We start from the raw sequence: 115,343 nt of genomic DNA on the forward strand, positions 1-115,343 counted from the left end.
CCCCATTTATGGTCGGCTACCTGATCTCCCTTGAAGGGTGCAATCTCGCCGTTGCCGCAGCGGGTCGCGCGCGGATCTGCGGCTCGTCCGTCGACACCACCGCAGGTGTGTCGTGACCGGCCCGCTGCGCGAGGAACTGGCCGACTACCTCGCGCTGCGCCGCGCGCTGGGCTACCTGCTCGACCGCCCGGAGAAGCTGCCGGGCCAGTTCCTCGACTACCTCGAACAGGCCGGCGAGGCGAGGATCACCGTCACGGTGGCGCTGGACTGGGCGCGGCTGCCCACAGGCGGCGTCTCGAACTGGTGGGCCTACCGGCTCTCGGCGGTTCGCGGGTTCGCCACCTATCTGCACGGCCTCGACCCTGCGCATGAGCGCCGATCACGCCATCGGTCGGTCCAGTCCAGGAGAGGTTGCGGGTCCGCACCGGGAGCGGAAGCCCTTGGCTGTCGCGGCGTAAGCCGAGCCATTCCTCACCTACGACAGGCTCAGTACCAGCAGTGATGTTGGTCCTAGGAGCATCGGCACCAAGCCGCGCTCGTTACCAATACCGATACCGCCTTGTCGCCATCCAACCCACGGAGCTCTCTGGTGGTCAACTCCCGCCGCTCGGCAATGACCTGGAAGATCGCGCGAGTTGCCCCTGGCACGCGGATCGCACTAGCAGCATTCGCATCGGCGCTCGTCGGCTGTTCAGCTACCTCGATCACACCCGCACCGGCACCCACACCGGTGACGTCCTCGTCGGCGCTCGCGGCCAAGCACTCCCACCTCTCGGGCCCGATAATGACGGAGAACGGTTCAACCTGGACGGTAAAGACGGCCACCGATCACACCTACACCGTCATCATCACCGACACGACCGCGTTCGGTGACACGAAGAATCCAGCCACCAAAGGGCAGTTCAGGGTCGGCGACATAGCCCACGTCACCGGTACCATGTCAGGCTCCACTATCACCGCAAGCCGGATATCCAACGTTGGCAATCCCCTCGGATGACCATCGAACGAGCCAGCCAGGGGAACACCCCCCCCGTCGCGCACCCAGATCCCCAGGGGCCGATCGGGTGTCCGGCATCGCGTTGGCTGCGTCGGGTCCAGGGACTGCGGCGGTTATCCGACCGATATAACGCCACCCCAACTCGGCCGCGTCATCGAGGACCGAGAGGGACTGCGTCCAGGTCGCCGACATCGGCTCGGGCCCAGCCGAACGTCGCCGGGCTTCGCCAGAGCGGCCATGCCGCCGTCGCGATGCTCGCTCCTGCATGATGTCCACGCAGGGGTCTGACATGTCACTGGCGGTTTCAACTGGACCGTAGGGTGGCCATATTCGCCTTACCAGCCGCCGTTGGCCAGGTCGCGACCTGAGTCTCGCTCGAACCGGTGGTGCCTGAGGCCCTGTCAGCGGTTCCTCGCAACACGTAGTGCAGTCTGTCCTTGATCCACGAGGACCTCTCGAGAATTCCCTGTCGGACCCGCCAGCACGTCATGGCCGGGACCGGCCCGCAAAGGCGGTGCTCTACCACAAGGGCCAGCGAGGGCAAAAACACCCACCCGGGGGGCCGAGAGATGCCCCAGGCATACTCGCGGTCGCCAAGAGCGGACACGGATGTCAGGGGTGCGACCGGGTGGACACAACGATGCGCGGCCGCACCGGCCCGAAGGCCCATCGAGTTGCTCTCGCGTGTGCGCTGGTGGCGGTAGCGAGCTGTTCAGCCTGCTCGAACTCCTCCTCACCGGTCGAAAATGCCGCACCATCCGCTAGCGCCGTGGCCTCATCCGCGGATGGGACCGCGCCCCCTGACACCATGCCATCGGATGGGGCGGGAACGCTTCCGAAAACCCCGCCAACCGGTTCTCCCCCAAGCAGTGCTCACGGTGCGCAACAGCACCACGGTGTTGCGCGCAACCACAAGGTCACTGGCCAGATCACCGCGCAGCAGGGCGACACCTGGACGTTACGTCTGACGACGGGGACGGTCGGCACCGTTGTGCTGACTGCGCAGACCACGTTCGGCTCCCGAACACATCCCGCGACTCGGGACCAGTTCCACATCGGCTCGCAGGTCAATGTCCATGGCGCGATCTCCGGGACGACAATCACCGCCACCCGAGTCACCGCCCACACGGACACCGCGGCCGGCTGATTCCCAGCCAGATAGGACGCGCTCGACCAGTCCAAGCACCCATTGGACGCGGAACGGGCCGTCCGCGGCTCCCGAACACGGCTCACCGTTGTGGGCGGGGTCCGCTTACCAGTTCCGTCGCGGCCGCCGCTAGCGGTGACTTCGGGCTCGGTGGCACGGCCGCCGGTCGGCGGGCCGCGTCGGAGATCCGCAGCAACAGAGCCACGAGAATGTAGTTGGCCAGCAGTGAGGACCCTCCGTAGGACAGGAAGGGAGTTGTCAGACCAGTCAGCGGAATGAGATTGGTGACCCCTCCCACGACCAGGAAGACCTGCAGTGCAATCGTGGTCGACAAACCGGTCGCCAGTAGGGTGCCGAACGAATCACGGCAGGTGAGAGCGGCCTTGAAACCCCGGATGACCAACAGCAGATACAGGATCAGCACGGCGGCCAGGCCGAACAGACCGAGCTCTTCACCGAAGGAGGAGGAGATGAAATCGGCGTTGGCCAACGGCACCAGGTCCGGTCGACCCGCGCCCAGCCCGGTGCCACCCATGCCACCGGTGCCCAGTCCGAACAAGGCTTGGGAAACCTGATACCCCGCGCCGACGAAATCGGCGGCGGGGTCAAGCCAGACCTGCACGCGGCGGTGTGGGTGATGCTCAATTGGGGGGCGAGCATCACGGCCCGGTCGACCTCGGCGGCCACGATGTGGCCCAGGTCGATGGGTGCTCGCTGTTGTCAGGGCGCCAGGTCAGTCGAAACAGCACGGTCGGTGATCATGACATGGCGGGGGCGCGGCTAAGCGCCAGGTCACCCTGCTGACGGCGGATTTTGGCGCGGTACAAGGGCAACGCCGTAGCCGCCGGCCTGGAAGACGTGCTGGCCGCGTTTCGCCCGGATCTGGTGGTGCTGGATGTGATGATGCCCGGCCGTGCTGCTGAGCGAAGCCCGCCGCGCCGGCCGCCTGCTCGACATCGCCCGCATCGAAGCCGGTGCCGCCGCCTACCCGAACACCCTCTCCGTCCAAGGTGCGCAGGCCGCGATGAAGTGCCTGTATCTTGTGACCCGCAGCCTGGATCCAACCGGGGCAGGCCGCACCCGATGGACGATGCGTTGGAAGCCTGTGATCAACGCCTTCGCCATCACATTCGGTGACCGCTGGCCAGCCGCCGAAACCTACTGATCAACAACGCCGGAAACACCGATCATGGGATAGACCCGCTTCCACACCCCCGGCCGACCCGGGGTGCCGTTAAGGAACAGAAAGCGCATGAGCGGGTTATGGTGCTGTTTCGCTGACGGTGGTACTGAGCGTGCGCGGACTAGCGAGTGCAGCCAGGTGGGGCGCCAGTGTGCGGGTAGAGCCGGCTGCCGCGCCGGGGAGGCCGACCGCCGAGTGCATTGGGCGGTAGCGCCGCAGCGCCAACCGCCGGGCGAATGGGTGGTTAGTCGGAGTCGGTGGCGCGGCGGCGTTCGAGGAAGACGGTGTCGCGCCACACGCCGTGATGGCTGGCCCCGCGGAATAGTCGGCGGGGGCCGGGGGCCGATCGGCGCGTTAAGGCTCACCTCATCGAGCGCGTTGATCTGTTGACCCGGGGCAGCGGAATCGGCCCTGGGCGGTCTTCTGAGTGCTGGGGTGTTTGCGCGACGCGGCGGCGGAGTCGCGGTGCCGGCGCATTGCTTAGGTCGGGACCCCCTGTCGGCCCGAATCCATGGGCCAGATCGCCTGTCGTGGCGCGAGGGATGAGGGTCCGCTGTCCGCGGGAGTCGTGGGTTGGTGCAGGCGGTAGAGGTGGGCGTATGCGGGGTTGGTGGCTAAGAGTTGGGTGTGGGTGCCGGTTCCAGTGATGCGGCCGTGCTCTAGGAACACGATGTGGTCGGCGTCGGTCACGGTGAGCAGGTTGTGCGAGATGATGATCGTGGTCCGGCCGTGCATGAGTCGGCGCAGTGGCGCCAGGACACGTTGGCTGGATTCGGCGTCGAGGCCGGTGGTGGGTTCGTCGAGCAACAGGATCGGCGCGTCGCGGATCATCGCGCGGGCGATGGCCAGGCGTTGGCGTTGTCCTCCCGATAGCATCCGCCCGCGTTGACCGACCCGGGTGTCATAACCCTGTGGTAGCGCGAGGATGAACTCGTGGGCGTCAGCGGCGGTGGCCGCGGCAATGATGTCGGCTTTGGTGGCGTGGGGTTTGCCCCAGCCGATGTTGTCCCCAATGGTGGCGTCGAAGACCAGCGTCTCCTGTAGCACGGTGCCGACGTTGCGGTAGAGATCGCTGAGGGCGAGCTGTCGTAGATCAATACCGTCGATGCTGATGGCACCGAGGGTGGGGTCGTAGAAACGCAGCAACAGCTTCGCCAGAGTGGACTTCCCGGCGCCGCTGGCACCGACCACGGCGATCTTTTCACCCACCGCGACGTCGAGGTCGATCCCGCCCAGCGCGGGGTGTTCGGTGCCCGGGTAGGTGAAGCTGACCCCCCGCAAGCGCACCGCGCCGTGGGCGCGGCGCAGCGGTGTGGGGTGGGCAGGTTCGGTGACCAGGGGTGTTTCGTCGAGTAGCTCGATGACCCGCTCGGTGCTTGCGCTGGCGGCGAACAGGGAGTTGCTGAGCCGCCCGACGCCTTGAACAGGTCCGTAGAGCTGGGTCAGGTAGGCCACGAAGACCAGTACACCGCCGATCGTGATGCGGTTGTTCGCCAGCTCCCATACCGCCAGGCCGAGGACCAGCATGACGCCGATGACCTCGAGGAGGTCACTCAAGGGGCCGAACAGGGCCTGCAGCCGGGTGGCGAGCATCTGGGCGGTGAAGCTGCCCAGGTTCTCCTCGTGAAATCGGGTGCTCTCGGCGTCGGTGCGGTCGTAGGCGCGGACCAACGCGGCGTTACTGAAACTCTCCTCGGCCACGGTGGTGATGGCGCCGGCTCGGCGGCGTTTCTCCCGGGAAGCCTCCTTGATCCGCGTTGAGAAGAACCGAGCGGCCCATAGGAAACTCGGCGCGGCGATCAACGAGGCCCCGGCCAGGCGCCAGTCCAGGTAGAACAGCGCGCCGGTGAAAAAGACGAGCTGACACAGGTAGGTCAGGGCTTGGGCAAGGCCGGACAGAACCAGTTCCTCAATGGCACCGATGTCCCCGGTCAACCGGGACAGAATGTCACCGAGCGGCCGCTGTTCGAAGAACCCGGGCGAGAGCTGGTGCAGGTGGGCGAACAGGCGAGTCCGAAGGTTCAGCACGAACCGCTCGCCGACCCAGGTCGACAGGTACTGATCGGTGAACGACACCACGCCTTGGACCACCGCGAGTGCAACGTATGCCCCGGCAAGCACCGGGAACAGGTGGAAGTCGTGCGGAACCACGACATTGTCGATCACGACCTTGAACAGCCAGATCGCGACCGTGCTCAACACCGGGGACACCGCGACCAGCCCCAGACTGATCCACAACCGAGCGCGGAACGGGGCGGTGTCCGGCCAGAACCGGACGAAGCTCGCTCGCACTCCCACTCGGGGTGTCGTGGTGAGCAAGCCGCCCGACGCTGTACCCAGCGCAGCCGCCCACGCCGACCCGCGAGGCGGCCGCGGCTGTTCGGTGAACTTCGTCATCTTCGCGGCCCCCCGGTGGTGGCCCCACCCCCACGGGCAGGACCACCACCACAGCGTCTATCTATCGGTGGTGGTGCCGGCGACGGTCCTCGTCCTCACGCCGGCGGCGGTCGTCGTCCTCACGCCGGCGACGGTCGTCGTCGTCACCGCGGCGGCGCCAGTCATCGTCCCGGACCCAACCCCATCTGCTGCTTCCCATTCTTTCCTCCGTCTTTGTGCGTCTCTGTGAAGGACGCCATGCGGCGCTCCCACGAGGGGTATAGCGAGCCACTCCTCGCATCGGTTACGGCAAATCCCGCTGGACCACTCAAATAGACCAACATAAGTTCGATCACCGAAGCAAGCATTGATCTAGAATGTGAATTTGCTATGATAATCCTGAGTAAACTGAGGTATCTCAGCAATCTAGTCCGAAATCCTCAAATGTGAGCCAAATCATTTTCTCATAATGTGAAAAAGATTTGAATGAAACGCGGCACCGAGCTGTACCGACCGGCAGGCGAGTGGGACGGGTCCGCGATGTTCGAGGGCGTGAGGATGGCGCGCTGGCCACGGAGGCGGTCTGACTGCATTGGGCCACGCTGCCGCGGCTGATGGCCAGGATGACCAGCGCCATGCGGTCCAGTTCGTGGCGCACTGTGCGCCGGGTGTCGCGAAGCCCCATACGGGCCGTGGATACGCCCTCACTGGCCGCTGACCATGTACTCCGAGGTCAGCGGCCCTCTTCTGCGCTACGCGTACCTACCAGCGCGGAACTCCAACAAGAAAGTACCCGCCGAGGTCAACCCGCCACCGGGTCTGCCGGTCATGGCTGGCCCGATCGACGTCCACGGCAAGTGCAACATGGCCAACGACGCTGGATAACTCTGCCGACCCCGATTACAAGGGGGGTTATCGGTACGGCCCGGATGGTCACCACGAGCACGGCGAATCCCGCGCCGAGGGCGATCAGGATTGGCTGTGTCCACGCCCGGTTGCGTTCTCGCAGGGCTTTGAACGCGGGTTCGGCGGCGGAGAGATCAATAGCAGCCCTCGGTGGTTCTGGGGCTGATGCCCCACACGGTGGACATCCACGTGGAGCACATCCTGGCCAAGCTCGACGCAACGACCCACACCGTCGCCGCGGTCCGGGCCCAGAGCAGCCCCCATATCTGCCGTCGGGCTCACCGCCCTTCGGCCTTGTCGGGGACAGTGATGCCAACATCCGAGCGGTCATCCCAGCTGACGATTTGTCATGCGGCACGGTAATAGGGCAAACAAGGCCTCTACGACCGATCCTTTGGGCCGCATCGGCGATACGGTCGCTTCCATATGGAGAGCTATTTCAGCGTGCAAGCTAATCGCTAGGAACTAACGTTCGACCAGATCGAGGGTCGCCCGGATAGGTGAACGTGCATCGCACGGTAGCCCGCGCACCCGTCACGGCGGGCGAGCTGACCAGGGCGGACCCGTTTCGCCGCACGCTATGGGTCATTTCTCTCGCGCGCTCACATGTCGGTCACATGTAGGGACTCCTACCGTGGGAATAGGTTCGCGGTGGCGCTGTGCACGTTGCCGTGGTTGGGGTTCGCGCCGGACAAGGTGGCTCCGGCGCACCGACGTCCTGAGCGCCCCATCGTCATGCGGCGCGGGCCGCGGTCAGGATCCGGTGGCGTCGTCACCGCACCGGCGCAGGCTAGGTAGGCCGCCAGGCTAAACGGCGTTGCGGCGCAGGATGCGCCGGACCACGCGAGCCGGCCCGCTGAGCGTGCTGCTGGCGACCGCGGATGTCACTGCGGTGATGGTGTAGTCCAGGGCGGCCCGCAGGCACAGGCTCACCCCGGTGACGGCGCCGAAAGTTTCCAACCGGCACAGCTGGGTGGCGGACGGTCTCGCCGGCTGTAAGGGTTCAGCCGGCGAGACCTTGGCCGGGCGTGGCTGGTACGGCGGTGCTCGGTGCGGTCGTGGGTGGCGGGATCTGTGCCTGGGTGAACGCGGTGGAGACCGCGCCGAACATGGCGCGGCGTACCGCGACTTGCTGCCCGGGTTTGGTGGTGACGGTTAGCCGCAGGGTCACCGCCTCCGCGGTCACTGACTGCACGCCGAGCACGCTCACCTCGCCGAGCACGTTCGCGGCCAACGGAGCCTCGGTGACTGCCTCCCGGGCCGCGGCCTCGGCGATCGCGGTCGCGTGGGGAATGTTCGTGCCGTGGCCGACGGGTACGTCGATCAGGGCGATGGAGAAGTGCTGGCTGTGGTTACCGACCCGGGAGATTTCGCCGTTGCGGACGTACCAGAGGGTCCCCTCGGCATCGCGGATGGTGGTGACCCGCAGGCCGATGCTCTCCACCGTTCCGCTGGCGGGTCCGAGGTCGACGGTGTCCCCGACGCCGTATTGGTCCTCGAGCATCATGAAGATCCCGGACAGGAAGTCCTTGACCAAGTTCTGGGCCCCGAAGCCCACCGCGAGGCCGATCACCCCGGCCGAGGCGAGGATCGGGGCGAGGTTCACGCCGAACTCGCCGAGGATCAGCACGAAGGCGATCCCGTAGATCACCAGTGAGACGATCGAACGCAGCAGCGAGCCGATGGTGGCCGCGCGTTGACGTCGGCGCTCGCTCAGCACGGCTGCCATCTGCAGCCGCTGTGCGCCTCGGTCCCGCAGCGGACGCAGCAACGCCGGCAGGTGGCCCTCGCCGGCGCCGCGGGCGAGTCGGCGGACGCCCCGATGCAGCAGGCTCCGCACGAGCACCGCGAGCGCGACGATGAGCACCGTCTTGATCGCGCCATCGATGACGACGCTCGAGGCGCGGGCCAGCCAGTCAGTACCGGTGACCTGGTACACGACCTCGCACCAGGGTCCGTCGGTGGCCGAGCAGGGTGTTTCGGCGGGGGGCAGGGGCAGCGGTGTGGGGATCGGGAGTCCGGATCGAAAGGACATTCCGGGCGTGTCCCTCCGTGGACGTCGGGGGTCGGCTGGGCGGGGGCGTGGGGAGCTCCGGCACCGGGTTGCCGTCGGCTTGTGCCCGAGGCGTCACGCCGCTGCATCGGCCGGCAGGTCGTTGGTGTGCGGTTGGCAGGCTAGCCGCTGGGTCGGGGTCGGTCACCCCAAGGGGTGATGGAAGGTGTCCTCACCAGTGGGTTTGCATGCCCGGAGACAGTCCGGCGTCGAGGATGACGTACTGGCTGAACGAATCCGTTAGTCGGTCTTCGGCGTAGCGCGAGCGGGTGAGGCCGCCCGCGATTGTCCGCTGGGCCACCGGCTCGGTCATCATCCGACGCGCGCCCGCCTCTAACTGAGGCCATGCCGGTCCGACGAGTGAGAGCGCAAAGGGCTCGTCCAGGACCGGGGGTCGTGCATGCAGTGGTTTGGTACACGGGACCGAAACGATCACCGCCCGGAGCGTTGCCGCAGGTCCTCGGTTCCGCAGCCGGGATGCGGCCTGGACACTTCTCTGTGCGAGACGAGGTATCTGCGTCGTCCACCTTCAGCTACGGGCTCCCGTGTTCGTTCTGGTGACAGTGCCTGCCGAGGCGCCCTATACCCTGACCTGCCTGTCCTGGAAGCGCAGCATCAGGGCAAGGTTGCGTGCGTCTGCGCCTTCAACCCGCTGCGCAGGCAGTTGGCCGAACCGGCTGGCCGGTCGCGGAAAACGCCAGGCTGCCGTTGCCCAGATCGGTGATGGTGAAATCGAACGGGCTGCCCAGCCCCTGTTGTTCAGCACCGGGTACTTGTTCGAGGTGGTGCCGCTCTGGCTTCTGCTTGACGACACGGCACCCTGGAGGTCGTCGACGGCGGCTACCGGCTGTCCGGCCGGTGGTCCTTCGGCAGCGACATCACCCACGCCGACGAATTTAAGGCCGTAGGGGGCGGCTGAGCAGTCGCCGTCCCTCGTCCTTGAAGCTCCTGGCGAGGTAGTACCGGTGCAGGTGGGTGACGTCGAGACCGTTAGGTGCGATGACCAGTTCGAGCTGTCGACAGCCCCGCTCCCGGGCCCATCGGGCGCTGTCGTCGATGAGGAGTTCCGCGAGACCGTGCCGGCGCGCCCTGGGTACTACGTGAAGGTCTTCGAGCTCGGCGATCTGACCGTTTTCGAGTCCGAAGCTGGTCGTTGTCACGGCAAAGCCCACGAGCTCGGTGGCGTCGTCGACGACCGTGACATGTGCCTCGGGCGAGCCGACCAGCGCTTGCAGGTTCGCAGCGGGTGCGTCGGACTCGACGGCGAAGTTGTCCTCGTCGTAGAGGGCCAGAGCAAGCCCACCTAACGCCGTGAGGTCGTCCGCGCGGGCCCCTCGACAGTCCACGAGTGCTTCCTTCTCCGGTCAGACCTCGTCTCAGAACGGGATGAGCGGCACCACGACGGTCCGCAGGAGGATCACCGCCACGAACACCGCTGTGAACGCCAAGTCGATACTGACCGAACCCAACCGCACGGGCCTCAGCACCCGACGGACCGGCCCAATCACCGGCTCGGTGAGCCCGTGAGTGATCCGCTGTGCCTGGTAGAGGCCACTACGGGCGCCGACCGGGGACAGCACGCCGACCCAATCGACGATAGCGCGGCCAACGAGGACGAGTTCGAACAGGACAAGGACGAACCCGAGCAAGCCGGCGACCATCGCACGCTCCCTTCCGTTCCTCCCCCAGTGTCCGCGCCGAAGGTGAGAGGGGGCTATGAATCCCCAGCGCTCGAGGCGAACGTGGACTGCCCCGCGTGAGTCCTAACGAAGCTGCCAGCAGGGGTGTCCGGTAGAGGATGGTGCACCCGGGCGTGCGGCCTGCACGCCGGTCCCCGCGCGCGCCGCGCTGGCGGGGAGGGGGCCGCGACTCACCTTCTAGGGGTTGCTGCGACGAGAAGCGTCGCCTTCTCGTGGCCGGGCCGGCCCGGCCACCGAGCGCGTTCTCATTCACCGTCCTCCTCTTTGACGTGTTCGGAGCTGGCGCGCTGAGCAGCTCGCCCACCCAGCGGTAGAACCCGTATGTCGCGCTCGTGACTCTGGTATGCCGCGACCGTCGACCTCACCAATGTCCCGACATCCTCACCCGCGGCGCCCGTCCCCGACAGCGGCCCAGGGCTATCGGCGTAGTCGTCGGAGGAGTCCGATTGCGCGGGCGGGGTCGAGGTTGGGCAGGTAGGCGCGGGTGATCGCGGTAGCGATCGCCGGCAGGGCCGCGGTGTCGGGGTAGGCCATGTAGAGAGGTCGGTACTCGGGCTGAAACTTGGTTTTGAACGCGAGCAGCGAGCGGAACCCGTAGACGGGTTCGAGGGCGCGTCCGGATAGGTCAAGCAGGTGTTGGAGGGCGTCGGGTTGCTGGCCGCGATCGAGGCGGGCTAAGGGCAATACCGTTCAGTTACGGTTTTGGATGAGGTAGTTCGGTGAGTGCTGGGGGCCGGGCCAGGCACCGTGGTGGGCACGTTTGACGTGCCACTTGGGCATCTTTCGCTTGATGACCCTGGGTGCCGCCCGCAGTCGGCGGGCGGGGTTGAGCCGCCGAGCGAGTCGGCGCAGCGCGGTGCCCCAGACGTGGTTGGTGGCCTGGACGTTGTCAGGGGGGAAAGCGCCCGCGAGGGGCGACAGACTGGCGGGCGATGCGCAGGGCTGCGACGAAGCTGACCCGGTCGGGGTCGCGCCCGCTGTGCTTCGCGGTGTCGGTCATCAGGGTGCGGATCGCGTAGTGGCAGCACAGGTGCCCCCAGATCTCCTGCTGCACCAGGTCGGGTGACTTTGAGCGCAGCACGGTGCGGGGTCCGCGTTGGTGGGTCTTGAGCTCGTCGAGGATGAGTTCGATCTCCCATCGCTGGTTGTAGGCGGCGGCGAGGTCAACGGCGGAGACCTCGCCGGGGTCCAGCAGCGTGGTGAACAGTCGATAGCTGGTGTCGTTGCCTCGGCCGTCGTCGACCGTGTAGTCCACCGCCCGAACCAGCATCGGCTCGCTCTCACGGTCCGTACTCTTGCGCAGCATCGCCAGCCAGGAGCCGTCGTCGAGGTCACGCACGTGCTTGGCCTTGGGTCCGAAGGCATCGGTTCGGATCCGCCAGAGCAGGTCCGCGCCGGTCCCAGAGGCCTGGCGCCACAAGCCGTAGGAGAAGAAGCCACGATCGGCGAGCAGCAGCATCCCGGGCTCCAGCCGAGGCAGCAGCCGCTCGGTCAGGGTGGCCTCGGACTCGGAGTAGACGCCGATCTCGGCGGCGAACACCGCATGCGTGCCGCACTCGGCCAACGCCACGATCCTGGCCTGCGGAAACGCTGCCTGCTCGCCCTTGCTCACCCCGGGCCGGCCGAAAAACTTCGCGTTCTCGACGGTGTCCGCTACGTCCAGGCAGGTTCCGTCGATGGCGACCATCCGACGCCCAGCCAGCCATGACCCGGCCATCATCGGGGTCGCGAGAGGCTCGGCGACCCGAGCAAACAACGCCGCCATCGGCTCCGGACCGAGGCGCTGCCGGGCCTGAAAGATCGCCGACTTCGACGGCGGGTTGTAGCTGGCCTCCCATCCCGACGCCCACGCCAGCCCATCGGTCAGCTGACTGAGCACGTCCTCATACGAGCCCTCGGAGTACAGCGCCATCCCAATCGCGAAGTACGCCATCACTCGCGCCGGCAACGTGCGATTGCGCTGCTCGGTGCGGCCAGCCTCGGCGATTACCTCATCGACCAACTCCGGTGGAAACACCCGGGTCAGCACCCCCACCGAGACCAAATCCGACAAGCGACGATCCGAGACGGGCTTCTTCCACCCAGCACGAGGCACATCAGCAAACTACACCGATGTAAGCCTAACTGAACGGTATTGGGGCTAAGGGCGCCCCGGACAGGCTGAGCAGCTGCGCGCCTTCCTCTTGGAACCGGACGGCGGCGGAGGCGATGAGGAACTCCATGACGCCTCGGAATCCGCTTGCGCGTCGGCGCATGAAGTCGAGTGTCCAGCCGGTGATCTTGCCGTCGGTGTAGATCGGTAGCCAGCTGGTGATGCCGTGGACCGTGCGATCGGTGTCGATAGCGATCAGGCAGCGCACCTGCTCGTCGGCGAGTTCTTCGAGGCCACCGAGGGTGAAGCCCATCTCGGGGAGGCCTTTGTCGGCGACCCATTCCTCGGAGATGCTCCGGATCTGGTCGCTGATGGCCAGGGGCGCGTGGCGGTAAGCGATCCATTCGGCGGTGATGCGCGCTTTGGAGGCATTATTGAGCGCGGTGCGCACGTCCTGCCACTTCTTTCCGGTAAACGCCAGGCCGTCGAGCGGAACGACGGTCTCCTCGGCGACCTGCACGGTGTGCCAGCCCAGCGATTCGGTGTGTGCTCGGGTTGTCTCGCCCACGCTGTACAGGCATGGAGTCCAGGCCTGTTCGCCGCAGAACCGGGCGAAACTCTCCACCGCGCCGGCCCGGGCGTCGACGTCGCCGAACGGCTCACCTGTGGTCAGGGCGATGCGTCCGATGACGCGGTAGGCGATCCCCGCGCGAGCCGAACTGTGGGCGTGGGCGTTATGTGTGCCGGTGCTGTCTGTGGTGGCGTCGTGGAACCAGTAGTTGTTGCCGGCCCAGGTGCTGAGCCAGGACAGCGTCGATCCGCCGGGCCCGGTCAGCAGCTCGCGCGCGAGCGCGGCGTCGCCAGTGGCGACCTGAGTACGGCGCAGGACCCACAGCGACGCGCCGATCGCGACGGCCCAGAACAGCACACCGGTCCACTCGTAGAGCGCGGTGGCCATCGGGGTGACCGGCAGAAAGGTGATCTCCAGCTCGCCGAGGTACCCCGGCGGCAGGAACCGGGTTGGGAGATCAGCGAGCAGGGCGGGCCAGGTCGGCGCCGGGCTGAACTCGGTACGTCCGAGGTGGGCGCCGACCAGGAAGACGGTGGACGTCGTGGTGAAGGTGGCGGCGAGGATGGCCGCCCACCGGCGGTAGGCGCCTCGCGGTGCTTCGATGCGGTAGTGGGATCGGGTAAGCAGCAGCAACACCACGACAGCCAGCGGTTGCCCGACGCTGGCCACCACCGCCGCGTGGAACTGTGCGTCGCTGGCGCCCCCGAACGCGACAAGTCGCTCAGCCGGACTTGTCGCGGTGAGGACGGCCAAGACTCCACCCGCCAGCGCAAAGAGGGCGTTCATCGCAAGCGCTGCCCACCACGCGATCCTGCGGCCTCGGCGCAGCCCATCGGCGAGCACAAGCAGCAGCAACGCCGGCAGGATCGACATGATCGCCGGGCCGATACCGCTGAGGCGAAGCCGGAATCGCAGGCTCAGGCAGTCATCCACGCTTGCCGGGTCGGCACAGGTTGCTTGGACCGCGGCGAGCTCTGGTGGTGGCGCCAGCACCAGGAAACGCAGCACTGACAGCGGCCCGATGGCCGTTCCGGACACCGCCGCGAGCAGGGGTCCCACCGCCGAGGCGGCCAGCACTAGCGCGACCAGCGTGCGCGTCTCCGCGGCGGACACGGCCAGAGCCGGACGCCGGACGCGGCGTCCGAGCGCCACGGGCCCGATCACGAGCCCAGCCAGGCCGCCGGCGAGGCGGAGCACATCCTGCAACGACCCCGAGTACAGCGCCAGCATGACTAACCCGACGAGCAGCATGACGCGCAACCGTCGCCGCCAGAGCGCGCCGAGGCGGGTGCTGGCCGCCAACGCCACGCCCACGACCGCGGTGGACGGTCCGACCGCGATCTCGGAACCCAGCCGCTGCGACCATACCTCGCCGGCTCGCGCTCCCAACGCCACCAACGCGATTCCCACGCTGGACCCCAGCATCTGAGTCGCTAGGAGCAAGATCGCGGTGCGGGCCGAGCCGATACGGTTTTCGAACGGCGCCACCAGCACCAGAAGCAACGCCGATGTCATGAGGTAGCTGACGGTCCCGCCGCACCACAGCCCGCTGGACAACACGCTCCACCACCGGCCGGCCGCCAGTCCTGGGAGGCTGATCCCGATCGTCTCGCGCAGCGCCGGTGCTGGGCCCGTGAGCAGGCTGTCGGTGCCCGCGCCCACCAGCGCCACAGCGACAGTCACACCGATGGTGACCGGGGCGCGACGCAACAACCGCGCCCCCTGGCGCAGCGGTGCGGCGGCGCCAGCCCGGGTGAGCGGTTGCGGGGCGGCCGTCATGGGGCGGTCAGGTGTAGCCGAGCGGCCAGCCATGGCAGTGAGGTCTCCAGTCCGGGGGCCCAGACGCGCCAGTTATGTGCGCCCGCTAGTTCGTGGTACTCGATCCGCATGCCGGCGTACCGCGCGGCCCGGTCGACCAGCTGAGCTTGCGGCCGGTACATAGCGTCATCACGACCGACGACGATCGTACCGGCAGTACTCGCGTAACGGCGCCTGGCCAAGACATCCAAGGGATTGACCGCCGCGAACGCGGCGCCGTCACCGCCGAACGTGGCCGCGTGTAAGTGGCCATCTCCTCCTGGCATGACCCTCACCTCAACGGTGCTCACTGTCCCCGCGGAACGTGTGTACGCGATGAGAGGGGGCGCCTGGCCAGTCCGGGACAGACAGGCGAGTCGATGGTGCCCCCGCTCAGTTCCCGATGCCGGAGAGGCGGCGAATGTGCACGACTAGGACGTCGACCTGTCCTAATCCACGTCCGGCAAACCCGGATCGCAGCCCGGGACCCAGAGTAGCCGCCTAACAGGCCGCCCGAGCCGGTCATGATCAAAAGTCACCGGAGCTCACCGAGCGAACTGACTCCGTACCGCGATATTCGCGACTGGTGTGTGAGACGGATTCGAAGCCGGGTCCTGCCATCGCATCACAGGCTGCCGAGCAAGTTGCCGCTGCCGCTGCGGTTGTTGTTGTATCCGTTATCGCTGTTATCAGTGCCGTTGCCGCTGCTATCAGTACTGCTGTCACTGCTGTCACTGCTGCTGTCACTGCTGTCACTGTTGCTGTCACTGCTGTCACTGTTGCTGTCAGTGCTGTTGTCAGTGCTGTTGTCCAAGCTCGGATGGGCACTGTGGCGACTAGCATGGCGGTTGATGTGGCTACCAGTATCGGCGTAGGCAATGCCCGCAGCACCAAGCGTCGCTATAGCGGCGGCCACGCTAGCGATGATGATTTTCTTCAACATGTAAGGTTTCCCGTCGGTTGGCGCACACGCCGCGAGCCCGCAGCGACCCGCGCATATGAACAACCAACGAGTTGGGCATCCTCTGGATACGACTTCTCAGAGAACTAAACTATTTTTGTCCGCCCGACCCAGCGGGAGAATCCGTGCGAGTTACGCAAGCGTGAGTCGACCGTCCATGCCCAACGTGGTGCAATACGTGATCAAGTCAGCGAGGCCAACAGTGTGCGCTAGATTAAGTGACTGATAACGCACGGCAATCGAGTTGCTGTCGCCGCTACCGTAACGGCCCACCGCGCCACGAAATAACCACTCACAACCAGTCCACTCTAAGCTTGCAAAGAAACCCTTGACTCGGAGTCAGGCGGCCTTCTTGCTCGCTGGGTGGCGGGTTCGGGGGCCGGCGGCGGCACCCTTGGGCGCCCGGCCCGCGCTAGCACCGCGGTCGCCCCTCCCACAGTAACCCGGGCACATCCCGCCCCGGAACCCTGAGCGGTGTCTCTGTGACCGGCACTGGGCACCGCTACGCGGCAGGCAGCAGCCCGTCGCCCCGCACAAGCGGGGCCAGCCCCACCGCCAGTTCCAGCTTCATCAGCACCCCACGGCGTCCGTTTCGGTCAGTGGGTGGCGGGTGGGGCGTTGGTGGCGGTCCGGAATTGTTTGATGGCTTTGTCCAGATCGGCTAGGGCATTGCCTTGTCCGGTGAAATCGCCTGACTGCTGGGCCGCGCGCAGCCGGTCCAGGGCGGCGTTGATATCCGATATGGCGCCGTGGAGCGGTCCGGGCGTTGATGTTGCGCCGGCTGGGGGTGCGGGGCTACCAGCGGTCGGAGTCGGGCTCAGCTGAGTCGCTGCGCCGGGACCGAAGACCTGGTTCAGCGCGACGTCCAGCCGCGCGTCGTAGCCAATTTTACCGCCGAAGCTGACCAACACCCTGGCCAATTGCGGGAACGACGACTCCTGGTTGGCCCGCTCGATATAGATCGGTTCCACGTAGAGCAGGCCGCCGGCCACCGGTAGGGTCAGCAGGTTGCCATAATCAATCGTTGTTTGATTTTGTTTGAGCAGGTTGAGCTGTTGGCTCACCTGAGGTAGCGACACGAACTGGTTCTGCGCCTGTTGCGGTCCGGGCGTCTGGGTGTCCGTGGGTAACTGCAGTACCGTGATGTGGCCGTAGCTGCCGGGATCCGAGCTGGCTGAGACGTAGGCGGCGAGGAACGGTCGCTGCAAACTGACCAGTGGGCTGGTCAGCTGGAAACTCGCACCCTGCTGCCCGGGCAGTCCGGCCAGCACATAATAGGGCGGCTGGAGAGTTGGGTTCGGCCCGCTTGCGGCCGCCGTCGGGTCGGACGGAACATTCCAGAAGGAAACGGTGGAGAAGAACTCGGCCGGGTTGTTCACGTGATACCGGGCGAGCAGCTCGCGCTGAACCTCGAACTGGTCCTGCGGGTAGCGGAAGTGCGCCCGCAGGTCGGGGCTGATGTCGCTGGTCGGTCTGATCGTGCCGGGGAAGGCCTTCGTCCAGGTCTTGAGCACCGGGTCTTTGTCGTCGAAGGCGTAGAGGTTCACGGTGCCGTCGTAGGCGTCCACGGTCGCCTTGACTGAGTTGCGCAGGTAGCTGACGCTCTTGTTCGGCAGGCGTGGCACGCCCGGCAGTGTGTCGGCGGTGGCGTCACCCAGGGCGATGTGCTCAGCGTAGGGATAGTTCTCCAGTGTGGTGTAGCCGTCGACGATCCACTGGATCCGGCCGCCCACCACCGCGGGGTAGGGGTCGCGGTCCAGGGTCAGCCAGGGCACCACCTGTGCGACCCGGTCCCTGGGGTTCCGCACGAACAGGATCTTCGAGTTGGCGTTGATCGAGCCGTTGAACAGGATGTTCTGTTCGCCGTAGGACATAGCGAACACCAGGCGGTTGAACAGGTTGCCCAGCGGCACCCCGCCCTTGCCGTCGTAGGTGATCTGGTCGGTGTCGCTGTCGTACTCGCGGGGTGGGACGCCCGGTGCGGCGCCGACGATGGAGTAGTCGGTGATCAGGCGCCCGTAGTAGATACGGGGCTGGCTGACCGGGATGTCGCCCTTGGTGGTCGTGTCGCTGACGGTGAAGTTCGGGTAACCCCCCTGGCCGGCGGCGGCGTCGAGTGCGGAGTTGACCTGGTTGGCCGGTGCGGCGACGAACCCGTTGCCGTGGGTGTAGACCATGTGCTGGTTGATCCAGTTGGTCTGGTTGCCGGTCAGGGCGCTCGTGTCTAGCTCACGTGCCGCGACGACATAGTCACGGACCTGGCCGTTCACTTTGTAGCGGTCGATGTTCAGTTGCTGGGGGAAGCCGTAGAAGTTCTTGCGCTGTTCGAGCTGGGTGAAGGTCTTGGCCAGCTTGCTGGGGTCGAGCAGTCGCAGGTTGGAGATCGTCGCGGTGTCGGCGCCCACCTGCGCGGGAGTCGCATCCGTCCGGCCCGAGTAAGCGATGTACTTGACCTTGTCCGGGGTGAGCCCGTAGGCGGCCTGGGTCGCCTCGATGTTGCGCTGGATCGGTATCGCCTCGCGCACGTTCGCGTTCGGCTTGACCACGAACTGTTGCAGGACGGCCGGCCAGGCGGCGCCGATCAGCACGCTGGACAGCACCAGCAGCGCGATCGCGATCGACGGCAGCTGCAGGTTGTGCCGGAACACCGCGGCGAAGAACGCCGCCGCGCAGATCAGCGAGATGAACAACAGGATGATCTTGGCGGGGATCACCGCGTTCAAGTCGGTGTAGCTCGCGCCGCTGAACACCCCACCGTTGTCACTGGAGGAGGACAACAGCGTGGAGTACCGGTCCAACCAGTAGGCCACCGCCTTGAGCAGCACGAAGACCCCGGCCAACACCGCCAGCTGGGCCCGCGCGGCGACCGAGACCTGACCGGCCCGCCCGGCCAGGCGCACCCCGCCGAAGATGTAGTGCGTGATCAGCGACGCCACGAAGCACAACGCCACCGCGACGAACATCAGGTCCAGCACCCAGCGGTAGAACGGCAGCTGGAAGGCGTAGAACCCGACATCCATCCCGAACACCGGGTCGACCGTGCCGAACGGTGTCGAGTGCAGGAACATCTGCGCGGTCTGCCAGTCGCCCTGCGCGGCCAACCCCGCGATCACCCCGATCACCAACGGCACCCCGATGGCGAACACCCGCAACCGCTGGATGATCACCGTCCGGTACCGGGCAACCGGGTCCTCCGGGCCGCTCACCGGCACGAACACCGGCCGGGACCGGAAAGCCACCGCCAGCGTCGCCGCGAGCAGCACCGCGAACACCACCGCCACCAGCACGAACTGCACGATCCGGGTCAACACGATCGTGCTGAACACCTGCCGGTAGCCGACCTCGCCGAACCACAACCAGTTGACGTAGTAGTCCAGCAACCGGGAGCCGGCCAGTAAGGCGACCAGCGCGACACCGCCGACGACAAGCAGGATCCGGGTCCGCCGGGACAGCGCGGGAGCCCCAGTGGGGGGCGTCATCGCCACGAGACACACTCCGAAATCGTCGCCCAACCTAGCCAGTGTGTCTGACTACCCACCGGGCGGCTATCCCACTACCCCGATAGACAGGGAAGCCCACTCAGACTTTAGCCTGGATCCGCAGACGAGCTGCGTCGGAGAGCAGCGTGTGAATGACGAAAGTGCCTCCTGAGCTGGGATAATGGGTGTTCCTAGGCACCGAAGATCCGAACTCGAGAGAGGCACTTTCAGTGCGAGTCTCCCATAGGTTCACCGCCATGTCCGCGCGCTTCGACGAGGACAATTTGGTGTCCTATGCGGGGCTGGTGCCGCTGCTGGGGCTGGCCGAGCAGACCCGGCTGCCGGAGATCATCGCCGAGAAGGTGTCGATCAAGACACCGCGGATCAAGTCCGGGTCGGCGAACCCGGCACCCAAGCTGCTCACAGTGATCGCGGGGATGTGCGTCGGCGCGGACAGCATCGATGACCTGAACGTGCTGCGCGCTGGCGGAATACCGATCGTGGTCGACCACGTCTACGCACCCTCGACACTGGGCACCCTGCTACGCGAGTTCAGCTTCGGACATGCCCGCCAACTGGAGTCGGTGCAGCGCGAGCACCTGATCGGCTTGGCCGCACGCACCGAGCTACTGGCCGGCATCGACCAGCAGGCGTTCATCGACATCGACTCGCTCCTACGACCGGTCTATGGCCACGCCAAACAAGGCGCCTCCTACGGCCACACCAAGGTCTCCGGGAAGCAGGTACTGCGCAAAGGGCTGTCGCCGCTGGCCACCACGATCAGCACTCCCACCAGCGCACCGGTGATCGCCGGGATGCGGCTACGGGCAGGCAAGACCGGCTCGGGCAAGGGCGCCGGGCGGATGATCGCTCAGGCCATCGCCACCACCCGCGCCATGAGCGCGGACGCCAACATCCTCGTGCGCGGCGACTCCGCGTTCGGCAACCGCGCCGTGGTACGCGCCTGCCGACGCGGCAAAGCCCAGTTCTCCCTCGTGATGACCAAGAACGCGGCCATCAGCCGAGCTATCGACTCCATCGCCGAAGACCAGTGGACTCCGGTGCGCTACCCAGGCGCCGTCCAAGACCCCGACACCGGCGCCTGGATCTCCGACGCCGAAGTCGCCGAAGTGCCCTACACCGCGTTCGCCTCCACCAAGGATCGGATCACCGCCCGACTGGTCGTGCGCCGAGTCAAAGACGCCCGCTGCCCCGACGCCTTGTTCCCGGTCTGGCGCTACCACCCCTTCTTCACCAACACAGACCTGCCCACCGTCGAGGCCGACATCGTCCACCGCCGCCACGCGATCATCGAAACCGTGTTCGCAGACCTGATCGACGGACCTCTGGCCCACATGCCCTCCGGGCGGTTCGGCGCGAACTCCGCCTGGGTGCTCTGCGCCGCGATCGCGCACAACCTGCTGCACGCCGCCGGCACCCTGGCCGGCGAACGCCACGCCGTCGCCCGCGGCGCCACCCTGCGACGACAGATCATCACCGTCCCAGCCCGACTGGCCCGACCCGCTCGCACACCAATCCTGCACCTACCCAGCCGATGGCCCTGGGCCCCAGCATGGCTGCGGCTCTGGCAGGCCACCACCAACCACAGCCCACCAACACCGGCCTGACCACACCACCCCGACAACCGACCCACCAGTGGAAAAGCTGGGCAGACCACCGAATCACCCACGCCCCACAGCAGAACCTAGATCAACAAACCGGACTTCCGGCGACCAAGATCACCTAGGCAGGTCGCTCCCCGGATTCAGGTTTAGGCCTCGGCCGGGCACTGCCGTGGTTGCTGTCGCCGTGTCGTTTCACGGAGGTGCGCTCTATACGTGGTGGAGCCCTGTAGTGCAGCGACGGGTTCCCTCGCTCAACTGTTCGGCCGTGGAGGTGGTGGTGTGGTGGGGACGCTGGCCCACCACCCACGGGTTCTACTTCTTCTGCAGCACGTAGCGGTTGTTGACCTTCGTGCAGGTGAAGCCGTACTGCTTGTAGGAACTGGCCTGCGCCTGCTGGCACTCCTGCCCTGGCTGAAGACACTTGGCCTGGCCATTGATCGTCGCCGCCGTGTACCCGGCGGCACAGTTCTTCGCGGAGGCGGAGGCACTCGAGGAGGACTTCGAGGAGTTGTTAGGGGAGCTAGCCGACTTCGAACCGCACCCGGCCAGCGAGAACACCAGTACAACGGCCACCGACACCAACGTCAATACATTCTTCATGAAAACCACCTTTTACCACCACCCGTGGTGCAACCAATCCGACACGCCGCATCACGACAAATTGCCAGAGAGATCGTTTCGGGTTAGTACGGATTTCTTTGACATCCCACTTACCTGAACGCTTCTGTGATTTACCTACCCGCCTCACGAGTGGTGACTCGCTTGCGTGGACTCGCGGCCGCGCGGTGACATCCTTCGGTTGCTTCGTTCCCATGTTCGGCGTGTCTACCGGCACCGGAGGATGGGCGCGGAGATCGGAACAGGCGGTGGTCATCTGGTGCTCCGAGCCAGACCCGCCATTTCGAACGGGATGTCCGTGTGCTCAGGGGCGGCCCCTCGGCCCTGCGTTCCGCAGCTGAATGCCTGATCTGGACACACGTGGCAGCATCGTCGCAGGTCACCGTGTTGGAGTAGGACTGAAACGGCGGTGAGTGACGCCGCTGGTCGTCGGTGGGCTGCCGCGGGTACGGCAGCTGTACGGCCGCGGCGGGGTCACCCGCAACTACCTCAATCGCAGCTGCAGCGCCCGAGTCTCCAGCGCCGCGCATGAAACCACGGATGCTGATGCTGCAGGTTGACCAGGTCGTCTCGGGGCTGGGCATGAAGTTGCCCTCGCCGCCGTCCGGGAACCGGATGATCAGACCGTGGACGCTCATTCCGTTCATGGCCTCGCGTAGCTGGCTACGGTCACAGCGGTCGAGATGCCCGGTCCAGGTTGGGCAACCCTCAGGGTCGGTCCTTGATCGCAGGTTCACCGTCACGTCGATCTCGCCCCGCCGGGAAACGATCGTGGCTGGCCCGTTGTAGCCGGCCATGTCCACCTCTTCCTGGTCCCGCTTCTGAATGGTTTCCATTGTCCCTGCGGAATGTGTGTAGGCGATGAGAGGCGGTCCGCATCCGGTTACGCGAGCAGTTCCCTGCTGTGGAGCCGCTTGACAGCGTCATCGGACGAGGCGCCGACAATGCCGTTCATACCGCTGAGCGGCCGCGGCGACCATTTGTGACGGATGTCGTAAACCGTACGGTGGGGGCATATGCCAACCCCCCACGTGGCGCCCCCGAACACTGGTGGGCGGGGCGGGTGCGTCGCCGCCACACCTGCTCCGGCACGCCGGCCAGCACGTAACCCGGCTCGGTAGCGAGCTTCATCACTGCCTCGATCAGGTCCATGTCGTTCGTGGTCTGTCCGGTAGCGGCGACCACTCCGCCGGCGCCACAGCGACAGTCACACCGATGGTGACCGGGGCGCGACGCAACAACCGCGCCCCCTGGCGCAGCGGCGCCAGCCCGGGTCAGTGGTCGCGGGGCGGCCGTCATGGGGCGGTCAGGTGTAGCCGAGCGGCCAGCCATGGCAGTGAGGTCTCCAGTCCGGGGGCCCAGACGCGCCAGTTATGTGCGCCCGCTAGTTCGTGGTACTCGATCCGCATGCCGGCGTACCGCGCGGCCCGGTCGACCAGCTGAGCTTGCGGCCGGTACATAGCGTCATCACGGCCGACGACGATCGTACCGGCAGTACTCGGGTAACGGCGCCTGGCCAAGACATCCAAGGGATTGACCGCCGCGAACGCGGCGCCGTCACCGCCGAACGTGGCCGCGATCGTGCGGGCTCGGTCGCCGAACGTGGGTTCAGCTTGTCCGGAGATGTCGAGAAACGTCGGGTAGACCGTCGGTGTGTTCACGGCCAGTTGCAGTGCGCAGGTCCCGCCACCGGAGAATCCCGCGACGGCCCAACCGCTCGGCTCGGAATCGATTTGCAGATTGGCCCGGATCCAGGCCGGGACATCGACGCTCAGGTAGGTCTGGACGTTGCCCAGGCGGGAGTCCATACACAGCGGGTTAGCCAGCGTCCCACCGAGCATGTCCGGCATGATCACCACCGGGGCCAGGCCTGAGTGGGCGGCGGTGAAGCGGTCCATCATCACTGCTAGGCGCCCACCATCGAGCCAGTCCCGGGCCGACCCCGGCTGACCACCAAGCAGTACCAATACCGGTAGCCGCGCCCGAGGAATGCTCAGATAGGCCGGAGGCAGGTACACCCAGCCGGTCCGCGGGTGAAAGCCCGACACCGGCGCCGGGATCCTCACCTCGGAGACCGCACCTGATCGCGGCATTCCCGGCGGTGGCCGCCATATCAGCGACAGCGGCCGCTGGGGTGGCCGGGAGATCAATGTCGGCTGCCGTGGCGAGACCTGGGCAAAGTCGATCTGATCTGTCTGCCGCAGGCCCAACGCGGACCGCAACGTCGGGAACTCACCGAAATAACCATTGACCTGATTCCCCGCCGCCACGATCACGCACGCGGCGGCGAGACAAACCAGCGCACGACGCCGCCACGTCGCCCACCAGCTCTGAGCCGCGCCCAGCCCCACCGCGGCCAACGCGCACCCGAGCGAACCCCACACCGCAGCCGGCAGCCGGTCGGGGAACGGCCGTACAATGCTGACCGCGAGCGCGGCGATACCCACACCGGCCGTGGCACCGAGGACCACCAGCGGCACCGAGCGTGACCACCACGGCCGATCCCAGCGGCCCACCAGAAGCATCAGCAGCGCGGCGCCGCCCAGCGCGGTCACGAACATCGGAATTGCGCCAGTCAGCAACGGCCAATCCAACACAACAATCACAGTTCTCGGGTCAGACCCCCTTTGTGTGTCCTCGGGTGTGCTCAGAGTTCGTGGCGATTAGCAACAGCGGACCGTAGCCGAGGTCGCGTGCGATCACGGTAAGACCGACCGGGCCGCGGTCGTAGCGAAATCCAGCCCGGCCGCGTCCACCACACCCCACCCTCGACGGACAAGGATGTAGGCAGCCTTTGCGGAGGAGTTCGATGAGGTTCCCCTCGCCGATCTGGGCCTGGTAGAGGTCGAGGTTCATCCGCAGGTTCGGGCTGTCCACCGCGCGCACAGGGCGAGTGTGGCGGCGGCCCGGGCGAACGGGGTGCCGGGGTGGTCGACCGCGAGGTTGAGGTTCTCCAGGGGGTGGACACCCGTCCGGTTTGTTCGCCGAGGTGGGCGATACGGCGCAGCGTGTCGGCCGCGGTCAGCCACATATTGGATTGGGCTGACCGTGCAATGTTCGTTGCGTCGATTCGGTTGCTGCCGCGGCGGTGCGCGGTCACCGGCTGTTCACCGCGGGCACGGTCTAGGTCGTGACACCGATCCCGCCACCGTTTCAAGGCCAGACGGTGCGTTTCCAGGCCGGGTCCTCCCAACAGGCCGACAATCCCGGCGGAGCCCAGGACGGCGGCCGGGTCCTCTATCGCCTCGCGCACGTTCGCGTTCGGCCGGACCACGAACTGCTCCAGGACGGCCGGCCAGGCGGCCCCGATCAGCACGCTGGACAGCACCAGCAGCGCGATCGCGATCGACGGCAGCTGCAGGTTGTGCCGGAACACCGCGGCGAAGAACGCCGCCGCGCAGATCAGCGAGATGAACAACAGGATGATCTTGGCGGGGATCACCGCGTTCAAGTCGGTGTAGCTCGCGCCGCTGAACACCCCACCGTTGTCACTGGAGGAGGACAACAGCGTGGAGTACCGGTCCAACCAGTAGGCCACCGCCTTGAGCAGCACGAAGACCCCGGCCAACACCGCCAGCTGGGCCCGCGCGGCGACCGAGACCTGACCGGCCCGCCCGGCCAGGCGCACCCCGCCGAAGATGTAGTGCGTGATCAGCGACGCCACGAAGCACAACGCCACCGCGACGAACATCAGGTCCAGCACCCAGCGGTAGAACGGCAGCTGGAAGGCGTAGAACCCGACATCCATCCCGAACACCGGGTCGGCGGTGCCGAACGGTGTCGAGTGCAGGAACATCTGCGCGGTCTGCCAGTCGCCCTGCGCGGCCAACCCCGCGATCACCCCGATCACAAGCGGTTCTCGGTCGTGTAGCGAACAGCTGACCCGCTTCGTGATCCGCCGATCGACCCCGTTCTGCAGTGGAAACTCAGTCCGACCGACCTGGCCTCGCTCGACAAGTGGGACGAGTACACCGAGGCCAAGGAGGCGACGCTGTTCTACACAGACACCGCCGACGCCCTCTGGACCTTGATCAAGAGCAATGACAAGAAGCGCGCCCGGGTCGAGGCCATGCGCTACGTGCTGAGCCTCTTCGACTATCCGGGCAAGGACCCGGAGATCGTCGGGACGCCCGATCCGAAGATCGTGGGCTCGCGCCCTGTCGATCTTCGAACACGACGAGCCCGAGCGTTTCCCACCGCTGAACTACCTGAGTCCGACGAGGTGAGCAGTGCGGTGGGAACGCCCACCACGTCGTGACCTTTGCTGACGGCCGCAGCTACGTCAGTCTCACTCCAAGTCTCATTCGCGTGTGATCAGGTCGGTTCAGCTGGCTCGGCAAGAGCGCTTTTACCAGGCAGAACGAACCGGAGAACGCGCTCGAATAGGCGGTCGCTCATTGTCATGGGCGAGCCTGGATCTTCTCGCGTCGCCAGGCTCATGGTCGGGGGCGGCCGCGGCGAATGGGTGCTGGGTCAGTCAGGTCATCGGGCCTGGTGCGCTCCTCGATCCTCTGCAGCATCTGCTCGATCTGCTCGATTCGGTTGAGCAGCGTCGATATGTCTCGCGCCTCGACCGAGGCAGGGCCCATGGTTGAAGCGGGCCTGCTTGCCGGGCCTTGGCCGGTCGAAGCGTGTCGCTGCCCGGGCGCCGAGTGATAGCCCGGCGCGAGCCGCCGGGATGGCAGGAGGGGTTGGAAGGGTGCCGGCGGGCGCGGGGGCGCGGTGAGACGGCCGGCGGCGATTGTCTGACCTGGCCGGGAACACCCGGGCTGAGGGTAGCCGGGCGCCGATGAGCGCTGCGGCGCCCATGTCTGTGTTGTGACCGGCCGGTTGTTGGCCCGAGACGCCGGCGGTGGTGCGAGCCCGGGCGTGTTCGCCACAAGAGCGCTGGATCTAGTCGGGACTCTGGCGCCGAGCCTGGTGGCGACAGCCCGCCGGGTGCGCCCGGCCGCGAAGCTCACAAGCCACTCCAGCGGGCCCTGCCCGACGGTAAGTCGCAGCAATGTTCCGAGCGCGAGGACGCCGGCCACCATCTCGAAGTACAGGAGTCCGAGGTTGTCCGTCTGCACCCCGGTGGCGAGCACGAGCAGATGTGCGCAGTAGAAGGTGAGTGTCAGGCTGCCGGCCGCCGCCAGGGGTCGCAGGATCCGGATGGCGAACCGGAGTCGGGACACCAGCAGCGCGAGTCCGAGTACCGCGACCGCTGAGCCGAGTGAGTGCAACAGGTCCAGTGTGGCGTGTGAGTGTGGCGAGCGGAGCGCCAGCCACCACCAGTTCGGCGCGTCCGTCGGAATGGGCTCCCACATGATCACGTTGAGCGCCTTGGTCGGGTCAGTCTCGGTACCGGCCGCGCCCTGCAGCGCCGCGACGCCACCGAAGCGGAACAGCAGTACCGACGAGGTGAACCAGGTGGTGACCGCAAGCGCCAGCCCGCCGCCGAACAACCAGCGAGCGACCCGGATCGAGGACAGGTCGAGCCGCCCGATTGCCAACCCGACCAGCAGGTAGGCCAGGTAGGCGATGACCGGATAGGGACCACTGATGAGCAACTCGACGAGCAGCCCGGCCGGGTCGTGGATCAGTGTGCTGAAGGTCGGGTTAGTGGTTGCCCGAAAGTAGGGCAGTCCCGCATCGAAGATCCAGACCAGTGCAACCGGTGACACCACGAGTACCGCGGCGGCGAGGGTGGCCAGAATCCTGCGGCGTAGCCCCAGCAACGGCAGCGCGAGCAGGAACAAGACCGCGTAGTAGGGCAAGATCACTTCAGCTCGTTCGGTGTAGCCGAGCGCGAGCCCGATCACCCCGATCAGCAGCGCGCGGACCGCGATGCCGGCGGAGGCGGCCAGGCGTGCCTGGCCTCGCACCGGAGTGCGCCCGCCGCTGAGGAGCGACAAGCTCAAGCCGGCGAGTAACGCGAACGTGGCGGCCGAGCGACCGCCGGCGATAACGGTAGCCAGCGTCGGTGACCCGTCGTCGCCGAAGGTGGGAAAGACGTGCACGGCCATCATGCCCAGCAGCGCCAGCCCCCGTGCCATGTCCACGCCGAGGACCCGGGCGGAGCGTTTGCCGTCCCGGTCCTCGGTCCCATGCTCAGCCTCTGCTCCGCCGGTCCAGTCACCTGGCTGGGGGGCGGGGGTCTGGTTGGCTGGGTTTCCACCCCACCACTCGTGCGCGTCGACCTCCTCCCCCTTCATCAGGAACGAGTCGGCGCCTAGCACGGACCCGTCGCCCATGGTGACGCCGTAGTGCACGAAGGCGTGCACGCCAAGGGTGGTGCCGGCGCCGATGGCGGTGTGGTCGGACTTGAAGGTGCCGTCCTCCAACGAGTGGCACTGGATCACCGAGCCACTGTTCAGGATCGCGTCGTCACCGATACTGACCAGGGTCTTCTCCGGGATGGCGCATCCGTCGTCGAAGACCCGCCGTCCGATTCGCACGCCGGCCAGCCGCCAGATCAACGGGTTGAACGGGGTGCCCGGGAAGCGTGGTGTGACGACCAGCTTCCAGTGGCGCTCGTGGCGCCAGAAGTACGGGTCGTAGATCGAGCAGAACCGGGGGCGCAAGCGCCCGAACCCGAGTACCGCGCGTTCGACCAACACCGTGATGGTGATGTTGCACAGAAGGGCGAGGACCAGTGCCGCCATGATGGCCAGCTCGCTGAACCGCGTGTAGAGCGCGAAGGCAACCGCACCGATCACGGTGGCGCAGACCAGCTGGAAACCCTGCACCGCGAGGTAGATCCCGGCGGTCACCGTGTTGTGTCGGTTCTTCCCCGACAGCCGGCGGCGCAGCTCACCCGGCTCCTTGAGGTAGTCGAACTCGCTGTCCCGCTCGACCGAGCGGGGGATCTCGAACGGCGGCGAACCGAGCAGGCCAACATTCTCCCGGACCGGACCGTCAATCGGGACGAGCACCTTCGTAGCCAGCAAGCAGTTGTTCCCCGCCCGGGCATCAGCTGGGTAGGCGATGTGGTTGCCGAAATAGTTGTGCTCCCCGACGGTCACTTGCCGTACCCGAAACGATGAACCGGAGAAGTCCGTGTTCATGATCGACAAAACGTCGGAGACCATCGTCCCCGTACCGATCTTGGTGAGGAACGGAGAGTCGTGCCGAAGCTCGGTGCCGAAGTTGGACCCGCTCTGCACTACCTGGCCCAGGTCATAACCGAGGGCCCGGACGAAATGCACCACCGCGGAGCTGTCTCCGAACAGGTACATGTAGAACCGCGAGTTGCTCATGCCGCTGATCAGCTGCTGAACGAGGTAGTGGAATCCGTACAGCGGGTACACCTTGTCCGGGGTGATGAACCGATTCAACAGCCGTGGCACCGTCATGATGACGAGCAGCCCGCTGATGGTCGCGCCGACGAACAGCACGACCGCAATCAGCACGACCACCAGGTAGAATTGGGGGTTGCGCAGCGTGCCGTCGTCGGGCGCCATCAGGGTAGCGAGCGCTGGAACCTTAGACAGCGCGACGATTCCCGCGGCCAACCCGGCCGGCCCGACGAGCAGGACTGACGCCAACTGCCCAATGCTGTAGACGATCTTGCGGGCGGACCCGCACTCCATCGGTGGGCAGGTGCGGTAGTTGCTCTGGGCGGGTTCGGCGGGGCAGCCGTGCCAGGTCTCGCCGGCCGGTACGGACTGCCCGGTCTGCAGCGAGGACGAGTGGCCGAGCTCGGCGCCGTCGCCCATCGAGGTACCGATGTCCAGCACCGTCTTCTCGCCGACGTGGACGTAGCGGCCGAGGGTGATGGGGCCGATCTGGATCGTGCCTTCGATCGCCCGGTAGCCGCTGAAGATGGCGTCCCTGCGGATCACCGTGCCGTCGCCGATGGTGATCAGGTCGGTGGCTACCGGCACGCTGCGGGAGTGGATGGTGACGCCCTTGCCGATCTTCGCGCCTAGCGCCCGCAGGTAGAACACGAACAACGGCGAACCCGCGAACAGAGCCATCGGACTGGTCTGGATCAGCACCTTGACCAGCCAGAACCGCAGGTAATCCGCGCTCCACAGCCGGATCTCCTGAGGCCTCCACTCCTTGATCAGCAACCATTTCGCCAGGATCGGCAGCGTGGTCAGGCCGACGAACGTGGCAGCCGCGAACACGAGCGCCCGCTCGAAGACGTGCACAAATCCCACGCCGTCGGAGATCCAGTCGTAGCCGATGCTCAGGATCAGAGCGCTGAGGTAGCTCGCGGCGAGGAAGAACAGCAGCTGCACGGCGCCGCAGAACGCGTAGCCCGCGCTGCTGCCCCGCACGATCGGTTTGGCCACCACCTCGACAGGGACCTTGGCGGCAGGAGTCGCGTCGCCGAGCGCGGCCGCGAGCTGGCGGATGGTGGGATTGAGGTAGATGTCCTTCATGGACAGCTGGGGCAGCGAACCGTTCTTCCGGATCCGGGTCGAGAACTGGGCCATCAGCAGGGAGTTCGCGCTCAGATCGTCGAAGAAGTGGCTGTCCACCGACACGTCGGCGAGACCGAGCGTGGCAGCCATCGCCTCGGCCAGTACCCGCTGGGTGTTCGTCGCCGCGGCGACGTGCTCGCCCTGCGGTGCGCGGGTGGTCCGCTGCCCCGGCGGTGGCAGGTTTTTGCGGTCGGCCTTGTCCTGCGGGGTCATCGGGATGGCGTCGAGGTGCTCGAGGTAGGCCGGCACCATGTAGGCGGGCAGCCGCTCGCGGAGCTGGGCGTAGATCATTTCCTGGTCGACCGACTCGGTGTCGGTGCGCAGGCTGTAGTAGCCGACGAGCTCTTTGGTCTCGGGGTCGGGGCTGAACGTGTCGACCACGGCGGCGGCGATGCCCGGGATCTGCAGGAGCACGGACTCGATCTCGGTGAGTTCGATGCGGTAGCCGCGGATTTTGACCTGTAGGTCGATGCGGCCCTGGTATTCGATTTCGCCGTCGGTGTTGACGCGGCCGAGGTCGCCGGTGCGGTAGATGCGTCCGGAGGGGTTGGCGGGGATGCCGAGGAAGTCGTCGATGAAGGCTTTGTCGGTGAGGTCGTCGCGGTTGAGGTAGCCGCAGGCCAGTCCGATGCCGGCGATGCCGATTTCGCCGGTTTCGCCGTGGGGGAGGGCTTTGTGGGGGTTTTCGGCGTCGAGGATGACGGTGGAGTAGGTGGGTAGGGGGACGCCGATGGTGACGGGTTTGTCGGGGTGGACCTCGGTCCAGGTGGCGGTGACGGTGGCTTCGGTGGGGCCGTAGACGTTGAGGAAGCGGCGGCCGGGTTTGTGCCAGCGGGCGATGAGGTCTTGGGGGCAGGCTTCGCCGGAGACGAGTAGGAACCGCAGGTTGGGTAGGTCGTCCTCGACGGTGGCGAGCAGGGTGGGGACGCAGCACATGGCGGTGACGCCGCGGCTGGTGAGGAAGTCGTGCAGGTCTTGGCCCAGGAGGCTGCCGCCGGGTGGTTTGGGTACGAGGGTGGCGCCGGAGATCCAGGGGACCCAGATTTCTTCGAAGGAGAAGTCGAAGGCGATGGTGAGGCCTTGGTAGACGCGGTCGCGGGAGCGGATGCCGTAGACCTCGGCGGCGACGCGGACGAAGTTGCAGATGCTGGGGTGGTCGATGGCGACGCCTTTGGGGCGTCCGGTCGAGCCGGAGGTGTAGATGATGTAGGCGAGTTGGTCGACGTGGAAGCCGCGTTCGGCGTCGATGAGTCGGCGGGAGTCCATGTCGGCGATCAGTGGCATGGCGTTGTCGATGAAGATTGTTTCGGCGCCGTTGGCGGTGATGTCGTCGAAGCCGTCGACGCGTGCGGGGACGTGTGACATGGACAGCAGGATCCGGACCTGGGCGTCTTCGGCGATGTAGGCCATGCGGTCGGAGGGGAACCCGACGTCCAGGGGCACGTAGGCGGCGCTGATCTTCAGTACGGCGAGCATGGCGAGGTAGGAGTAGGCGGGGCGGTCGAACAGCAGGGCGATCCGGTCGCCGGGTTTCGCGCCGCGCATGCGCAGGTAGCGGGCGAGTTGGTTGGCGCGGGAGTCGAGTTCGTCGTAGGTCATGGCCAGTTCGTCGGAGTCGACCGCGAGGTGCCCGGCCCGGCCGTACTGGCGGATCCAGTCGCAACGCTCCTCGAAAACATGGTCGAGCCGCTCGCCCTTACGGGTCCGCCAACCCTGCGCCTCACCCTCAGCAACCAACACAAACTGGCTCAATGACGGGCTCACCGCGGTCGTGGACATGGCCGCTCCTTCAACGGTGCACTCGCCGCGTGTCCGGCTAGCGCACTACGAGACACTCCTCTCCCGAACACGCTCCGGACGATGGTGCGCACCCCCGCCGAGACCACGGCGGCCCCCGAACCCAGGTAGGGATTACCCCCGAATTGGGGTGGAGTCCCTATCCGCGTAGTCCTGCGCGGCCGCACCAGTGACACGGCCCGGCTCAGTCATCCTCGGTTCCGCGCAGCATTGATGTCCGCTTGTCGAGACCAGATTCATCGTTTGCCGGCTCGGCCAGCCGTGGGACGGATACCAGGTGCCCGCCAGTTTGGGCAGCGGTCAACGCCTTGCGGCGAGCGCCGAGACGTCGTCGGCGCCGCGGGCGGCCGCGAGCTCCACCTCGGCGAGTCGGGCCTCGTAGTGCCCGAGCGGCGGGCCTCAGCCGAGGATCGGCGCGCGGTCATCTGCATCGCTTCGGTGCTCCGGGTCCATGTCGGGTGCCGTGGGTGGCAGTCGGAGGTTTCGCGGCGCCCAGACGTTTCCGATGGCCCGGGGCGGTGTCGCTGAAGGGTTGCAGCTTCGCGGGCACTGAGCCCATCAATAAGCACCTCGACGGCCGGAATGTCACAAGACGCGCGCACTTCTCCTTCAGCCCAGGTTCATGATCTAGCTGTGGCTTGGATCGGGCGCCGATGCAAGGAGCGCCACGCTGGTCGGTTGATGGTTCGGTCACGTCTGGTAGTCGACGTGCCGTGTGCACGCATCCACATGCAGAGCCCGGTCCTCATTGATCATGGCGTCGACCAGGTCACGGCGACTGGCGCTGAAGTCTCGACAGGCGCCGGTCAGTTGTCACCTATGCCCTTGAGAATGGTGTCGACGGCGATGTCGGCGGCGCGGGCGGGGTCGTGGTCGGAGAACTGCCGCGCGAGTAGGCCGACGATCTGCTTGAGTAGGGCCTCGGCCATCCCGCCGGGCAGGTCGGAGCGGATGAGTCCCTGGTCCATGGCCCGCTGTAGGAACGCGGCGATCCGTTTCCGGTGGTCGAGCATTCGGGCGTAGGACGCCGCGTCGTCGCGGCACATCTGGTCCTGGTCGATCGGGTAGCGGCAAACGACCGTGATGATGCCTTCTATGAACCGGTGCAGAGCCACCGCGACGGGTGCGCTGTCTAGTCGGGCGTCGCTGAGTACCGCGTCGATCGCGTCGAGTTTGGTGTGGATCACGGCGTCGAGCAGTGCTTCTCGACCGGTGAAGCGGCGGTGGACGACTCGCCGGCTGATTCCCGCTTCAGCGGCGATGGTCGCGATGCTCGTGCTGGGGTCTTGGGCGAGGAGCCGGGCGCCGGTCTGCAGGATGGTGTCCACGTTCCGCGCCGCATCGGCTCGCATGACACGGAGGCTACTCTATGTGGCACTTCTGGCGGCTTTGGTCACACCGTGTGGCTGCATGCTTCATTTAATGACTACTGCAGTGATGGGGTGGTACCTGACGGCCTCCGTCTTCGCGGCCGGCGAGAGACCGCCAGCGGGCGCGGGGTCGGCTTAGGCGGCGATCAGTTGGAGCCGGTCCCCCTGGACGTTGTGGCCTACTCCGCTGAGCAGGGCGTTGACGGCGAAGTCGGCGGCGTGGGCGGGGTCGTGGTCGCGGAACTTGCTCGCGAGAACGCCAACGATCTGCTTGAGCAGGTGCTCGGCCATCCCTTCGGGCAGATCAGTCCGGATGAGTCCCTCATCCACGGCCCGCTGTAGGAACGCGGCAATTCGTTCGTGCTGGCCGCGTCTGCGGGCGCAGGACTCGGCGTCGGAATGCGCCTGGTCTAGGTCGATCGGGTAGCGTCGGGCCACCGCGATGATGCCCTCCACGAACCGGTGCAGGGCCACACCGACCGGTGCGCTATCCAGTCGGGCGTCGTCGAGCACCGCGTCGACCGCGTCGAGTTTGGTGTGCAACACCGCGTCGCACAGTGCTTCCCGACTCGCAAAGCGGCGGTAGACGGTGCGCCGGTCGACCCCGGCCGCGGCGGCGATCGTGGCGATGCTCGTGCCCGGGTCCGCGGCGAGCAGCCGGGCCCCGGTCCGCAGCACCGCGTCCACGTTCCGCTCAGCATCCGCTCTCATAGGGTTCAGGGTACGCCTTGTGGCAGTTATAAGCACTTGAGTCACAGCTCTCACCCTTTTGAGCACATAATCACCACATCTTTGAGGTGATTAGAGATCGAACTGTCGCTGTCGAGTACGGCCGGCTCCGCCGTCCTGGAGTCGCTGGACCCGGCCGCTAGCTACCAATATTCCGCTGTGGTGGTTTTGGCGTCTTAAGTCACACATAAGTCTCTCCTGTGAGTCTAAGAGCTACATTCGCGTGATGGTTACAGGTCGAGACGACACGGTGCCGAGGCGACCGGCTTCGGCCGCTGTGGGCGCCCGGGTGGCCCGGGTCGCGACCAACATCAATGAACTACTGGCCTCGCTGACGGTGCCCGCCGCGGCCGAGCACGCCGCGTAAGGCAAGCAGGAGGGCAAGATGGACACCGACTCATCCGGCGGGACCGCCGTCGCCGCCGCGCCGACCGCCGACGGTCGCGCACCGGGAAACATCGGCACGCTGCGCCAGTTGTGGCGGTTCCGCGACTACGGGCGCGCCGAGTTGCGGTCGCTGCTGCTCGGCGTGCTGATGCGCGCGGGTGAGCTGATCGCCGACCTGGCCGCCCCGTGGCCACTGGCCCTGGTGATCGACAACCTGCTCAAGGGTCAGTCATCGAAGAACGACCCGCTTGACTACGTGGCCCACTGGTTTGGTGGGTCCGCGGTGGCCAAACTCGCGGTCGCCGCGGTCGCCGTCCTGCTGATCACCATCGCCTCGGGGCTGTTTGACTACCTCGGCGACAAGTTCATGAACGGCGCGGGGCAACGGATGACCTCACACATCCGCTCCGACGCGTTCGCCTACCTGGAACGCCTCCCCCAGGACTATCACGACCATCAGGCCATCGGTGAGCTGACCAGCCGGGTCGTCACCGACACCGAACGCATCAACTACAGCCTGGTCGACCTGTTCTCCACGCTGGTACCTGGCGTACTCTCCCTTCTCGGTACCGCCGCGGTGCTGATCTCGGTCGACTGGCGGCTCGGGCTGATCACCCTCTGTGCCGCCCCGCTGGTGTTCCTCACCGCCGTCCGCTACGCACGGCTGACCCGGCGCAACTCCCGGCGGCTGCGTGGCGCGGTCGGCTCGCTCACCGGTTTCGTCACCGAATCGCTGCAAGGCATCCGCACCATCCACGCGTTCGGCAGCCAGGAACTTCAAGACCGCCGCTTCCGCAGGACCAACAACAAGGTGCTCGGCATCGGGCTGCGCGGGGTAGAGCTCAGTGCCCGGTTCACCCCGGCACTGGAGTCGGTCAGCGCGCTCGGCACCGCCACGCTGCTGTTCGTCGGCGGCTACGGCGTACTCCATACCTGGTGGTCCGTCGGGCTGCTGGTCGTGGTCACCAACTACCTGCAAAACATGCTCAAGCCGATGAAGACGCTCGCCAAACTGCTCCCCAGCTTCACCCAGGGCGCCGCTTCGGCCGAACGGATCGCCGCCATCCTGGACCAGCCCAGCGAGCACCTCGGCTCACTCGAGGGCCTGCCCGCTCGGGTCAGCGGCAAGATCGAGCTGCGTGGCGTCGGCCTGGACTACGGCCGAGGCCCCGTGCTCAACGGGCTCGACCTGACCATCCACGCCGGGGAACGCATCGCGCTGCTCGGCGACAACGGCGCCGGCAAATCCACCACCCTCGCGCTGATCGGCGGGATCTATCAGCCCACCGAGGGCCAGGTACTGCTCGACGATCTGTCCGTGCCCCACGTACCGGAACACTGGCTGCACCAGCAGGTGGCGATGGTCCTGCAAGACACATTCCTGTTCTCCGGCACGCTGGCCGACAACCTGCGTTACGGCCGCCCCGAGGCCACCGACGAAGAGGTGGCGCGGGTTGCCGACGCGGCCTTGGTCAGCGAGTTCGCCGACCGACTACCCGACGGACTCAACACCGAACTATCCGCCGGCGGCACCGGCCTATCCGGCGGACAACGCCAACGAGTCGGCATCGCCCGGGCACTACTGGTCGACTCACCCGTGGTGCTGCTCGACGAACCCACCGCCGGACTCGACGTACACGCAGAGGAACTAGTCGTGCAAGCACTGACCCGCCTCGTCGAGGGCCGCACCGTGATCATGACCACCCACCAACCGGCACTGACCCAGCTGGCCACCCGCACCGTCTACCTCCGCCGCGGCGGCATCCTCGACAACCCACCCGCACCCACCCCGAACCACACCGACGCACTCCTGACCGCGGGAGCTCCGCGATGACAACCAGCACCGATCTGACCCGCCAGCAGAACGCGGCCGAGAACGACCAGATCATCGCGATCACCCGGCGCGCCGAGAACCCACGCCGCTCAGGCCACCCGCACACCGTCACTCGACCCGAGGTGGGCAACCCCAGCGGCCTGAGGGACACCGAGAGTTCGGCGCGGGCGGGAGACGTCCTGCTGGCCGCGTTGCGCTCGCAGGTCGCCCAGTTGCGGGCACAGGACCCGCACGTGCGCGAAGAGATCCCGGGAGCGGTGACCCTGATGCGGGTAGCGACCAGACGGCTGCGGTCCACGCTGAGCGGTTTCTCTTGGTTCCTCGAACCCGAACACACCCGGACAGTGGCCGAAGAGCTCAAGTGGCTCGGCGCGCAGCTGGCCGAGGAGCACGACATCGAGGTGATGATCGAGCGGCTCACCCACGTACTCCGCGCGCTGCCCGAGCCGCTAATCATGGGCCCCCTTGCGGCCGATCTCGAGCGCGCCCTGGGCGCACTGATCGAACAGGGCGAGCAAACCATCACAGTCGCCCTGAACAGTCAGCGTTACCTGGCCCTACAGACCATGCTCGACCAGCTACTGAACCGACCACCGCTGACGCAGCAGGCCGGCGAACTTGCACTCACCGACCTGCCCAGAAGCGTCGCCAAGGCCTTCCGCAAGCTGAACCGCTTGCTCAACGCCGCCGATGCCCTGCCCCCCGGACCAGACCGCGACACCGCGCTGCACGAGGCACGCAAGGCGACCAAGCGCGTGCGCTACATGACCGAGATCGTCACCCCACTGGTCGGCGAGCCAGCCCAGCACTTCCACCGGCAAACCGAGAAACTCCAAGAACTGCTCGGAGACTACCAAGACGCCGTGATGGCCCGCCCGCTCCTGCAACAGCTGGCCGAGGCGGCACACGCAGACGGGCACAACGCCTTCACCTACGGCGTGCTCTACGCCCTCGAGCACGCCCGAATGGAACAAGTCCTCAACGAGCTACCCCACCGACTCGAACACCTACGCCACGAGCAGACCCTGTCCTGGCTACCCCAAGACCTGATCAGCCAACCAGCACACAGCGTCCAACCCAACTGGGCCCCGGCACCGCGGCCACAGGAAACCACGCTCGCCGGGTGAGCCTCTGAATGGCATGGGAGTTCGTGTCCAAACCAGGGCCGCTTGCATGATGGGTCCACCCTGCGGACGTGAACAGCCGTCGGGCCCGTGAGTCAATGACGGCGTCCTCTCGATCAGGTCATTCCCCGTGGATTGGCCCCGCTGCGAGGGCATCCTCGACGGTGTCGAATAGCCGTAGGGACTGCTGGATTTGGGCATCCTCTATTGCGCGTCGTACCTGCGCGTGGCTGTCACCGATGACAATTGCCACGGGCCAGGGACGGTCGGCCAGCCGTGCGGCCACGTCGGCGAGCACGTCCAATCCGGCGGGGCCCAGAAACGTTACCTCGCGCATGTCAATCACGAGGCGGGACTGTTCCAAGATCGGTGTTTCCGGCCTGACACGCCGGGCCGTGGTCCGGCGGGATGGGCACTGTGAGTGATGACATCTGACGTTGTGAGCACAGAGAAGAAGATCAAGGGGTCGGACCGGGGGCTGTCGCCGGAGCAGGCCGCCGCAGCGGCGATGGTGGCCGAGGCTCGGCAGCGTGGGCTGGAGCTCACTGGTCCAAACGGGCTGTTGAAGCTGTTCACCAAGAACGTTCTGGAAACGGCGCTTAATGAGGAGATGACCGAGCATCTCGGGCACGAGAGGCATCGTGCCGATGCTGGTCGTGAGTCGACGAATGTGCGCAACGGCACCCGATCGAAGACGGTCATTTCTGACGCTGTCGGTGAGGTGCGGATTGAGGTTCCTCGCGATCGGGAAAGCGCGTTCGAGCCGCAGATTGTGAAGAAGCGTCAACGGCGACTCACCGATGTGGACGAGATCGTGTTGTCGCTCTATGCGAAAGGGTTGACGACCGGGGAGATCTCGGCGCACTTCTCCGAAATCTATGGCGCGTCGGTTTCGAAAGAGACGATCTCACGGATCACCGACAAGGTCGTGGCCGAGATGCAGGAGTGGGCCAGTCGGCCGTTGGACGCGGTGTACGTAGCAATCTTCGTTGATGCCATCGTGGTCAAGGTACGGGTTCTGGCGCACGTTGCGTGATCGGCCGTGTACTCGGCGTGTGTCGTAGGAATTTGTGGATCGGTGTCGCGAAAGATCACGGCAATGTGATCTTGAGGTGTTGCTGCCGCATCTGGAGTCGGTGGTCATCGAGGCCGTGACCGCCGGCGGCGCCGGGATAATTTTGGACGTTCGTGTCCGCGCGGCCGGGGCGGAGTGCTCGCGGTGCGGGCATGGTTCGGCCCGCGTGCACAGCCGCTATCAGCGGCGATTGGATGATGTTCCGATAGCGGATCGGGCGGTGGTGCTGCGGGTGCGGGTCCGCAGGTTCTTCTGCGACAACCCGAGGTGCGCGGCGCGCACCTTCGTTGAGCAGCCCGCGGCGTTGACCGGTCCGCGGTTGCGGCACACGTCGTTGCTGCGCTCGGCGCTGACCGCCATCGCGGTCGCGCTCGCCGGACGAGCGGGAACTCGACTGGCCGCGCGGCTGGGAATGCCGACCAGCCGCGACACCTTGCTGCGGCTGTTGCGCGGCCTGCCGGACCCACACGTCGGAAAGTTACCGGTGCTCGGCGTTGATGACTTCGCTCTACGCCGCGGCCATGTCTACGGCACCGTCGTGATCGACATGATTGGCGGCCGCCCGGTCGACCTGTTGCCCGACCGCGAGACCGCGACCCTCGAGGCCTGGCTACTCGATCATCCCGGGGTGGAGGTGATCTGCCGTGACCGCGCAGGCGCCTATGCCGAAGCAGCCCGACTGGGCGCGCCAGACGCCGTGCAGGTCGCCGATCGGTGGCACCTATGGCGCAACCTGGGCCACGCCGTGGAGAAAACGGTCAACGCGCACCGCGCCCACCTCACCCCTGTCACCTGCGCGGGCATATCTTCGGCGACAGCCGCCGGACCAGGGGCGGCGCCACCGCTGATCCGGTCTGTTCCGGAGAAGAAGATCGTCACCCGGATGCGGGAACAGCGCTCGGCGGTGCACGAACTCTGGGAGCAGGGCCTGTCGAAAGTGGCGATCGGTCGCCAGCTGGGCCTACACCCGGCCACAGTCCGCAAGCTCATCCAAGCGCGCTCGGTCGAGGACCTCACCGCCAAGACCGAGCAACGCGCGCACCTCGTCGATGAGCACATCGAGTATCTGCACCAGAGGTGGAACGAGGGTCAACGCAACGCCACCGGCCTGTTCCGGGAGATCAAGAAACTCGGCTATCCGGGCGGGGAATTGGCCGTCCAGCGCTACCTACGCCAATTCCGCGACGGTCGAGGACACGCCGCGCTACCCGGCCCGAAACCCCCAACCGTCCGCGAGGTCACGAGCTGGATCATGACCCACCCAGACCGGCTCCGCCCCGAGCACGCTCAGCATCTGAGCCAGATCCGGGAGACAGACACCGAGCTCGACCGGCTCACCACTCACGTCCGAGGATTCGCCACCATGATGACCGAGCTGCGCGGCGAAGACCTCGGACAATGGATCGTCGCCGTCGAGCAGGACACCCTGACACCGATGGCGTCCTTCGCCCGCAACCTGCGCCGCGACGAGGCCGCCGTCCACGCCGGGTTGACCCTGCAGCACAGCTCCGGCCGGGTCGAAGGCACCGTCAATAAGATCAAAATGCTGAAGCGACAGATGTTCGCCCGGGTTCCGCAGTTGAGAGGCACATGGGCGGGTCGGATTCGGGGTTTGACCTGGGGGAACGCCCGTGAGGGCGCGGAGGGGGCGTGTGCCTACGCCGTTCGCCAGGCTCGGGTGGGTGTTTTGCCTGGTCAGGCCGGGTCTAGCGCGGTCACGGTGGTCGGGGCGGATACCTGACAATCGCGCAGAATGGCCGCCTGGGCGGTGGTGAGCGGTGTGGTGTGCACGGCGGTGCCGGCGCTGCCGGTCAGCGTCACGGCGTGGACCCGGCTGAGTTCGGTGTTGATGCGCCGCCAGGTCATGCCGGCGCGACGTTCGGCGAGGCGCACGAGCAGTAGCGCCAACCAGCACAGCAGGACGTGGGCACGGATGCGGTGTTCGAGCCGGTGGAAGACCGGCCGCAGTAGCAGGCTGGACTTGAGGTCGCGGAATCCGCGCTCGGCTTCCAGGAGGTTCTTGTAGCCCAGGGCGGTGTCCTCGGCGCTGAGGTGTGGGTCGGAGGTGGCGATGAGGTACTTGCCGTCCAGCCGTTCCTCCTGCTTGATCTTCGCGCGGTTGAGTGACAACCTGCCGGTCGGTGACTGGTGCAGCCAGCGGCCCAGGGTCGGGTGATCGCGCAGTGCGCATTCGGCCTTGGTGTGCGCGGCTTCAGCCTTCTGTCGGGTTGTCGCGTTCGTCTTCTTGCGGTCGCGTTCGCGTGCCTGCTTGATCCGCTCGAGCTCGGCTTCCAGTCGGGTGAGCGCGTCTTCGCGTTGGGTGCGGTCGCGCTCGGCCTGTTCGGGGTTGTGACAGATGACGAACCGCACGTCGGTGTCAGCTCCGAGGCGGACTTCCTTGATTCGCAGGTTCTCTTTGACCTGCTGGTAGCGGCCCTGACGGGCGAGTACTTGCTCGACCAGCGGATTCCCGTCGCGCATGCGCATCCCGGCGATGAAGTGCCCGCCGGCGCGGCGCAGATAGGCCAGGTTGTCCGCGCTGGAGAATCCGCGGTCGACGACGGTGATGACGCGTCCGAGGCGCCAGCCGCGCATGTCGTCCTTCACTCCGGGCAGGATTGCCTGATCGGACGTGTTGCCGGGCCAGCACCACACGCGCACCGGGATGCCCTCCTTGGTGACGGCCAGCCCGATGACGATCTGCGGGAGGTCGTCACGGTGGTCCTTGGAGTGGCCGTAACGGCGGAACGCCTCGTCGCCGCTGTCCTCGGTGTCGCGCTCGAAATAGGTGGACGTGGTGTCGAAGAACAGCAGGTCGACCTCGAGGTTGAGCAGGTTGGCCACGGCGAAGAACACCGCTTCCTGTACCTCGGCCTGGGCGTCGGCCTCCACCAGCAGGTCCATGGCGCGGTAGGCCTGGTCCTCGTCCATCGACTCGAGTCCGTCGATCGCCACGTCGTGGCTGGCCCACTCGCCCGCGGAGAGCTTCGACATCGGGTCGATGGCCCGGTTGGCGACCAGCGCGAACAGCACCCGCTCCACGTCGGTGGCGAACCGGCGCGGCCCGAGTACCTTGCGCAGCGCGGTGTCGATCTCCAGCGCCCGCCACAGCCCGTCGAGCAGGTGCACCGCCCCTACCGGGCGTGAGCCGGTCACGGACAGCCCGTCCCCGACCAGCTGCGTGGCATCCGCCACCGCCCCATCAGCGGTGCCCAGGTAGCGGTTGATCGAGGTGACCAGCCGCGCCAGCCCGTCGCGGTCGAGCTGGTCCTCCCGGCCCAGGTTCAACAGCACCTGCGCCTGCGTGACCCCGTCCACCCGACGGTTGTGCGCCAGCTGCACGTATCGCACGACCGTGCCGTCCCGGTTCTTCCGCTGCGTCGCCCGCAGATACATGCCCACCAGCCGACCAGGAACAGCCAGCGTGATCAAGCCCGACACCACAAGTCGTGTGCCCACGCTTTTCGGAGATTCCGAGGACGCCGCAGACCCACTACCAGCACAAACACGAATCAGAAGGAGCCTATGTGCCCATCAACCGCGGAACTCGGGGTTCGGCCGCGCCAACTTTGACCTCCTGCGCACGCGAGTCCTCCACGCCTGCTGATACAGACCAGCACAAATCACGCAACGTGCGCCAGAACCAAGGTGCGGGACGGGCAGGTCGCTAACCGGCCCATGTACGCCGCTATCGGCGTCACCGTGGACGGCCGCAAGGACGTGCTCGGGTTGTGGGCCGGCACCGGCGGCGAGGGGGCGAAGTTCTGGATGAGCGTGCTGGTCGATCTGAAGAACCGGGGTGTGCGTGACGTGTTCTTCGTGGTCTGCGACGGGCTGAAGGGCCTGCCCGAGGTGGTCGAGAACGTATGGCCACTGACCATCGTACAGACGTGCATTATCCATCTCATTCGGAATACGTTCCGGTTGACCTCACGCAAAGACGCCGACGCGATCAAGCGTGACATCAAACCAATTTACACGGCGCCCAATCCCGATGCCGCGCTCGTCGCGTTGGACGAGCTCGAGGAGAAATGGGGGAAGAAATACGGTGCGATGATCCGACTGTGGCGCGGCGCGTGGAACGAATTCGTGCCGTTCCTGGACTACGACATGGAGATCAGGAAAGTGCTCTGTTCGACCAACGCGATCGAATCACTGAACGCACGATACCGCCGGGCCGTGCGAGCACGCGGACACTTTCCCAGCGAACAGGCCGCGCTCAAATGCCTGTACCTTGTGACCCGCAGCCTGGACCCCACCGGCACAGGCCGCGCACGATGGACGATGCGCTGGCAACCCGTGATCAACGCCTTCGCCATCACCTTCAGTGACCGCTGGCCGGCCGCTGAAACCTACTAACCAAACCGCCGGAAACACCGATCATGGGATAGACCCCACGAGGCTGGCGTTGGGACCTTGCAGAAGTTTGAGTCTGGACGCATCGATTCCGTTAATGACGCCAGAAACTGATGCGATGAAGGAGCGGGGCCTCCGCTCCTCGTGGGTTTCCCCCATGCTTGGGGGTTGCTCATGACTCACAACAAGGGAGGCCCCTGTGAGCGGATCGTACGCGGGTCGGCAGTTCGTGGGTATTGATCTGCATCGTCGGCGGACGGTGTTGGTGCGGATGGGTGCTGACGGGCAGCGGCTGGGTTCCATGGACCGGTTTCCGAGTACTCCGGAGGCGTTGCGGGCGGCGATGACGGCGGCTGGGCCTGAGCCGAGGGTGGTGTTGGAGGCCACTTATGGCTGGTACTGGGCGGTTGAGACGCTGCAAGAGTTGGGTGCGGAGGTCCATTTGGCGCACCCGTTGGGGATCAAGGGATTCTCTTATCGGCGGGTGAAGAACGATGAGCGTGACGCGGCGGATCTGGCTGACCTGTTGCGGATGGGTCGGCTCCCGGAGGCGCATATCGCGCCGGCGCCGACTCGGGCGTTGCGCGAGTTGGTGCGCTACCGCGCGAAATTGTCACGGTGGCGGGCGAGCGCGAAGTCCTCGGTGCACGCGGTGTTAGCCAAGCGTGGTGTTGCGGTGGGCATGTCGGATCTGTTCTGTGTCGAGGGCACCGCATTGTTAGATCAATTGTCGTTGGAGCCGGCGTATGCGGCACGGGTGTCCTCGCTGCGTGATCTGATCGCCATGTTGGGTACGGAGATCACCGGGTTCGATTTCGTGATCGCCCAGGTCCTGGCCGGGCATCCGGGTTACCGGGCGATCCAGCGGATTAGTGGGATCGGCCCGGTGTTCGCCTCGATCTTTGTCGCCGAGATCGGTGACCCGGCCCGGTTCGCCACGGCGGACAAGCTGACCAGTGGGGCGGGGTTGACTCCGCGTCACCGTGAGTCCGACGCCACCGTGCACCGTGGTCGGATCACCAAGATGGAATGTGGCGGCCGCCGCCGGCGGCCTGTTCGTCCAACGGTGAGCCGGTTGGGGAGGTTGTCATGTCGGTGGTGGGCGGGATCGACATTCATCGATCGCAGTTGACGTTCGACTATGTAGATCTCGATTCGGGGGAGGTGCTCCGGGGCAAGATCGCGCCGGGAGACCGGGAAACCTTGAGGCGATGGTTAGGCCGGTTCAGCGGCCGTGCCGGCGTGGCGTTCGCTCTGGAAGGTTGCACGGGCTGGCGCTACGTCGTCGAGGAACTTCAGCGGGCCGGCATCGAGGCCCATATGGCGGAGCCGGCCGAGACCGCGGCGCGTCGGGGCCCGAAACGGCGCGCCAAGACCGACCGTACCGACGCCCAGCTGCTGCGGGACCTGCTGTTGGAAGGCCGGATTCCGGAGTCGTGGATCCCACCGGAGCCGGTGCTGGAGGCTCGCGCACTGGTCCGCCTCTATAAGGACCTGCTCGATGAGCGCACCGGCTGGTTGCAGCGGGTACAAGCCGGTCTCTATCACATGGGCGTCGTAGACCTCGACGTCAAAGCGATGTCGGCGGCCGGACGGGAACGCATCGCCGCGGCGCACTTATCCCCGGCGACCCGCATCGCAATCGACACCGGTATGCGACAGGTCGATCGGCTCTCCGAGGAGTTGGGCAACGCGCGTGAACAGATCCACTGGATCGCCCGGCGGCAGCCCGCGTGCAAGGCGTTGCAGGCCGCACACTACGGCGTTGGGCCGCTGACCTCGGTGGCGATCTGGGCTGAGATGGGAGACACTCGCCGGTTCCGCAGCTCCGATGACGCTGTGCGCCACGCCGGGCTGGATGTCACTGTCTACTCTTCCGCCGGCCGTCGCACCGCTGGGCATCTGGCCCGACAAGGCCCGGTTCTGCTGCGCTGGGCACTGTATGAGTCCGCCGTGTACGCCGGACGCCCCAGCTCGCCCGATCATGCCTACTTCCAGCAGGTCAAGGCCCGCCTGGATGGCCAGTTGGCGCTGTTGTCGGTCGCCCGCAAGCTCGCCCGCCGCTGCCACCACACCCTGCGCAACCTGGGCGACCAGGTTCTCGCACCCGCCGCCTGATCCGCCCAACACCCCGGGCAAGTCGCCGCGCCCGACCAACCGATGAACCCGCGGTCAGCTCCCAGCAACCCTGTAGCTGCCGGTTCCTCACCGGACAGCCGACCAAGAGTGAGCGGCCGCAACCCGAGTTGAGTCACCCCAATCGCCATCTTGTCGCCGACCCCAAGTGGTCGAGGACCTAGATAAGCAGGGGCGCCCGACACACACCGGGGTAGACGAGCCAGGCCCGACTCGAGGGAGCCGACGATGCCTACCAGCTGAAGCAACAACCCACGAAGATCTTCTTCGCCGGCGGCCAGGGTGCGCCGCTCGGTCTCGCTGTCAAGGCCCTGCGGCCGCTGCGCGGTCGGGCGCTGCCCGAGCCTGGACAGCCGCCACCGAGCTAAACGCGCGCCCCACGGCCATCGAAGAAGATCCAAAAACAAGTGAGTCAACGAGGGGTCGCGCGGCCTTGACACCACGGTGGCCACAGATAAACAGGGCAACACGCTCGTGCGGTGCGCCGCGGTCGAAGCAGTGCAACGCAGCTCCGAGCCGCTGATTACCGCCCACCGCGCCCGGATCGCGGACCGCCGAGGCCGACCCGGCCGCCGCAGCGGGCGCAACCTCGCGAAGGTCGCCGCTGCTCGGGTGTTGCTCAAGCTGGTCTACTACGGGCTGCGCGATGGGCATGTCCGTGCCCTGGAGCGACCCAGTCCCATCGCGGCATGAGGCGATCGACAAGCTCCGGGCGCGTGGCCGCTGGTCTGACTGACCCCCGCGAGGCGTGGTCGATAAACTGATTGGCCCCGTCCGGTCCTCCCGTATCGCTTCATGCCCACGGGCGAAGGAATGTCTGCAGCCGGGACCACCCGGCTCTGCCACACACCCACCGATGAAGCGTCCCACAACCACATAACCCGATCATCGGATTCTCTCTCGCCGTGATGATCGCGCCGTTCTCGTCGGTGTCAAGGCCACGCCCTCCGGGTGGCCTATGGCCAGCCTTGACACCGACCGCGATCAACGCCGACCAAAACACGAGAAAGAACCCGAAAAACAACGGTTGACCGACCCCCACTCCTTCAGGAATGTCAGCACAGTGCATCCGCTCGCGCGGCGCGAGTCAAGATCCGGGATCAGGCATCGCACCAGTGCCCGATCTCGATCGGTTTTCATGCCGCCATCGTCGCGCACCTCCGCTGAGAGCGTTGCCTGCGCCAGCGGCGGTGCAACCACCTGTGCCCTACAGCGGGGGGAGATCCCTGCCAGCGCCAGGGCCCCCCGCCAGCGTCAGGCTTGGGGGTCGCACGGCATTCTGAACGGTATGGGTGGGTCGCACCGAGCTCGGGTTGGCTGGCCGTGTCGGATGATCGTGGCGAGCATCTGGGCGTGCGCGGTGTTCGGCACGGCGTTGGTGTGGCAGCTTTACCGCCGCGGCGCGCTGGCCGGTGCGCCACCGCGCCGCGGCGGTTGGCTCTACCCAGACACCGGCCCCACGTGGCTGCACCTGCTGGTCAACCACGTGACGGTGAGCTGGACCTCCCGGGCCGCCGACACGATCGCCCCGCTCGCGCTGCTGGCCCTGGCCGGGTGGCTGTCAATGCGGTGGCGACGTCCGACGCCGTTGATCTGCGTCGCGGTGGCGCTGGCCACGGTGGCCGCGGTGGTGTTCGCCGGGAAAGGCTTCCTCGGGCGGCTTCTGGGCGACCAGGCCCTGGTCTGGGACCCGATGACGGTGTCCGGGCCCGCGACCGCGGCGGCGGTCGTCGTCGGGCTGGCGGCATGGCTAACCCGCCACGACCTTGGGTACCCGACGCGGCGGGCGCTGTGGTGCCTTGCCGCCGCGGTGACCGCCGTCATCGGGGTCTCGCAGCTCTACCTAGGGCACCGGATCGCTGCGGTCGCGCTGAGCCTAGCGGCCGGTGTGGCGATTCTCGCGCTCACGCTCGGCGCGTTCGGCCGGGTCTGCGTCCCGAACGAGATCGCGATGATCGCGTCCAGGGATTTGGTGGTGAGTCGGGTGGGTCGGGGTCGTCGGCCGTAGCGGTCGATGCCACGCCAGGCGGGTCCGGTGTGGAAGACGTGGGCGGCCAGGCGGTTGCGCCAGCGCACCCACGCCGCTACCGCGTCGAGGGGGTCCTCCGGTGGGGTGATGGCGACTGTGCGGCCGGTGCCGGTCTGGTCGGTCTTGGAGCGGCGTAGGTGCACTAGGAGGCCGTCGTCGGTGGTGACGATGTCGCGTACGTCGAGGCGGTGCAGTTCGTCGGTGCGCAGCGCACCAGTCCACCCGATGACCAGCAGGGCGGCGTCGCGGGCGTCGGCCAGGTGCTCGTCTGGGTCCAGGTCCTGCAGGTTCGTGGCCATGTCGGCCGGGCGTAGCGCGCTGCGCCGCGGGGCCGGTGCCAGGGTGGGGTGGCGTCGGATGCCGGCCAGCGCCCGGCGGACCGCGTCGTGCTGGCCCGGATTGGCCATCTCCCCCACCGCGCTGGCCACGCTCGGCATGGCCGCGGTCGGGATGTCCGGGGCGGGGATCGCCGCCGCCTGGTGGGCTACCAAGATCGCGGCCAGATAACCGGCGATGCTCGAGGGCCGCAGACCGGGACGGATCAGTACGTGGCCGGCCACGATGTCCGCGGCGACATCGATGGGGGTGGCCGGGCGCCAGTGCGGAGCCAGGTCGGTGAGGAACCGGGCGACGGTGGCCGCGGAGTCTGACAGGACCGTGCCGGGCGGCGGCCCGAGCGCCGGTAGGCCCGCGACCCGCAGTGTTGTCCGTGCAGGATACCAACTTCGGAGAAGTTGGAAGAGTTCTCTGACCAGCTGGAACAGTCACTGCCGCCGGATACCGTTCCGTTTCCCTCCGCAGCCCGAGGCTAGGCCGAGGGCGCCGTCATCGTCAGGGATCGTGGAATGCACGGTCACTCGTGACGCTGGGCGCGGCCCTTGTGTCACAACACTCTCCGCAACCCCCGACGGGCCATGCTCCGTCGCCCCGCTGGTCTATCCACGACCTGAGCGCTCACCAACGAAACGTCTGCCCTGTGATCCCGCGCCCGGCCCAGTTCGCCGAACCGGAGTCTTGGTGAACATCCCTACGTGAGGAGCGTGTCGCATGCAGTGGTCGGCTCGCGTCGTGAACGGCTGCACCGTTCTGACGGTTTCTGGCTCGATCCACGGCGTTGATGCGGCCAGACTCCGCAACCACAAAACCAAACCTAAAGCCGACTCCAGCAACCGGCGCCCCGGCGAAACCGGGGAGTCCAGCGGTCTGCTTGGCCAAGGCGTGCCGGGCCGTCGCGACCTGGGAGGTCGTGTGGAACAACCCCAGGCTGCACACTCCCGACCGCCAGAAGGCCTGGTCGCCTGCGATGAGTACACACAGCCGCTCGCGGATGACCTCGCTGGTCCAGGCGGACGGCGCGTAGGTAGGCCATCGGTGTGGTGTCCTGGTGGCGAAGGATCGTGCTCAGCGGGCGGTAGAGCGGTGTCGCATCCATTGTCTGGCCTTGTCGAGAACCACGCGGCCGGCGGATCCGGAGCCGAGGATGTCGTAGGCCCGGCGCAGCACCGGCGAGGAGATCAACTCGACCGCTTGGGGGTAGTGGTGCAGCCGCCCACCGAAGCCGAGCTTGAACCGTGCGGCCCCGTCGAGGCGCGGGCAGCTGAAGCCGTCCCGCGCCACGACTGCGGCCGTCGAGGCGGATAGCCCGCCGAGGTCGAACTCGGCAAAGCCGTGGGCCTTGGCCCACTTCATGGCTTCCCAGTCGAGTGCGGAGGTGACGCTGAGCCGCACCGCCGGGCTGGAGCGGTCCATGCCGGTGAGCCGGCAGCGCAGCACGGCGTCGCAGGTGGTGAACAGCTCCGCGGCGACCGGCTCGCCGTCGACCTCGCCGACGAAGATGTCGACGTGACCGGCGTCGGTGAACTGGTGGTACAGCGTGCGCACGTAGTCAGGGGACAGCTCGGAGAAGCCCTGGTGCTGTGCCGTGCGCCGCAGCAGGTCGGCGAGGATCTCCAGGTCCGCGACCCCGCCGCGGCGCACCGCCACCCCTGAGCTGGCCCATTTGCCTGTCCAGCGCCGGATCCGTTTGCTCAGCCCGGCGCGGAGCTGCTCCTCGGTGGCGGACAGGTCGATCCCCACCGTCGCCGGCGGCGCCACCCCCGCCATGGAGGCGCGGAACCCTCTGGCCAGCAGCGCGGCGCTGATGTCGTCGCCCTCGACCGGCTGGACAAACAGGGCACTCAGCCGGGTGCGGGCCAGTTCGTCCAGTGCGTCGGCCAGCGCGGCGACCACCGCCGCCCGGGGCGCTCCGCCGGCGACGATGGGCCCGTAGGAGACGTACCCGATCCGCCCGAGCAGCGGTACCCGCCGGACAAGCACTTGCGCGCCGCCGACCAACACATCCTCCTGCCGGGCGAACACGTACAGCGGCTCGTACCCGAAACCGACTCCGACGGCTGCTCACACACCGCCGCCACGCGCCCACCCTCGCGCGGGCGCGCGTCGGCCACCACCGCGGGGGCATCGGCAAGCTCCCCCGGTGAACTCTGTTCCATCGTGCCGTCCCCCATGTCACCGGTAGTAGCCGCCAACCCACAATCGAGCGAGATCCTGCCACAGGGCAAGGCGGTCGACGGATGACGCATCAACTGTCGATTCCTTTGGACGCGACAACCACAAAGGCGCGCGGGCGAGACGTAAATCAATAGTCAGTGTGATGCCAGTCACTAATGGGCGGTGTCATCCCGTGCGCCCCAGCGCAGCGCACGCCGCTTCTCCGGAGCCACGGGATGGGAGAGCGAGGAACTGTCAAACTTCGGCTTCTCACGGCACAGGGGTCAGCTGATGGCTTGGATGGCGGTCAGTAGCTTCTGCTGGAATGCGACCGGCAGCGGCGCGTAGCCGGCCGCGGGCAGCTGGGCCTGTGCGCCGGTCGCCGCGGTGGTTAGGAAGGCCTTGACCGCCTGGGCCACCGCCGGATCGTAACCCTTCGAGCAGACCAGCTCATAAGTCGCCAGGACCAGCGGGTAGGCGCCCGCGGCGTTGCCGCCGTAGACCGACTTGAGGTCCAGCCGCAGGTCGTAGCCCTGACCGGTGACCTTGGCACCGGCGATGGCCTTGCCGACCGAGTCGTCGGTCAGCGCGACCGGGCCGGAGCCGGAGTCCAGCTGGGCCATTGCCAGCTTGTTGTCCTGGGCGTAGGACAGCTCGATGTAGCCGATCGTGCCGGGCGCGCTGGAGATCGCCTGTGCTACCCCGGCGGAGCCCTGCGAGCCGGTGCCGACGCCGCCGTTGAAGGTCTTGCCGGCCTTCTGCGTCCAGGCGCCCTTGCCGGCCGCGGCCAGGTACTTCTGGAAGTTGTCCGTGGTACCCGACTGATCCGACCGGAAGATCACGTTAATCGGCTGTGCCGGCAGTCGCTTGCCACTGTTCAGCGCGGCGATGGCTGGGTCGTTCCAGGTCTGGACGGTGCCGTTGAAGATCTTCGCGGTGGTCTCCCCGTTGAGCACCAGGTTGGTCACGCCGGGCAGGTTGTAACCGAGCGCCACTGGGCCGAACACCATCGGCAGGTGCCACGCCGGGTTGCCCTTGCAGCGCGCCTGGGCGGCGGCGACCTCGCCGTTGGCGGCATTCAGCGCGGAGTCCGAGCCGCCGAAGTCGACCAGCCCGGCGTTGAACTGCTTCACACCGGCGCCGGAGCCGGTCGGATTGTAGGCGACGTTGGAGCCGGGGCACTTCGCCTGGTAGGCCTGCACGAACACATCGACCGCGTTCTTCTGCGCGCTGGAGCCCTCAGCGGACAGACTCTGCTTGCCACCGCAAGAGCCCGCCAGACCGTCGGAACCCAACGCGCCGCTCCCCCCCGAGGGAGTCGAGTTACTGCCGCATGCCGCCAGCGCCAACGCTCCGGCGGCGACCATGGCGAGCACAGCACCGTGCTGCTTGAGCTTCACTGATGTTCCTCCGAGGTTTCGGTCCGAAGACGCGTCAGTTACGCGGCTCGGGGTGGCCGCTCGCCGGGCACGTTAGGGACACGTAGTGGACGAGAACCGCCCAAAAGATGAACGGAGGACAAAGAGGTCACCTTTGGTGACCCAAGACACGCCTGCCCGCCGCCCAACTCTCGACGCACGACTACCCGCGAATGGGCCCAGTGCTTTTCCTGTGGCCCGCGTGGTCGACCTCGGGGAATCCGGCACCCACGCTATCGTGTCCGCGGCTATCGGGACCTGGAGCACCGGCGAGCGACGCCTGTCTCACAAGCTCCTGGGCGACTTCGAGTCGGACATGCTGATACTTGCCGAACGTGGCTTCTACAGCTACGAGCTGTGGAAGGATGCGCTGGAGACAGGCGCGGCGCTAGTGTTCGGACGCGTCCGGCTCCGGCGAGCGGACGTGCAGGAAGTGCTTGGCGTCGTCGCCGTGCTGCCCGAGTAGCTGGACGGCGTGCGCGACCGAGTCGGCGCGCACGTAGCTGAACGGGGCCGGGATCATGCAGTCACCCCGTCGGCGGCGGCGGCCAGCACGGCCCGCACGACGTTGTGGTAGCCGGTGCACCGGCAGAAGTTGCCCTCCAGCCCCTGGCGTACCTCCTGCTCAGTCGGCTTCGGGTTGTCGTGCAGCAGGCTGACTGCCGCCATCACCATGCCCGGCGTGCAGAACCCGCACTGCAGCCCGTGCTCCTGGCGGAACGCGGCCTGGACCGGGTGCAGCGTGCCGTCGGCGGCGGCCAGGCCCTCGACGGTGGAAACCTCCCGGCCGTCGGTTTGGACGGCGAGTACCGTGCAGGACTTCACCGACTCGCCGTCCAACAGCACGGTGCACGCACCGCAGGATGTGGTGTCGCAGCCGACGTTGGGGGCGGTCACCCCGCACACGTCGCGCAGGTAGTGGACCATCAGCAGCCGGTCCTCGATCTCGTCGCGGCGCGCCTCGCCGTTGACGGTGGTGTTGACCTGCATCAGGACGCCGCCTCTGTGGTCTGTCGGGCCTCCGTGGCCTGGTTGATCGCCTTCCACACCCGCTGCGGGGTGGTGGGCATGTCGATGTGCCGGACGCCGAGATGCGCGACCGCGTCGATCACGGCGTTGTGGATGGCCGGGGTGGCGCCGATGGTGCCGGCCTCGCCGATCCCCTTGGCACCCATCGAGTTGTAGGAGGTGGGTGTGGCCATCTCGACGAGCTCGAAGCTCGGCACCTCGGTGGCCGACAGGAACGGGTAGTTGGCGAGCGTTGAGGTTTCGGGGTTGCCGTCGACGTCGTAGCGAACCTCCTCCATCAGCGCCTGTGCTGCACCCTGCGCGTAGCCGCCGTGGCGTTGGCCCTCGCACAACAGCGGGTTGAGCACCGTGCCGGCGTCGTCGACCGCGATCAGCCGCAGCCGGGCCTTGCCGGTGCGGACGTCGACCTCAACGACCGCCACGTGGGCGCCGAAGGGGAACGTCGGGCCGGGCGCGGTAAAGACGCTGCGTACCTGCAACGGCTCCTTCGCCGCGAGCTCGGCGAACGTGACTGCCGTGGCCGGTGAGCCCGCGACCTGCAGCGCGGCGCGGGTGGTATCGACGACGATGTCGTCCGGGTTGGCCTCCAGCAGCTCGGCAACCCGCTGTCGCGCGATCTCGACGAGCTCGATGGTGGCCTGGCGGACCGCCGCGCCGCCCTGCTGCAGGCTGCGTGAGCCGAAGGTACCCGTGCCGTCCGGGACGAGGTCGGTGTCGCCGTGCACGACGGCGATCTTGTCGATCGGGATCCCCGTCTCCTCACTGGCGAGCATCGCCCACGCCGTGGCGTGGCCCTGGCCATGCGGGGACGTTCCGGTCAGCACCGTTGCGGACCCGTCCGCATGAACCTGGATGTCAGCGACCTCGCTCGGTGCGCCCTCCAGCGGGGCGCCAGTAATTTCGACATAGACACACAGGCCAATGCCTAGCTGCATGACATCGCCGCGCTCGCGGCGACGCGCCTGGTCGGCACGCAGGTCGTCGTAGCCCGCCGCCCACAGGACGCGATCCAAGGCTCCGGGGTAGTCGCCGGTGTCGTAGACCGCGCCGGTCGGCGTCGAGTGCGGCTCGGTGAATGCCGGCAGGAGGTTGCGCCGGCGGACCTCGGCCGGGTCCATGCCGATCTCCGCGGCGAACAGGTCCAACCCGCGCTCGATGGCGTGGGTCGCCTCCGGTCGCCCCGCGCCCCGGTACGCCCCAGTCGGAGTGGTGTTGGTGACCACGCTGCGGGCCCGCGTCTCGATCGCCGGGAAGTCGTAGACGGCGGGCGCCATCAGGGTGGTCAGCGCCGGCAGGAACGCGCCGAACCGCGGGTAAGCGCCGCTGTCCTGCAGCACGTCAAGCCGGTAGGCCAGCACCTTCCCGTCCCGGTTGCCCCCGACGGTGACCGTGTTGAGCTGGGCCCGGCCCTGGCACATTCCGACCATGTTCTCCGAACGGGACTCCGCCCAGCGCACCGGACGCCCGACGTGCCGCGCGGCCGCGGCCACCACCACGTGCTCCGGGTCGGCCCCGACCTTCGCCCCGAAACCGCCGCCCACGTCGGGGGTGATCACTCGCACCTGCTCCATCGGCAGGCCCAGCCACATCGCCACCGCACCCCTCGCCAACTGCGCGGCCTGGGTGGACAACCACATCGTGAGCCGGCCACCGTCATCGGGCACCACCGCCGCCGCGCGGCTTTCCATCGACGCGACGGCGACACGCTGGTTGTGCACCTCCTGGGTGACGACGACCTCGCAGCCGGCGAACAGGTCCTCGGCGAAGTCGGCGGGCCCGAAGGTGCAGACAGTGTTGGTGCCCGACTCCGGGAACAGCAGCACGTCATCGCGCGCCGCGTCACGCATGTCCACGACCGCCGGCAGCGGCTCGTACTCCACGTCCACCAGACCCGCGGCGTCCTCACCCTGATAGGCCTGCTCGGTGAGGACGGCGGCGACACACTCGCCGACATAGCGGACGACGTCGGACGCGAGCGGGGGCAGGGCCATAGCCTGGTTGAAGTCGGGCATCATCGGCGGGGCCGACGCCAGCCCGAGATCCGCGCCCGTGAGCACAGCGACAACCCCGGGTGCGGCGGCCGCCGCCGCGGTGTCGACGCCCAGGATCCGGGCGTGCGCCATGGGGGAGCGCACGAAGGTCAAATGAAAGGCATCGGCGAGGCGGGGATCACGCAGATCCTCGGTGTAGACGCCGCCGACATTCAGCGCCGCGTTCCGGTAGCCGACCCCACGCCGACGCCCGGTGAAAGGATCAGCTGAAGGCTCAAGCCGGCTGACCTGGAACTCATTGCCGGCCTACGCCTCGACGCCACGCCCGTCACCGGCTCGAGGCACACCACTCCCCTAGTACCCACTGGGCGCGAGCGCCGTCTGAGTGGAGGATCCGATCCGCTAACGGTGACGGAACGCGTCGCTTACCGCACGCACCCTCTCGCTGGGCCCATCGCCCACGCTCAAGGAGCCTCTGGTCTCACAAGATCACCGGACGCCACGATTCAGTGGACAGGGAAACCCAAGCAGACCCGGAAGTTGTGGGGGTCGACGGTGCCGCAGCTACGCGGTGCGCCGTCGCAGCGGCCGCTGCGGGTCCTGGGATGCCCCCATCGTTATCGGGACGGCAGCTATGCGTGTGATAACGATGTCCCCGGACTTGCCGGACCGGGCGTACGGTTGTGTCCTACGTCACCCGCTCCGGACCCCGGCGTGTAGCGCCAGCTCGCTTCTTGGTGCGGCGTTTGAGAGACCACCGTGGAGGCACCGGTGGATAACTGATGACCATGGTCACCGACATGTACGGCTGGCAGCGAGGTAGCGACCCAGGCCACGCCACCGACCGCCACCGACATCCTCACCAGGACCCCACACCCCTTAGAAGACCCCATACCCCCTTAGAACAAGGAGAGTTCCGCTATGGCCCTATCTCTATCTACCGCGCTCGTCGCGGCCGGAATCGGCGCGTTCGGCGTGCTCGGCGCCGGCACCGCGGCTGCCGCCACCCCGATCGCTCCCGCCGCGGCGCCGGTCGTGGCCCCGGTCTCTTTGGCTACCTTCACCACCGACGGTCGGGACTTCCGGTTCTGCGACGACTGGAACCAGCGCTGGGACGACCGGTGCTTCCGCCACGACGACGGCGACCATCACGGCGACAACCGCGACCACCACGATGGCCACGATGGCCGCGATGGCCGCGATGGCCGCAACTAGCTGCCAGGCACACGAAGAAGGCCCTCGGGCACCGTAAGCGCAGCCCTTGGCGAAGGGTGTCTCAAACGGTGGTCGAGGGCCGATTCACCCTTCCTCGAGCGGGGGCAGATGGGTCTCGGCTCGAGGTTCCGACGTACCGTCCTCGCCTCCCCGACCCACGACGCCCTCAACCTCCTCGCCAGCTAGGGTGCCACGCCCGACCGGCCGGAGGTCGCCCAGACGAATCCCCGAACCGGACCGCACCGAGGTAGCACGAGGCGGCCGGACCGACGGTCGTAGGGCGCCCGTTCGTCAGCGTCGGATCCGGGTGTCATTCCGCCCGGGGTCATGCCCCGGCTCGGTCCGAACTTCGAGCGCGGAGCCTTAGCCACCAATTGCAGCCAGAAGCCGAAACGTCGGTCGGGTCTTGATCGACTCGACCGACGTTTTCGCAGCTCAATGGCGGTTGCGGTGGGATTTGAACCCACGAGGGCTTGCGCCCTACACGCTTTCGAGGCGTGATCTTGTGCGTCGGATAAAGGACCTCTGTCCAGTAGGTGGAACGGGAACGTTAGGTGTCCGTCGGCCCTCGCCGCTGGTACGTCAGAACGTGATGACGTACCAGGCCCGTGAGCGGGGCGCTGCCTTACCGGTGTGATCATTCGTCCTGGATTGGTCCGGCGGCGACGGCGTGCTCCACAGTGTCGAATAGTCGCAGAGCCTGGAGGTGGGCGTCCTCGATCACGCGTAGCACCTGCTGGTGGCGGTCCCCGATGACAATTGCTAAGGGCCAAGGCTGGTCGGCGAACCGCGACGCCACATCGGCGAGTACGTCCAGTCCGACGGGGTCCAGGAACGTTACCTCGCGCAGATCCAGCACGAGGCCCGTGGCCGGGCGCAGCAGGAGTTGGAGTCTGGCCGCATCAACGCCGTGGATCGAGCCAGAAACCGTCAGAACGGTGCAGCCGTTCACGACACGAGCCGACCAATGCATGCGACACGCTCCTCACGTTGGATGTCCACCAACACTTCGGTTCGGCGAACCGGGCCCGGCCGCGGGATCAAACGGCAAACGTGCTGTTGGTGAGCGCTCAGGTCGTGGAGGGACTAGCGGGGCGACGGACCACGACCCGTCGGGCGTTGCGAGCAGTGTTGTGACACAAGGGCCGCGCCCAGCGTCACGAGTGACCGTGCATTCCACGGTCCCCGACGATGACGGCGCCATCGGCCTAACCTCGGACCGAGGTGGAATCGAGTCGTCAGCTAGTACTGCAACGGCAGTTAGGTGAGTAAGTATCCGCGTCGTCGATAGTGGCTGAGGCGGGCTTGGTGTTGGCGTTTTCTGCGCCAGTAGGACCAGGACCAGACGTGCTCGATGCTGTGGGTGTGTCGCAGGGCGAGGTGGACAAGCAGTCGCCGGATCTCCGGTAGCGTGAGACTGATCATGTGCTGGTTGTCGGTACTGGTTCCCCCTTTGTGAGCTGCGCTTTTGTTCCGGCGAGCCAGGCCAGGGCGAGCATCGACAAGGTGATGTGGGCATGCCAAGCCCGCCAGCTGCGCACCTGGTAATGATCAAGCCCGGCCTCGTTCTTGGCCTGCTGGAAGCACTCCTCGATCCGCCAGCGCGAACCGGCGATCCAGGCCAGATCGACCAAGGTGGATCGGCGAGGCCCGAAACAGACGTAGTAGGCGATCTCACCGGGCGCCTGGCCAGGCTCAGTGATCTTGCGTCGAGCCAGCAGCCAGTGCCCGCGCCCGGGCACCCAGCTGATGCGGATCGAGACACGTGCCCAGTCGTAGTCGCGGGGCCCGTGCGCGCCGGCGCCGACCGACAGCCGCCGCCACGCCCGAGCCGGGAGCTCGCGGATCAGTTCCTCGGCGCGGCGCTGCCCAGCGTCGCGGGTGATCAGTGTGTCGTTGCATTTGGTGGCCAGCACGTAGGGCGCATCATGCTGTTCCAGCCACACCCGCAGATACTTGACCTGGCCATACGCCTCATCAGCGGTGACCCAGCCGAACGGCACTCCGGCCGCGAACGCGCGCTGCAGCATCGCCATTGCCTGGCGCGGTTTGGTCGCGAACTCGACGTCGTCGGGTATCCCCGCCGCGCGACACCGCTCCCGATCAGCCGTCCACACCTCGGGCACATAGAGCTCACGGTCGATCAACGCGTGCCCGCGCGGGGTGGCGTAGGCCAAGAACGTGCCGATCTGGCAGTTCTCCACCCGGCCCGCGGTGCCCGAGTACTGCCGCTGCACCCCGGCCGAGCGGACACCTTTCTTGAGGAAACCGGTGTCATCGAGGATCAACACCGCGTCCGAATCACCGAGCTGTTCCACGACATAGTCGCGGACGTCATCGCGGACTCCGTCGATATCCCAATCGGCCCACCGCAGCAGCCGCTGCATCCCGTCCGGAGAGCCCTCACCAGCACGTTCAGCCAGGGTCCAGCCATTCTTGCGCTCCAACCCGGCGACCAAGCCAGCCACATACTCCCGCATACGAGCCCGCGGCTCAGCCCGCGCGAACCGGCCAGCTACCCGAGAATGCAGCCGGTCCAACTCCACCACCGCAACATCAACCACCACACCAGCAATGATCTACCACCAGTCAAGCAACTGCCGTTGCAGTACTAGGCCATCGACTGATCGCGGTCGCCCCCGCCGTCGAGGAGTAGGTGGGGATTTGGTGGAATGACCAACCTCCTGCGGCTGGGTCCAGGGTCCAAACCAGGTCGTAGCAGTCCTCGGGCCAGGATGTCGGTGGTGTGGGAGCCACGGCCGCTAAAGCGGTTGCGATAACGGACAGTTCGCCGTGTCGCCAGCAGATCAGGGTCGGTTCGCTACGGCTGACCAACTCCCGGGCCAGCGCCGTTTCGTCGCCTTGCCGAATTGGGTGTTGACCGGCACTCCGAGGTGGGCGGCCAGCGGAGTGACGGTCTGTAGCGTCCGCGAGCCTTCCCCGGCTGTGTCGCTAGCCGCGTAAATCGCGGTCGGCCGAGCCAGACCAGGACAGGATGCCCCGGTCGCGCGCGCGAACAGCTCGAACAACGCGCCAGCGCGAATCCAGCCACGCACGGTCAGCGAGTCAATGGTCACCGGCATCCCGATGGAGATCGTTCATAGACCCACCTCAGTCCGGAGCGAGACGAGCCCCAGCTGTACCAGGACATCGACGCTGTGGGCCCTGGTGCGGCCGGCGATCTCTGTGCCCGTCGTCTGGGCATCGGCGGGCGGGCCGGCGGTAGGGTTCCGGCAAGGAACACCTGGTCGGCCCATTGAGAATGTCCGAACCGGTGCGGAAAAGTGGTCGGGCTACGCGATGTGGTGTCACCACACCGGCCCAGGCACCAGAATCCTCAAGGACTGACATGCTCATCATGGTCTTACTCGCTCTCGGGTTCGCGCTCATCTTCAGCAACTGACTTAACCTCCAACGATCCGGGACCACCCCCGGCTAGCCCGCTCGAAGCGACGGCAGACCGCGACGTGCGGGAACCGTCCAGGCCAGAGAAGGCCAGGGCAGCCTCCACTCCCTAGACGCGCCCACTCTGGAGCGTTTCAGTGGTGGCATGACCGCAGAGGATGGAGCCGAGCCGTCCCCCGACCAGATCCAGGCTGCGGCGGAGAATCAGCCGACGCACTCCGGCGAACCACACGCCGGCGGTGGGTTGGGACGATTGAACTGGCTGCGCGCCGGTGTGCTCGGAGCCAACGACGGGATCGTGTCCGTCGCCGGCATCGTGGTCGGGGTGGCCGGGGCCACCGCCGCCCGCGGGCCAATCTTCACCGCGGGGCTGGCCGGGCTGGTGGCCGGGGCCGTGTCGATGTCGTTGGGCGAGTACGTGTCGGTGAGCAGCCAACGCGACAGCGAGACCGCCGAGCTTGCGCAAGAGAAACAGGAGCTCGCCGAAATGCCCACAGCGGAGCTAGCCGAGCTGACCGCCCTCTACGAGGCCAAAGGCCTATCGGCAGCTACCGCGCGCACCGTCGCGGCCGAACTCACCGCCCACGATGCGCTCGCCGCGCATCTGGACGCCGAATTGCATCTAGACCCCGCCGACCTGGCCAATCCCGTCCAAGCAGCGGCCGCGTCCGCACTGTCGTTCACCATCGGCGCGCTGCTACCGCTGCTGGCGATCCTGCTTCCCCCGCCGGGCTGGCGGGTACCGATCACCTTCGTGGCGGTCCTGATCGCACTCGGAATCGCCGGGGCCCTCAGCGCCCGCATCGGGGGCAGCAACGTACACCGCGCCGTGGCCCGCGTCGTCATCGGCGGAGCCATCGGACTCGCCTTCACCTACGGCATCGGTCACCTCTTCGGCACCGCGATCGGGTAACCGCACCGCGGATTCGATGGAGGTCGTCCGCGCACACCTGGAGCGCATCGCGGCGGTCGGTGACCGGGTCCACGCGATCGTGACCCTGTTTGGCCGACCAAGCGCTCGCCGCTCCAGCGGTGGTGAGTCTCCGGCGACCGCCAGCGGCATTTCACCGATCGGCCTCGGCAGCGATACGATCTTCGTGCGCGGCCGGCCCCACGACACCGTGATCGTCGCGCTGAAGGCGACCCGCGGACCCTCGACCATTGGACGCTCGAAGCGATGGCCAGACGTTCATAACCTGCTCCTCCTGCTTATTGATCGAACAGGCGGCACCAGTGACCTCGCCAGCACGACTATGCCTCTCCTCGAGGACAGTCCGCCGTCACAATGAGTGCCCGCGCTAGCGTGGGCGCGGTGAAACGGCTAGGACACCCCAGCAAGCTCTCGGTACTGCGTGACCGCCGATGGGTCGCCACCGCCATGGTCCTGGGAGTCCTGCTCTGCGGCGGACTGTGGACCACCCTGGCCCACTCCGGCGGCGGCGCCTCAGAATCCCAGACCGCCGCACCCGCGACGCCCGCGAGCCCACCACCGCTTCCGCCGCCTGGGATCGCTCTGTCCGGCTGGAAGCTGAGCCTGCCCGAGGCAAACGACAAAGGTGATGCCGCCTCGATCGAACCGGCGGCCTTCAAAGAGCCGTGGATGACCGCCCTCCCCGACGGTGGGTTGATGTTCTGGGCACCCACCTCCGGGGCGACCACCAAGAACTCCACCCACCCGCGCACCGAGCTGCAGAGCCTCCACTACTTCAGCGCCGGCACCGGGGTCCACACCCTGGCCGCCTCGCTGACTCTGCTGCAGCTACCCCAAGACGGCGGGGGCATCATCCTGGGCCAGATCCACGGGGCCGGCCCGATCAGTTCCGTCCCGTACGTGATGCTGCGCGTGCAGGACAACAAGCTGCGGGTCGTGGTCAAGCAGGTCGGCAAAGGCAAAAAGCTGATCAACTACCCGCTGCTGGACAACGTCGGGCTCAATAACCAACTCGATTACACCATCACCGACCTGGGCAACGGCAGCATGACCTTCTCCGCCACCTACAACGGCCAAACCCGCCAGAGCACCGCACCCGTCCCCACCAAGTTCCTAGGCAAGACGGTCCGCTTCCAGGCTGGCGACTACCAGCAAGCCAACAGCTCTAGCGGACCCCAGGACGGCGGCCGGGTCGTCTTCCACCGCCTCGCCCAACAATCCACCAACCCCTGACGTCAACCCATGACAGACGCACACCAGTAACCCGGGCCCGGCCGTTGATGTGTCCGCTGCCTTGCAGCCACCGTGAGGACCTGCCATGCCCACCAACGGCCAGCTCTTGATGACCATCGACGTGCAGCAGCTTTTGATGACCATCGACGTGCGGCTGTTGATGACCATCAACGGCCTGACCCGATCCACGCCGTGGCTACAACCAGTGATGTCGAGCTACGCAACAGTGTCCGGCATCGTGGTCTTCGCCGAGCTGATGTTCGCCGGCTGGTGGATCGGTCGAAAAAAACGGACCCGCGGGCCATCGCTGCCGCATTCTGGGCGCCGATCGGCATGCTCCTAGCACTCGCGATCAACCAGCCCATCACCACCATGATCTCCGAACGACGCCCGTACATGGTCTTTCCCGAGCTGCTGGTCCTGGCCCAACACAGCCTCGCCTTCGGCTTCCCCAGCCACCACGCCGTGTTCGCCGGCGCGACCACCGCCACACTGTTCCTGGTCAACCGAGCCAACTCGGCTGCTGGGCCGCCCTGGTCATGGCATTCGCCCGCATCTACATCGCCGCCGCCTACCCCTCCGACGTCCTCGCCGGACTACTCCTCGGCGCCGCAGTCGGCTTGATCAGCTTCCTACTCATTCGCCGCCCCTTCCCGCGCCTGCTCGGCGCGGCCGACCCAACGATCTTCCGCCCACTCATCACTGCCACACCACGAACCTGGCGAGCAGAACCGATCACGGAAGCCTTCTGACAGGCAATGGCGCGCACCGGAGTGTCTCAACTGCGGCTGAAACGGTGGGACACCTGCCAGGAGAACGGACGTTTCGAGTCGCCGCCGCCCATCCACTGTCGCCATGCAGCGGCCGGCGGCGTAGGCGATCGCCCAGGAACGGTCACGGAGCCGTTTCTCTTCGAGCCTCCTGAGGAAGCACTGTGACTCAAACCGCCTGAAGTGCAGCAGGAGTAGCTTTCCGGCTATGCGCGTGGATGCGGCCCGGAATGTTGACGCAATACTCCGAACGGGTGCCCGGCTCCTCGCCGAGGACCCCAGCACGAGCATCACCGCGATCGCGGCTGAGGCCGGAGTCAGCCGGCGCCTGGTCCACCGACGCTTCGCAACTCGAGAGGCACTACACGACGCCGTGGTCCACACCAAACTCGATGCGATCGACGCAGTACTCGCCGATGCCCGATTGGACAGCGCACCGGTTGCGGTAGCTCTGCACCGCTTCGTGGAAGGAATCATTTCGGTGGTCCGTCGCTACCCGATCGACCCGGAGCAGATGCGCGACGACGCCGAGTCCTATGCCCGAATACTCGAGCAGCATGGACGGATTGCCGATTTCTTGCGGCGGGCCATGAACGAGGGACTCATCCGGACTGGCCTGCCCGACGGGATGGTCCAGGCCCAGCTACGCCAGATCATCGCCCTGCTCGCGCACCAGTTTCCCGACCACGATCCCGGGAAAGCCGCGGACATCGCCGTCGACACCTTGCTCAGCGGAATGGGCCGGAGCTGACCGGCGGCCCAGGGCGGAAGCGACCAGCGTTCGAACATGGGGCGCTGAATGTGGGCGGTCACGAGAGCACGTCTCGGATTTCTCACAGTAATGAAGAACGCATGAGTGTTCTTTCTAAGATGACGACATGCCGGACACGGCATCTTGGCCTGGTCGTCGCCACAAGAGCACCGGTTTCCCCCGAAGTGCCAGGAAGACCCTAGTAAAATCGACGATGGGATCGCCACGGTTACCACGGTGCGGGAGGGATACCAAAGGGTGCGACCCTCCCGCCGCGCGGGGATCAGATTTCGCTACCTTCTTGATCGTCCGGTCCGTACGGGTCTGGGCATCCAGAGGCACCGGATGGCCTTCACAACTGTTCATCCGGCGCGCCGAGAACGCCTCCGGACACGGCATCGGTCTGGCCCTGGCGCGCAGCGTGGCCGAAGCCGAGGGCGGCCGGCTGCGACTCAGCCAACCGATGCCACCGACCTTCACCCTATTAATCCCTACCGCCGCGACCGACCACCCGGAGCCGGACTCGGCGAACGACCAGTCAGAGCCCAACGCCGTAACGTCTTGAATCAACATCACGATCTTGGTCACCAACAGTCGGACCTTGCCACGAATTGCTGTGGTTTACGGACTCCTGACGGACTGGCTGACGATCATCGGCGGCGCAGCCTACGCTGCTAGCTTCCAGACCCAGACAAGATCACGAGTTGCGAGCCGCAGCAGGAGGGTTGATCTCATTGGAAGCGGAGTGCTTCGACGGGTTGGAGTCGTGCTGCTCGTAGTGCCGGGTAGCCGCCTGCGACGAGGCCGATGACGATGCTGACGACGAAGGCGATTGCGACCGCTGTGGGGTTGACGTCGGGGGTGCCATATTTGGGGGCGATGCGCGGCACGAGTTGCGCGGCGGCGAGGGTACAGCCGACGCCGCAGCCGACGCCGGCGAGTCCGCCGAGCCCGGCGAGCACGATGGCTTCGGTCAGGAACTGTTTCATGATCGCGGCCGATCGGGCGCCGATAGCTTTGCGGATGCCGATTTCGCGGGTTCGCTCGGTGACCGATACGAGCATTATGTTGGCGACCCCGAGTCCGCCAACGACTAGCGAGATCGCGGCGATCGCCACAATGAATATGCTGATGAAGCCCAGGGTGTCATTCATTTTGTCGAGTCGGTCTTGCATGTTCTTGACTCGATAGTCGCGTTTGGAGGGATCCTTGATTAGATGGCTTACGTCGAGAGCGGGGACTATCTCGTTCATTGCGGGCATCACTCGAGCAGGGCTGGCGGCTTTGACGATGATTTGGAAGAGTTTGTTACCGCCGCCGAGAAAGGAGCGGGCCGCTTTGAGCGGCACCACCGCTGTATCTTGATTCTGCCCGGAGGAGACGAGGACGCCGGTCACGGCAAAGTTCTCCCGGCCCACGCGGACCTGCGCTCCGATAGGCGAGCGCCCGGTCGCGCCGAAAAGCGCGGCGGCGACGTCGGGGCCAAGAACGACCACCCGCTGGTCGCTCTGTTGATCGCTGAACATCTCGCCGGCGGCCAACTGCTGGTCGGTGATGGTGAGATAGTCGCTGGCTGATCCGGTGACCGCCACTTGATACTTGCTTTGCCCGTACGTTGCCATCGCCGGGCCGGTGACCACCGGGGTGACGCTAGCGAGGTCCCGCGCTCGGGACAGGTCTCGCAGCGCCTTCACGTCGAGATCGGTGAGGTCGTGAGTCTGACCGCCGAGCACGCTTCCGTCGATTCTTTCCACGGTGATCTGGCTGGCCATGGGCGCATAGGCGGCCGCATAGCCGGCCTTGAGGCCATCGCCCAAACCAACGAGAACGATCACCGCGGTGACGCCGATGATGATGCCAAGCGTCGTGAGAACGGAACGTAGTTTGTGCGCGCGCAACGATCGCGCGGCGACAACGCAGGTTTCAGTGATATTCATCAGGTGACCAGGTCGCCGGTCTCGATCGTCAATATGACGTTCTTAAGTGCCCGATAGGGCAGTGTGATCCATCGGTAGAGGCTGGTGGCGTGCTCCACTTCGATCATCCGCTCCTCGCATTCAGTGCTGTCGCCGATGCGAGGCGGTGACGGCTCTCGAATCGACCCGAGAGCACTGCGCGAAACCGCCCAGCCGCAGGCCGGTCAAGGTAGCCACCGCCGGGGTGGGCGAGCAAGGGGCGAAGGCTAGTTCTCAGTTGATCTGAGGTTCAACACGGCCGGGGTCACCTCCGGCACTGGTCTGGAACTGCAACGCGGACGAGCCGGCCTGTAAGCCGGACTCAGATCGGTCCCGACTAGGATCGTTGAATCGCCCGGGGTGTCCGGAGACTCGTTGTTCTGAGTCATCCGGCCTCGGCGAGGTCGGAGTTGTGAAGACGGTAGTAGGCCTGTTCGAGTTCAACGGGCGGAAGGTCTCCGTTGGCTTCGAGCAGGCGGTCGTTGTTGAACCAGTGCACGTAGTGCAGGTTGCGGCTTCGACCTCGTCGACAGTGCGCCAGGGCCCCGCAAGGCTTGATCAGCTCGGTCTTGAACAGCCCGATCACGCTCTCGGCCAGTGCATTGGCGTTGGCACCGCCCACTGACCCCACCGAAGCATCAATACCGGCCTCGGCCAGGCGCTCGGTGAACGCGATCGCGGCGTACTGAGCTGCCGGCGTCGTTGTGATGGATCAGTCCGGCCAGATCAGCGGCGCCGCCACGGAGTCGGGTCCAGACGGCCTGTTCCAGCGCGTCGAGCATCAGCACGGTGTTCGTCGAAGTGGCCGTGCGCCAGCCAAGGATCCGGCGAGCGTAGGCGTCAATGACGAACGCGACGTAGGCCATCCCGGCCCAGGTCGGGACATAGGAGAAGTCCGCCGCCCATAGCCGGTGGGGTGCTCGTGGCGTGAACACCCGATTGACCAGGTCCGGCGGTCGAGTCGCAGCCGGATTCGGTGTCGTGGTGCGGACCCGCCGTCCCCGCCGCACACCTTGTAATCCCAGCTCACGCGTCAGACGTTCAACGGTGCAGCGGGCCACCGGGGTGCCCTCCCGGTTGAGCGCGAGCCATACTTTCCGACCACGACCTCGAGCACGGCTACTGCACCTACACGTTCTTCGAGCAGTGTCCGCACCGGATGGCTTGCGCTCGTTGCGTCTTCGTACACCCCTAAGGCGGCCAGCAAAGGCTAGCTACTCGAGGCCAAGGACAATCTTCAGCGCATACTGGCCACGATCCCTCTCAGCGATGAGGAGCGGGCAGCCGTCGAGGAGGACAGACGCCCTCGACCAGCTTCTGGAGCGGCTGATCGACATTCCCATACCCGCCGGGCCACTCCACGCGAGCTCGGCGTCCCGGCGACCGCGACCCTGCTGCCGATCACCTCGGCCAACCAGGGCAAACAGAGCTGATCTTGACAAATCAGATTCCACGTAATGATCTTGCTGCCGGTGCCTTCGACTCGGCCGTTGGATGGTGATGCTCGCACGATCCGACACCGGGCGCCCACAACGCCTGCCAGGAACGGCAATCGGAGACTCACGTTCTGGCAATCCCGAACGTCTGGCGAACGAAACTGGGTGCTGCTGCCTTCGGCCGCCGGCGCCGGGTTCGCCAGGATCACTTCGTTAAGGCCGCGGGTTTGTTCGGGGAGTCCCACCGGCCACCTCGGCCAGCCGCCGGCGGTTGTTGCGTACGTAGCTGCGTAGCTGGTCGAATGCATGGTACATAAGCACTCCGGAGTGTTGGGCGAGCACTCCTTGGCTTGCTCGATGATGACCCGGCTGCTCAGCGCGGCCTTCAACTGCGCGTTGAGGACCTCGCTACGGCGGATCGTGTCATTGGCACTTGGACTCAGCCTCACACCCGGATCACCGTTGTGAGCGGGGTCGGCTCACCAGTTCGGTCGAGGCCGCCGCTAGCGGTGTCCTCGGGCCGGGTGGCACGGGCACAGGTCGGCGGGCCGCGTCAGACACCCTGAGCAAAAGTGCGACGAGAATGTAGTTGGCCAGCAGTGAGGATCCTCCATACGACAGGAAGGGAGTTGTCAGACCAGTCAGTGGAATGAGATTGGTGACGCCTCCCACGACCAGGAAGACCTGCAGTGCAATCGTGAACGACAGGCCCGTCGCCAGTAAGGTGCCAAAAGAATCACGGCAGGTGAGAGCAGCCTTGAATCCCCGGATTACCAAGAGTAGATAGAGGATCAGCACAGCGGCCAGGCCGAACAGACCGAGTTCTTCGCCGATGGAGGAGGAGATGAAATCGGCATTGGCCAACGGGACGAGATCCGGGCGACCCGCGCCCAGCCCGGTCCCACCCATGCCACCGGTGCCCAGTCCGAACAAGGCTTGGGAAACCTGATACCCGCCGCCGACGAAATCGGTGGCCGGGTCGAGCCAGACCTGCACGCGGACCCGCACATGAGCGAACAAGTGGTAGGCGACTACCGAGCCGACGGCGAAGAACACCAGCCCGATCAGGACCCACGACACCCGCGAGGTCGCCACATACACCATCGCGAGAATCACACCGAAGATCAGCAGCGAAGCACCCAGCTCACGCTCGAGGGTGAGCACCCCAACCGAGATGCCCCACGCCACCAACAGCGGAGCAAGATCCCGCACCCGAGGCAGATCCATGCCCAGAAACCGGCGCCCCGCCGAACGGAACAACTCACGCTTCGCGACCAGGAACGCCCCTACAAACACGATGATAAGGATCTTGGCGAACTCGCCCGGTTGCAGGGAGAACGGTCCCAACCGCAACCACAGCTTCGCGCCGTTGACCTGGGAAATACTGGCAGGCAGGAGGCCCGGAAGCATCAACAGGCCAAGACCCGCGAACCCTAGGATGTAGGCGTAGCGGGCCAGCACGCGGTGATCACGGATCCGTATCAACGCCGCCGCCAGCAACACCACAGCCAGCCCGGTCCACGCTAGCTGCCGGGTCGCATTCGCCGAGGGCGCCGAACTGCCCAACTCAGCAGCATGCAACGCCCCAGCCAGATCCAACCTGTGGATCATGACTAGGCCCAGTCCATTGAGCAACGCCACCGAAGGCAAGATCAACGGATCGGCATACGCGGCGGTACGGCGCACGACCAGATGAGCCACCACGAACAACCCCAAATAACCCACCCCCAGGTACACCAACGGCGCCGAGAGCCGCTGATTCTGCTGCGCCTCCACCAACACCAGCGCGATTGTTACCAGCACCGCGGCGAACACCAACAGCATCAACTCCACCCCGCGAACCCAAGACAGACCCGCGGATCCCGACCCCTGCGAGGACTCCGACACCACCCCGCGACACTAGAACCCGCCCGGGCATGTACGCGAACGATCGGGCCCGTGCATGAGTGGGAAGCTCAGCTGTTCATACCGAGTTCCCGCCCCGGTTCTCCCCTCCGCGTGGACGTCGCCGGTGATTTGGGTGTTCGCTCGATCAGCACCTTGAATGGCCTCAGCCTCGAGAGGGCAACGATGATCTGCTGGCTCTGGTTTTCCAGCTGCTGGTAGCTCTGACCGACCGCGCGGACGTCGACCACGTTGCAGGTTTCCTCGAGGTACGCGTGTGCGCGGTGCGCGCGTCGGCGACGATTGTGGCATCGCCGCGACGACCCTCCGGTGCCCCCACCGTGGAATTTGTTCTCTACGAGTTGTCGCCCTTCGTAGCCGATCGCGCCCGTGAATACTACTAAGGGAGCTGATCCAGAACTTGCTGTCACCGAGGAAACGACTTCGAAGACGCATTACTAAAAGATCAACAACTGATGCCGCGTGAGATACTGAACCGGCGGCTGCGCGACGGCGAGCTCGGTCGTGGAGGGTGGTAAAGATTCCAAAACGGTCCGGCCACCAACGCCGGTGTGGACCGCGTGCGGCGGCTAGGCTGCGATGCTATGCCCCGCGCGATACCGCAGAGTCGGTTGGTGCGGAAGTTGCTGGGTTTGTGTGTGCTGGCCGGGATCTTGTTGGCTGGGATGGTGTTTCCGGTCGCCGTCGGCGCTGGTGTGGCGTCGGACCAGGCCGCTGATGCGGTCGCCAGCGACTCAAGTGTGCTGACCTATGATCAACTTCCTTCGGCCAGCGTGGTGACCGACTCGGCGGGGCTTCCCATTGCCTACCTCTATGAGCAGAACCGCACGGTGGTGCCCGCGTCGCGGATCTCGTCGGCGATGAGGGCCGCGATTGTGGCCATCGAGGACCGGCGGTTCTATGAGCACCACGGGGTGGACTGGGTCGGCACGATGCGTGCGCTCGTCGCCAACTCCGCGTCGGGACAAGTCGTGCAGGGCGCCTCAACACTGACCCAGCAGTACGTCAAGGATTACCAGCTCTTCGTCGCGGCGAAAACCGAGACCGACCGTCTCAAAGCCACTCAACAGACGGTAGCGCGCAAGTTACGAGACATCCGCACAGCCCTTCAGCTGGAAAAGGAGATGACCAAGGAGCAGATCCTGGCCGGATATCTGAACATCGTCTTCCTGGGCAACAATTCCTACGGCGTCGCCGCCGCCGCGCGCACCTACTTCAACACCACCGCCGACAAGCTGACCGTGCCGCAGGCCGCGCTGCTGGCCGGCATGGTGAACTCCACCTCCGCTTACGACCCCGCCGCCCACCCGCAAGCAGCCACCGGCCGACGCAACCTAGTCATCAAGACCATGCAGACCCAGGGAATGATCACACCGGTCCAGGCGGCCAAGGCGATCGCCAGTCCACTCGGCGTGGTGAACCCGCTCAACCCGCTCCCCAACGGCTGCATCAGCGCCGGCGACAACGGCTACTTCTGTAAGTACCTCGTTGAATACCTGACCGAGTCCGGGCTTTCCACCGAACAGCTCGACCGGGGCGGCTACACCATCCGCACCACCCTGGACCCCAACGCCATGACCCAGGTGAAGGCCGCAGTAGATGCGGAGGTCCCACCACGGCAGCCGCATGTGGCCGACGCGATGGCGATCGTCTCCCCCGGTCAGGACAAACACAGAGTTCTGGCCATGGCTGCCAACCGCACGTTCGGGCTCAAAGCCGACCAAGAAGAGACCAGCTACGGGCTGCCTTACCAGCCAGTCAACCTAGGCGCGGGATCCATCTACAAGATCTTCACCACCGCCGTCGCGCTGGAGAAAGGCCTAGGAATCAACTACGTGATGGACGTGCCGGCTAGCGGCTATGCCTCGCCGATATACCGCGATGGCGCAGGTCACTCGATCCCGGTGCACAACGACGGGCACTACCCGGCCGAACTAACCCTGCAGGATGCCCTGGCCCAATCCCCGAACACCGCCTTCGTGAAGCTGGAGGAGTTTACCGGGGTGGCCCCCGTGGTCGACATGGCGGTACGAATGGGACTGCGATCGCTAGCCACCACCCCCTTTATCAGCCCAGTCACCGGCAAACGCACACATCATTCCATCGCCGAGGTCACCAAGGCCCAACAGCTGGCCTCGTTCACCCTCGGCGACACTCCAACCAGCGTCCTGGAACTGGCCAACGTCGGCGCCACCCTGGACAGCTCCGGCACCTGGTGCCCGCCCAGCCCGATCGAGGAGGTCACCGACTCCTCCGGAAAGCCAGTGCCGCTCACCGAGCTGCCGTGCGAGCACGCACTCGATCCTGGGCTGGCCAACACGCTGCTCACCGGCCTGAGCCGCGACGTCATCGACGGCACCGCGGCAGTATCAGCCAAAGCACTGGGCTGGAGCCGTCCAATCGCCTCCAAGACCGGCACCACCGAGGAATATGAATCGGCCGGGTTCTTCGGGGTTGTGCCCCAAGCCGCCGGCGCGGTTATCGTCTTCGACGACTCACGCTCGCCCGAGCAGTTGTGCGACCCGGGCGGGAACACACCCCCGGTGGCCTGCTCCAGCGGCAACATCTACGGGGGCAAGGCCCCGGCCCGAACGTTCCTGCGCGCGATGAACGGCTATCTGGCCGGACAACCAGTGCTGCCGCTGCCATCCACCGACCCGCGCTACGTCCAGGGCGGCCAGCCATCGCAGGTACCCGAGGTGATCGGCAGGTCCGCTGCCGATGCCGAGGCAACGCTGCGCAAAGCGGGCTGCCAACCCAGCACGCAATATGTGGCTAACCGGGCACCGAAAGGAACGGTCGTCGGCCAGTCACCGCATGGCGTCGGCATGCCCGGCCAAACAGTCACGCTTCAGATCAGCACCGGCCAGGTGCCCCCACCGCCACCACCACCTGGGAGCTAGGACAGCCCAACACTCACTCAGGACCTCGGCTAGAACGCCGACACCGTCTAGCCTCGCAAGGCGTCAGCGCCCGGCACCCAACCGTTGTTGCAGGGCGTAGAAGGCGGTGTAGTTGGTGACCACGTCGACGTCGCCGGCCGGCAGACGGTCCGGGGCGGCGAGCGGGTCGGTTTCGGTGTGGTGATCGACTTCGGCGGAGCTGAGTCGGATTCCGACGCCGACGGCGCGCTCGCCGCTGGCCGCGATCGGGCGCCGGCCCAGGGCGGGGAAGTCGACGTCCCAGAGCCAGGAGGTGTCGCGCCCGTCGGGTGCCGGTGGTAGACACCCAAGACGGCCAAGGTCATCATGCAAGGGATCCCGGTCGCCGCGCGCTGGTGGTCGGTCTGTGAAATAACACCGTGTTTGTAGGATGCTGGTGATGATGTCGCTGCCGATGAAAGCTGGCGGGGCCGCGACGATGACGCATGACTACAAGCGCAACGGGACAATCGGCCTGTTCGCGGCGATGAACATCGCCACCGGTGAAGTCCTGACCGACTTCCACAAGGGCCACGCTGGCGTTGATGTCCCGCGGTTCTTCAAGCAGATCGACACCGCCGTCCCACGCGGTCTCGATGTCCACGTCGTCTTGGACAACCTGTCCGCTCATTCCACGCCCGAGATCATGAAATGGCTAGCTCACAAAGACCGGCGCCGCTGGCACTTGCACTTCACCCCGACGTCCAGTTCCTGGCTGAACCTGATCGAGCGCTGGTTCACCGAACTCACCGACCGGCGACTACGTCGCGGCGTGTTCACCAGCGTCGCCGACCTCACCAACGCCATCACCACCAGGGCCGAACACTGGAACGACGACCCGAAACCCTTCATCTGGAAAGCCACCGCCCAAGACATCATCACCAAAGTCCAGCGCGGCCGCACTGCCCTGCACCAGATCAAATTCCAGACGGACCACTAGATCATCCCAGTGTTCGAGACTGTAGAGACGGATCCCGCTAATAGTGATCGTTCAGCGCCAAGGCGGGCGCACCTGCCCAGAGCACCTATGTCGGCCGGGCACGAAGCAGGCCGATTATGCGGGCGCGACTAGCCGGACCGACTCGAGTCCCTAGGTGGTATCGGCCTGAGCCGAGCGATCATCTGAGCGCGTGCCCATGCTAGATCGGTACGGGTCCACGGGGTGGGCACCAACGCGGCCGGCAGCGGGATCGCCAGACTGATGGTCCGTTCGCCTATCCCGGGTCTGATCACCCGAACTACCACCCGGTGGGCATGTACGCGCTCGACCTTCGCCCACAGCACACCCGTCCGGAACGTGTCGCCGACCCACGGGTATTGCCGCGTGTCGCGGGCGAGGCCTTCCGATTGCACCATCACCACACCTCCGGTTGTACCCGGCCTCAGCTTCCCGCGACTGGTCGTTCCAAGTCGAGCCTTCTCAGCCCTTCGGCGCTCCGAACCGATCCGAAGCAAGGTACGACCTCGTCGGCATCGACCGATCTCCGAGGCATCCTGGCCGGAGCCCATCCGCGTGGACAGAGTCTGCTTGGAGTTGACCCGCTTTGACGGACACGGTGGTTGTGTCGGTCAGGCCGCGTGGGTGGCGGCGGTGTTTTCGTAGGCGGCCGGGCTGAGGTAGCCCAGGGCGGAGTGCCTGGTCTGATGTTGTACCACCCTTCAATGAAGTCGAAGATCGCGGCGCGCGCGGCGGCGTGTGTGGGCCAGGATCGATGTTCGAGTAGCTCGCCCTTGATGGTGGCGAAGAACGACTCGGCCAGGGCGTTGTCCCAGCATTGCCCGGTGCGCCCGACCGAGAGCCGCACGCCCAACTCGGTCGCGGTGCCGGCGAGCTGGGCCGAGGTGTACTGACAGCCGCGATCTGGACCGTTCCCGATCTTGTAGACAGCCGGTCGTAGACTGCCGCTGATCGCAGCGGAGGTACTCGCGTGGCGACACGCCGACACTTCACCCAGGAGTACAAGGACCAGGCCGTTAGCCTCGTGCTCAATTCCGGCCGCACTATCGCTGAGGTAGCGAAAAGTATCGGCGTCCACGAGATGACGTTGGGTAAATGGGTGAAGTCAGCAAGAGAGTCCGGTCGCACTCCTGACAAGGACTTGTCCGAGTCTGAACGTGCCGAACTGATACGGCTACGTAAAGAGATCGCCATTGTGAAGATGGAGCGGGACTTCGCAAAAAAAGTTGCCACCTGGTTCGCGAAGGAACAGCCGTGAAATACGCGGCGATCGCGGACTGGGCAACCGATGAGCAGTTTTCGGTTACGTTCATGTGCGACCAGCTCGGAGTGATCCGGCAGGGCTACTACCGATGGCTGACCTCAGGGCCGTGCCAGCGCGAACGCACCGACGCCGAGCTCACCGAGACCATCCGCGAGATCCACCAAGACCTGCACGGCCACCCCGGGGTGCGCCGGGTCTGGGCTGAGCTGGTCGTGCGCGGCGTGCGGACCGCTCCCAAGCGGGTCTGGCGCCTGATGCGTGCCGCCGGCCTGCAAGGACGCCACCCCCGAGCCTGGAAGAAGACCACCGTCGCAGGTCTACGCCCTATCGACGCCCCAGACCTGATCGGCCAGGACTTCACTGCCGACGCACCCGACACCCGCTGGTGTGGCGACATTACCTACGTCCAGACAGTCGACGGCTGGGTCTACACCGCGACTGTGATCGACCTGCACTCCCGCAAAGTGGTGGGCTACGCCGTCGCCGATCACCTGCGCACCAGCCTCATCGTCGAGGCCCTCGCCGCGGCACTGGTCACCCGTAAACCCCTGGCCGGGGTCATATTCCACAGCGACCGAGGCTGTCAATATACGTCCCGAGAATTCGCTAACTTCTGCACCGAGAACGGCGTACAGCGCTCAATGGGTCGGCGCGCTACTTGTTTCGACAACGCGGTCGCCGAATCATTCTTCGCAACCTACAAGAAAGAACTCATCCACACCCGGCCATGGAGCGGTGCGACCGAAGTACAACAACAGACATTCCTCTGGATCGAAAGCTACTACAACCGCCGCAGGCGACACTCCACACTCGCCTACTTGACACCCATCGAATACGAGCTAGGGTTCAGAAAACTTACCGAACTGGCAGCCTAAACCAGTGTCAATGAAATCGGGAACAGTCCAATCAGAGTGGAAGATCACCCCGGCAGCGGGGCGGCGGGCGGTGACCGCGTTGCGCAAGGCCTGCTCGACCAGGTCGGTGCGCAGGTGATCAGCGGTGGCCCAGCCGATGACGCGGCGTGAGGCGATGTCGATGACGGTGGCCAGATACAGCCACCCTTGCCAGGTGCGGATGTAGACACCCCACGCGGGTCAGGTGTCAAGCGGCGGTGTGTCCGGGCTCAGGGGTTGCTTGAGGCCAGGCAGTGGTCTCGTCGTAGACGATGTCGTGGTGGAGGCAGTGCCAGAGTTTGGCAAGGAGCTTGTTGGCGAGGTTTCGGAGTGCGGCGTTGTGGGTGTCGCCGGCGGCTCGGCGCCGGTCGTAGTGGGCTCGGGCGCCGGGTGACTTCGTCAGCGCGGCGAAGGCCCACCAGTGGCAGGCATCGCCAAGGCGGCGGTTGCAGATGCGGCGAGAACTCACCACTCGACTGCGCCCGGACGCTCGAGTGATCGGGGCGGTTCCGGCGAAGCTGCGCAGCCCTCGGGCATCGGCGAAGCGGTGCGGGTCATCGCCGAGTTCGCCCAGCACACGTGCACCCAGGACAGGGCCGAGGCCGGGCAGGCTAGTGATGATCGTGGCTTGGGTGTGCTGGTCGAACACCGCGGCGAGCTCGGCCTCGAGGGCATCGATGGCTGCGCTCATCGCACTGATGATCTCAATCAAACCCGTGGCGGCGACACCGAGAGCATGTTCGACCAGGCTGGGTTGGCGCAGCGCAGGTGCCCGCAGGGCGGTACTGATCCGTTCGGCGAGACCCTCGTCGTTGCGTCGGCCGGCCTGCTTGAGCAGGGTGACCACGCGCCGGGGGGTGATCCGCTGCGCCGCGTGTGGAGTGGGCGCCGCACGAAGGACAACCGCGGCGGCGCGGTGGGTGAGATTCGGGAACGCCACCAGTGCTTGGGGATAGTAGTTGTGCAGCAGCGACCGCAGCCGACTCATGGTCTGTTGTCGGGCCCAGATCGCCTCCTGGTGCTGGCGGGCGGCGACCTTGACCGTGCGCGCGAGGTCAGAGTCGGCGGGTAGCTGGCGGTGGACATGCCGGTCGGTGCGCAGGATGTTCGCCAGAATGGCGGCGTCGCCGGGATCAGACTTTCCGCCGGCCTGGCCGTACCGCTCTCGGTAGCGCGCCACCGCCCGCGGATTGATGGCAAACACCACGAATCCGACCGCGCGCAGCGCCGCAACCAGCAGCCCCTTATCACTCTCAATCGCCACTTCGATCGAGGTGGGCTCATCCTCGGCGTGCGCGGCCAGCAGCTCCATGAGCTGGCCGAATCCGGAGATGTCATCGCTGATGCGCGCACGGGCCACCACCGTCGCATCGTGGTCCACAATCGCGACGTCATGATGGCGCTCGGACCAATCAATCCCGCACGTCCTGGGCAAATCGGTTCTCCTCGAAGATCGACGGTTCAGATCAAGCCGAGGACCCGCGCGGCACCCTCATGGAAGCGCTCGGGGCGCGACACCTCACTAGCCGACTGCAGATCCAGCAACTGGCGGAGGTCACCGTCTACATAAAGATCTGACACGACCGGTGATGTCTCAGTGATCACTCCGCCAGCGGCTCGACCAGCACCCTGGCCGAACTGTCGCGCTGGTCGATGACGACCCGCCGACCTACCCATGAGGTGATGTCGCCGCACCAGCGCTGATCGAGGCCGAAGGCGTTGGGGGTGAAGTCCCGCTCGATCAGGTCCGGGCGCGTCGGTGCGGCCGGGTCAGCGATGGTGGTCTTGCGCCACCGGCGCGGGGTGCGCCCGCGCAGTCCGGCCGCGCGCATCAGCCGGGCGATCCGCTTACGGCCGTGCCGGTGGCCCTGTCCGGCGAGCTCGGCGTGTGCGCGCGGCGCCCCGTAGGAGCCATCGGAGTCAGCGTGGATCTCGGTGATCCACACAGTCAGTTCGGCATCCTCGCGTTGACGCGCGGTCCCTCCAGCGGCGAGCGCGGCGGCGTGGGCGTAGTAGGCGGACCTGGAGACCTTCAGCAGCCCACACGCGCGGGCAACGTTCCCGCCACCAGCCCCGTCGGTAGCGCTGCGCTGCTTCTCCGCCTCGATGAACGGGTAGACGTTCACCGGGTCTCCTTGATGCTCCTATGTCAAGCGCCTCGTCGTTCAGGCGGCCAGCGCGGTCACTATCGAGGCTGGGGCGGCGGCGAGCTGGTCGGTCCGCAGGGCGCTGAAGACGGTGTCGGAGAGCCGTCGCCGCAGCAGGCGCAGCGCCGCGGTCTTGTCCTTGCCGCGGGCGTGTTGTTTGGCGAGGTAGGCCGCGCCGGCGCCGATGCCACGGGCTTGGGTGATGGCGATCATGTGCAGGGCGCAGTTCATGGTCCGGTTGCCGCCGCGGTTGAGCCGGACCTTGCCCGCGCTGGCGCCGGACCAGACAGGCACGGGCGCGGTGCCGGTGAAGCGGGCGAACGCGTCCTTGTCGCGGAAGCGGTGCACCCCGGCGGTCTCTCCGATCATCACCGCCGCGGACAACACACCGCATCCTGGGATCGACAGCAAGCTGGGAGCGATCCGACGCACGAGGTCGCGTAGTTCGACCTCGAGGGCGTTGATCTGCCGGTTGAGCTCGTCGCAGCGGGCCAGCAGGTTGCGGGTCAGGCGAGCGACCACCCCGTCGACGCGGTCCAGCTCTACGCGCAGCCGCGCGACGACGCAATGACGACGCAACCCACGTGACGGAATCAGCAGATCGGGGTCGAGTTCATGCAGGTACCAGCGGATCTGTGAGGCGATCCGGGTGCGCTGCACGACCAGGTCGTGACGATGGTCGGACAGCAGCTTCACTTCCCGAGCGGGGCCGTCGAGTTCCGCGACCGGAAGATCCGGGTGCCGCAGGGCGGCCAGGGCGACCGCTTCAGCATCGATCGGATCGGACTTGCCCGGCTCCCTCGCCGCGCGGCGAGCCCCAGCCATCAGCTTGGTCGGAACACGAATCACTCGACACCCCGCGACCAGTAGATCGGCCTCCAAACGACGGGTGAGATGGCGGCAGTCCTCCAGCGCGAAGCTGACCTCGTCGAACTGGACCGACCAGCGGACCAGCTCCAAATGGCCATCGCTGTTGGTGCGGACGGTCTTCACCCCCAGGCGCCGACCCACGGCATCGACCGCGACGACGGTGTGGGTGCGCTTATGGGAATCGGTGCCGATCATGACCATGCGGGGGAACTCCTCACGCCGAACCGGAAGCAAGCAATCCCAGAACCGCGCGGAGCGGGCACGCCTCAATTCGGCTCAGTAGCAGGCTCCTATGAAGCCACGCTCCACGCGTCCTGGGCGCCCGGCGGAGCCGCACATCGAGGACAAGCCATCGCCATCGAACCGCGAGGCAGCGAAGAAACGAGCGAACCCCACCGGACGACCAAGATCATGACATTGACGCGAAGAAAGCCGTCGCCCGCTTGAGGATCTCCACGTCCTCACGCAGCCGGCGGTTGTCCCGGCGCAGAGCCGCGAGTTCCTCGCGTTCGCTGCTGGTCAAACCCCCGTCAACGCGGCTGCCCTCGTCGCGTTCGGCCTGCTTGACCCACTCCCGCACCGCGGTCTCGGTCAGGTCGAAGTCCTTCGCTACCTGGCCGACCGTGCGGTCCCCGGCGCGGCACCGCTCGACGATGTCGGACTTGAACTCCGGCGTGAACGAACGACGCGGCCGCGGCTTCTTCCTCGCCATGGTCTCCATGATGGGCATCCTCTCCAGGCCGAAGCCACAGATCGTGGATGTCCGTCACGGCGGGTCAACCCCAGCTCGACTCGCACAGCCAGTCGCCGTCGCTGGATTTGTAGGTGCCTAGGTCGCCGGCTACGGCGGAGTGTCGCACGGCCGCGGCCGCGTCCCAGGCGGCTCGGCCAGTACTGTCAGCGGCATCAGCAGCGCCACAAGGGCAGCAGCCAAGCTGACAAGAAGGACGGGCCGGCCCAGCCTACCGCCTCGCCAACTCAGCAGATCTTTTCACCATCATCGCGCCTGCTCACAGCCCTGACCCTGAATTTGTATCCCTCACGGCTTCTCAACCCACGGCTGACGCCCTCGTCTCGTTTCCCGACACACAAACGTCGCCGAAATGGCCATGCCTAGCTGCACCGATTCGCTAACCCCACGCGCCGATGCACCGAGCCGTGCGGTCAATTGCGCTCTATGCATGTCGCGGCCCACCCCACGAACCTGACCTTCTCGCTAAGGTGCGTGCGTGAGCACCCCGTCTGATTCCGGCAACTCCGCGGCCGCGACGGAGGCCGATCCGCGTGTGCGGCACCACCGGTCGTCGAACCGCCCGCTCGAATTCTGGGCGGCAGCGCTCCTGCTGACTTGTGCAGTGGTGCCAGTGGCGATCGTCGGTGTGGCACTGGCATTGCAGCCTGGCCTCGGCCCGGACCTGTGGCAGAAGATCACCGGCATGACTCTGTCACTCAACGTCGGCACCCAGCGTGGCGTGTTCGCTGTGATCGGGTTGCTGCTGGTCGTGATTTCCGTGGCGTTCGAATCGCTGGTGTGGTTGAGCGTGCGGCCTAACCGCGGCGCCCGCACCCTCACCACCGTGCTAGTGGCCCTGCAGGTGCTCGTGCTGGCGTTTGACATGGGCCGGCTCGGCGCCGACCGGGTAACCATCGCGATGGTCGTGGTGGCCGCGGTGGGCACGATCCTGCTCTACCTGCCCCGATCCGAGCGGTTCCTCGCCTCCCAGCCATGACCAGTACGGTGGCCGCCCGAACTGCTCACACCCCAGCGGGACGTCCACCGGTGGGAACCACAGGTCGCACTGGGCCAACTCCCCAGGCTCGTAGTCGGTGCGCGATGCCGGGTCCGGCGGTATGAACAACGGCCGCAGCTCCCGACGGCGTTGGTGCAGTTCTGTTCCCTGCGCATCGCCAGATAGCCGAGGTAGGGATCGAGTTGGCTGCCGCGCTTCGGGTTCTGGGTCAGCATTTCCTCGGCGCTGGCGGCTCGTGCGTAGCGCCGCATGGTGTTGCGCTGCAACCGCAGTTCCTTGCCGATCGCGTTCAGGCTCATGCCCCGCGCGAGCAGCGCGTGGACCTCGCCATGGCGTTGGCGGGTGACCTGAGCTCGGCGGCCCGGAACCTCACTCCGCTCTGTGGGCTCGATCGTATCCGGGGCGAATGCGCTGCTCAGGGTTGATGCCGCGAGTGCCGCCGGTTGGGCGCTGGGTTGTTCAGCCTGTTCGCGCAGGCACCCACGGTGGTTGCGGGCGACCCGGTCGACGGCGTCGGACAAGTTGCGGAACAGGTGCCAGCGATCGGCCACCTGGATCGCGTCCGGTGCGCCGACTCGGGCACCTTCGGCGTAGCTTCCAGCGCGGTCTCGGCAGATGACTTTCGCACCGGGATGGGCGCGTAGCCAGTCGGCGAAGGTCTCCGAGAGCCGATCCCCGAGCAGCTCCACCGGTTGGTGGGTGTGCATGTCGATCAGCACGGTGCCGTAGGTGTGGCCGCGTCGGAAGGCAAAGTCGTCGACACCCACCGCCGCCAGACTTCCCACCCCCGGCATCGGAAGGGCACGCAGCAGCCGCAACAGCGTCGAGCGTGCCACTTCGACAGACAGGGCTTGCGTGAGCCTCGCGGCCGGGCGCCCGCCCAAGGCCAGTGCCATCGTCTCCAGGGTTCGCCGCGGTAGCAGGGTCCGCCGGCCGTAGGGAGCGACCAGCTCGATAAACCGCTCGGCGAAGGTCTTCCTGCTGCAGGCCGAGCTGTCGCATAAGAACCGGCGGGCCTTCAGATGGATCATCAGGTCTTGGCCGCCAACTGCCATGTCGGCCAGCGGCCGCTCGTAGCGGCTATGCACCCGAGTGGAGAACACTCCGCAGTCTGGGCAGGCTGCCTTACCTGCCTCGGAGGTCACCTCGATCCGCACCGAGGGTCCCCGCGTCAACACTCGCTCGATCCGCAACCCAGCAAGGTGCGGGAACAACGTCGTCAATCCAAGATCGCTGCACGCTCCACCATATTTCGCGACAGCGCACGGACTTCAGCGCTACGTGACCGGCGTGTCACTGGGGTTGACCCGCCGTGACGGACATCCACGATCTGTGGCTTCGGCCTGGAGAGGATGCCCATCATGGAGACCATGGCGAGGAAGAAGCCGCGGCCGCGTCGTTCGTTCACGCCGGAGTTCAAGTCCGACATCGTCGAGCGGTGCCGCGCCGGGGACCGCACGGTCGGCCAGGTAGCGAAGGACTTCGACCTGACCGAGACCGCGGTGCGGGAGTGGGTCAAGCAGGCCGAACGCGACGAGGGCAGCCGCGTTGACGGGGGTTTGACCAGCAGCGAACGCGAGGAACTCGCGGCTCTGCGCCGGGACAACCGCCGGCTGCGTGAGGACGTGGAGATCCTCAAGCGGGCGACGGCTTTCTTCGCGTCAATGTCATGATCTTGGTCGTCCGGTGGGGTTCGCTCGTTTCTTCGCTGCCTCGCGGTTCGATGGCGATGGCTTGTCCTCGATGTGCGGCTCCGCCGGGCGCCCAGGACGCGTGGAGCGTGGCTTCATAGGAGCCTGCTACTGAGCCGAATTGAGGCGTGCCCGCTCCGCGCGGTTCTGGGATTGCTTGCTTCCGGTTCGGCGTGAGGAGTTCCCCCGCATGGTCATGATCGGCACCGATTCCCATAAGCGCACCCACACCGTCGTCGCGGTCGATGCCGTGGGTCGGCGCCTGGGGGTGAAGACCGTCCGCACCAACAGCGATGGCCATTTGGAGCTGGTCCGCTGGTCGGTCCAGTTCGACGAGGTCAGCTTCGCGCTGGAGGACTGCCGCCATCTCACCCGTCGTTTGGAGGCCGATCTACTGGTCGCGGGGTGTCGAGTGATTCGTGTTCCGACCAAGCTGATGGCTGGGGCTCGCCGCGCGGCGAGGGAGCCGGGCAAGTCCGATCCGATCGATGCTGAAGCGGTCGCCCTGGCCGCCCTGCGGCACCCGGATCTTCCGGTCGCGGAACTCGACGGCCCCGCTCGGGAAGTGAAGCTGCTGTCCGACCATCGTCACGACCTGGTCGTGCAGCGCACCCGGATCGCCTCACAGATCCGCTGGTACCTGCATGAACTCGACCCCGATCTGCTGATTCCGTCACGTGGGTTGCGTCGTCATTGCGTCGTCGCGCGGCTGCGCGTAGAGCTGGACCGCGTCGACGGGGTGGTCGCTCGCCTGACCCGCAACCTGCTGGCCCGCTGCGACGAGCTCAACCGGCAGATCAACGCCCTCGAGGTCGAACTACGCGACCTCGTGCGTCGGATCGCTCCCAGCTTGCTGTCGATCCCAGGATGCGGTGTGTTGTCCGCGGCGGTGATGATCGGAGAGACCGCCGGGGTGCACCGCTTCCGCGACAAGGACGCGTTCGCCCGCTTCACCGGCACCGCGCCCGTGCCTGTCTGGTCCGGCGCCAGCGCGGGCAAGGTCCGGCTCAACCGCGGCGGCAACCGGACCATGAACTGCGCCCTGCACATGATCGCCATCACCCAAGCCCGTGGCATCGGCGCCGGCGCGGCCTACCTCGCCAAACAACACGCCCGCGGCAAGGACAAGACCGCGGCGCTGCGCCTGCTGCGGCGACGGCTCTCCGACACCGTCTTCAGCGCCCTGCGGACCGACCAGCTCGCCGCCGCCCCAGCCTCGATAGTGACCGCGCTGGCCGCCTGAACGACGAGGCGCTTGACATAGGAGCATCAAGGAGACCCGGTGAACGTCTACCCGTTCATCGAGGCGGAGAAGCAGCGCAGCGCTACCGACGGGGCTGGTGGCGGGAACGTTGCCCGCGCGTGTGGGCTGCTGAAGGTCTCCAGGTCCGCCTACTACGCCCACGCCGCCGCGCTCGCCGCTGGAGGGACCGCGCGTCAACGCGAGGATGCCGAACTGACTGTGTGGATCACCGAGATCCACGCTGACTCCGATGGCTCCTACGGGGCGCCGCGCGCACACGCCGAGCTCGCCGGACAGGGCCACCGGCACGGCCGTAAGCGGATCGCCCGGCTGATGCGCGCGGCCGGACTGCGCGGGCGCACCCCGCGCCGGTGGCGCAAGACCACCATCGCTGACCCGGCCGCACCGACGCGCCCGGACCTGATCGAGCGGGACTTCACCCCCAACGCCTTCGGCCTCGATCAGCGCTGGTGCGGCGACATCACCTACATCCGCACCTGGCAAGGGTGGCTGTATCTGGCCACCGTCATCGACATCGCCTCACGCCGCGTCATCGGCTGGGCCACCGCTGATCACCTGCGCACCGACCTGGTCGAGCAGGCCTTGCGCAACGCGGTCACCGCCCGCCGCCCCGCTGCCGGGGTGATCTTCCACTCTGATCGCGGCTGTCAGTACACCTCGGCCCAGCTCGCCGGCACCGCGACCGAGTTGGGCGTGCGGCTCTCGGTCGGGCGCACCGGGCAATGCTGGGACAACGCCCTGGCCGAGTCGTTCTTCGCCACCATCAAGGGCGAGCTACTCGAACATCGATCCTGGCCCACACACGCCGCCGCGCGCGCCGCGATCTTCGACTTCATTGAAGGGTGGTACAACATCAGACGCAGGCACTCCGCCCTGGGCTACCTCAGCCCGGCCGCCTACGAAAACACCGCCGCCACCCACGCGGCCTGACCGACACAACCACCGTGTCCGTCAAAGCGGGTCAACTCCACACGGAATGTGTGCCAGAGCCGGCCTTCACGCGTCGCCGACAATCGACGCACTCACCTGGAGGAGGAACGGCCCAAGAAGGAAGATCAAGAACAAGAACGGGGATTGACCGGCCCGCCCGTTCTGGGATGACCAGCGGAAACTCGAGTGACACCCGAGTGACAGGGCAACGGTAGGGCTTGTTCCCAAGATCTTCCTCTCTCTCGCTCCTACTGTCACAGCGTCACAAGCGGCTGAAACAGTAGGGGTGGGGTCTCCCCCATCTGTTTCAGCCGCTTGGCCCGCCTCACCACATCACCGAGGCATGCTTGACGATCTTCTTGACAACCGATACCGATTCCGGTGGATTCGGACGGACGACTACGGATGCTGCGGGCCCGCTGACCTGCATTTACCGTGAGGCATCGGCGCCGCGATCATTGCTTGACACGGAAGAGATCACTGGTTCAATCCTGCGACCGGCTCAGGATGACGCCTGTAGCGTTCCACCATGGTTCCTCGTACACGCCCCGTGGCAGGGTCGACAGTGGAAACCTCGCCGTGGAGCATGGCCGTTGATACCGACGCGTCGGAGCCAGTGGGCTGGGACGGAGCGCGCACTGGCAGGTGCCCGCACCCCTCCGACCTGGCCCACCCTCGGTACGCGGGCCATCCGTCGTCTTGCCCGCACCCTTCCGACCTGCTCCACCCCCGGTACGCGTCTCAGCGCGTCCGAACGAGCGGCATGTTCTTCGGCCCAATCGTGCCAGGTGCCGACACCGGGTCGCCGGGGTGGGACAACACTTCGCTACCGCTCCCCACCCAGCGTCAGCGTTTCGACTAGGAGAGGCTCCCTCCGCGACGAGGACTTCTCTGACCACAATTCTCCCCCGCGGCTGCGCCGCCACCACCGCCAGCGCGGGCTCTTTCCGGTGAACTGCGATTGCCCTGACCGTTATGTGGGGTCAACGTGATGCAGTACTCCAACCACTTCGGCGATGCGTGTCGGAGAATGATCGAGTCGCCTCCTCAGCTCCCGGTAGGCCGAGGATCCCGCCGAGCCCGCCATCATGGTGGCCGTCGCCGTCACCCGGGCCCTCGCGATGCTTAGTGGACAGTGGGGCGGTGGTCATCGCTGCCAACGCCACCCGCGCGGTGACCCGGGTCGCTCGCGCGCGCGCGTGCGGCCACCGACGTCGGCCCCCGGTGCAACTTCGACAAGCGCCACACGCACCCCATCTGAGCTTGAGGCTGCGTCATGGATGGGTGGGATGAGTTCTAAAGCGAACACCATGCTGCCAACCTTGGATCTGGCGCAAGCGATCCGTTCGGGCCGACCTACCGGGACGATTCCGCTAGCGCTGTCACCTCTCCGGGCCGTCGCCGAGGCCCGCTGACGGGCCGCAGCCCGATCACCAAGACCGATGCGTCCAAGATCAAGCTGTTGCTGGCCCAATCGCCAGCCTCATGCTGGACCCGCCAGCCTGGCTCACCACCGGACCTCGTCCCCCACATCCAGCACGGCCGGTTCCTAACCGTTTAGCTCTCGAACGAATACTGATGCTCTCGGGTGATTGCCCCGGGACAGTCCCGGCACGCGGTGGATGGTCTCCAGTCGACGAACACGAAGAGTAGGCAATCATCGCTACTAGTAGCGATATCCGATGGGATCACCATGTTGGGGCCGGGCGCCGACTCTTCAATGGTGACTATTCGTCACTAGATCGGGTCGTTGAGGCGATCGTGTCGCACCTCGATACCGAATCGAGCGTTGGGGTTGTTGATTCTTCGTTCACTGCGTCGATGCGTTGAGGTACGAGTGAGACAGCGGTAGCGCGCGGTCCACGAAAGGGAATTCGAACGATGTGGGCACCAGATCGTCGGCAGCGGGTGACCGGCCTGGCCAGGTCGCGGGCCGGAGGGCTCATCGCCACCCGCCGCGGCCGATGGCTCAGCGGCTGCGCGGTGCTACTTCCGGTGGTCCTCGTGGTGGTCGCCTGTGGGACGGACATCGGGTCGTCGCCGACGACCGTGCGGGTCACCCGGGGAAGTGTCGAGCGCACAGTGGCGGCGACGGGGGCACTGCAGGCCATCACGGAGCAGAACCTCGGCTTCTCCAACGGGGGAAAGCTGGTCGCTCTGATGGTCACGGTCGGGCAGCAGGTCAGTGCGGGGCAAGTGCTAGCCCGCCTGGATGACTTCGACGCCCAGGCGGACCTCCAGCATGCTCAAGCAACGCTCGATCGCAAACAGGCTCGGCTGGGCAAGGTCCGCGATGGCAACCAGACTGACGCGGCCAAGGACGACCACGACGCGGCCAAGGACGTCTACAACGCCACCAAGGACCAGTCGGATGCGATGGACCAAGCCAACTCCGACTCCCTGGATCAGGCCCACCAGCAGCTCGGCGATGACCAGGACTCGCTGAAACAGGCGCAGCAGCAGGCCGGTTATGACCAGGCGAAGTGCAACCGCTCGCTGACCGGTGGCTCCCAGCGCTACGACGGCTACGGCGACAACGCCGACGTGACCTCCAAGGACAACAAGGGCCTGCTTCTGGAGTCACCGCTGAAGCTGCACTCGCCGTCCTGCGATCGTGCCGACCACGGCAAAGCGGCGGTCGCGGCGTATCAACGACGAATCGGACACGACCGCGACACAATCAAGGCCATCGAGCGGCGCGGCGACGTCGACCACGCCAGACAACGTGTCGAGCTCGAGAACGCCCGCCGCCAGGCCACGGCCGCCAAGGACGCCGCGGACGGTGCGCAGCATGACCGGCCGAACGACATCGACGAGGCCGAGGCCGAGGTGGCCGGTGCGCAGGTCGATGTGCGCCGCGCGCAGCGCGGCGTGGACGACACCGTGCTCAAGGCCCCGGTGGCCGGTACGGTGGCCAGCATCAACGGCACGGTCGGGGAGTACCTCGGCTCCGGCACGGGAACGACCCCGCTGGCACCGGGCAGCCGGGCGTCACTGCCGGACCTGGACTCCGGTGTCGGGGGCAAGGATTCCAGTGGGTCGAAGGCCCAGCGCCCGGGCGGCCCGTCCTTCCTGACACTCAAGGACGTCAACAGCTTCCAGGTGATTGCTCCGTACGAGGAGTCCGACGCCGCCCTGGTCGCGCCGAACCAGAAGGTCGAGGTCAGCTTCGACGCCGTCCCGGGGCTGACCGAGGTCGGTACCGTGTCCTCGGTCGCCCCGGCCGGGACGCAGATCCAGGACGTCACCAACTACTACGTCTCGGTCGTGCTCAACGGGGTCGACCCCCGCCTCAAGGGAGGCCTGACCGCCGAGACGAAGGTCGTCGTGGGCAACGTCGACAACGTCTTGGTGGTGCCGACCGCGGCTGTGCAGCGGGGCGGGCAGTCCGGTGTTGTCCAGGTGATGCAACCGGACGGCACCCGACGCGGCGTCCAGGTGCTGCTCGGCATGGTCGGCGACACCTACACCGAGATCGTGGACGGCCTCGAGGAAGGTCAACAGGTCGTCCTCGCGGGGTAGCGGCATAGAGACTGAGGGCAGGCGCCGGACTTCGACGGCGTAGCGGGGTTACGCAGCATCCCCCAGATCACTGAGCGGTCACAGCGGGACTTCCCGGATCGGGGGGTACTGCAGTGGCGGTCAGTTATCGGGCGAATTCAGCGCAGGTTCGGAGTGCGTTTGATTGGGGTTGGGAGGATTTCACGCGGCTACCGCTGAGGCGGAGCGCACCACGCGAGGAAGATCTGCTCAGTCGATGCGCAGGACTGCGGTTCGGGCAGCCTCAAGGTTATACAGCCGCCACAGCGCGCCGCCGCCTTGACTGGCGGTTGTTCGGGGCTGACGGTGTCGTAGTCAGGCACGTGACCACCCGGCGACCCTGGACCTGCCCGGTGCCGGTGCCGGCATGTCTAGGGCAATGCCCATTCGGCCAACTCGCCCGTACCCGCGTCCCGCTGTGGCTCGTTGAACCTTCCTATGGGCTCCAAATGGCGCCACGACTTATCAGGCGCTACATGTCCGAACCCGGCGCACAACCCCGCAGCGGAAGAGCGACGTAAATCCCTGGTCCTGTGTGTCTCAGAATTCACGGGCGTCGTACCCTTGCGCACCACTGCGAGTCCAAGTTGGACTCCTTGCACCTGATCGCGGATTTTCGGAGAACCCTGAGATAGTGCTGATGCCCTACTCCGCTGCCGCCGTACCCTTTGCTGCGCAAGGTCCGTTACCTCTAGTAGCCCCAGCAGGGCGCCCAATCGTCGCTGGCCGTCGAGGGACACCACCGAGTTGAACAGGAGATCGACTGTGCTGAAGGAGGCCGGACTCGTGGTGGCCAAACGATCATGAGAGCACCGCCAGCTGTCACCAGAACAACGGCACGAAGGACGAGACCGGCCGCCCGCACGGGCAGCTGGCCTGGTCAACGTTCATGACACCACCGTCCAGGTCCCGATCCAGGCCTGCAACAACAGCGTCCTCGAGGGTGTTCTGGGTGTCCTCGCCAAGGACCAGAAGACTCCGACGACCACGGCTGAGGTGTGACCGGTAGGCAGCGCCAACCGCTATGGGCGACCGAACTCCGATTGCGTCCAGCCGTGCCATGCCATGGGCGCGAAGTCCTATGCCAGGCAACTCGTGTGCGGTGGGGCCGTTGCCGCTACTCGACAATCCTTCTATCAAGGTGCGAGCGGGCAGGCCCACCCGAGCGACTCGGGCGATCCGAGGAGACATCATGACCGCGATCGAGCAGCGCCCGGTCCCAGCGTCTGGTGAAGAGTTAGTGCTGGTCGCCGACGGTGATGCGCAAGGTTCCCGCACTCGCCACGGCGAGCGATTGGACCACTTGTTCGAGGAACGCTGCGACTACATCCGCCGGTACGGGCGGGGGCGGCACCTCGCGGTGGACTGCGACGAGCTAGTGATGACATACGGGGAGCTCGACCACTCGGCGAATCAGCTAGCCCGCTACCTGCGGATGCGCGGCGCCAAGCCCGGTGACCGGATCGCTCTGCTGTTTGACGAACCCGCGCCCTCCTACCTGGCGATGTTGGCGGTCTTGAAGATCAGCGCCGCGTACGTTCCGCTCGACGTGGGGTTCCCCGCCGACCGCTTGGCGTACATCGTCGAGGACGCCCACGTCAAGATCGTGCTGTCAATGTCGCATGTTCCCGGGCGCGTCCAGGGCATCGACGACATCACCGGCAACGGCGCCGAGATGATCTTCATCGATGAGATGGCCCCATTGGTAGCAGAGATGGACTCGCGCCGACTGATCGACGCCGAGCGCGGCTTCCACATCGATCAGCTGGCCTACATCGTCTACACATCGGGTTCGACCGGCCGGCCTAAAGGTGTGGCGGTCGACCACCCGAGTATCTGCAACTTCGTTCGGGTGGCCGCCCAGGTGTATGGCATCCGGTGGCAGGACCGGGTGTATCAAGGTTTGACCATTGCGTTCGACTTCTCCTTCGAGGAGATCTGGGTGCCGTGGATCTGCGGTGCGACGCTGGTCCCCAAGCCGCCCGGAGCCAGCCTGCTTGGCGCGGAGCTGCACGAGTTCTTGACCAGCCGCCAGGTCACCGCGATGTGCTGCGTGCCGACCTTGCTGGCCACCATCGAGGAGGACCTGCCGCAGCTGCGGTTCCTTCTGGTCTCCGGGGAGGCGTGCCCGCAGGATCTGATCACCCGTTGGCACAAACCGGGCCGGCGCTTCCTGAACGTGTATGGCCCCACCGAAGCCACGGTTACCGCGACCTGGACTGAGGTCCACCCAGGGAAGGCGGTCACTATCGGAGTGCCGCTACCCACTTACTCCATCGTGATCCTGGACCCCGAGGACCTGTACCGGGCGTTACCTCGCGGTGAGGTCGGGGAGATCGGCATCGCCGGTATCGGCCTGGCCCGGGGATATCTCAACCGGGACGACCTGACCGATCGGGCGTTCATTCCTGACTTTCTGGATATCCCGGCTAATCCGTCCGGGCGGATCTACCGCACGGGCGACCTGGGTCGGGTCAATTCCGACGGTGAGATCGAGTATCTCGGTCGGATCGATCTGCAAGTCAAGATCCGCGGTTACCGCATCGAGCTGACGGAAATCGAGTCGGTGCTGTTACAGGTGCCGGGCATCGCGGCGGCGGTAGTGGACACCTACTCCCCGGATAGCGAGACGACCGAGCTGGTCGGTTACTACAGTTTACGTACCGACACCGAGCACCTCGACGCCGAGGTGATCTATGCGCGCCTACGGGAGCGGTTGCCCTCCTACATGGTGCCGGCCTACCTCGAACACCTCGACGCCATCCCGATGACCCCGCAGGACAAGGCCGACCGCAAGAACCTGCCACCACCGCGTCAGCGCACCAGAACCGCGCATGGAGCGCACGTCTCGCCGGCATCAGATACGGAACGGGCCCTGGCCCTCACCCTGGCCCAGACCTTGGGCGTGGACGACGTCTCGGTGGTCGCCAACTTCTTCGAGGATTTCGGCGCGAACTCACTGCTGATGGCGCAGTTCTCGGCGCAGGTCCGCACCCTGGGCATTCTGGGCCGGATGTCGATGCGCGACATCTACCTCAACCCGACCATCCGCCAGCTCGCCGCGGCCCTGTGCGATGTCGATGCGGTGAAGACCGAAGCCTCGGCTGCCCCAACCACATCCGCCCGCCGGGGCAACAGCGCGGAGTACGTGTGGTGCGGGGCGATGCAGCTGCTGTTGTTCCTCGCCGCGATGTATCTGGGCGCGCTGCTGCTCGACACCGGCTACGGGTGGATCTCGGTGGCCGTCGGGTTGGCCAACACATGCGCACGCGCCGCGATGTTCAGCCTGGAGACCTATCTGGCGTTGTGTCTCCTGCCGATCGTGGCGAAGTGGCTTCTGGTCGGCGCCTGGCAGCCCCAGGAGATCCGGATCTGGAGCTCGGACTATCTGCGGTTCTGGCTGGTCAAGGTACTCATTCAGACCAGCCCGTGGGCTCTGTTCGCTGGATCACCGTTGTTCGTGTTCTACCTGCGGGCGTTGGGGGCGAAGATCGGCCGGGGGGTGACCATCCATTCACGCAATATCCCGGTGGCCACCGACCTGATCACCATCGGCGACGGCGCGTTGATCCGCAAGGACTGCTTCTACACCGGCTACCGCGCGACCTCGGGGGCAATACAGCTCGGCCCGGTAACCCTCGGGTGCCAAGCCGTTGTGGGAGAGAAGACCGTGCTGGACATCGGCACCTGGATGGGCGACGGCGCGGTGCTCGGACACTCGTCGGCGTTGCAGACCGGGCAGGCGATACCGGCCGGCCACACCTGGCACGGTTGCCCGGCCGAACCAGCCACCACCGAGTACCGCACCGTTCCCCCGGCACGCTGCTCGAGTCTGCGCAAGCTCGCCTATAGCGTCCTGCAATTGCTTGGGCTGCTGCTGCCCGGCACGGCAGTGATGGCGCTCGTGGGCGTTGCCGGGCCCAGCATCCCCATGCTCAACACGCTGCTGAACCTCGACGTCACCGTGCCAACCAGCCCAAACTTCTATCTGTTTGTCCTCGTGGCGACGATGTTGCTGTTTCTCGGCGGGCTGGTAATCGGGCTGGGCTTCATCATGGTCGTCCCACGGCTGTTGCACCTGTTCATGACCCCGGACAAGGTCTACCCGCTCTACGGGTTCCACCATCTCGTCCAGCAGGCGGTCACCGGCATCACCAACTCGACGTTCTTCATGGATCTGTTCGGCGACACCTCGGCGGTGGTGCACTATCTGCGCGCGCTGGGCTACGGTCTGAGCCGCGTCGTGCAATGCGGGTCCAACTTCGGTGCCACCCTGCAACACGACTCGCCTTACCTGACCAGCGTCGGCACCGGAACGATGATCTCCGACTCGCTGTCAATCATGAATGCCGACTACTCCGCAACGTCGTTCCGGGTATCCCAGGTCCGCATCGGTGAACGCAACTTCCTCGGTAACAACATTGCCTTGCCATCCCAGGCCCGCATCGGCGACAACGTCCTGCTCGCCTCAAACGTGATGATCCCCATCGACGGGCCCATCCGGGAGAACGTCGGCCTGCTCGGCTCGCCACCATTTGAGATTCCCCGATCAACCGAGCACGACAGCGACTTCGACTTCCTCGATGCCCCCGACGAGATCCGGCGACGGCTCTGGGCAAAAAACCGGCACAACACCGTCACCGCAATCCTTTTCCTGACGGTACGGTGGCTACAGCTCTTCACCGCCACCCTGATCGGCGCCCTCGCCGCCGCGTGCGAAGCCACCTACGGCGCCCTCGCACTCGCCGCGGCGGCCGTGTTGATGACAGTGGGCAACCTGCTCATCGGGGTGTTGGTGGAGCGGGCAGCATGGGGGTTCCGGCGGTTGCGCCCTCAGTTTTGCTCAATCTACGAACCGTACTTCTGGCGGCACGAACGCCTCTGGAAGCTGCTGGCCACCCCACCGTTCAACGGCACCCCGTTCAAGAACATCCTATGGCGGCTCCTGGGCGTGCGCATGGGGCGGCGGGTCTTCGACGACGGCTGTGCCATCCCGGAGAAGACGCTCGTCAGCATCGGTGACGACGCCGTCCTCAACGCCGGCAGCGTCATCCAATGCCACTCCCTCGAAGACGGCGCCTTCAAGTCCGGCTACACCACTCTCGGCGCCGCCACCACCCTGGGCATCGAGTCCTTCGTCCACTACGGCGTCACGATGGGCGAGGGGGCACTGCTCGACGCCCATGCGTTCCTGATGAAGGGTGAAGAGGTCGGTCCGTACGAAAGCTGGCAAGGCAACCCCGCCAACCACGTGTCCACCGGCCCGGCGACCCACGGGAAGGAGATAACGCCGGGCACCTACGGCAACCTCGAACTCGACGTGGCCGCAGCCGGGCGCTAGGGAAGCGGGCCGGTCCGGCCTCCGGCGATACAGCGGAACAGGCCGGCAATTGGACCGATGGGTGCGCGGCTGATGGCTCGGTGCCCGGGTCGCTAGCATGTGCTGGTTTTCGACCGACAACTGGGGGTGTGGTGGGCTACCTTCTCAGCGTTGACCTGGGCACGACGTTCGTGGCCGCCGCGCTCTCCTCTGGCTCGCAGCTGGAGATGTTCACGCTGGGTGAGCGTTCGGTCGTCGCCCCGGCCTTGGTCTACCTGGGCGAGGACAACACCCTGGTCACGGGGGAGGCGGCCAACCGACTCGCGCTGAGCAGCCCCGAGCGGGTGGCGCGGGAGTTCAAGCGCCGCCTCGGCGATCCGACTCCCATCCGGCTCGCCGGGACCCCGCTCGCGGTCACTGAACTGTTGGCGACGTTGCTGCGCGATGTACTGGCCAAGGTCACCAAGACCGAGGGAACACCGCCGCAGCAGGTCGTGTTGACGCACCCGGCGACCTGGGGCCCGCTCCGACGGGGGCTGTTCGACGAGGTCGCACACCTGGCCGGCCTGAGCGATACACCGACCCACACCCTCAGCGAGCCCGAAGCCGCCGCAGCGCACTACACCACCTCACGCGGGCTGCGCGACGGCGAACTCATCGCGGTCTACGACCTGGGTGGCGGCACCTTTGACGTGACGGTGTTGCACGCGCACCCTCGGCGGGTAGAGATCCTGGGTATCCCGGAGGGCATTGAACGCCTCGGCGGCATCGACTTCGACGATGCCCTCTTCAACCATATCGATCACGCCTCGGGCGGGGCGATCAGCAATCTTGACGTCCGTGATCAGCGGACCGGTGTGGCGCTGGCGAGGGTACGTCAGGACTGCGTGCTGGCCAAGGAGGACCTCTCGACCGTCACCGAGACCGTCATCCCGGTATTTCTGCCCGAGCTGAACTTCGACCTGCGCATCACGAGGGCTCAGTTCGAGGACCTGGTACGCGCCCAGGTCGAGTCCACGGTCGGGGCGTTGGCGCGCACCCTGCGCTCGGCGCAGGTCAACCCCGCACAGCTCACCGCCGTGCTGCTGGTCGGTGGCTCCTCGCGCATTCCGCTGGTCGCGCGGACGGTCTCCGAAGCGCTCGGTGTGCGCACCGTGGTTGATGCCCACCCCAAGCACGCCGTGGCACTCGGCGCCGCCGCCCTGGGCAGCGCCATCGCCCAAGGACAGGTCGTACGGCGGGTCCAGCTGGCGGCTGCGCACTCCCGCGCCGTCCTCCCCGCCGCCACAGCAATCGCCACCGCCAACCGGTCAAGCGTGCAGCGTACTCAGGCCCTCACCTCAGATTCACCGGTCACCGAAGGTGCGCGTCCGCCAATCACCCCAGGTGCTGGTAGGGGCCCGGTCGATCAGCCTCCCGACAACCCGGTGTCGACGCCCGGTACGACCGCTCCCACGTCGCGGAGCAGGTGGGGAGTGCTCACCGCAGTGGTTCTTCTCACCGGGACCGCCGTGGTGAGCGCCGTGTTGATTCCCCAGACGTGGCACGCGCCGAGCATCCTGCCGGCAACGTCGGCATTGGCTACGGCATCGCCGCAACCCTCGAGGAGCACGCCCGGCGTCATCTCCGTCGGCCAGGGCCCCTCCGCTGTGGCCATTAGCCCCGACGGTCGCCGGGCCTACGTGCCCAACGCCGGCTCTGGCGCAATGGCTGGCAATACCGTCTCGGTGATCGACACAGCCACCAACACGGTTATCGCGACCGTCCCGGTCGGCGTTGGCCCCTCTGGCGTGGCGATCACCCCCGGTGGCGGCTACGTCTACGTCGCCAACGGCGACGCCAACTCGGTATCAGTGATCGACACCGTCAACGACACGGTCACCGCCACCGTCCCGGTCGGCCGTGAGCCCAGCGGCGTGGCTATCACCGCCGACGGCCGCGACGTCTACGTGCCCAACGCCGGCTCCGGCTCAATCGCCGGCACCACCGTCTCCGTGATCGACACCACCACCAACACCCTCACCGCGACCATCCTGGTCGGCTTCGGCCCCTCGGGCGTGGCACTCACCCCCGACGGCCGCCGCGGCTACGTCACGCTTGGCGCCGCCAACTCCGTATCAGTTATCAATCCCCTCACCAACAAGACGACAAGGACCATCTCGGTAGGACCGAATCCACTCAGTGTGGCGATCACCCCCGATGGCCACCACGCCTATGTCACCAACCATGGCAACGACACCATCGCGAGCTCCACTGTCTCGGTCATCGACACCACCACCAACAGGGTCACCGCCACCATCCCGGTCGGCTTCGGCCCCTCGAGCGTCGTGATCACCCCGGACGGCCACTACGGTTACGTCACCAATCAGGGCACCGACAGCGCCCCGGGCACCACTGTCTCGGTCATCGACACCACCACCAACAGGGTCACCGCCACCATCCCGGTCGGCTTCGGCCCCTCGAGCGTCGTGATCACCCCGGACGGCCACCACGGTTACGTCACCAACCAGGGCACCGACAGCGCCCCGGGCGCCAGCGTCTCAGTGATCGACACAGTGCGGCCGTCGAACAGCACGGTGGAGGCTCTGCGGTCGGACATACCGCATCGGTCATGGGTGCCGGTGAGCCCACACAGCTGGCGCAGGTAAGCCGCCAGCAGCACTTGGTGAAGGGTGCAATCTCACGGTTGCGGTCGCTATCAGCGGGGGCGGCGCAATCCACGATCGCGCTTGCGCTTTCGTCGGATCGTTGGTTTTGCGGTTCCGCGCCATCAGGTTGCGTGCCCGTCTCGCAGGTTGTCCAGGCCACCACCTCGTCGGCTAGGCCGAGGAGGTGGTGACGCCGCTGTGCACGGCCATTTTTCCTAGGCGTGACAAGGATCGGTTCCGCCAGGAGGAGATCAGGCAGCCTGACAATATTCGTGAATGAGTCCGCCGAGCACATTCAGGCGCTCGATCGCCCCGTCCGAGGCACAGGCGCCATCCCCCACCGCGCCCCGGACTGGGCTGCCCCGCGTTTTTCGGATAGCTATTATTCGTGTTGTTATGCCGCTTGCCGCTGATTTTGGTACTCGTTGTAGGCCTCTCGTGGAGTTCGGTAGGCCAGCGCCGAGTGGAGACGCTTGAGATTATAGCGGAACTCGATGTATCGGGTTACATCCTTTCGGGCGTGTTCTCTTGTAGGGTAGGCGGTGCGGTTGACGCGCTCCACCTTCAGAGTGGCGTTGAACGATTCGGCGAGGGCATTGTCGAAACATGAGCCTACTCGGCCGACTGATTGTCGAATGTCGAGTTGAGCCGCCGCCTCGGCGAAGGCCTGGCTCAGATATTGGGATCCGTGATCGCTATGGAAAATCGCTTCGCTTTCTAGGTCGTAGTTTCGGGAGGCCATGCGGAGCGCGTCGATGACGAGTTCGGCGCGCATATGCTCGGCGATCGCGTAGCCGATGCATTCTTTGGTGCAGCAGTCGATCACGGTTGCCAGGTAACAGAACCCCTGCCATGTCGGCAGGTACGTGATATCACCGACGAGCTTCTTGCCCGGCGCGTCGGCGGTGAAGTCGCGACCCACCAAGTCGGGGATGCTCGCGGCGCCCTCGCCGGCTTGGGTCGTGGTCGGACGCCACGGTCGTGGCTGGCAGGTGACCAGATCCAGCTCAGACATGAGGTCGCGGACCATCTCCGGTCCGCATACCTCGCCCTGGCGGGCCAGGGCCGCGTGGACCCGCCGATAGCCATACGTCCCGTCCGACTCCTCGAAGATCGCCTGGACGAGCGCGCCCAGTCGTGCGCGACGGATCGCCGTGTGTGAGGCAGGCCGGTCTCGCCAGGAGTAGAAACCTGAGGTCGACACACGCAACCAGCCGCACATTGTCTGAATGGGGTAGTGCGCCTTCTCCGCCTCGATGAACGAGTACTTCTCGCTCACCGATACTCCTGGGCGAAAAAGGCCGCTGCCTTTCCCAGGAACTCGGTTTTCATGCGCAATTCCCGGTTCTCGCGCTCGAGTTCCCGCAGGCGTGCTCGCTCTGGCATAGTCAACGGTGGCTCGTCGCTGGCATGCTCGGCGCGATACTTGTTGACCCAGTTCCCGAGAGTGCCTTCGTGCACGCCTATCTCGCGGGCAACCTCAGCGACAGGACGCGAGGTGTCGACCACAAGTCGAACCGCCTCAGACTTGAACTCCGGGCTGAATCTCCGGCGCTTCTCCCGCATCGATCTTCCTCCAATTCGGACGGAACCTTATTGGGTCCGCTATCCGAAATGTGGGAGGCACGCCAGACAGTGTCGAGTGGGACAGCGACCTCCAAGTCCAGCCCTCGGTGGGGCCGGGCCGAGTTGTAGTGCGCCAGGTAGACGCTCAACACCCCGATACAGCTGCGCCTGGTTCCAGATGAGAATCCAGTCCAGGCATTCCGTCCGCACCGCACGAACCCACCGCTCGGCGTAGGCATTCGCCCGTGGCGCTCGCGGTGGAATCTTCAGCACGCCAATACCGGCACCAACGAACACGGCGTCGAAGCAGGCAGAAAACTTGGCGTCCCGATCACGGATCAGAAACCGGAACTGCTCAGCCCGCTCCCCCACATCCATCAGCAGATCGCGCGCCTGCTGGGTGACCCACGCGCCCGTCGGGTGTGCAGTGATCCCGGCCAGCTGCACGCGGCGCCGATCCACCTCGACCAAGAACAGCACGTTAAGCCGGGTCAGGCCAATCGTCTCCACGGTGAAGAAGTCAGTCACCACGGTGCCTGCCGCTTGAGCGCGCAGCAATTCCACCCCACTGGGCCCGCCACGACGCGGTGCCGGCCCCAGACCATGACACCGCGGAATCGCCCGCACCGATGTCGACGAGACAACCACCCCGACCTTGCGCGCCCTTGCCCACGATCCGCAGACAGCCCCAGCGAGGGTTCTCCCTGGCCAGACGCGCGACCAGATCGACCGTCGCCTCCGGCAACCCTCGCCGGTTCCGCCCGCTCGAAGGGTAGATCCAACGGCGGGCGATCAGCTCCCGGTGCCAGCGCAGCAACGTCGCCGGAGTCACCAGAAAAGCCCGCCATCGATCCCTGAGCCGTGGCGTCCACGAGCCGCGGGGCGTCCATCAGCGGCGCCACCACCTGCTCGGCGGTGTCGAACAGCGGGAACAGGTCCACGCCGGTGTGGTAGCCGGCCCGCTCCAACGCCGCCGCCAGTACCTCGGTCTGCGCACTGCCGGCACTGGCGCCCAGCCCGCGCAGCGAATCGTCGAGGTAGGTAGGCCCCTCGTCGGCCGCCACCAGCGCGTTCGCAACGCCCACGCCCAGGTTGTTGTGCGCGTGGAAGCCGACCTCCGCGTCCACCGCCCCCCGCAGCGCGGCAACCCGGGCGGCGGCGTCGCGGGGCACCATGGCACCGGCGGAGTCCACCACGTAACTCACCTTGCCGCCGTAGGCGTCCAGCTTGCGGGCCTGTTCGGCCAGCCGCCCCGGTGTCAGCGTGTGGCTCATCATCAGGAAGCACATCACCCGCAGGCCCCGCTCCCGCGCCCACCGCACGGGCTGCTCGGCGCAGTCCGCCTCGGTGCAGTGCACCGCGACGCGCACCGTGTTCGCGCCGGCGTCCTGGGCGGCCTCCAGCTCGCCCAGGGTGGCGATCCCGGGCACGTAGAGCACGGCGATGTCAGCGCCGGTGACGGCCCCGACCGCGGCGGCGACGTACTCCGGGTCGGTGGCGGCGGCGAAGCCGTACGGGATGGAGGACGCGCCCAGCCCGATGCCATGCGCCACCACGAACTCGCCTTATCATCGCGGTGGTGGTGCCCGCCAAAGCCGCCCACATCCCCGCCCCGGAGGTGATCACAAACAGCACCACCTGAGCGGTACTCTGCGCATGCCAGGATGGTCAGCTTCGCTGAGCAAGACTGGTGATCTTCGATGAGCGCCGGCAACAGAAGGAAGCTCACTGTCCGCGACCTGAGCCACACCCGCGCGGCATCGAAGCCGGTCGCGGCGGGGAGCCAGGCCACGGCCGTCGAGGGTTGCCATCTGGCCCTTCACGGCACATTCTCGTTCAGGCCACGTCGCTGCCTGTCAACGAACGCCCATGCCGAGACTTCGACAGACAGTGACTCACGTCCACACTGTTCGGGCCCGTCTACGAGGTGAACCTTGGGAACGAGTACTCCGCCCTCGTCGTGGGAGTCGCGCGAGGACGTGCAGTCTCGAAGGAGCCCGCGTCGCCGTCTTGTGGCCAGGACGGGTCTGCTGATCGCGTCGGCCGCAGTTGCGGGAGTCTGTGCCTGGGCGGCGACCGGTCCTGGAGACTACCGCCGATCCCACGACGGGTGCGTCACGCTGATGGTTGCCAGCTCGACGGGTGCAGCGATGCGGCATGAGTGCGGTCAGCCCGCGCGCGACTGGTGTCGATCGGCGTATTCGGAAAGTGACCACATCGCGATGCTCACCCGCCCCCAGTGCCGACTGGCCGGGTTTACCCCAGCAACCGTGTCCATTCCTTGACTGCAGTGGTGAGACCTTCCTGATCGGCGCCCCCTGGCGAAGGTCCTCGCCGTGGCGGCTCAATGTGAGCGTCTCAGAAGACTGTCACGTCTAGTTAACTTCGGTTACCCAGCCGAAACAACACGGGCGGAAACTGAGCTCGCGGAAGTGAGGCAGATCACAGACAACAGTAATGCTCGGCGTTGACTGGGGGTGGCCGGTCCTCTGCTGGGCAAGGGAGGAAGGCCACCGCTGATGATTCCCTATCCGAACTGGGTCGATGCTGGAGACACTGCGTGGCAGCTAGCGGCCGCCACATTAGTCGGTTTGATGAGCCTGCCGGGGATCGCTGTCCTCTACGGCGGACTAGTCCAGAAGAAATGGGCCGTGAACACCATGCTTATTGGGCTGCCCCGCGTTTTTCGGATAGCTATTATTCGTGTTGTTATGCCGCTTGCCGCTGATTTTGGTACTCGTTGTAGGCCTCTCGTGGAGTTCGGTAGGCCAGCGCCGAGTGGAGACGCTTGAGATTATAGCGGAACTCGATGTATCGGGTTACATCCTTTCGGGCGTGTTCTCTTGTAGGGTAGGCGGTGCGGTTGACGCGCTCCACCTTCAGAGTGGCGTTGAACGATTCGGCGAGGGCATTGTCGAAACATGAGCCTACTCGGCCGACTGATTGTCGAATGTCGAGTTGAGCCGCCGCCTCGGCGAAGGCCTGGCTCAGATATTGGGATCCGTGATCGCTATGGAAAATCGCTTCGCTTTCTAGGTCGTAGTTTCGGGAGGCCATGCGGAGCGCGTCGATGACGAGTTCGGCGCGCATATGCTCGGCGATCGCGTAGCCGATGCATTCTTTGGTGCAGCAGTCGATCACGGTTGCCAGGTAACAGAACCCCTGCCATGTCGGCAGGTACGTGATATCACCGACGAGCTTCTTGCCCGGCGCGTCGGCGGTGAAGTCGCGACCCACCAAGTCGGGGATGCTCGCGGCGCCCTCGCCGGCTTGGGTCGTGGTCGGACGCCACGGTCGTGGCTGGCAGGTGACCAGATCCAGCTCAGACATGAGGTCGCGGACCATCTCCGGTCCGCATACCTCGCCCTGGCGGGCCAGGGCCGCGTGGACCCGCCGATAGCCATACGTCCCGTCCGACTCCTCGAAGATCGCCTGGACGAGCGCGCCCAGTCGTGCGCGACGGATCGCCGTGTGTGAGGCAGGCCGGTCTCGCCAGGAGTAGAAACCTGAGGTCGACACACGCAACCAGCCGCACATTGTCTGAATGGGGTAGTGCGCCTTCTCCGCCTCGATGAACGAGTACTTCTCGCTCACCGATACTCCTGGGCGAAAAAGGCCGCTGCCTTTCCCAGGAACTCGGTTTTCATGCGCAATTCCCGGTTCTCGCGCTCGAGTTCCCGCAGGCGTGCTCGCTCTGGCATAGTCAACGGTGGCTCGTCGCTGGCATGCTCGGCGCGATACTTGTTGACCCAGTTCCCGAGAGTGCCTTCGTGCACGCCTATCTCGCGGGCAACCTCAGCGACAGGACGCGAGGTGTCGACCACAAGTCGAACCGCCTCAGACTTGAACTCCGGGCTGAATCTCCGGCGCTTCTCCCGCATCGATCTTCCTCCAATTCGGACGGAACCTTATTGGGTCCGCTATCCGAAATGTGGGAGGCACGCCATATGGCGTTCACCGGGTTTTCTCTAGTGTTGCTGGTGTGGGTGCTCTGGGGTTTCAACATGGGTTTCGGCAACCCGCTGCATCTTGGCCCGGGGATTCTCGGGAACTTCGTGGGCGTGCCGCACACGTTGCTCGGTGACGGAACTCAGGCCCAGGCGAACATTCCGCTGCTCAACGGGGGTATGCCCGACTTCCACTTCTCGCAGTCCACACTGGCCTACTTCCAGTTCGTGTTCGCCGCGATCACGCCGCTGCTGTTCCTAGGCAGCGTGATCGGCCGGATCAACTTCAAGGTGTGGCTGATTTTCGTGCCGTTGTGGTCCACCCTCGCGTACTCGGTGAACGCGTTCTTGCTGTGGGGCGGCGGCTGGTGGGCGCAAGCACCCCGGGGTGCGCTGGACTACAGCGGCGGCTACGTCATCCACCTCGCCGCCGGTACCACCGGATTCGTCGCCGCGGCCGTGATCGGCCCCCGACTGGCCCGCGATCGAGCCCGCGCGGTACCCAACAACCTGCCGATGGCCGCCGTCGGCGCCGGGATCCTGTGGCTTGGATGGAACGGCTTCAACGGCGGCGACCCCTACTTCGCCGGCGCCGACGCGGCCACCGCCGTCATCAACACCAACCTCGCCACCGCCACCGCACTTTTGACCTGGCTGCTGCTGGACATGTTCCTTAGCCCCCAGCGCAAACCGACCTTCCTCGGCTCGATCAACGGCATGATCTCCGGGTTGGTCGCCATCACCCCCGCTGCGGGATTTGTGAACGGCCTCGGCGCGCTACTGATCGGACTGATCGCCTCCGCCCTGGTGTGGCTGTCCTGGAACAAACTCGCCAGGACACGACTGTTCTCCAGAGTCGACGACACGCTCGGCGTCGTCCACACCCACGGCGTCGCCGGCTTGGCCGGCGGACTACTGGTAGGCCTGCTGGCCGATCCTCACATCGTTGAGTACCTCAACAAGGACGGCACCACCGGATTCAGCGCCACCGGGCTCTTCTACGGAAACCCAACGCAACTAGCGGTGCAAGCCGGCGCCGCCCTCACCGTCATCGTCTGGGACGCACTGATCACATTCCTGATTCTGAAATTCCTCAGCCTGTTCATGAACCTCCGCATGCCCGACGAGGACCTGGAAATCGGCGACGTCGCCGCGCACGAAGAAGAGGCCTACCCCGACGACGCACTGGTCCACGCCAGCCAACCATCCCCAGCCATCGCACCACCGACCGGCGCGCACCGGGTCGAGCTGGCCACCGACGCCGAACCAGGAGCGGGCTAAGCCCGCCCGCCGGGCGGCAGGCCGTGAGCGTGGCGGGGCGATAGGGGATGAAACTCATCACCGCGGTAATACGACCGCCAGTTTTCGAGGCGATCAAGGACGCACTCACCTTGTTCGGCGTGCGCGGAATGACCGTTGACCAGGTCCACCAAATCTCCCAGGAGACCGCCCACATCCAGATTTACCGTGGTCAGCGGTTCGCCGTCAACGCCCAACCCAGCGTCAAAATCGACCTGCTAGTGCCCGACGACGAACTCGCCGACCTCACCCGAGTGATCAGCAAAATTATGGCCACTGACGGATCAGACGGCAGCGTCTGGACCACTCAGATCGACCTGGTGGTACGCGTCCGCACCAGAGAACACGGACTCGACGCCCTATAGAGCAGACCCGACGCGGTTGTGGAGAGCGCGAAACCACCAGACGGCAGCGCGGCGCCGGACAGTCCGGCCGGCAGCTATGCACAATGGGGATCGGGCGCACATTGGTCCGATCCCCATCGTGCGGTGGAGGCCGTCTAAGCCGAGCGCGGCGCAGGGTGCCCGCTCCCCCATACTGGGTCCGCGCCAGCCAGCGGACCACGCCCGCTGGCACCCACCTCACCTGCAGCCCAGCTGAACTCACGGGCGACCAGGTACTAACTAGCGGTACCAACCCGACGTGAAGCTGCGCTCGACAGCGGGGTCAGCGGGTGTCGCCGGCCAGGTCCAGCGCCGGGTCCTGATGGGGTCTGTAACAAGATCGGTGTTTTCGGCTGTTCTGGTTAGTACTTCTCGGCGCTCGGCCAGCGGTCACCGAACGTGTTCGCAAACGCGTTCAGGGCGGGTTTCCACCGCATCGTCCACCGCGTCTGGCCCTTACCGGTCGGGTCCAGCGACCGGGTGACCAGGTAGAGACACTTGAGCGCGGCTTGCTCTGTGGGGAAGTGACCTCGTGCCCGCACAGCCTTACGATACCGCGCGTTCAACGACTCGATGGCGTTAGTAGAGCACAACACGGTCCTAATTTCTGGATCGTAGTCCAGGAACGGCGTGAATTCCTCCCACGCGTTGCGCCACAGTCGGATCATCGCGGAATACTGGCCACCCCACGTCTCCTCCAACTCATCCAACGCGACCGCAGCGGCCGCTGCGGTCGCCGCCATGTAAATCGGCTTCAGATCCTTCTTCAGCGCGTCCAAATCACGCTTCGACGCAATCCGGAACGAATTCCTAATCAAGTGGATCACGCATGTCTGCACTCGAGCCAGCGGCCACACATCGGCCACCACGTCCGGCAGCCCCTTCAACCCATCGCAAACCACGAAGAACACATCCTTCATGCCACGATTTTTCAGGTCCTGCAACACTTGCAGCCAAAACTTCGCCCCCTCACCGCCCGGACCAGCCCAGATACCGAGCACGTCCTTGCGACCCTCCAGCGTCACCCCGATCGCCGCGTAGAACACTCGGTTCGAGACCTGGCCGTCCCGCACCTTCACAACCACGGCATCAATAAACACGGCCGCGTAGCATTCATCGAGCGGACGCGACTGCCATTCCTGCATCTCCGCGACCACACTGTCAGTGATCCGAGAAACCGTCTCCCTCGACACCGAAGCACCATAAATCTCGGCGAAATGCGCGGAAATCTCGCCCGTCGTCAAACCTTTCGCATACAACGACAACACGATCTCATCAACACTGCCGAGTCGCCGCTGCCGCTTTTTCACGATCACCGGCTCAAACGTGCCCTCACGATCCCGTGGCACCGCCACCTCGACCGGACCGACCGCATCCGAGATCACCGTTTTGATGCGGCTGCCGTTGCGCACGTTCGTGCCCTCACGACCCGGCTGATCACCGTGTTTCGAGTGGCCGAGGTGCCCAGTGATCTCCGCGGTCAACGCGGTCTCCAGGACCGTCTTAGTCAACTGCTTGAGCAGCCCGTCCGGGCCGGTCAACGCCAGCCCCTGTCCCTGCGCTTGCGCCACCATCGCCGCAACCAGCTGCTCCTGAGCACTCGCCGGCTTGCTGGCCTTCGTCTTCGACGTCCGCGTTGTCACAGCGTCAACTGTCATCACACTCCGTGCCCATCCCGCCGGACCTCAGCCCGGCGCGTCAGGCCGAAAACACCGAAGATCGAACAGTCCCTCCTGATGGGCAGCCAACTGCTGGGGGTGAGCGCCGGGACCTCGGTGGTGGGTGGAATGCCGGGGCCCTCGTAGTTGCGGCCGTCGGGGGCGATGTAGTCCTCGTTGCCGACGGTGAAGTCCCAGCCGTTGGGCAGCTTGCGGTGCATGTCATCGGCGAACACGCCTTGGGAGGTGGTGCCCACCCGGGTGGCCGGCGGGGTGCGGGCCATCACCGCCTCGGTGAACGTCTCGCCCGCGCTGACGGTGAGGTCGCTGGTCAGCAGGCGCAGCGGTCCGGTGTAGTGCGGGCGGTCGGGGGTGGGCACAGGTCAGCGCTGAGACCCCGGTAGTGCCACCCCCGCCACGAGTGCCCATCCCAGCCCCGGTCCCCCGTCGCAGTCCCGGCCGTGGTCGTAGTCCAGCGGGCGCTGAACACGGTCAGGACCGGCGCAGTCGCCGCACCGGCTGGAGCGGTGAGCGCAGTGGCGGTGCCGCCGGTCCCGACCAGTCGGACCTCGTACCGCCGCGACCGCGATCCTCTTTGGATTCATCACAGTGGGCCTCCTGGCCAGTCGACGGGAACGGGGCATGTCCGACCTGTGGCATGAAGGCCGTTATCGATTCCTGCGCCACCACCGCTTGCGGTTCTGTTTGCTGCTCATTGCGGCGAGCGCGTTGGCGAGGTTGTTGCGGCTCCCCAGTGTTGTGGGGTGCTCGGCGCCCAGCACTCGCTCACGGATCCCGAGTGTCTGCTGGTGCAGCGCCGCAGACCGCTGATACTCACCCAATCCGTACTGAGCTTCTCCCCTGAGCACGGACACCCGACCTGAGGTGGCTTCGGCCACCAGGAAGGATGTTGTCGTGCCGCCTCCTCACCCTCCCGAGTTCCGTCGTCGTGCCATCGAGTTGGCCCGTGAGCGGTCCAAGTCATTCGCTGAGTTGGCGAAGGATCTGCGTATTTCCGAGTCGTGCCTGCGGAACTGGGTGGCCCAAGCCGAGGTCGACGAATCAGGCAGCGCGACACAGCTGACGAGCGCCGAGAAGAAGGAGCTCGCCGAGCTTCGCCGGGATAAGCGTCGCCTGGAAGTCGAGGTTGAGATCCTCAAGCGGGCGGCCGCGTACTTTGCCCGGGAGAATGTTCTCCCAAAGTAGTATTCCCGCTGGTCCGTGAACTCGCCGACGACAACATTGATGTCGCGGTGACCTGCAGGGTGCTCAATGTGTCGAGATCCGGCTACTACGACTGGCTCGGTCGTCTCGATTCGCCACGTGTCCAGGAGAACGAGTTGCTGCTCAAACAGATCCGCCAGATTCACCACGAGTCCCGCGGAACCTACGGTTCACCGCGCGTGCACGCCGAGTTGACGATCGGTCTCGGACTGCCGGTGAACCTCAAGCGGGTCGCCCGACTGATGCGCGAGGCCGGCATCCAGGGCCTCTACCGGCGACGACGCCACGGCTGCACCGTCCGCGACCCCGACGCCCCAGCCAGCACCGACCTCGTCAACCGCCAGTTCGTCGCCGACGAACCGAACCGCCTATGGGTAACCGACATCACCGAACACCACACCGAAGAAGGGAAAATCTACTGCGCCGCGGTACTCGACGCCTATTCCAGAGTGATCGTCGGCTGGTCCATCGCCGACCACATGCGCACCGAACTCGTCACCGACGCGCTCGGCATGGCCATCATCCGCCGACGACCCGCAAAGGAAGGCGCCGACGGTCAGACCGTGCTGCACTCCGACCACGGCTCACAATTCACTTCATGGGCCTTCGGGAAACGGCTCCGCGAGGCCGGACTGCTCGCCTCAATGGGCACAATCGGCGATTGTTACGATAATGCGATGATGGAATCGTTCTGGGGAACGATGCAACTGGAACTACTCGACTCGAAACAGTGGCAGACCCGCGACGAGCTTGCCAACGCGGTATTCGAATGGATAGAGTGCTGGTACAACCCCAACAGGCGCCATTCCAGCATCGGAATGCACAGCCCGATCACCTTCGAGACCCTCCGCACCCGGTCAGACCAGGAACGCTGACCCCACACCGGAGGTGTCCGTGCCTCGGGGGGAAGCTCATACAGCGCGTTGGCCAAATTGTTGCGGCTGGCCAGGGTGTCGGGGTGCTCAGCACCCAGCACCCGCTCACGCACCCCGAGGGTCAGCTGGTGCAGCGCCGCGGCCCGCTGCTACTCACCCAACCCGTACAGTACGAGCGCGAGGTCGTTGCGGCTGGTCAGGGTATCGGGGTGCTCAGCACCCAGCACCCGCTCACGCACCCCGAGAGTCAGCTGGTGTAGCGCCGCGGCCCGCTGATACTCACCCAACCCAACCAACGCGTTGGCCAGGTTGTTGCGGCTGCCCAGAGTGGTGGGGTGCTCAGCACCCAGCGCCCGCTCGAAGATCTCGACGGTCTGCTGATGCAGCGCCGCGGCCCGCTGATACTCACCCAACCCAACCAACGCGTTGGCCAGGTTGTTGCGGCTGGCCAGGGTGTCCGGGTGCTCAGCGCCCAGCACCCGTTCACGGATGTCGAGGTTTCGTTGGTGTAGGTCGTCGGAGCGCTGATGCTCGCCCAATCCGTACAGCGCGTTGGCTAGGTTGTTGCGGCTTTCCAATGTGGAGGGGTGTTCAGCGCCCAGTACCCGCTCGCGGACCTCGACGGTCTGCTGGTCCAGTGCGGCAGCCCGCTGATACTCACCCAATCCTTGCAGCGCGAGCGCGAGGTTGCCGGCGCTGGCCAGGGTGGCGGGGTGCTCGGCACCCAGCACCCGCTCGCGGACCTCGAGGACCCGCTGGTGCAACTCCGCGGCCCGCTGACACTCACCCAACCCGATCAACGCGTTCGCCAGGTTGGTGCGGTTTTCCAACGTGGCGGGGTGCTCAGTGCCCAGCACCCGCTCACGGACCTCGACGGTCTGCTGGTACAACGCCGCGGCCCGCTGATACTCACCCAATCCTTGCAGCGCGAGCGCGAGGTTGCCGGCGCTGGCCAGGGTGGCGGGGTGCTCGGCACCCAGCACCCGCTCGCGGACCTCGAGGCCCTGCCGGTCGAGTGCGGCGGCCCGCTGATACTCACCCAACCCGACCAACGCGTTGGCCAGGTTACTGCGGCTGGCCAGGGTGTCGGGGTGCTCGGCACCCAGCACCCGCTCGCGGACCTCGAGGACCTGCTGGTGCAGCTCCGCAGGCCGCTGATACTCACCCAACCCGAGCAGCGCATTTGCCAGGTCGTTGCGGCTGGCCAGGGTGTCGGGGTGCTCCGCACCCAACACCCGCTCACGGACCCGGAGGGCCTCCTGGGCCAGTGCGACGGCCCGCTGATACTCACCCAACCCGAGCAACGCAAACGCGAGATTGCTGCTGCTCTGCAGGGTGTCCGGGTGCTCAGCACCCAACACCCGCTCACGGACCCCGAGGACCTCCTGGGCCAGTGCGACGGCCCGCTGATACTCACCCAACCCGAGCAGCGCAAACGCGAGATTGCTGCTGCTGAGCAGCGTATCCGGGTGCTCGACGCCCAGCACCCGCTGCTTAGCGTGCAGAACAGTGTGGCGTAGGGCGAGTTCCGCGTCGTAGGCGCCAGCGGCATGGAGTTGGGCGGCGAGAGCATTGAGGGCGTCCCGACAGGGACCGAATGTCTCCAGATCTTCGCTGGCCAGCCCAGTGATAAGTGGCAGGTGCGGGGCAAGAATGCGGGCCATGTCCCACCCCTCACCTCCGGCGTCGACGGTCACGTAGATGGCAGTAATCAAGGACGCGCTGAGTGCGTCACGCCATAGTCGTGGATCGGTGCTGGCCTCGAGGAGCAGCACGCTAGTTTCACGAACTAGCGGATGCAGGGCCAGGGTGGGCACTCGACATGTGCGGGCGAGCTCGGGGGTCTCGACGAGCCCGTAGCGGTCCAACCCGTCCAGCGCGGCGTCCAGCCCAGCTGCACTCACCTGCTCGCCGGTGATCTGGCCCAGCAGGGTTGGGGTGAGCAGAGCACAGGGAATAGGAGCGTCGGCGAGTAGCGCCAGCAGCCGCAACAGCGGGCGGGCAAGTCCGAGTCCTTCGGTGCCAAGCTGGTCCAACGACAATTCCCAGGTTTGCCCCACCAGGCTGCGCGCAGTACCGGGGTCGCGGGCATCGAGTTGACCGCCCGGCTCGGGCGCTACATGGAGCGTCCGGTCGGTCAAGGCCTGCTGATAGCGGATGAACGAGCCCAGCGACGCGGTCCGTTTGCCCAGCGCCCGACCCGCGGCCTGCAGCGCCAGCGGCAACCCTCCCAACCGCGCCGCCAACGCCCGCGCCTCAGCCCGGGTACCGGCTTGCGGGGCATCGGCGCGCAACATGGCCCCGCCGGCTAGATCATCGAGAGGCTCCACCCGAAACAGCTCAGCAGCTGAGCCCCAGTGGGTAGGGTCGCGGTCGCGGCTGCTGACCAACACCACCCCGGCGCGGCTGGGCCGAACCCAACCCCCATACTCCGCCACCGCCTCTGCGGCGCCGCTGGGTGCTGCTTGGTCAAGATTGTCAAACACCAGCACCCACCCGGGCGTCGTCTCGAGGTGGCCCCACACCAGATCGATCAAGCTCCTCCCGGCCTGTTGCGCGGCGCCGATCTGATCAGCGGCCAACCCCAGCGTGCGGGCCGCTGCAACCAGCCGCGCGGTCAACGCCTCGACGGTGTCCCCGACACGGCAGCGCACCCAGAACACCGGACGCCCTGAGCGGGCAGCGTCACACGCCGTGGCGGCGAGCAGCGTGGTCTTACCAATCCCACCCGGACCGACCACCACCAGTAGGCGCTCCAGCTCCGACCCCGGGCGGGCCGCGAGCACTTCTCCCAACGCCGCGAGCTCCGCCTCGCGGCCCGAGACCCGGGTAGCCTCCACAAAAGGAGGCCGCAACGACGGGACACCGATGAACGGCGGCGCTCCACCGCCGTCGAAGTAGTCAGTCATCGTGTCGACCCCCAGAATGAGGGCGGGACCGTGGAACGTCTTGCCGGCGAACCCCGGTGTGGGCTCGGGTGGGCATGCCGAGCTGGGACGCTCCCACATCGCCGGTCGACGCTGTTCTGACCACTCGGAGTCGCACGGTCGGAGCAATTAGGGCAACCGACGCTTGCTCCGAATGGGTCAATCTATCGCTCCGGCCAGCCCAACGCCAGCCCACCCAAGAGGTGACCGCGCCGACGCTGACGATGACATGCACTCCTGGCAAATCCTCAACTGGGCCACTGTTCACGGCGATGCCGCAGCCCATTGTCCAGGACATATGACAGGGACCAGGAGCGCCAGGTAGAAACGAATCGTTGGCAAGAACCACGTACCGCGCTGGCAGTGTGATTGGTGATCCCATGAAAGCTGTCGAATCCAACATCAGCGCTGTACGGATTGAGAAAAGGAATGACCTCGGCGCATGGCAGCCGAAATCCTCCGACGGTCTCGCATTGAGCCAACTGGTGCACACCGTGCCACGACGGCGTAACGGGCGTGCCGGAGGCTTGCAGGAAGGCGCATCGCGAGCCCCTCGCTATGATCAAAAGCTCTGACGGGATCGACGGAGAGCGGGAATCCTCATACAGTGAGGCGGTACTCTAGCGGACCACAATTGGTTCACTCAACCGGGTCATCGTCGCCGGGCCGCGATCACGGCATCACGGACCGTCCCCCGTCACGCATGGCGTTTGGCGGGGCCGATGCGCTATGACGACCAGCCGGTTGCATTCCGAACTCCTCGTAGGGCTGCCAGTCCTGTCCAGCAACGCTATCGAGCTAACGACACCGGTGATCTCGAAACTCGCCGGCGACCTCTCGGCCCAGCCCGGTGTATCCCGTCCAGTTTCTCAACACGCCCTCGCCTCCATCGGATCGCCACGAGCGCGCTCGGGTTGACGGACCCGACGTGCCAACCCGAGCAACTTCTTGGAATCGATCGGCTGACCCCGGCCGGGGCGCAGTAGGCCAATGTGGGAGGTGTCGGCGTGTTCGCGGCAGGCCTCAAATGGAGTGCCCCGGCCGTGAGAGGCAGCGCTCAGCTGCTAATGGACGCCGTGATGCTCAGCATGATCGCGCGCGATCATGCTGAGCGCGATGTGGCTGACACTCAGTTGCGTCGATCAATGTCGGACAACTCCTCGCCGTCTGTGCTACCACCGACCGCCAACATAGGACAAGATCATCGCGAGAGGAAAGATCATGAAAGTCTTCTACCGAACAGCTAAGCTCGACGGCTCTTGAGCAGTACATTACCGTTCATGCCCGAGGACCCGATGCCATCACCACCTTTCCCCCGCCCTGACTCGCAGGTGCTCCGCCTGATCGTCACGAACGCAATGAAAACCATGAGGAGCGGAGAGGCGACGCCGGATGCGGCCATTCTGCACGCCGCGGTCCACGGCTGGTACGAAGGCCACATCGAGGGTGAAGATATGTGCCCGGGATGCGACTTCCGAGGAGACGTGCCGCAACCGCCGCGATCGAATCCGGGGTCAACCCAGGTCTGAACCGATGCGCAATACCGAGGATATGAAGCTTCCCGCTCGCTTACAATCTCAGTACCGCCTTCGTAGTCCCTGACATGACTAGGCTTGGCTAACTTCGAAGTCTCACACCTCCCCGCGACAGGCCAGGACCACAGCCCGAGAATGCGCAAACAGCACCTTCGCCATGGCAAGCAGGCAACGAGTACACGACTAACAAGCGGCGTTGGGCCTCGGACTGTCCCTCGAGCGCCGGGAACGGGAGCGATCTCTCGGTTCGGCAGATGTGTTCCGGCGAGCGGAACGGGAAGCGAGGATCATCCTTCGGTGCGGTCACGCTGACGCGACGCTACGAGTCCGCGCTGGTGTCGGGCCGGGGCGAGTCACGGGCATCGCGGGTCCAGACGGCTAGCGCGGACCATGCCAGTCCACTACTTGTGATCGTGGCGGTGGTGATTATGGTGGTGGTGTTTATGCGGGTCATCGTGATCGTGGTGCTGACTATGCCGGTCGTGTGACGGGTCGCTCGCAGCGCTCTTCGCCTGGTCTCGCGGTTTCGACGCTTGTGCAATCTCTGGTGCGAAATGGGCGCTTCCGATGACCCTGCCGGCACCGTCGATCACAGTGGCGACGATCATGCCATCGCGTTGTACAGGTGTGGGAATGCTCCAGCCTCCGTGCCCGTGGTCGAGATTGAATGTCCCCAGGGAGGCGCTCACGCCGTCGGGCTCCGTAATCATACAGCGCAGGGTGACATCCGACTGCACGTCGGCCGAGAGGGAAAGGTAGACCCACGAGGGCTGGTTGGGCTCAAGGTAGGCCTGGCCGATCTCGTGACTGTGGTTGGTAAGCGGGGCATAGAGAACGGTGCGCGTACCTGGCTCAGAACTCTGGTCGGGAGGCACGCTTGTCGGTACTGAACTCCCCAACAGGAAACCAGCACCGATCAGCATAAGTGCGAGCGTGCTCGCCGCGGCGGTAGTGGGCCAGCCATGCGAATGCGCAGTGGGTCGGCGCGGCGCCCCGGCGGGGTCCAGCGATGCGAGCACTCGCTTTTCGAACCCTGGTGGTGGTTCGGCTCCAGGTAACAAACCGAGGAGTTCATCCGCAGTGGTGGTAAGAGCCGAGACAGTCTTCCGGCAAGGTCGGCAGCGGTCAAGATGGGCCAGTGCCTTGGCACGCTCGCGTCCGGTCAACGCGTTGAGGGCTAGCTCAGGTGCTAGCTCTGTACATTCTGTACAGCTCAGCTCAGGCATAATCGTCTCGCGGTACGGGTAGCACGGTATGTAACTTGATAAGTCCGGCCCGGATCCGGTACTTCGCGGTGCCCAGCGGAATGTGCTCGATCTGGGCAATCTCGTATGCGGTCATGGCGTGGATCGATGCCATGATGACAGCTCGGGCCTGGCCTTCCGGTATGGCGGCGAGCGCAGCTCGCAGTTCGGTGGACTCCTCCTCGGCGAGGGTGTCGTGCTCGGGGGTGTGAGAGATCGGCGGGAGGAACTCGTACAGATCATGCGGATCAATGGGGGCGGAACGCCGCGCTCGCACCACGTCGATAGCTAGGTTGTGAGTGATGCGAATCAGCCACGTCCGCACCGAGCCCCGTCGGGGATCGTAGGTCTCGGCGTGCCGCCAGGCATGCTCGAACGCTTGCTGGGCGATGTCCTCGGCCAGCCCTCGATCACCCACGACCTTGTAAGCTACGCCGAGGACAGCCCGTTGGAACCGCCCTACGAACGCACGCGCAAGCTGAGAGGTACCGGTCCCCAGTCCAGCTAGCAACGCGTCATCGGAGAGTCCGGAGCCTGTGCTGTCCACGCCCTGTACTCGGACGAATTGACGCCTTGGTTCGGCGAGGAATCTCACGATCCACCACGTTTCATTACAACTTGGTCACGACCGTCACGGCTTAGGCTTAGTGGCAACCTCAGCAAGGGTCCCGGTTGAGGACGGGAGCGAGCAGGACCAATCGCGGGTCGAGCCGTCTGCTGCCCCGATGACCTCACACAGACTGTGGGTGTGGTCTCGTGGGGCTCGCCAAGGTTTCTCATTCTGCGTTTCCGATGTTATGGGTTTACCGGTCATCTGAAATTTAGGATGTCCTCGCTGCGCTCGTCTCAGTTGGAAGGGGCGAACTCGGCACGTTGCGCTAGTAGCGTGGCTCTAGCATTTGGTCGTGGCCAGCGTTGCGTTTGCGGTATCACCTGATCGACACCATAGGTTTCACCATCCTGGGTGCTGATGGGGCTGGGATCACCGCTGAGGTCGCCGGTTCGCGGCTATGGCCAGTGAGCCGGTGAGCCGGTGAGCCGGTGAGGGCCTGGTGGCGGGTCAGGCCGACCGGGAACTGGCGGTCAGCTCGTCGGAGTCGAGCACGTCCTCGCCATAGAGTTCTCGCAGCCAGTTGGACTGGTAGATGGTGTCGAGGTAACGCTCGCCGAGGTCCGGGGCGATGGCCACCGCAGTGAGTTCCCGCGCGTCACGCTGGGCCAACCAGCTCATCGCACCGCTGACTACCGTGCCAGTGGATCCGCCGAACAGGAATCCATTGCGAGCCAGACGATGGCAGGCACGGATGGTGTCCGCCTCCTCGACACGTAGCACCTCATCTACGTAGGACTCGTCAAGCAGCGGCGGACAGACGCTCGTACCCAGGCCGGGAATCATCCGGCGACCCGGCGCGCCCCCGAATGCCACCGATCCCACACTGTCGACCGCGACGATCCGCACCGGCCGGTGCCACTCCCGGAAGTAACGAGCGCAGCCCATCAGGGTTCCGGCGGTGCCCGCCCCGACGAACAATACATCCAGTTGGGGGAACTGCCGGGCGATCGCCGGCGCCGTGCTGCGGTAATGCGCGTTCCAGTTGTTCGGATTGGCGTATTGGTTGAGCCACACGTACCGGTTGTCGGAGGCGCACAGCGCGCGAACATAGTCGATCCGCGCGCCGAGGAAACCACCATTAGCATCCGGCTCGCTGATGATGTGCACCTGGCTGCCCAGTGCCTCCATCAACCGCCTGGTCGACAGATTGCAGTGGGAGTCGGTCACACACACGAACCGGTAGCCCTTGCTGGCCGCGATCATGCTCAACGCTACTCCCAAGTTTCCCGACGAGGACTCGACCAGGACTGCCCCTGGCGTCAGGACTGCGTTCCGCTCGGCGGCCTGGACCATCTCGGTCGCGGCCTTCAGCTTGATCGAGCCGGCGAAGTTGAAACCCTCGCATTTCAGAAAAATCGAGTGCCCAAAGATCGACAGAAGGTCGACATAGAGCTTCTCTTCATTGAAGTCCAGCGGACTAGTTATCACCGGCACGATAACCCCCTTAAGCGCGGCAGCAGCCTCGGTCGCTTATCCATGGCGGCGCAGATCGTGGAAGAAGTTGTCGACGACGTGCAATTCGCCGGAGCCGAGCACTTGGTCGAAGACGTATTTGCCGACCGCGAGGTCGAGCACGCCGAGGCCGAATGGTGAGAACACCAGCGGCCGGTCCGCCGGTACGGTGACCCGTCCGGTCATCACGTCGTCCAGCGTGCCGGTCAGAAAGTCCCGGTTGCCGGTGAGCTGTTGGGCCAGATGCGGCGACGTGTCGGCTTTCAGGCAGTGTTCGACGTCGTCGACGATGTTGGTCGAGGCGAGCACGATTTGCGGTGCGAGGTCGCGCAGCGATATGTGCAGCACCAGCGGGTTGTGCTCGAACCAGGGCAGGTCGTTGACGTGCGGTTGACCGGCGATGGTGGCGAAGATGACCAGATCGCTGGAGCGGATCAGCTGCTCGGCGCTGTCGTGCACGGTGATCTGGCCGGCGGTGCCGGAGCGCTGTAGGTGTCCGGAGAACCCGGCCGCACTGTCGGCGGACAAGTCGTGCACGCCGATCTCGTCGAACGACCAGCCTGTGCCGGCCAGGAATGTGTGGATGTAGCGGGCGATCAGGCCTACTCCGAAAAAGCCGACGCGCCTCGGGCGCGGCTGATCGCGGCTGAGCCAGTCCGCCGCCAACGCGGCCGACGCGGCCGTCCTGGTGGCGCTGATAATCGAGCTCTCGAGGCAGGCGAAGGGGTAGCCCGTGTCGTGGTCGTTGAGGATCAGTACGGCCGAGGCCCTCGGAATGCCGGCAGCCACGTTCCCCGGGAAGCTGGAGATCCACTTCATGCCGTCAACCCGCACCTGACCGCCAATCGAGGCGGGCAATGCGATGATCCGCGAGGTCGGCCGGTCAGGGAATCGCAGGAAATAGGACGGCGGATTCACCGAATCACCGGTGCCGTGCAGCCGGTAGGTGGCCTCGACCAATGCCATGATCTGGTTCTCGCGCCCGTGCAATGCTTGCTGGACCTGCGCGCCGGAAATCACCGCGAACGGCGGCACGCCGGTCGGTGCGCACCCTGCCGACTGGTCCGCGGACTCTGTTGGGGTGGATTCGATGGTGGTCATCGCGCGGTCACCTGGACGGTTGGCGAGCAGTCGGTCAGGCGCACCGCGTCGGCACTCGCAACGATCACCTCGCGCGGTCCCTCGAAGGGCTCCCTGCTGTGCGCGGTGCGGACGTTGTCGACGAGCAGCAGGTCGCCAGCCTGCCACGGTTCACAGACGGTGTTGGCCTGGTAGACCTGGTTGAGCAGCTGTACGACGTCCTCGCCGACGGGGTCGCCGTTGCCGAAATAGGTGTTGAACGGCAGCGCGTTGGCGCCGTAGACGTCCACCAGGAAATCCCGCACCTCGGGGTCCAATGTCGACTCGTTGAGGAAGGCGATCTGGTTGAACCAGCACCGCGCCCCGGTCACCGGGTGACGGATAACGGCGCTGCGGCGCTGCCTGGTGCGCAGGCCACCGTCAGGCTGCCACTCGAACTCGATCGCGTTCGCGCGACAGTAACTTTCGACGGCGTCACGGTCCTCGGTGCCGAACGCCTCGGCATAGGACGCCCCGATCTCGTCATTGTAATTCCGGGTCAGCAGCCAGCCCTCCCGCTCAAACCGCGCGACCAACTCGGATGGCAACGCGTCGAGAACAGTCGGCGAATCGGCCACCGCAGTCGCCCCGCCGGTGGTGGGCGCGTTGAGGCACGCGAACATCATCAGACCCGGGAACTCGAGTGCGTAGCTCAGTTCGTGGTGCATGCACATCTGCTGGTTCGACGGCCACTTCGTCGAGGAGTACACGCCGTCGGCGTAGGCCCGTCGGGGCGCGAACACCTCCCTTTCGGTCATCAGGCCCGTACTGCTCAGCCGGTGGACCACGGCGCCGACCTCGGCCACATCGCGCAGCCCGAGGCCACGGACGAGGACCGAACCGTATTCGGCGACGACGGCGCGCAGCGCGTCCCGATGTGTGGCCACCCAGCTAAATGCGCGCTCGGTGGCCTCAACCCGAAGGATCGGCGGTCTGCCAGGATGCAGATCCAGGTCGAGCAGCGAGGCGGGCAAAAAGGACGACATCTCGACTCCATTCACAGAGAACTGAGCAAGTCCGCGACCCGCGGCTCTGCGAATCCCGCGGCGGCCGACTCCGATTCCGGTAGCGATTGCGGTAACCCGGTACGCCGCTCGGACCTGCCGGCGACCAGCTCGGCCAGGTCGGTGAGGACCGGGTGGCCGGTGATGTCCTTGAGCGACACCGCACGGTCCAGAGCGATCGCCAATTTGACCGCCGACAGCGACGAGCCGCCCCGGTCGAAGAAGTGGTCGTGGCGGCCGATCTGCTCGGCCGGGATACCCAGCACCTTCCCCCACACAGCGGCCAGGCGCTGCTCGGTCGGTGTGCTCGGCGCGTCGCTGTCCTCCTCGACGACCTCGAGCTCCCCCAACAGCGCCGTCAGCATCTTCTTGTCGATCTTGCCGTTCGCGGTCAGCGGCAGGGTCTCGCGCCAGTGCAAGGCCGAGGGGACCATGTACTCGGGCAGCGAGTGTCCCAGCCGGTCCCGCAACAGGTCTATCCCGAGTGGCCGCTCGGCGGAGTAGAAGGCCACCAGGTGCTTGCTTCCATCGGCCCGTTCGGCGACCACCACCGCACCGTCGCGGACACCGGGCACCCGCAACAGGGTGTTCTCGATCTCGCCGATCTCGATGCGGAAGCCACGGATCTTGACCTGGGTGTCCCGGCGGCCGAGGAACTCCAACTTGCCGTCGGGCAGCCAACGGCCGAAGTCACCACTCCGGTAGAGCCGCTGGCCGGGGCGGTGCGGATCGGCCAGGAAGGCCAGCCGGGTGCGCTCCGGGTCGTTGACGTACCCGCGCCCCACGCAGACCCCGGCGAACACGATCTCACCGGGGGCGCCCAGCGGCACCGGGGCGAGATACTCGTCCACGACGTAGACGTGCACGTTCTGCACGGCGCGCCCCAGCGGAACCCGCTCCCCCTCCGGCACCTTGTCCATGACCTCGTGGTTGGTGTCGTCCGAGGTCTCGGTCAACCCGTAGGCGTTGACCAGCCTGATCCCCGGCTCAGCCGCGAACCAGCGCTGAGCGAGCTCCT

General features: G+C 66.1%; 88 protein-coding genes and 8 pseudogenes (1 of these 96 only partly in view). 42 read left to right on the plus strand and 54 right to left on the minus strand.

Annotated features, from left to right (window positions below):
- Positions 1-112 precede the first annotated feature (112 nt).
- Both ACTXG6_RS33470 and ACTXG6_RS33475 read left to right on the plus strand, forming a co-directional pair.
- Positions 113-502 (plus strand): hypothetical protein, encoded by a 390-nt coding sequence (locus ACTXG6_RS33470; RefSeq protein WP_445183384.1) that lies wholly within the window; start codon positions 113-115, stop codon positions 500-502.
- 87 nt (positions 503-589) lie between these two features.
- Positions 590-997 (plus strand): DUF5666 domain-containing protein, encoded by a 408-nt coding sequence (locus ACTXG6_RS33475; protein WP_445183385.1) that lies wholly within the window; start codon positions 590-592, stop codon positions 995-997.
- Between the two features lie 1,229 nt (positions 998-2,226).
- Here ACTXG6_RS33475 and ACTXG6_RS33480 read toward each other — a convergent pair.
- Positions 2,227-2,781, minus strand: a pseudogene (locus tag ACTXG6_RS33480) (FtsW/RodA/SpoVE family cell cycle protein); the annotation flags it as partial.
- 375 nt (positions 2,782-3,156) lie between these two features.
- On the opposite strand from ACTXG6_RS33480, the pseudogene ACTXG6_RS33485 reads away from it, so the two are divergent.
- Positions 3,157-3,309, plus strand: a pseudogene (locus tag ACTXG6_RS33485) (IS256 family transposase); the annotation flags it as partial.
- Between the two features lie 498 nt (positions 3,310-3,807).
- Here ACTXG6_RS33485 and ACTXG6_RS33490 read toward each other — a convergent pair.
- The gene (locus ACTXG6_RS33490; protein ID WP_445183317.1) at positions 3,808-5,625 is read right to left on the minus strand and encodes an ABC transporter ATP-binding protein; all 1,818 of its coding nucleotides are present in this window, start codon (positions 5,623-5,625) and stop codon (positions 3,808-3,810) included.
- A 13-nt stretch (positions 5,626-5,638) separates the two neighbouring features.
- On the opposite strand from ACTXG6_RS33490, the gene ACTXG6_RS33495 reads away from it, so the two are divergent.
- Positions 5,639-5,953: a hypothetical protein gene (locus ACTXG6_RS33495; protein WP_445183316.1), complete on the plus strand. Its 315-nt coding sequence runs from the start codon at positions 5,639-5,641 to the stop codon at positions 5,951-5,953.
- Positions 5,954-7,416: 1,463 nt separating this feature from the next.
- On the opposite strand, the gene ACTXG6_RS33500 is transcribed toward ACTXG6_RS33495, so the two are convergent.
- The 10 genes from ACTXG6_RS33500 to ACTXG6_RS33545 all read right to left on the minus strand — a co-directional run bounded on the left by ACTXG6_RS33500 (position 7,417) and on the right by ACTXG6_RS33545 (position 19,262).
- Positions 7,417-7,569, minus strand: a complete 153-nt coding sequence (locus ACTXG6_RS33500) for a hypothetical protein (protein WP_445183386.1) — start codon at positions 7,567-7,569, stop codon at positions 7,417-7,419.
- A 43-nt stretch (positions 7,570-7,612) separates the two neighbouring features.
- The gene (locus ACTXG6_RS33505) at positions 7,613-8,644 is read right to left on the minus strand and encodes a mechanosensitive ion channel family protein (protein ID WP_445183387.1); all 1,032 of its coding nucleotides are present in this window, start codon (positions 8,642-8,644) and stop codon (positions 7,613-7,615) included.
- A gap of 190 nt (positions 8,645-8,834) precedes the next feature.
- Complete coding sequence (locus ACTXG6_RS33510) at positions 8,835-8,975, minus strand: hypothetical protein (RefSeq protein ID WP_445183388.1); 141 nt, start codon at positions 8,973-8,975, stop codon at positions 8,835-8,837.
- 583 nt (positions 8,976-9,558) lie between these two features.
- The gene (locus ACTXG6_RS33515; protein WP_445183389.1) at positions 9,559-10,008 is read right to left on the minus strand and encodes a GNAT family N-acetyltransferase; all 450 of its coding nucleotides are present in this window, start codon (positions 10,006-10,008) and stop codon (positions 9,559-9,561) included.
- 30 nt (positions 10,009-10,038) lie between these two features.
- On the minus strand, positions 10,039-10,323 hold the full coding sequence (locus tag ACTXG6_RS33520) for a YggT family protein (RefSeq protein WP_445183390.1): 285 nt from the start codon (positions 10,321-10,323) through the stop codon (positions 10,039-10,041).
- A 456-nt stretch (positions 10,324-10,779) separates the two neighbouring features.
- The gene (locus ACTXG6_RS33525) at positions 10,780-11,046 is read right to left on the minus strand and encodes a phosphatidylglycerol lysyltransferase domain-containing protein (protein WP_445183391.1); all 267 of its coding nucleotides are present in this window, start codon (positions 11,044-11,046) and stop codon (positions 10,780-10,782) included.
- A 205-nt stretch (positions 11,047-11,251) separates the two neighbouring features.
- Entirely contained in the window at positions 11,252-12,457 is a 1,206-nt protein-coding gene (locus tag ACTXG6_RS33530) for an IS4 family transposase (RefSeq protein WP_445183392.1), read from the minus strand.
- A gap of 25 nt (positions 12,458-12,482) precedes the next feature.
- Positions 12,483-14,804 carry a bifunctional lysylphosphatidylglycerol flippase/synthetase MprF gene (locus ACTXG6_RS33535; protein WP_445183393.1) on the minus strand — a complete coding sequence of 774 codons (2,322 nt, stop codon included), beginning with the start codon at positions 14,802-14,804 and terminating at the stop codon, positions 12,483-12,485.
- Between the two features lie 643 nt (positions 14,805-15,447).
- Positions 15,448-15,765: a hypothetical protein gene (locus ACTXG6_RS33540; protein WP_445183394.1), complete on the minus strand. Its 318-nt coding sequence runs from the start codon at positions 15,763-15,765 to the stop codon at positions 15,448-15,450.
- A 614-nt stretch (positions 15,766-16,379) separates the two neighbouring features.
- On the minus strand, positions 16,380-19,262 hold the full coding sequence (locus ACTXG6_RS33545) for a UPF0182 family protein (protein WP_445183395.1): 2,883 nt from the start codon (positions 19,260-19,262) through the stop codon (positions 16,380-16,382).
- Positions 19,263-19,492: 230 nt separating this feature from the next.
- Here ACTXG6_RS33545 and ACTXG6_RS33550 point away from each other — a divergent pair, with 230 nt between their 5' ends.
- On the plus strand, positions 19,493-20,890 hold the full coding sequence (locus tag ACTXG6_RS33550) for an IS1380 family transposase (protein ID WP_445183396.1): 1,398 nt from the start codon (positions 19,493-19,495) through the stop codon (positions 20,888-20,890).
- Between the two features lie 309 nt (positions 20,891-21,199).
- Here ACTXG6_RS33550 and ACTXG6_RS33555 read toward each other — a convergent pair whose 3' ends face one another.
- The 4 genes and pseudogenes from ACTXG6_RS33555 to ACTXG6_RS33570 form a co-directional block, all read right to left on the minus strand.
- A complete protein-coding gene (locus tag ACTXG6_RS33555; RefSeq protein ID WP_445183397.1) occupies positions 21,200-21,487 on the minus strand; it encodes a hypothetical protein in 288 nt (95 codons plus the stop codon).
- Between the two features lie 131 nt (positions 21,488-21,618).
- A complete protein-coding gene (locus ACTXG6_RS33560) occupies positions 21,619-22,341 on the minus strand; it encodes a DUF4873 domain-containing protein (RefSeq protein ID WP_445183398.1) in 723 nt (240 codons plus the stop codon).
- 459 nt (positions 22,342-22,800) lie between these two features.
- Complete coding sequence (locus ACTXG6_RS33565) at positions 22,801-23,856, minus strand: alpha/beta hydrolase (protein WP_445190164.1); 1,056 nt, start codon at positions 23,854-23,856, stop codon at positions 22,801-22,803.
- Positions 23,857-24,743: 887 nt separating this feature from the next.
- A pseudogene (locus ACTXG6_RS33570) lies at positions 24,744-25,361 on the minus strand (UPF0182 family protein); the annotation flags it as partial.
- An 84-nt stretch (positions 25,362-25,445) separates the two neighbouring features.
- On the opposite strand from ACTXG6_RS33570, the gene ACTXG6_RS33575 reads away from it, so the two are divergent.
- The gene (locus tag ACTXG6_RS33575) at positions 25,446-25,763 is read left to right on the plus strand and encodes a hypothetical protein (RefSeq protein ID WP_445190165.1); all 318 of its coding nucleotides are present in this window, start codon (positions 25,446-25,448) and stop codon (positions 25,761-25,763) included.
- A 178-nt stretch (positions 25,764-25,941) separates the two neighbouring features.
- On the opposite strand, the gene ACTXG6_RS33580 is transcribed toward ACTXG6_RS33575, so the two are convergent.
- The 3 genes from ACTXG6_RS33580 to ACTXG6_RS33590 form a co-directional block, all read right to left on the minus strand.
- Positions 25,942-31,695, minus strand: a complete 5,754-nt coding sequence (locus ACTXG6_RS33580; RefSeq protein WP_445183399.1) for a Pls/PosA family non-ribosomal peptide synthetase — start codon at positions 31,693-31,695, stop codon at positions 25,942-25,944.
- An 824-nt stretch (positions 31,696-32,519) separates the two neighbouring features.
- Complete coding sequence (locus tag ACTXG6_RS33585; protein WP_445183400.1) at positions 32,520-33,065, minus strand: TetR/AcrR family transcriptional regulator; 546 nt, start codon at positions 33,063-33,065, stop codon at positions 32,520-32,522.
- A 153-nt stretch (positions 33,066-33,218) separates the two neighbouring features.
- Positions 33,219-33,794 (minus strand): TetR/AcrR family transcriptional regulator, encoded by a 576-nt coding sequence (locus ACTXG6_RS33590; RefSeq protein WP_445183401.1) that lies wholly within the window; start codon positions 33,792-33,794, stop codon positions 33,219-33,221.
- 244 nt (positions 33,795-34,038) lie between these two features.
- Between ACTXG6_RS33590 and ACTXG6_RS33595 the strand changes: the two genes are divergently transcribed.
- From ACTXG6_RS33595 to ACTXG6_RS33605, 3 genes are read left to right on the plus strand one after another with little or no spacing between them, the layout of a single operon-like run.
- Positions 34,039-34,179, plus strand: coding sequence for a hypothetical protein (locus ACTXG6_RS33595; RefSeq protein ID WP_445183402.1), 141 nt, complete (start codon positions 34,039-34,041; stop codon positions 34,177-34,179).
- Between the two features lie 18 nt (positions 34,180-34,197).
- A complete protein-coding gene (locus ACTXG6_RS33600; RefSeq protein ID WP_445183403.1) occupies positions 34,198-36,033 on the plus strand; it encodes an ABC transporter ATP-binding protein in 1,836 nt (611 codons plus the stop codon).
- On the plus strand, positions 36,030-37,160 hold the full coding sequence (locus ACTXG6_RS33605) for a CHAD domain-containing protein (protein WP_445183404.1): 1,131 nt from the start codon (positions 36,030-36,032) through the stop codon (positions 37,158-37,160). Before ACTXG6_RS33600 ends, ACTXG6_RS33605 begins: the two co-directional genes overlap by 4 nt.
- A gap of 118 nt (positions 37,161-37,278) precedes the next feature.
- Here the strand turns inward: ACTXG6_RS33605 and ACTXG6_RS33610 are convergent, their stop codons facing one another.
- On the minus strand, positions 37,279-37,503 hold the full coding sequence (locus ACTXG6_RS33610) for an STAS domain-containing protein (RefSeq protein WP_445190166.1): 225 nt from the start codon (positions 37,501-37,503) through the stop codon (positions 37,279-37,281).
- Positions 37,504-37,596: 93 nt separating this feature from the next.
- On the opposite strand from ACTXG6_RS33610, the pseudogene ACTXG6_RS33615 reads away from it, so the two are divergent.
- Both ACTXG6_RS33615 and ACTXG6_RS33620 read left to right on the plus strand, forming a co-directional pair.
- Positions 37,597-38,172, plus strand: a pseudogene (locus tag ACTXG6_RS33615) (IS256 family transposase); the annotation flags it as partial.
- A 97-nt stretch (positions 38,173-38,269) separates the two neighbouring features.
- The gene (locus ACTXG6_RS33620; protein WP_445183405.1) at positions 38,270-39,973 is read left to right on the plus strand and encodes an ISL3 family transposase; all 1,704 of its coding nucleotides are present in this window, start codon (positions 38,270-38,272) and stop codon (positions 39,971-39,973) included.
- On the opposite strand, the gene ACTXG6_RS33625 is transcribed toward ACTXG6_RS33620, so the two are convergent.
- Positions 39,928-41,628 carry an IS1634 family transposase gene (locus ACTXG6_RS33625; protein ID WP_445190161.1) on the minus strand — a complete coding sequence of 567 codons (1,701 nt, stop codon included), beginning with the start codon at positions 41,626-41,628 and terminating at the stop codon, positions 39,928-39,930. The two genes, ACTXG6_RS33620 and ACTXG6_RS33625, sit on opposite strands and share 46 nt — an antisense overlap.
- Before the next feature lie 249 nt (positions 41,629-41,877).
- Between ACTXG6_RS33625 and ACTXG6_RS33630 the strand changes: the two are divergent.
- The 7 genes and pseudogenes from ACTXG6_RS33630 to ACTXG6_RS33660 form a co-directional block, all read left to right on the plus strand.
- Positions 41,878-42,591 (plus strand): annotated as a pseudogene (locus ACTXG6_RS33630) (IS256 family transposase); the annotation flags it as partial.
- A gap of 226 nt (positions 42,592-42,817) precedes the next feature.
- The gene (locus ACTXG6_RS33635; RefSeq protein WP_445190167.1) at positions 42,818-43,720 is read left to right on the plus strand and encodes an IS110 family transposase; all 903 of its coding nucleotides are present in this window, start codon (positions 42,818-42,820) and stop codon (positions 43,718-43,720) included.
- Complete coding sequence (locus tag ACTXG6_RS33640; RefSeq protein ID WP_445183406.1) at positions 43,678-44,706, plus strand: IS110 family transposase; 1,029 nt, start codon at positions 43,678-43,680, stop codon at positions 44,704-44,706. The genes ACTXG6_RS33635 and ACTXG6_RS33640 overlap by 43 nt, the downstream gene beginning before the upstream one ends.
- A gap of 516 nt (positions 44,707-45,222) precedes the next feature.
- Entirely contained in the window at positions 45,223-45,417 is a 195-nt protein-coding gene (locus ACTXG6_RS33645; protein ID WP_445183407.1) for a hypothetical protein, read from the plus strand.
- 637 nt (positions 45,418-46,054) lie between these two features.
- Positions 46,055-46,732: a hypothetical protein gene (locus ACTXG6_RS33650; RefSeq protein WP_445183408.1), complete on the plus strand. Its 678-nt coding sequence runs from the start codon at positions 46,055-46,057 to the stop codon at positions 46,730-46,732.
- 209 nt (positions 46,733-46,941) lie between these two features.
- Positions 46,942-47,067, plus strand: coding sequence for a hypothetical protein (locus tag ACTXG6_RS33655; RefSeq protein ID WP_445183409.1), 126 nt, complete (start codon positions 46,942-46,944; stop codon positions 47,065-47,067).
- Entirely contained in the window at positions 47,051-47,260 is a 210-nt protein-coding gene (locus ACTXG6_RS33660; protein WP_445183410.1) for a hypothetical protein, read from the plus strand. Before ACTXG6_RS33655 ends, ACTXG6_RS33660 begins: the two co-directional genes overlap by 17 nt.
- An 894-nt stretch (positions 47,261-48,154) precedes the next feature.
- On the opposite strand, the gene ACTXG6_RS33665 is transcribed toward ACTXG6_RS33660, so the two are convergent.
- From ACTXG6_RS33665 to ACTXG6_RS33685, 5 genes are all read right to left on the minus strand, one after another.
- A complete protein-coding gene (locus ACTXG6_RS33665; protein WP_445183411.1) occupies positions 48,155-49,111 on the minus strand; it encodes a lipid II:glycine glycyltransferase FemX in 957 nt (318 codons plus the stop codon).
- Positions 49,112-49,527: 416 nt separating this feature from the next.
- Positions 49,528-50,643 (minus strand): phosphate ABC transporter substrate-binding protein PstS, encoded by a 1,116-nt coding sequence (gene pstS, locus ACTXG6_RS33670; protein WP_445183412.1) that lies wholly within the window; start codon positions 50,641-50,643, stop codon positions 49,528-49,530.
- Positions 50,644-51,049: 406 nt separating this feature from the next.
- Positions 51,050-51,184: a hypothetical protein gene (locus tag ACTXG6_RS33675; RefSeq protein WP_445183413.1), complete on the minus strand. Its 135-nt coding sequence runs from the start codon at positions 51,182-51,184 to the stop codon at positions 51,050-51,052.
- Positions 51,181-51,651, minus strand: a complete 471-nt coding sequence (locus tag ACTXG6_RS33680) for a (2Fe-2S)-binding protein (RefSeq protein ID WP_445183414.1) — start codon at positions 51,649-51,651, stop codon at positions 51,181-51,183. The genes ACTXG6_RS33675 and ACTXG6_RS33680 overlap by 4 nt, the downstream gene beginning before the upstream one ends.
- Positions 51,651-53,867 carry a xanthine dehydrogenase family protein molybdopterin-binding subunit gene (locus ACTXG6_RS33685; RefSeq protein ID WP_445190168.1) on the minus strand — a complete coding sequence of 739 codons (2,217 nt, stop codon included), beginning with the start codon at positions 53,865-53,867 and terminating at the stop codon, positions 51,651-51,653. The genes ACTXG6_RS33680 and ACTXG6_RS33685 overlap by 1 nt, the downstream gene beginning before the upstream one ends.
- 735 nt (positions 53,868-54,602) lie before the next feature.
- Between ACTXG6_RS33685 and ACTXG6_RS33690 the strand changes: the two genes are divergently transcribed.
- The gene (locus ACTXG6_RS33690) at positions 54,603-54,896 is read left to right on the plus strand and encodes a hypothetical protein (RefSeq protein ID WP_445183415.1); all 294 of its coding nucleotides are present in this window, start codon (positions 54,603-54,605) and stop codon (positions 54,894-54,896) included.
- 637 nt (positions 54,897-55,533) lie between these two features.
- On the opposite strand, the gene ACTXG6_RS33695 is transcribed toward ACTXG6_RS33690, so the two are convergent.
- Positions 55,534-55,869, minus strand: coding sequence for an STAS domain-containing protein (locus ACTXG6_RS33695; protein ID WP_445183416.1), 336 nt, complete (start codon positions 55,867-55,869; stop codon positions 55,534-55,536).
- A gap of 448 nt (positions 55,870-56,317) precedes the next feature.
- Positions 56,318-57,463, minus strand: a complete 1,146-nt coding sequence (locus tag ACTXG6_RS33700; protein WP_445183417.1) for an IS701 family transposase — start codon at positions 57,461-57,463, stop codon at positions 56,318-56,320.
- 983 nt (positions 57,464-58,446) lie between these two features.
- Between ACTXG6_RS33700 and ACTXG6_RS33705 the strand changes: the two genes are divergently transcribed.
- From ACTXG6_RS33705 to ACTXG6_RS33740, 8 genes and pseudogenes are all read left to right on the plus strand, one after another.
- On the plus strand, positions 58,447-59,214 hold the full coding sequence (locus tag ACTXG6_RS33705) for a VIT1/CCC1 transporter family protein (RefSeq protein WP_445183418.1): 768 nt from the start codon (positions 58,447-58,449) through the stop codon (positions 59,212-59,214).
- 16 nt (positions 59,215-59,230) lie between these two features.
- Positions 59,231-59,590 carry a hypothetical protein gene (locus ACTXG6_RS33710; protein ID WP_445183419.1) on the plus strand — a complete coding sequence of 120 codons (360 nt, stop codon included), beginning with the start codon at positions 59,231-59,233 and terminating at the stop codon, positions 59,588-59,590.
- A gap of 23 nt (positions 59,591-59,613) precedes the next feature.
- The gene (locus tag ACTXG6_RS33715) at positions 59,614-60,465 is read left to right on the plus strand and encodes a polysaccharide lyase family 7 protein (RefSeq protein WP_445183420.1); all 852 of its coding nucleotides are present in this window, start codon (positions 59,614-59,616) and stop codon (positions 60,463-60,465) included.
- Positions 60,466-60,550: 85 nt separating this feature from the next.
- Positions 60,551-60,808 carry a hypothetical protein gene (locus tag ACTXG6_RS33720; RefSeq protein WP_445183421.1) on the plus strand — a complete coding sequence of 86 codons (258 nt, stop codon included), beginning with the start codon at positions 60,551-60,553 and terminating at the stop codon, positions 60,806-60,808.
- Positions 60,799-61,089 (plus strand): hypothetical protein, encoded by a 291-nt coding sequence (locus ACTXG6_RS33725; RefSeq protein ID WP_445190341.1) that lies wholly within the window; start codon positions 60,799-60,801, stop codon positions 61,087-61,089. The genes ACTXG6_RS33720 and ACTXG6_RS33725 overlap by 10 nt, the downstream gene beginning before the upstream one ends.
- Positions 61,005-61,217 (plus strand): hypothetical protein, encoded by a 213-nt coding sequence (locus ACTXG6_RS33730; protein ID WP_445183422.1) that lies wholly within the window; start codon positions 61,005-61,007, stop codon positions 61,215-61,217. Before ACTXG6_RS33725 ends, ACTXG6_RS33730 begins: the two co-directional genes overlap by 85 nt.
- A 226-nt stretch (positions 61,218-61,443) precedes the next feature.
- On the plus strand, positions 61,444-61,986 hold the full coding sequence (locus ACTXG6_RS33735; RefSeq protein ID WP_445183423.1) for a TetR/AcrR family transcriptional regulator: 543 nt from the start codon (positions 61,444-61,446) through the stop codon (positions 61,984-61,986).
- 376 nt (positions 61,987-62,362) lie between these two features.
- A pseudogene (locus tag ACTXG6_RS33740) lies at positions 62,363-62,551 on the plus strand (hypothetical protein); the annotation flags it as partial.
- Between the two features lie 166 nt (positions 62,552-62,717).
- Here ACTXG6_RS33740 and ACTXG6_RS33745 read toward each other — a convergent pair.
- The 3 genes and pseudogenes from ACTXG6_RS33745 to ACTXG6_RS33755 all read right to left on the minus strand — a co-directional run bounded on the left by ACTXG6_RS33745 (position 62,718) and on the right by ACTXG6_RS33755 (position 67,201).
- Positions 62,718-63,923 carry an ABC transporter permease gene (locus ACTXG6_RS33745; RefSeq protein WP_445183424.1) on the minus strand — a complete coding sequence of 402 codons (1,206 nt, stop codon included), beginning with the start codon at positions 63,921-63,923 and terminating at the stop codon, positions 62,718-62,720.
- Positions 63,924-64,326: 403 nt separating this feature from the next.
- Positions 64,327-65,041, minus strand: a pseudogene (locus tag ACTXG6_RS33750) (IS3 family transposase); the annotation flags it as partial.
- Positions 65,042-65,833: 792 nt separating this feature from the next.
- Positions 65,834-67,201, minus strand: coding sequence for an FtsW/RodA/SpoVE family cell cycle protein (locus ACTXG6_RS33755; RefSeq protein WP_445183425.1), 1,368 nt, complete (start codon positions 67,199-67,201; stop codon positions 65,834-65,836).
- Between the two features lie 695 nt (positions 67,202-67,896).
- On the opposite strand from ACTXG6_RS33755, the gene ACTXG6_RS33760 reads away from it, so the two are divergent.
- Positions 67,897-70,185 (plus strand): transglycosylase domain-containing protein, encoded by a 2,289-nt coding sequence (locus ACTXG6_RS33760; RefSeq protein WP_445183426.1) that lies wholly within the window; start codon positions 67,897-67,899, stop codon positions 70,183-70,185.
- Positions 70,186-70,248: 63 nt separating this feature from the next.
- On the opposite strand, the gene ACTXG6_RS33765 is transcribed toward ACTXG6_RS33760, so the two are convergent.
- Entirely contained in the window at positions 70,249-70,536 is a 288-nt protein-coding gene (locus tag ACTXG6_RS33765) for a MurT ligase domain-containing protein (RefSeq protein WP_445183427.1), read from the minus strand.
- Between the two features lie 58 nt (positions 70,537-70,594).
- On the opposite strand from ACTXG6_RS33765, the gene ACTXG6_RS33770 reads away from it, so the two are divergent.
- A complete protein-coding gene (locus ACTXG6_RS33770) occupies positions 70,595-71,143 on the plus strand; it encodes an IS630 family transposase (protein ID WP_445183428.1) in 549 nt (182 codons plus the stop codon).
- Positions 71,144-71,585: 442 nt separating this feature from the next.
- On the opposite strand, the gene ACTXG6_RS33775 is transcribed toward ACTXG6_RS33770, so the two are convergent.
- Positions 71,586-71,963 (minus strand): hypothetical protein, encoded by a 378-nt coding sequence (locus tag ACTXG6_RS33775; protein WP_445190169.1) that lies wholly within the window; start codon positions 71,961-71,963, stop codon positions 71,586-71,588.
- 168 nt (positions 71,964-72,131) lie between these two features.
- Here ACTXG6_RS33775 and ACTXG6_RS33780 point away from each other — a divergent pair, with 168 nt between their 5' ends.
- Both ACTXG6_RS33780 and ACTXG6_RS33785 read left to right on the plus strand, forming a co-directional pair.
- Complete coding sequence (locus ACTXG6_RS33780; RefSeq protein ID WP_445183284.1) at positions 72,132-72,419, plus strand: transposase; 288 nt, start codon at positions 72,132-72,134, stop codon at positions 72,417-72,419.
- Complete coding sequence (locus ACTXG6_RS33785; protein ID WP_445183283.1) at positions 72,416-73,300, plus strand: IS3 family transposase; 885 nt, start codon at positions 72,416-72,418, stop codon at positions 73,298-73,300. The genes ACTXG6_RS33780 and ACTXG6_RS33785 overlap by 4 nt, the downstream gene beginning before the upstream one ends.
- Here ACTXG6_RS33785 and ACTXG6_RS33790 read toward each other — a convergent pair.
- From ACTXG6_RS33790 to ACTXG6_RS33810, 5 genes are all read right to left on the minus strand, one after another.
- Complete coding sequence (locus ACTXG6_RS33790) at positions 73,265-73,501, minus strand: DDE-type integrase/transposase/recombinase (protein ID WP_445190170.1); 237 nt, start codon at positions 73,499-73,501, stop codon at positions 73,265-73,267. The two genes, ACTXG6_RS33785 and ACTXG6_RS33790, sit on opposite strands and share 36 nt — an antisense overlap.
- A gap of 25 nt (positions 73,502-73,526) precedes the next feature.
- A complete protein-coding gene (locus ACTXG6_RS33795) occupies positions 73,527-74,753 on the minus strand; it encodes an IS110 family transposase (RefSeq protein ID WP_445183429.1) in 1,227 nt (408 codons plus the stop codon).
- Positions 74,754-74,919: 166 nt separating this feature from the next.
- Positions 74,920-75,444, minus strand: a complete 525-nt coding sequence (locus ACTXG6_RS33800) for an IS3 family transposase (RefSeq protein ID WP_445183430.1) — start codon at positions 75,442-75,444, stop codon at positions 74,920-74,922.
- Between the two features lie 39 nt (positions 75,445-75,483).
- Positions 75,484-76,536 (minus strand): IS110 family transposase, encoded by a 1,053-nt coding sequence (locus ACTXG6_RS33805; protein ID WP_445183362.1) that lies wholly within the window; start codon positions 76,534-76,536, stop codon positions 75,484-75,486.
- A 208-nt stretch (positions 76,537-76,744) separates the two neighbouring features.
- On the minus strand, positions 76,745-77,056 hold the full coding sequence (locus tag ACTXG6_RS33810) for a transposase (protein ID WP_445183363.1): 312 nt from the start codon (positions 77,054-77,056) through the stop codon (positions 76,745-76,747).
- A 508-nt stretch (positions 77,057-77,564) separates the two neighbouring features.
- Here ACTXG6_RS33810 and ACTXG6_RS33815 point away from each other — a divergent pair.
- Positions 77,565-78,065: a hypothetical protein gene (locus ACTXG6_RS33815; protein WP_445183431.1), complete on the plus strand. Its 501-nt coding sequence runs from the start codon at positions 77,565-77,567 to the stop codon at positions 78,063-78,065.
- On the opposite strand, the gene ACTXG6_RS33820 is transcribed toward ACTXG6_RS33815, so the two are convergent.
- On the minus strand, positions 78,023-79,243 hold the full coding sequence (locus tag ACTXG6_RS33820) for an ISL3 family transposase (protein WP_445183432.1): 1,221 nt from the start codon (positions 79,241-79,243) through the stop codon (positions 78,023-78,025). The two genes, ACTXG6_RS33815 and ACTXG6_RS33820, sit on opposite strands and share 43 nt — an antisense overlap.
- A 204-nt stretch (positions 79,244-79,447) precedes the next feature.
- Here ACTXG6_RS33820 and ACTXG6_RS33825 point away from each other — a divergent pair, with 204 nt between their 5' ends.
- From ACTXG6_RS33825 to ACTXG6_RS33850, 6 genes are all read left to right on the plus strand, one after another.
- Entirely contained in the window at positions 79,448-79,759 is a 312-nt protein-coding gene (locus tag ACTXG6_RS33825; RefSeq protein ID WP_445183363.1) for a transposase, read from the plus strand.
- A 208-nt stretch (positions 79,760-79,967) separates the two neighbouring features.
- Positions 79,968-81,020 (plus strand): IS110 family transposase, encoded by a 1,053-nt coding sequence (locus ACTXG6_RS33830; RefSeq protein ID WP_445183362.1) that lies wholly within the window; start codon positions 79,968-79,970, stop codon positions 81,018-81,020.
- 39 nt (positions 81,021-81,059) lie between these two features.
- The gene (locus ACTXG6_RS33835; protein ID WP_445183433.1) at positions 81,060-81,971 is read left to right on the plus strand and encodes an IS3 family transposase; all 912 of its coding nucleotides are present in this window, start codon (positions 81,060-81,062) and stop codon (positions 81,969-81,971) included.
- A gap of 1,881 nt (positions 81,972-83,852) precedes the next feature.
- Positions 83,853-85,493: an efflux RND transporter periplasmic adaptor subunit gene (locus tag ACTXG6_RS33840; RefSeq protein ID WP_445183434.1), complete on the plus strand. Its 1,641-nt coding sequence runs from the start codon at positions 83,853-83,855 to the stop codon at positions 85,491-85,493.
- A 1,210-nt stretch (positions 85,494-86,703) separates the two neighbouring features.
- A complete protein-coding gene (locus tag ACTXG6_RS33845) occupies positions 86,704-90,852 on the plus strand; it encodes a Pls/PosA family non-ribosomal peptide synthetase (protein ID WP_445183435.1) in 4,149 nt (1,382 codons plus the stop codon).
- 128 nt (positions 90,853-90,980) lie between these two features.
- On the plus strand, positions 90,981-93,479 hold the full coding sequence (locus tag ACTXG6_RS33850; RefSeq protein WP_445183436.1) for an Hsp70 family protein: 2,499 nt from the start codon (positions 90,981-90,983) through the stop codon (positions 93,477-93,479).
- A gap of 394 nt (positions 93,480-93,873) precedes the next feature.
- On the opposite strand, the gene ACTXG6_RS33855 is transcribed toward ACTXG6_RS33850, so the two are convergent.
- The 4 genes from ACTXG6_RS33855 to ACTXG6_RS33870 all read right to left on the minus strand — a co-directional run bounded on the left by ACTXG6_RS33855 (position 93,874) and on the right by ACTXG6_RS33870 (position 98,926).
- Positions 93,874-95,045 (minus strand): IS3 family transposase gene (locus ACTXG6_RS33855; protein WP_445183371.1). Its coding sequence is split into 2 segments (ribosomal slippage): positions 93,874-94,781 and positions 94,781-95,045, totalling 1,173 coding nucleotides; the frame shifts between segments, so codons are not numbered across the junction.
- 39 nt (positions 95,046-95,084) lie between these two features.
- Positions 95,085-95,576: an integrase gene (locus ACTXG6_RS33860; protein WP_445183437.1), complete on the minus strand. Its 492-nt coding sequence runs from the start codon at positions 95,574-95,576 to the stop codon at positions 95,085-95,087.
- A complete protein-coding gene (dmpG, locus tag ACTXG6_RS33865) occupies positions 95,570-96,601 on the minus strand; it encodes a 4-hydroxy-2-oxovalerate aldolase (RefSeq protein ID WP_445183438.1) in 1,032 nt (343 codons plus the stop codon). The genes ACTXG6_RS33860 and dmpG overlap by 7 nt, the downstream gene beginning before the upstream one ends.
- 1,153 nt (positions 96,602-97,754) lie before the next feature.
- Positions 97,755-98,926 (minus strand): IS3 family transposase gene (locus ACTXG6_RS33870; protein WP_445183371.1). Its coding sequence is split into 2 segments (ribosomal slippage): positions 97,755-98,662 and positions 98,662-98,926, totalling 1,173 coding nucleotides; the frame shifts between segments, so codons are not numbered across the junction.
- Between ACTXG6_RS33870 and ACTXG6_RS33875 the strand changes: the two genes are divergently transcribed.
- Positions 98,816-100,273, plus strand: coding sequence for an ammonium transporter (locus tag ACTXG6_RS33875; protein ID WP_445183439.1), 1,458 nt, complete (start codon positions 98,816-98,818; stop codon positions 100,271-100,273). The two genes, ACTXG6_RS33870 and ACTXG6_RS33875, sit on opposite strands and share 111 nt — an antisense overlap.
- A 47-nt stretch (positions 100,274-100,320) precedes the next feature.
- Complete coding sequence (locus ACTXG6_RS33880; protein WP_445183440.1) at positions 100,321-100,656, plus strand: P-II family nitrogen regulator; 336 nt, start codon at positions 100,321-100,323, stop codon at positions 100,654-100,656.
- Positions 100,657-101,036: 380 nt separating this feature from the next.
- Here the strand turns inward: ACTXG6_RS33880 and ACTXG6_RS33885 are convergent, their stop codons facing one another.
- The 3 genes from ACTXG6_RS33885 to ACTXG6_RS33895 form a co-directional block, all read right to left on the minus strand.
- Complete coding sequence (locus ACTXG6_RS33885; RefSeq protein WP_445183441.1) at positions 101,037-102,332, minus strand: IS256 family transposase; 1,296 nt, start codon at positions 102,330-102,332, stop codon at positions 101,037-101,039.
- Positions 102,332-102,712, minus strand: coding sequence for a S41 family peptidase (locus ACTXG6_RS33890; protein WP_445183442.1), 381 nt, complete (start codon positions 102,710-102,712; stop codon positions 102,332-102,334). The genes ACTXG6_RS33885 and ACTXG6_RS33890 overlap by 1 nt, the downstream gene beginning before the upstream one ends.
- 288 nt (positions 102,713-103,000) lie before the next feature.
- Complete coding sequence (locus ACTXG6_RS33895) at positions 103,001-103,231, minus strand: tetratricopeptide repeat protein (protein WP_445183443.1); 231 nt, start codon at positions 103,229-103,231, stop codon at positions 103,001-103,003.
- A gap of 16 nt (positions 103,232-103,247) precedes the next feature.
- Between ACTXG6_RS33895 and ACTXG6_RS33900 the strand changes: the two genes are divergently transcribed.
- Together ACTXG6_RS33900 and ACTXG6_RS33905 are read left to right on the plus strand one after the other, a co-directional pair.
- Entirely contained in the window at positions 103,248-103,538 is a 291-nt protein-coding gene (locus ACTXG6_RS33900; RefSeq protein WP_445183365.1) for a transposase, read from the plus strand.
- 47 nt (positions 103,539-103,585) lie between these two features.
- Positions 103,586-104,431: an IS3 family transposase gene (locus ACTXG6_RS33905; RefSeq protein ID WP_445183364.1), complete on the plus strand. Its 846-nt coding sequence runs from the start codon at positions 103,586-103,588 to the stop codon at positions 104,429-104,431.
- A gap of 149 nt (positions 104,432-104,580) precedes the next feature.
- Here the strand turns inward: ACTXG6_RS33905 and ACTXG6_RS33910 are convergent, their stop codons facing one another.
- The 8 genes and pseudogenes from ACTXG6_RS33910 to ACTXG6_RS33945 all read right to left on the minus strand — a co-directional run.
- Positions 104,581-107,340, minus strand: coding sequence for a tetratricopeptide repeat protein (locus tag ACTXG6_RS33910; protein WP_445183444.1), 2,760 nt, complete (start codon positions 107,338-107,340; stop codon positions 104,581-104,583).
- A 1,954-nt stretch (positions 107,341-109,294) separates the two neighbouring features.
- Positions 109,295-109,816 (minus strand): hypothetical protein, encoded by a 522-nt coding sequence (locus ACTXG6_RS33915; RefSeq protein WP_445190342.1) that lies wholly within the window; start codon positions 109,814-109,816, stop codon positions 109,295-109,297.
- A gap of 195 nt (positions 109,817-110,011) precedes the next feature.
- Positions 110,012-110,119: pseudogene (locus ACTXG6_RS33920) on the minus strand (zf-HC2 domain-containing protein); the annotation flags it as partial.
- The gene (locus ACTXG6_RS33925) at positions 110,112-110,732 is read right to left on the minus strand and encodes an RNA polymerase sigma factor (RefSeq protein WP_445183445.1); all 621 of its coding nucleotides are present in this window, start codon (positions 110,730-110,732) and stop codon (positions 110,112-110,114) included. The pseudogene ACTXG6_RS33920 and the gene ACTXG6_RS33925, both read right to left, overlap by 8 nt.
- Positions 110,733-111,197: 465 nt before the next feature.
- Positions 111,198-112,184: a 2,3-diaminopropionate biosynthesis protein SbnA gene (gene sbnA, locus ACTXG6_RS33930; RefSeq protein ID WP_445183446.1), complete on the minus strand. Its 987-nt coding sequence runs from the start codon at positions 112,182-112,184 to the stop codon at positions 111,198-111,200.
- Between the two features lie 36 nt (positions 112,185-112,220).
- Positions 112,221-113,303, minus strand: coding sequence for a 2,3-diaminopropionate biosynthesis protein SbnB (gene sbnB, locus ACTXG6_RS33935; RefSeq protein WP_445183447.1), 1,083 nt, complete (start codon positions 113,301-113,303; stop codon positions 112,221-112,223).
- Entirely contained in the window at positions 113,300-114,307 is a 1,008-nt protein-coding gene (locus ACTXG6_RS33940) for a TauD/TfdA family dioxygenase (protein ID WP_445183448.1), read from the minus strand. The genes sbnB and ACTXG6_RS33940 overlap by 4 nt, the downstream gene beginning before the upstream one ends.
- Before the next feature lie 11 nt (positions 114,308-114,318).
- Positions 114,319-115,343, minus strand: the 3' portion of a protein-coding gene (locus ACTXG6_RS33945; RefSeq protein ID WP_445183449.1) for a non-ribosomal peptide synthetase. 1,552 nt of this gene lie beyond the right edge of the window; only the last 1,025 of its 2,577 coding nucleotides appear in the window; its start codon lies off the right edge, out of view; it ends in the stop codon at positions 114,319-114,321.

The sequence above is a fragment of the Pseudonocardia sp. Cha107L01 genome, assembly GCF_052566575.1.

What these genes read in the sequence shown, in the direction of transcription:
- ACTXG6_RS33840 (WP_445183434.1), top strand. Translation starts at nt 83,853, where the DNA reads ATGTGGGCACCAGATCGTCGGCAGCGGGTGACCGGCCTGGCCAGGTCG.
- ACTXG6_RS33680 (WP_445183414.1), bottom strand. Translation starts at nt 51,651, where the DNA reads ATGCAGGTCAACACCACCGTCAACGGCGAGGCGCGCCGCGACGAGATC.
- ACTXG6_RS33600 (WP_445183403.1), top strand. Translation starts at nt 34,198, where the DNA reads ATGGACACCGACTCATCCGGCGGGACCGCCGTCGCCGCCGCGCCGACC.
- ACTXG6_RS33560 (WP_445183398.1), bottom strand. Translation starts at nt 22,341, where the DNA reads ATGGAAACCATTCAGAAGCGGGACCAGGAAGAGGTGGACATGGCCGGC.
- ACTXG6_RS33540 (WP_445183394.1), bottom strand. Translation starts at nt 15,765, where the DNA reads ATGTTGAAGAAAATCATCATCGCTAGCGTGGCCGCCGCTATAGCGACG.
- ACTXG6_RS33625 (WP_445190161.1), bottom strand. Translation starts at nt 41,628, where the DNA reads ATGTATCTGCGGGCGACGCAGCGGAAGAACCGGGACGGCACGGTCGTG.
- ACTXG6_RS33520 (WP_445183390.1), bottom strand. Translation starts at nt 10,323, where the DNA reads ATGGTCGCCGGCTTGCTCGGGTTCGTCCTTGTCCTGTTCGAACTCGTC.
- ACTXG6_RS33915 (WP_445190342.1), bottom strand. Translation starts at nt 109,816, where the DNA reads ATGCTGATCGGTGCTGGTTTCCTGTTGGGGAGTTCAGTACCGACAAGC.
- ACTXG6_RS33505 (WP_445183387.1), bottom strand. Translation starts at nt 8,644, where the DNA reads ATGTCCTTTCGATCCGGACTCCCGATCCCCACACCGCTGCCCCTGCCC.
- ACTXG6_RS33640 (WP_445183406.1), top strand. Translation starts at nt 43,678, where the DNA reads ATGTCGGTGGTGGGCGGGATCGACATTCATCGATCGCAGTTGACGTTC.
- ACTXG6_RS33735 (WP_445183423.1), top strand. Translation starts at nt 61,444, where the DNA reads ATGCGCGTGGATGCGGCCCGGAATGTTGACGCAATACTCCGAACGGGT.
- ACTXG6_RS33695 (WP_445183416.1), bottom strand. Translation starts at nt 55,869, where the DNA reads ATGCATTGGTCGGCTCGTGTCGTGAACGGCTGCACCGTTCTGACGGTT.
- ACTXG6_RS33545 (WP_445183395.1), bottom strand. Translation starts at nt 19,262, where the DNA reads ATGACGCCCCCCACTGGGGCTCCCGCGCTGTCCCGGCGGACCCGGATC.
- ACTXG6_RS33580 (WP_445183399.1), bottom strand. Translation starts at nt 31,695, where the DNA reads ATGTCCACGACCGCGGTGAGCCCGTCATTGAGCCAGTTTGTGTTGGTT.
- ACTXG6_RS33705 (WP_445183418.1), top strand. Translation starts at nt 58,447, where the DNA reads ATGACCGCAGAGGATGGAGCCGAGCCGTCCCCCGACCAGATCCAGGCT.
- ACTXG6_RS33810 (WP_445183363.1), bottom strand. Translation starts at nt 77,056, where the DNA reads ATGGAGACCATGGCGAGGAAGAAGCCGCGGCCGCGTCGTTCGTTCACG.
- ACTXG6_RS33710 (WP_445183419.1), top strand. Translation starts at nt 59,231, where the DNA reads ATGGAGGTCGTCCGCGCACACCTGGAGCGCATCGCGGCGGTCGGTGAC.
- ACTXG6_RS33880 (WP_445183440.1), top strand. Translation starts at nt 100,321, where the DNA reads ATGAAACTCATCACCGCGGTAATACGACCGCCAGTTTTCGAGGCGATC.
- ACTXG6_RS33845 (WP_445183435.1), top strand. Translation starts at nt 86,704, where the DNA reads ATGACCGCGATCGAGCAGCGCCCGGTCCCAGCGTCTGGTGAAGAGTTA.
- ACTXG6_RS33690 (WP_445183415.1), top strand. Translation starts at nt 54,603, where the DNA reads ATGGCCCTATCTCTATCTACCGCGCTCGTCGCGGCCGGAATCGGCGCG.
- ACTXG6_RS33730 (WP_445183422.1), top strand. Translation starts at nt 61,005, where the DNA reads ATGGCATTCGCCCGCATCTACATCGCCGCCGCCTACCCCTCCGACGTC.
- ACTXG6_RS33595 (WP_445183402.1), top strand. Translation starts at nt 34,039, where the DNA reads ATGGTTACAGGTCGAGACGACACGGTGCCGAGGCGACCGGCTTCGGCC.
- ACTXG6_RS33755 (WP_445183425.1), bottom strand. Translation starts at nt 67,201, where the DNA reads ATGCTGTTGGTGTTCGCCGCGGTGCTGGTAACAATCGCGCTGGTGTTG.
- ACTXG6_RS33650 (WP_445183408.1), top strand. Translation starts at nt 46,055, where the DNA reads ATGATCGTGGCGAGCATCTGGGCGTGCGCGGTGTTCGGCACGGCGTTG.
- ACTXG6_RS33585 (WP_445183400.1), bottom strand. Translation starts at nt 33,065, where the DNA reads ATGCGAGCCGATGCGGCGCGGAACGTGGACACCATCCTGCAGACCGGC.
- ACTXG6_RS33825 (WP_445183363.1), top strand. Translation starts at nt 79,448, where the DNA reads ATGGAGACCATGGCGAGGAAGAAGCCGCGGCCGCGTCGTTCGTTCACG.
- sbnB (WP_445183447.1), bottom strand. Translation starts at nt 113,303, where the DNA reads ATGACCACCATCGAATCCACCCCAACAGAGTCCGCGGACCAGTCGGCA.
- ACTXG6_RS33590 (WP_445183401.1), bottom strand. Translation starts at nt 33,794, where the DNA reads ATGAGAGCGGATGCTGAGCGGAACGTGGACGCGGTGCTGCGGACCGGG.
- ACTXG6_RS33885 (WP_445183441.1), bottom strand. Translation starts at nt 102,332, where the DNA reads ATGACAGTTGACGCTGTGACAACGCGGACGTCGAAGACGAAGGCCAGC.
- ACTXG6_RS33910 (WP_445183444.1), bottom strand. Translation starts at nt 107,340, where the DNA reads ATGACTGACTACTTCGACGGCGGTGGAGCGCCGCCGTTCATCGGTGTC.
- ACTXG6_RS33805 (WP_445183362.1), bottom strand. Translation starts at nt 76,536, where the DNA reads ATGGTCATGATCGGCACCGATTCCCATAAGCGCACCCACACCGTCGTC.
- ACTXG6_RS33535 (WP_445183393.1), bottom strand. Translation starts at nt 14,804, where the DNA reads ATGACGGCCGCCCCGCAACCGCTCACCCGGGCTGGCGCCGCCGCACCG.
- ACTXG6_RS33675 (WP_445183413.1), bottom strand. Translation starts at nt 51,184, where the DNA reads ATGATCCCGGCCCCGTTCAGCTACGTGCGCGCCGACTCGGTCGCGCAC.
- ACTXG6_RS33510 (WP_445183388.1), bottom strand. Translation starts at nt 8,975, where the DNA reads ATGACCGAGCCGGTGGCCCAGCGGACAATCGCGGGCGGCCTCACCCGC.
- ACTXG6_RS33605 (WP_445183404.1), top strand. Translation starts at nt 36,030, where the DNA reads ATGACAACCAGCACCGATCTGACCCGCCAGCAGAACGCGGCCGAGAAC.
- ACTXG6_RS33830 (WP_445183362.1), top strand. Translation starts at nt 79,968, where the DNA reads ATGGTCATGATCGGCACCGATTCCCATAAGCGCACCCACACCGTCGTC.
- ACTXG6_RS33745 (WP_445183424.1), bottom strand. Translation starts at nt 63,923, where the DNA reads ATGAATATCACTGAAACCTGCGTTGTCGCCGCGCGATCGTTGCGCGCG.
- ACTXG6_RS33720 (WP_445183421.1), top strand. Translation starts at nt 60,551, where the DNA reads ATGCCCACCAACGGCCAGCTCTTGATGACCATCGACGTGCAGCAGCTT.
- ACTXG6_RS33555 (WP_445183397.1), bottom strand. Translation starts at nt 21,487, where the DNA reads ATGAAGAATGTATTGACGTTGGTGTCGGTGGCCGTTGTACTGGTGTTC.
- ACTXG6_RS33770 (WP_445183428.1), top strand. Translation starts at nt 70,595, where the DNA reads ATGCTGGTGATGATGTCGCTGCCGATGAAAGCTGGCGGGGCCGCGACG.
- ACTXG6_RS33725 (WP_445190341.1), top strand. Translation starts at nt 60,799, where the DNA reads ATGCTCCTAGCACTCGCGATCAACCAGCCCATCACCACCATGATCTCC.
- ACTXG6_RS33940 (WP_445183448.1), bottom strand. Translation starts at nt 114,307, where the DNA reads ATGTCGTCCTTTTTGCCCGCCTCGCTGCTCGACCTGGATCTGCATCCT.
- ACTXG6_RS33660 (WP_445183410.1), top strand. Translation starts at nt 47,051, where the DNA reads ATGTCGGCCGGGCGTAGCGCGCTGCGCCGCGGGGCCGGTGCCAGGGTG.